The 115,343-nt window shown below is 27.1% G+C and carries 106 protein-coding genes and 5 riboswitches (1 of these 111 only partly in view); of the genes, 23 read left to right on the forward strand and 83 right to left on the reverse strand.

From position 1 onward, the window contains the following. Positions 1-114: 114 nt before the first annotated feature. The 12 genes from GFJ41_RS08945 to GFJ41_RS09000 form a co-directional block, all read right to left on the reverse strand. The gene (locus tag GFJ41_RS08945) at positions 115-1,287 is read right to left on the reverse strand and encodes a DPP IV N-terminal domain-containing protein (protein ID WP_170075150.1); all 1,173 of its coding nucleotides are present in this window, start codon (positions 1,285-1,287) and stop codon (positions 115-117) included. 89 nt (positions 1,288-1,376) lie between these two features. Continuing rightward, positions 1,377-2,828, reverse strand: a complete 1,452-nt coding sequence (locus GFJ41_RS08950) for a sensor histidine kinase (RefSeq protein ID WP_170075151.1) — start codon at positions 2,826-2,828, stop codon at positions 1,377-1,379. After that, positions 2,818-3,513 (reverse strand): response regulator transcription factor, encoded by a 696-nt coding sequence (locus tag GFJ41_RS08955; RefSeq protein ID WP_170075152.1) that lies wholly within the window; start codon positions 3,511-3,513, stop codon positions 2,818-2,820. The genes GFJ41_RS08950 and GFJ41_RS08955 overlap by 11 nt, the downstream gene beginning before the upstream one ends. A 364-nt stretch (positions 3,514-3,877) precedes the next feature. Continuing rightward, complete coding sequence (locus GFJ41_RS08960; RefSeq protein WP_170075153.1) at positions 3,878-4,042, reverse strand: hypothetical protein; 165 nt, start codon at positions 4,040-4,042, stop codon at positions 3,878-3,880. A gap of 501 nt (positions 4,043-4,543) precedes the next feature. Continuing rightward, positions 4,544-4,696 carry a hypothetical protein gene (locus GFJ41_RS08965; RefSeq protein WP_170075154.1) on the reverse strand — a complete coding sequence of 51 codons (153 nt, stop codon included), beginning with the start codon at positions 4,694-4,696 and terminating at the stop codon, positions 4,544-4,546. Positions 4,697-4,816: 120 nt separating this feature from the next. Next, entirely contained in the window at positions 4,817-6,190 is a 1,374-nt protein-coding gene (locus tag GFJ41_RS08970; protein ID WP_170075155.1) for a HAMP domain-containing sensor histidine kinase, read from the reverse strand. Between the two features lie 162 nt (positions 6,191-6,352). Continuing rightward, positions 6,353-7,045, reverse strand: a complete 693-nt coding sequence (locus GFJ41_RS08975) for a response regulator transcription factor (protein WP_170075156.1) — start codon at positions 7,043-7,045, stop codon at positions 6,353-6,355. Between the two features lie 62 nt (positions 7,046-7,107). Further along, positions 7,108-7,803 carry a DUF2705 family protein gene (locus GFJ41_RS08980; protein WP_170075157.1) on the reverse strand — a complete coding sequence of 232 codons (696 nt, stop codon included), beginning with the start codon at positions 7,801-7,803 and terminating at the stop codon, positions 7,108-7,110. A 1-nt stretch (position 7,804) separates the two neighbouring features. Beyond that, positions 7,805-8,713, reverse strand: a complete 909-nt coding sequence (locus GFJ41_RS08985) for an ABC transporter ATP-binding protein (RefSeq protein WP_170075158.1) — start codon at positions 8,711-8,713, stop codon at positions 7,805-7,807. Positions 8,714-8,835: 122 nt separating this feature from the next. Then, on the reverse strand, positions 8,836-10,074 hold the full coding sequence (locus tag GFJ41_RS08990) for an MFS transporter (RefSeq protein ID WP_170075159.1): 1,239 nt from the start codon (positions 10,072-10,074) through the stop codon (positions 8,836-8,838). A gap of 143 nt (positions 10,075-10,217) precedes the next feature. After that, on the reverse strand, positions 10,218-11,585 hold the full coding sequence (locus GFJ41_RS08995) for a GTP pyrophosphokinase (RefSeq protein WP_035117502.1): 1,368 nt from the start codon (positions 11,583-11,585) through the stop codon (positions 10,218-10,220). Between the two features lie 94 nt (positions 11,586-11,679). Beyond that, the gene (locus GFJ41_RS09000; RefSeq protein ID WP_052169237.1) at positions 11,680-13,005 is read right to left on the reverse strand and encodes an MATE family efflux transporter; all 1,326 of its coding nucleotides are present in this window, start codon (positions 13,003-13,005) and stop codon (positions 11,680-11,682) included. Positions 13,006-13,118: 113 nt separating this feature from the next. Between GFJ41_RS09000 and GFJ41_RS09005 the strand changes: the two genes are divergently transcribed. Beyond that, positions 13,119-13,928 carry a MerR family transcriptional regulator gene (locus GFJ41_RS09005; protein WP_170075160.1) on the forward strand — a complete coding sequence of 270 codons (810 nt, stop codon included), beginning with the start codon at positions 13,119-13,121 and terminating at the stop codon, positions 13,926-13,928. Positions 13,929-13,955: 27 nt separating this feature from the next. Here GFJ41_RS09005 and GFJ41_RS09010 read toward each other — a convergent pair whose 3' ends face one another. The 8 genes from GFJ41_RS09010 to GFJ41_RS09045 form a co-directional block, all read right to left on the reverse strand. Next, positions 13,956-14,744 (reverse strand): ABC transporter ATP-binding protein, encoded by a 789-nt coding sequence (locus GFJ41_RS09010; protein WP_332840810.1) that lies wholly within the window; start codon positions 14,742-14,744, stop codon positions 13,956-13,958. Continuing rightward, positions 14,716-15,633 (reverse strand): FecCD family ABC transporter permease, encoded by a 918-nt coding sequence (locus tag GFJ41_RS09015; protein ID WP_465231397.1) that lies wholly within the window; start codon positions 15,631-15,633, stop codon positions 14,716-14,718. The genes GFJ41_RS09010 and GFJ41_RS09015 overlap by 29 nt, the downstream gene beginning before the upstream one ends. 91 nt (positions 15,634-15,724) lie before the next feature. Beyond that, complete coding sequence (locus GFJ41_RS09020; protein ID WP_332840982.1) at positions 15,725-16,642, reverse strand: ABC transporter substrate-binding protein; 918 nt, start codon at positions 16,640-16,642, stop codon at positions 15,725-15,727. Positions 16,643-16,653: 11 nt separating this feature from the next. Further along, on the reverse strand, positions 16,654-17,163 hold the full coding sequence (locus GFJ41_RS09025) for an ATP:cob(I)alamin adenosyltransferase (protein WP_035117510.1): 510 nt from the start codon (positions 17,161-17,163) through the stop codon (positions 16,654-16,656). Between the two features lie 244 nt (positions 17,164-17,407). Continuing rightward, positions 17,408-17,580, reverse strand: a riboswitch (cobalamin riboswitch). A gap of 80 nt (positions 17,581-17,660) precedes the next feature. Continuing rightward, positions 17,661-18,404: a hypothetical protein gene (locus GFJ41_RS09030; protein WP_052169238.1), complete on the reverse strand. Its 744-nt coding sequence runs from the start codon at positions 18,402-18,404 to the stop codon at positions 17,661-17,663. After that, positions 18,404-19,078 (reverse strand): hypothetical protein, encoded by a 675-nt coding sequence (locus tag GFJ41_RS09035; protein WP_170075161.1) that lies wholly within the window; start codon positions 19,076-19,078, stop codon positions 18,404-18,406. The genes GFJ41_RS09030 and GFJ41_RS09035 overlap by 1 nt, the downstream gene beginning before the upstream one ends. 142 nt (positions 19,079-19,220) lie before the next feature. Then, the gene (locus GFJ41_RS09040) at positions 19,221-19,892 is read right to left on the reverse strand and encodes a PspA/IM30 family protein (protein ID WP_035117514.1); all 672 of its coding nucleotides are present in this window, start codon (positions 19,890-19,892) and stop codon (positions 19,221-19,223) included. A gap of 129 nt (positions 19,893-20,021) precedes the next feature. Continuing rightward, entirely contained in the window at positions 20,022-20,819 is a 798-nt protein-coding gene (locus GFJ41_RS09045) for a RelA/SpoT domain-containing protein (RefSeq protein WP_170075162.1), read from the reverse strand. Between the two features lie 158 nt (positions 20,820-20,977). Between GFJ41_RS09045 and GFJ41_RS09050 the strand changes: the two genes are divergently transcribed. Then, positions 20,978-21,835, forward strand: a complete 858-nt coding sequence (locus tag GFJ41_RS09050; protein WP_168930821.1) for a GGDEF domain-containing protein — start codon at positions 20,978-20,980, stop codon at positions 21,833-21,835. A 42-nt stretch (positions 21,836-21,877) separates the two neighbouring features. Here the strand turns inward: GFJ41_RS09050 and GFJ41_RS09055 are convergent, their stop codons facing one another. From GFJ41_RS09055 to GFJ41_RS09100, 10 genes are all read right to left on the reverse strand, one after another. After that, on the reverse strand, positions 21,878-23,194 hold the full coding sequence (locus tag GFJ41_RS09055) for a sensor histidine kinase (RefSeq protein ID WP_168930818.1): 1,317 nt from the start codon (positions 23,192-23,194) through the stop codon (positions 21,878-21,880). 22 nt (positions 23,195-23,216) lie between these two features. Then, positions 23,217-23,930, reverse strand: a complete 714-nt coding sequence (locus GFJ41_RS09060) for a LytR/AlgR family response regulator transcription factor (RefSeq protein WP_035117523.1) — start codon at positions 23,928-23,930, stop codon at positions 23,217-23,219. A 160-nt stretch (positions 23,931-24,090) separates the two neighbouring features. Further along, positions 24,091-25,269 carry a PAS domain-containing sensor histidine kinase gene (locus GFJ41_RS09065; protein ID WP_226890247.1) on the reverse strand — a complete coding sequence of 393 codons (1,179 nt, stop codon included), beginning with the start codon at positions 25,267-25,269 and terminating at the stop codon, positions 24,091-24,093. A gap of 120 nt (positions 25,270-25,389) precedes the next feature. Continuing rightward, complete coding sequence (gene pdxR, locus GFJ41_RS09070) at positions 25,390-26,850, reverse strand: MocR-like pyridoxine biosynthesis transcription factor PdxR (RefSeq protein WP_035117527.1); 1,461 nt, start codon at positions 26,848-26,850, stop codon at positions 25,390-25,392. Positions 26,851-26,989: 139 nt separating this feature from the next. Next, positions 26,990-27,388: a hypothetical protein gene (locus tag GFJ41_RS09075; protein WP_035117529.1), complete on the reverse strand. Its 399-nt coding sequence runs from the start codon at positions 27,386-27,388 to the stop codon at positions 26,990-26,992. A 37-nt stretch (positions 27,389-27,425) separates the two neighbouring features. Continuing rightward, the gene (locus GFJ41_RS09080; RefSeq protein ID WP_035117532.1) at positions 27,426-28,964 is read right to left on the reverse strand and encodes a YfcC family protein; all 1,539 of its coding nucleotides are present in this window, start codon (positions 28,962-28,964) and stop codon (positions 27,426-27,428) included. A gap of 152 nt (positions 28,965-29,116) precedes the next feature. Further along, a complete protein-coding gene (arcC, locus tag GFJ41_RS09085; protein ID WP_206001537.1) occupies positions 29,117-30,058 on the reverse strand; it encodes a carbamate kinase in 942 nt (313 codons plus the stop codon). An 89-nt stretch (positions 30,059-30,147) separates the two neighbouring features. Next, positions 30,148-31,143 (reverse strand): ornithine carbamoyltransferase, encoded by a 996-nt coding sequence (gene argF / locus GFJ41_RS09090; protein WP_021430502.1) that lies wholly within the window; start codon positions 31,141-31,143, stop codon positions 30,148-30,150. Between the two features lie 32 nt (positions 31,144-31,175). Next, the gene (arcA, locus tag GFJ41_RS09095; RefSeq protein ID WP_029878201.1) at positions 31,176-32,396 is read right to left on the reverse strand and encodes an arginine deiminase; all 1,221 of its coding nucleotides are present in this window, start codon (positions 32,394-32,396) and stop codon (positions 31,176-31,178) included. Between the two features lie 183 nt (positions 32,397-32,579). Further along, positions 32,580-33,770, reverse strand: a complete 1,191-nt coding sequence (locus tag GFJ41_RS09100) for a MerR family transcriptional regulator (protein ID WP_052169239.1) — start codon at positions 33,768-33,770, stop codon at positions 32,580-32,582. A gap of 356 nt (positions 33,771-34,126) precedes the next feature. On the opposite strand from GFJ41_RS09100, the gene GFJ41_RS09105 reads away from it, so the two are divergent. Continuing rightward, positions 34,127-35,467: an alanine/glycine:cation symporter family protein gene (locus tag GFJ41_RS09105; protein WP_035117538.1), complete on the forward strand. Its 1,341-nt coding sequence runs from the start codon at positions 34,127-34,129 to the stop codon at positions 35,465-35,467. Between the two features lie 73 nt (positions 35,468-35,540). Here GFJ41_RS09105 and GFJ41_RS09110 read toward each other — a convergent pair whose 3' ends face one another. The 3 genes from GFJ41_RS09110 to GFJ41_RS09120 form a co-directional block, all read right to left on the reverse strand. Then, positions 35,541-36,437, reverse strand: a complete 897-nt coding sequence (locus GFJ41_RS09110) for a D-alanine--D-alanine ligase (RefSeq protein ID WP_025162555.1) — start codon at positions 36,435-36,437, stop codon at positions 35,541-35,543. A gap of 96 nt (positions 36,438-36,533) precedes the next feature. Continuing rightward, a complete protein-coding gene (locus GFJ41_RS09115; RefSeq protein ID WP_035117541.1) occupies positions 36,534-37,421 on the reverse strand; it encodes a cation diffusion facilitator family transporter in 888 nt (295 codons plus the stop codon). 346 nt (positions 37,422-37,767) lie between these two features. Beyond that, a complete protein-coding gene (locus GFJ41_RS09120; RefSeq protein WP_170075164.1) occupies positions 37,768-38,949 on the reverse strand; it encodes a M20 metallopeptidase family protein in 1,182 nt (393 codons plus the stop codon). A gap of 159 nt (positions 38,950-39,108) precedes the next feature. Between GFJ41_RS09120 and GFJ41_RS09125 the strand changes: the two genes are divergently transcribed. Continuing rightward, on the forward strand, positions 39,109-40,017 hold the full coding sequence (locus GFJ41_RS09125; RefSeq protein ID WP_170075165.1) for a LysR family transcriptional regulator: 909 nt from the start codon (positions 39,109-39,111) through the stop codon (positions 40,015-40,017). 26 nt (positions 40,018-40,043) lie between these two features. Here GFJ41_RS09125 and GFJ41_RS09130 read toward each other — a convergent pair whose 3' ends face one another. The 6 genes from GFJ41_RS09130 to GFJ41_RS09155 all read right to left on the reverse strand — a co-directional run bounded on the left by GFJ41_RS09130 (position 40,044) and on the right by GFJ41_RS09155 (position 45,371). Beyond that, positions 40,044-40,229, reverse strand: coding sequence for a hypothetical protein (locus GFJ41_RS09130; RefSeq protein WP_021433474.1), 186 nt, complete (start codon positions 40,227-40,229; stop codon positions 40,044-40,046). A gap of 151 nt (positions 40,230-40,380) precedes the next feature. Continuing rightward, on the reverse strand, positions 40,381-40,791 hold the full coding sequence (locus tag GFJ41_RS09135; protein WP_021430513.1) for a flavodoxin domain-containing protein: 411 nt from the start codon (positions 40,789-40,791) through the stop codon (positions 40,381-40,383). Positions 40,792-40,993: 202 nt separating this feature from the next. Next, positions 40,994-41,857, reverse strand: a complete 864-nt coding sequence (locus GFJ41_RS09140; RefSeq protein WP_142730000.1) for an ABC transporter ATP-binding protein — start codon at positions 41,855-41,857, stop codon at positions 40,994-40,996. Further along, positions 41,857-42,939, reverse strand: a complete 1,083-nt coding sequence (locus tag GFJ41_RS09145) for a FecCD family ABC transporter permease (protein ID WP_170075166.1) — start codon at positions 42,937-42,939, stop codon at positions 41,857-41,859. Before GFJ41_RS09145 ends, GFJ41_RS09140 begins: the two co-directional genes overlap by 1 nt. Then, entirely contained in the window at positions 42,939-43,967 is a 1,029-nt protein-coding gene (locus GFJ41_RS09150; protein ID WP_170075167.1) for an ABC transporter substrate-binding protein, read from the reverse strand. The genes GFJ41_RS09145 and GFJ41_RS09150 overlap by 1 nt, the downstream gene beginning before the upstream one ends. 381 nt (positions 43,968-44,348) lie before the next feature. Beyond that, the gene (locus tag GFJ41_RS09155) at positions 44,349-45,371 is read right to left on the reverse strand and encodes a hypothetical protein (protein WP_170075168.1); all 1,023 of its coding nucleotides are present in this window, start codon (positions 45,369-45,371) and stop codon (positions 44,349-44,351) included. 200 nt (positions 45,372-45,571) lie between these two features. Between GFJ41_RS09155 and GFJ41_RS09160 the strand changes: the two genes are divergently transcribed. Together GFJ41_RS09160 and GFJ41_RS09165 are read left to right on the forward strand one after the other, a co-directional pair. Beyond that, positions 45,572-46,480, forward strand: a complete 909-nt coding sequence (locus tag GFJ41_RS09160; RefSeq protein WP_053831477.1) for a hypothetical protein — start codon at positions 45,572-45,574, stop codon at positions 46,478-46,480. Between the two features lie 115 nt (positions 46,481-46,595). Beyond that, positions 46,596-48,212, forward strand: coding sequence for a hypothetical protein (locus tag GFJ41_RS09165; protein ID WP_170075169.1), 1,617 nt, complete (start codon positions 46,596-46,598; stop codon positions 48,210-48,212). Between the two features lie 45 nt (positions 48,213-48,257). On the opposite strand, the gene nagZ is transcribed toward GFJ41_RS09165, so the two are convergent. After that, positions 48,258-49,400 carry a beta-N-acetylhexosaminidase gene (gene nagZ, locus GFJ41_RS09170; RefSeq protein ID WP_170075170.1) on the reverse strand — a complete coding sequence of 381 codons (1,143 nt, stop codon included), beginning with the start codon at positions 49,398-49,400 and terminating at the stop codon, positions 48,258-48,260. 428 nt (positions 49,401-49,828) lie between these two features. Here nagZ and GFJ41_RS09175 point away from each other — a divergent pair, with 428 nt between their 5' ends. Then, a complete protein-coding gene (locus tag GFJ41_RS09175) occupies positions 49,829-50,779 on the forward strand; it encodes a CotA family spore coat protein (protein WP_170075171.1) in 951 nt (316 codons plus the stop codon). Between the two features lie 141 nt (positions 50,780-50,920). On the opposite strand, the gene cspC (GFJ41_RS09180) is transcribed toward GFJ41_RS09175, so the two are convergent. After that, positions 50,921-52,606 carry a bile acid germinant receptor pseudoprotease CspC gene (cspC, locus tag GFJ41_RS09180; RefSeq protein WP_053831480.1) on the reverse strand — a complete coding sequence of 562 codons (1,686 nt, stop codon included), beginning with the start codon at positions 52,604-52,606 and terminating at the stop codon, positions 50,921-50,923. 18 nt (positions 52,607-52,624) lie between these two features. Beyond that, positions 52,625-54,895, reverse strand: coding sequence for a S8 family peptidase (locus tag GFJ41_RS09185; RefSeq protein ID WP_170075172.1), 2,271 nt, complete (start codon positions 54,893-54,895; stop codon positions 52,625-52,627). A gap of 322 nt (positions 54,896-55,217) precedes the next feature. Here GFJ41_RS09185 and GFJ41_RS09190 point away from each other — a divergent pair, with 322 nt between their 5' ends. Then, positions 55,218-57,143 carry an FUSC family protein gene (locus tag GFJ41_RS09190; protein ID WP_170075173.1) on the forward strand — a complete coding sequence of 642 codons (1,926 nt, stop codon included), beginning with the start codon at positions 55,218-55,220 and terminating at the stop codon, positions 57,141-57,143. Positions 57,144-57,192: 49 nt separating this feature from the next. Here GFJ41_RS09190 and GFJ41_RS09195 read toward each other — a convergent pair whose 3' ends face one another. From GFJ41_RS09195 to GFJ41_RS09245, 11 genes are all read right to left on the reverse strand, one after another. Further along, positions 57,193-58,062 carry a uroporphyrinogen decarboxylase family protein gene (locus GFJ41_RS09195; protein WP_170075174.1) on the reverse strand — a complete coding sequence of 290 codons (870 nt, stop codon included), beginning with the start codon at positions 58,060-58,062 and terminating at the stop codon, positions 57,193-57,195. Between the two features lie 8 nt (positions 58,063-58,070). After that, positions 58,071-58,985 carry a CobW family GTP-binding protein gene (locus tag GFJ41_RS09200; RefSeq protein WP_170075175.1) on the reverse strand — a complete coding sequence of 305 codons (915 nt, stop codon included), beginning with the start codon at positions 58,983-58,985 and terminating at the stop codon, positions 58,071-58,073. An 11-nt stretch (positions 58,986-58,996) separates the two neighbouring features. Continuing rightward, complete coding sequence (locus tag GFJ41_RS09205; protein WP_170075176.1) at positions 58,997-60,793, reverse strand: ASKHA domain-containing protein; 1,797 nt, start codon at positions 60,791-60,793, stop codon at positions 58,997-58,999. An 11-nt stretch (positions 60,794-60,804) separates the two neighbouring features. Beyond that, on the reverse strand, positions 60,805-61,824 hold the full coding sequence (locus GFJ41_RS09210; RefSeq protein WP_148550048.1) for a methylcobamide:CoM methyltransferase MtbA: 1,020 nt from the start codon (positions 61,822-61,824) through the stop codon (positions 60,805-60,807). After that, positions 61,825-62,502 (reverse strand): corrinoid protein, encoded by a 678-nt coding sequence (locus GFJ41_RS09215; protein ID WP_053831487.1) that lies wholly within the window; start codon positions 62,500-62,502, stop codon positions 61,825-61,827. 13 nt (positions 62,503-62,515) lie between these two features. Further along, positions 62,516-63,589, reverse strand: a complete 1,074-nt coding sequence (locus GFJ41_RS09220) for a uroporphyrinogen decarboxylase family protein (protein ID WP_170075177.1) — start codon at positions 63,587-63,589, stop codon at positions 62,516-62,518. 154 nt (positions 63,590-63,743) lie between these two features. After that, positions 63,744-64,286, reverse strand: coding sequence for a hypothetical protein (locus GFJ41_RS09225; protein WP_035117579.1), 543 nt, complete (start codon positions 64,284-64,286; stop codon positions 63,744-63,746). 106 nt (positions 64,287-64,392) lie between these two features. Then, positions 64,393-65,016 (reverse strand): hypothetical protein, encoded by a 624-nt coding sequence (locus GFJ41_RS09230; RefSeq protein WP_170075178.1) that lies wholly within the window; start codon positions 65,014-65,016, stop codon positions 64,393-64,395. 166 nt (positions 65,017-65,182) lie between these two features. Then, positions 65,183-66,868 (reverse strand): bile acid germinant receptor pseudoprotease CspC, encoded by a 1,686-nt coding sequence (cspC, locus tag GFJ41_RS09235; RefSeq protein WP_170075179.1) that lies wholly within the window; start codon positions 66,866-66,868, stop codon positions 65,183-65,185. Positions 66,869-66,883: 15 nt separating this feature from the next. After that, positions 66,884-69,232, reverse strand: a complete 2,349-nt coding sequence (locus tag GFJ41_RS09240; RefSeq protein ID WP_170075180.1) for a S8 family peptidase — start codon at positions 69,230-69,232, stop codon at positions 66,884-66,886. A gap of 202 nt (positions 69,233-69,434) precedes the next feature. Next, the gene (locus tag GFJ41_RS09245) at positions 69,435-69,803 is read right to left on the reverse strand and encodes a VOC family protein (protein WP_021433496.1); all 369 of its coding nucleotides are present in this window, start codon (positions 69,801-69,803) and stop codon (positions 69,435-69,437) included. 153 nt (positions 69,804-69,956) lie between these two features. Here GFJ41_RS09245 and GFJ41_RS09250 point away from each other — a divergent pair, with 153 nt between their 5' ends. Next, the gene (locus tag GFJ41_RS09250) at positions 69,957-70,280 is read left to right on the forward strand and encodes a winged helix-turn-helix transcriptional regulator (RefSeq protein WP_035117583.1); all 324 of its coding nucleotides are present in this window, start codon (positions 69,957-69,959) and stop codon (positions 70,278-70,280) included. A 37-nt stretch (positions 70,281-70,317) separates the two neighbouring features. Here GFJ41_RS09250 and GFJ41_RS09255 read toward each other — a convergent pair whose 3' ends face one another. The 3 genes from GFJ41_RS09255 to GFJ41_RS09265 all read right to left on the reverse strand — a co-directional run bounded on the left by GFJ41_RS09255 (position 70,318) and on the right by GFJ41_RS09265 (position 77,314). Next, positions 70,318-71,481, reverse strand: coding sequence for a class I SAM-dependent methyltransferase (locus tag GFJ41_RS09255; RefSeq protein ID WP_035117584.1), 1,164 nt, complete (start codon positions 71,479-71,481; stop codon positions 70,318-70,320). Positions 71,482-71,663: 182 nt separating this feature from the next. Beyond that, entirely contained in the window at positions 71,664-75,311 is a 3,648-nt protein-coding gene (locus GFJ41_RS09260; protein WP_170075181.1) for a SpaA isopeptide-forming pilin-related protein, read from the reverse strand. A gap of 49 nt (positions 75,312-75,360) precedes the next feature. Then, positions 75,361-75,444: riboswitch (cyclic di-GMP riboswitch) on the reverse strand. A gap of 41 nt (positions 75,445-75,485) precedes the next feature. Beyond that, positions 75,486-75,569, reverse strand: a riboswitch (cyclic di-GMP riboswitch). A 42-nt stretch (positions 75,570-75,611) separates the two neighbouring features. After that, positions 75,612-75,695, reverse strand: a riboswitch (cyclic di-GMP riboswitch). A gap of 39 nt (positions 75,696-75,734) precedes the next feature. Beyond that, positions 75,735-75,818: riboswitch (cyclic di-GMP riboswitch) on the reverse strand. A 44-nt stretch (positions 75,819-75,862) separates the two neighbouring features. Further along, positions 75,863-77,314, reverse strand: coding sequence for a DEAD/DEAH box helicase (locus GFJ41_RS09265; protein ID WP_170075182.1), 1,452 nt, complete (start codon positions 77,312-77,314; stop codon positions 75,863-75,865). 120 nt (positions 77,315-77,434) lie between these two features. Here GFJ41_RS09265 and GFJ41_RS09270 point away from each other — a divergent pair, with 120 nt between their 5' ends. Continuing rightward, positions 77,435-78,115 (forward strand): hypothetical protein, encoded by a 681-nt coding sequence (locus GFJ41_RS09270; protein ID WP_170075183.1) that lies wholly within the window; start codon positions 77,435-77,437, stop codon positions 78,113-78,115. A gap of 84 nt (positions 78,116-78,199) precedes the next feature. Beyond that, positions 78,200-78,532: a hypothetical protein gene (locus GFJ41_RS09275; RefSeq protein WP_035114854.1), complete on the forward strand. Its 333-nt coding sequence runs from the start codon at positions 78,200-78,202 to the stop codon at positions 78,530-78,532. 50 nt (positions 78,533-78,582) lie between these two features. Here the strand turns inward: GFJ41_RS09275 and GFJ41_RS09280 are convergent, their stop codons facing one another. The 7 genes from GFJ41_RS09280 to GFJ41_RS09310 form a co-directional block, all read right to left on the reverse strand. Next, entirely contained in the window at positions 78,583-78,945 is a 363-nt protein-coding gene (locus tag GFJ41_RS09280; protein ID WP_035114856.1) for a hypothetical protein, read from the reverse strand. 344 nt (positions 78,946-79,289) lie between these two features. After that, positions 79,290-80,699 (reverse strand): HAMP domain-containing sensor histidine kinase, encoded by a 1,410-nt coding sequence (locus GFJ41_RS09285; RefSeq protein WP_035114858.1) that lies wholly within the window; start codon positions 80,697-80,699, stop codon positions 79,290-79,292. Position 80,700: 1 nt separating this feature from the next. After that, a complete protein-coding gene (locus tag GFJ41_RS09290; RefSeq protein WP_170075184.1) occupies positions 80,701-81,423 on the reverse strand; it encodes a response regulator transcription factor in 723 nt (240 codons plus the stop codon). Between the two features lie 161 nt (positions 81,424-81,584). Next, entirely contained in the window at positions 81,585-82,610 is a 1,026-nt protein-coding gene (locus tag GFJ41_RS09295; protein WP_035114862.1) for a hypothetical protein, read from the reverse strand. A 59-nt stretch (positions 82,611-82,669) separates the two neighbouring features. Further along, a complete protein-coding gene (locus GFJ41_RS09300; protein WP_035114865.1) occupies positions 82,670-83,428 on the reverse strand; it encodes an ABC transporter permease in 759 nt (252 codons plus the stop codon). Positions 83,429-83,431: 3 nt separating this feature from the next. After that, positions 83,432-84,319, reverse strand: coding sequence for an ABC transporter ATP-binding protein (locus GFJ41_RS09305; RefSeq protein ID WP_035114867.1), 888 nt, complete (start codon positions 84,317-84,319; stop codon positions 83,432-83,434). A gap of 305 nt (positions 84,320-84,624) precedes the next feature. Next, positions 84,625-85,512, reverse strand: coding sequence for a YitT family protein (locus GFJ41_RS09310; protein WP_206001538.1), 888 nt, complete (start codon positions 85,510-85,512; stop codon positions 84,625-84,627). Between the two features lie 594 nt (positions 85,513-86,106). Here GFJ41_RS09310 and GFJ41_RS09315 point away from each other — a divergent pair. Beyond that, the gene (locus tag GFJ41_RS09315; RefSeq protein ID WP_035114870.1) at positions 86,107-87,744 is read left to right on the forward strand and encodes a Na/Pi cotransporter family protein; all 1,638 of its coding nucleotides are present in this window, start codon (positions 86,107-86,109) and stop codon (positions 87,742-87,744) included. 29 nt (positions 87,745-87,773) lie between these two features. Here the strand turns inward: GFJ41_RS09315 and eam are convergent, their stop codons facing one another. The 4 genes from eam to GFJ41_RS09335 form a co-directional block, all read right to left on the reverse strand. Continuing rightward, positions 87,774-89,039, reverse strand: a complete 1,266-nt coding sequence (eam, locus tag GFJ41_RS09320; protein ID WP_035114872.1) for a glutamate 2,3-aminomutase — start codon at positions 89,037-89,039, stop codon at positions 87,774-87,776. 195 nt (positions 89,040-89,234) lie between these two features. Next, a complete protein-coding gene (locus GFJ41_RS09325) occupies positions 89,235-89,876 on the reverse strand; it encodes a cysteine hydrolase family protein (RefSeq protein WP_170075185.1) in 642 nt (213 codons plus the stop codon). Between the two features lie 121 nt (positions 89,877-89,997). Then, positions 89,998-90,615: a HutD/Ves family protein gene (locus GFJ41_RS09330; RefSeq protein WP_170075186.1), complete on the reverse strand. Its 618-nt coding sequence runs from the start codon at positions 90,613-90,615 to the stop codon at positions 89,998-90,000. 127 nt (positions 90,616-90,742) lie between these two features. Then, a complete protein-coding gene (locus tag GFJ41_RS09335) occupies positions 90,743-90,931 on the reverse strand; it encodes a hypothetical protein (RefSeq protein ID WP_021429477.1) in 189 nt (62 codons plus the stop codon). Between the two features lie 187 nt (positions 90,932-91,118). Between GFJ41_RS09335 and GFJ41_RS09340 the strand changes: the two genes are divergently transcribed. Next, a complete protein-coding gene (locus GFJ41_RS09340; protein WP_170075187.1) occupies positions 91,119-91,643 on the forward strand; it encodes a 2'-5' RNA ligase family protein in 525 nt (174 codons plus the stop codon). Positions 91,644-91,692: 49 nt separating this feature from the next. Here the strand turns inward: GFJ41_RS09340 and GFJ41_RS09345 are convergent, their stop codons facing one another. Next, entirely contained in the window at positions 91,693-91,896 is a 204-nt protein-coding gene (locus GFJ41_RS09345; protein WP_021429438.1) for a hypothetical protein, read from the reverse strand. Positions 91,897-92,034: 138 nt separating this feature from the next. Then, complete coding sequence (locus GFJ41_RS09350) at positions 92,035-92,226, reverse strand: hypothetical protein (RefSeq protein WP_021429486.1); 192 nt, start codon at positions 92,224-92,226, stop codon at positions 92,035-92,037. 357 nt (positions 92,227-92,583) lie between these two features. Here GFJ41_RS09350 and GFJ41_RS09355 point away from each other — a divergent pair, with 357 nt between their 5' ends. The 3 genes from GFJ41_RS09355 (at position 92,584) to typA (ending at position 96,881) form a co-directional block, all read left to right on the forward strand. Next, positions 92,584-93,195, forward strand: a complete 612-nt coding sequence (locus tag GFJ41_RS09355; protein ID WP_035114879.1) for an acetate uptake transporter — start codon at positions 92,584-92,586, stop codon at positions 93,193-93,195. 190 nt (positions 93,196-93,385) lie between these two features. Continuing rightward, positions 93,386-94,807, forward strand: a complete 1,422-nt coding sequence (locus GFJ41_RS09360) for a spore germination protein (RefSeq protein WP_170075188.1) — start codon at positions 93,386-93,388, stop codon at positions 94,805-94,807. A gap of 247 nt (positions 94,808-95,054) precedes the next feature. Continuing rightward, positions 95,055-96,881 (forward strand): translational GTPase TypA, encoded by a 1,827-nt coding sequence (gene typA / locus GFJ41_RS09365; RefSeq protein WP_035114881.1) that lies wholly within the window; start codon positions 95,055-95,057, stop codon positions 96,879-96,881. Positions 96,882-96,921: 40 nt separating this feature from the next. Here typA and GFJ41_RS09370 read toward each other — a convergent pair whose 3' ends face one another. Further along, complete coding sequence (locus tag GFJ41_RS09370; RefSeq protein ID WP_170075189.1) at positions 96,922-98,601, reverse strand: ribonuclease J; 1,680 nt, start codon at positions 98,599-98,601, stop codon at positions 96,922-96,924. Positions 98,602-98,810: 209 nt separating this feature from the next. Here GFJ41_RS09370 and GFJ41_RS09375 point away from each other — a divergent pair, with 209 nt between their 5' ends. From GFJ41_RS09375 to GFJ41_RS09385, 3 genes are all read left to right on the forward strand, one after another. Next, the gene (locus tag GFJ41_RS09375; RefSeq protein ID WP_021429493.1) at positions 98,811-99,356 is read left to right on the forward strand and encodes an NADH peroxidase; all 546 of its coding nucleotides are present in this window, start codon (positions 98,811-98,813) and stop codon (positions 99,354-99,356) included. A gap of 159 nt (positions 99,357-99,515) precedes the next feature. Next, a complete protein-coding gene (locus GFJ41_RS09380; RefSeq protein ID WP_021429510.1) occupies positions 99,516-99,887 on the forward strand; it encodes a Fur family transcriptional regulator in 372 nt (123 codons plus the stop codon). Positions 99,888-100,007: 120 nt separating this feature from the next. Beyond that, a complete protein-coding gene (locus tag GFJ41_RS09385) occupies positions 100,008-100,862 on the forward strand; it encodes a DegV family protein (protein ID WP_035114882.1) in 855 nt (284 codons plus the stop codon). A gap of 391 nt (positions 100,863-101,253) precedes the next feature. Here the strand turns inward: GFJ41_RS09385 and GFJ41_RS09390 are convergent, their stop codons facing one another. After that, positions 101,254-101,712, reverse strand: a complete 459-nt coding sequence (locus tag GFJ41_RS09390) for a metal-dependent transcriptional regulator (RefSeq protein ID WP_021429425.1) — start codon at positions 101,710-101,712, stop codon at positions 101,254-101,256. 164 nt (positions 101,713-101,876) lie between these two features. Between GFJ41_RS09390 and GFJ41_RS09395 the strand changes: the two genes are divergently transcribed. Further along, positions 101,877-102,104, forward strand: coding sequence for a FeoA family protein (locus GFJ41_RS09395; RefSeq protein WP_035114884.1), 228 nt, complete (start codon positions 101,877-101,879; stop codon positions 102,102-102,104). A 31-nt stretch (positions 102,105-102,135) separates the two neighbouring features. After that, entirely contained in the window at positions 102,136-104,262 is a 2,127-nt protein-coding gene (feoB, locus tag GFJ41_RS09400; RefSeq protein ID WP_035114886.1) for a ferrous iron transport protein B, read from the forward strand. 52 nt (positions 104,263-104,314) lie between these two features. On the opposite strand, the gene GFJ41_RS09405 is transcribed toward feoB, so the two are convergent. Beyond that, entirely contained in the window at positions 104,315-105,160 is an 846-nt protein-coding gene (locus GFJ41_RS09405; RefSeq protein WP_035114888.1) for a DegV family protein, read from the reverse strand. Between the two features lie 219 nt (positions 105,161-105,379). On the opposite strand from GFJ41_RS09405, the gene GFJ41_RS09410 reads away from it, so the two are divergent. Continuing rightward, positions 105,380-106,300, forward strand: coding sequence for a CPBP family intramembrane glutamic endopeptidase (locus tag GFJ41_RS09410; protein ID WP_226890243.1), 921 nt, complete (start codon positions 105,380-105,382; stop codon positions 106,298-106,300). A 54-nt stretch (positions 106,301-106,354) separates the two neighbouring features. Here GFJ41_RS09410 and GFJ41_RS09415 read toward each other — a convergent pair whose 3' ends face one another. From GFJ41_RS09415 to GFJ41_RS09465, 11 genes are all read right to left on the reverse strand, one after another. Beyond that, positions 106,355-107,224, reverse strand: a complete 870-nt coding sequence (locus tag GFJ41_RS09415; RefSeq protein WP_035114892.1) for an NAD(P)/FAD-dependent oxidoreductase — start codon at positions 107,222-107,224, stop codon at positions 106,355-106,357. Between the two features lie 99 nt (positions 107,225-107,323). Further along, positions 107,324-107,638 (reverse strand): thioredoxin, encoded by a 315-nt coding sequence (gene trxA / locus GFJ41_RS09420; protein ID WP_035114895.1) that lies wholly within the window; start codon positions 107,636-107,638, stop codon positions 107,324-107,326. 167 nt (positions 107,639-107,805) lie between these two features. Continuing rightward, positions 107,806-109,038, reverse strand: a complete 1,233-nt coding sequence (locus GFJ41_RS09425) for a sensor histidine kinase (protein WP_035114897.1) — start codon at positions 109,036-109,038, stop codon at positions 107,806-107,808. Beyond that, positions 109,028-109,699 (reverse strand): response regulator transcription factor, encoded by a 672-nt coding sequence (locus GFJ41_RS09430; protein WP_035114899.1) that lies wholly within the window; start codon positions 109,697-109,699, stop codon positions 109,028-109,030. Before GFJ41_RS09430 ends, GFJ41_RS09425 begins: the two co-directional genes overlap by 11 nt. A gap of 115 nt (positions 109,700-109,814) precedes the next feature. Further along, on the reverse strand, positions 109,815-110,111 hold the full coding sequence (locus tag GFJ41_RS09435; RefSeq protein ID WP_170075190.1) for a hypothetical protein: 297 nt from the start codon (positions 110,109-110,111) through the stop codon (positions 109,815-109,817). After that, positions 110,101-110,520, reverse strand: a complete 420-nt coding sequence (locus GFJ41_RS09440; protein ID WP_170075191.1) for a DUF1284 domain-containing protein — start codon at positions 110,518-110,520, stop codon at positions 110,101-110,103. Before GFJ41_RS09440 ends, GFJ41_RS09435 begins: the two co-directional genes overlap by 11 nt. After that, a complete protein-coding gene (locus tag GFJ41_RS09445) occupies positions 110,514-111,056 on the reverse strand; it encodes a biotin transporter BioY (RefSeq protein WP_170075192.1) in 543 nt (180 codons plus the stop codon). Before GFJ41_RS09445 ends, GFJ41_RS09440 begins: the two co-directional genes overlap by 7 nt. 185 nt (positions 111,057-111,241) lie before the next feature. Beyond that, complete coding sequence (locus tag GFJ41_RS09450; protein WP_035115600.1) at positions 111,242-112,366, reverse strand: sodium ion-translocating decarboxylase subunit beta; 1,125 nt, start codon at positions 112,364-112,366, stop codon at positions 111,242-111,244. Between the two features lie 35 nt (positions 112,367-112,401). After that, the gene (locus tag GFJ41_RS09455) at positions 112,402-112,758 is read right to left on the reverse strand and encodes a biotin/lipoyl-containing protein (RefSeq protein WP_170075193.1); all 357 of its coding nucleotides are present in this window, start codon (positions 112,756-112,758) and stop codon (positions 112,402-112,404) included. A gap of 36 nt (positions 112,759-112,794) precedes the next feature. Next, positions 112,795-113,091 (reverse strand): OadG family protein, encoded by a 297-nt coding sequence (locus tag GFJ41_RS09460; protein WP_035114910.1) that lies wholly within the window; start codon positions 113,089-113,091, stop codon positions 112,795-112,797. A 17-nt stretch (positions 113,092-113,108) separates the two neighbouring features. Next, positions 113,109-114,509 (reverse strand): oxaloacetate decarboxylase subunit alpha, encoded by a 1,401-nt coding sequence (locus tag GFJ41_RS09465; RefSeq protein WP_170075194.1) that lies wholly within the window; start codon positions 114,507-114,509, stop codon positions 113,109-113,111. 306 nt (positions 114,510-114,815) lie between these two features. Here GFJ41_RS09465 and GFJ41_RS09470 point away from each other — a divergent pair, with 306 nt between their 5' ends. Beyond that, positions 114,816-115,343, forward strand: partial view of a GntR family transcriptional regulator gene (locus GFJ41_RS09470; RefSeq protein ID WP_170075195.1) — the 5' portion only. Its footprint extends 150 nt past the window's final position; the window shows 528 of its 678 coding nt (coding positions 1-528); the start codon lies at positions 114,816-114,818; its stop codon lies beyond the right edge, outside the window.

The raw sequence follows: 115,343 nt of genomic DNA on the forward strand, positions 1-115,343 counted from the left end.
TATTCAGAAAAAAATTATTGTTAGAGTTAAAATTAAATTTAAGGTTATTAAAACCATGGATTTATTTTTTATTTTTAACATAAAGTCATCCTCATTAATTTGAAAATTTTAGTTTTATTCCTCAAGGCTAATTATATTTGTAGTAGATATTTGCTCTGGGAATAACTTATCTTTAGAGGATTTTTCAGCATCTATTGTACGATTAACCATTAACTTTTTACATGATGGAGAATATTCAAAATTATAGTATCCATTTCCTTCAGTAAGTAGTTCTTTCTCCTTTGTTTTTGTATCAACTATATAAACTCCACTTTCATATTCTTCATATGATGTGTATGCTATCTTACTTCCATCTTTAGACCAACTTACACTTTCTATTGAACCTTCAGTTAAAATTTGTCTATTTTTCCCCTCTAAATCCATTATAGCAAGTTCATGTGTATTCCTATCACTGTTATATACAATAGCTACTAATTGATCTTTGTTATTAGATAGTTTAAACTCTAAAATATCATCTTTTATTACCATTTTCTTTTCTTTTGTCTTTATATCATAAACTATTAACTTATTATCTTCTTCTTGCCCTCTGTGTATCTTCGTATAATATATTTTATCTCCAACTTTTACTGGATTTATTATACTGAGTGCATCTATTCCTTTTTCATTATTTGTTTTTTCTACATCTTTTATTTTTTCTATATTTCCATCAATATTTATAACAGCAAATCCACCTATATGGTTACAAGGAATTATTATTTGCTTATCATTTATCCAATTAGCATTTTTCATATCATAAGCATCTATATCACTATCAGATATTTTAGTTATTATATTCCCATTTGTATCTGATATATATCCTGTTCCGTCTTCTTTATTTTCACTAGTATAAAATATATGTTTTTGGTAAGGTGATACAACTCCACTTTCTATATATTCAGATTTACTACCCATTAATTTTTCACTTTTAGAATTTAAGTCATATAAGTAAAGATTTTTCACATCAAAATCTGCTTTTACCTTCTCTGAATCAACTTTTATTGGAGGTAATTCTTTATTTACTTTTGAAATTATTATATTATTTTCATCTATCCACTTAACTCCTGATACCCCTTCATATGTATCAATTTTAACTTTAGCTGTCTTCGTTGCTTTAATGTCTTTTGTATCTTTTACAATTGTAACATTATTATTTTTTCCCGATCCGGTTACATTCTCCTTTTTACATCCAGTAGCTCCTAATGATATACTAATCAACAATAATCCTGCTAATATTCCTCTTTTATTCATATTAATATCTCCTTTATCTTTTTCTATATTAGTAGTATAACTAATTGATTTTTCAAAAGTATATCTAGTTGTTTCTAAACTGTAAACTTTTATAAATTTGGAAATTCTATTAAAAAAGTAGTTTCTTTTTTATCTTTTAATAATCTAATACTTCCATTTTGTCTTTCTACTAATTCTTTTACTAGGCTAAGACCTAATCCTGTTGAGCTATGTTCTTTAGATCTAGATTTACTGATTGTATAAAAAGGTTCAAATATCTTATCTATTTCCTGTATAGGTATCCCAATTCCAGTATCTGATATTTCTATAGTAACTTTGTTATCTTTGATATAGCTACCTACAAATATTTTCCCATCTATTTTATTATATTTTATAGCATTATCTATTAAATTTATAAAGATATGCATTAAATTTTCTTTATCTCCCAACATAATACCTGATTGCAAGTTTGTTATTAGCTCAAGATTAAATTTCTTAACTTTTCCTTGCATACGACAACAAATTTCTTCTAATATATCTTTTACATCTATTTCTTCACAATTTATTTCAAAATTATATTTTTGTAATGAGGATAAATGTAAGATTTTTTCTACCATTTCGCATAACCTTTGTGTTTCCTTTACAATATTAACTTTAGCATCATTTATCAATTTAATATCATCCGGATAAATATCAATTAAATCCATATATGTTTTAATAACAGTGAGAGGTGTTTTAAATTCGTGTGTTATATTTCCTATGAAATTTTTTTGTTGTTTTTCTACTTCTCTTAATTTTTGTAATACTAATTGTAATTTCTCTTTCTCATCCTTAATTTTATTTATATTTTCCTCAATTTGTGTACTCATATAATAAATTCCATCACTTAATTCCCCAAGTTCATCATTTCTCTTAATAGGGGTAATTTTATTATATAATCCGCTCTTAATATATAATGTATCTTTTTTTAGTCTTATAATACCTCTAGAGAACCTATCAAAATAAAAATATGAACATGCAAAACTCAATAAAAATGTAACAGTCCCTATTTTTATAAAAAGAAGCTGTATATTATTATAAAAATCTATGCCTTTTTTTATATTATAATCAATTTCGATTACTCCTATTTGATTATTATCTTTATAAATAGGTGCAGTGTAATATATATACTCATCTACGACTTGATACACTATTTGATCATCTAAAGCACTAGAAACCATCTCTTTTACATTAAATTCCTTGTTAAATCCAGTATCTTTAGTTAATTTCTTCCCATCTATACCATAAATTGTTGAATCGATTTTATGTAGTAAATCTAATTGATATTTAAGTTTTTGTGCATTTAATTTTAAAAATTCTTCTCCATTTTCTGTTGGATTTTCACTATTAATTTGATTTATGTAGTTGTTTGTAATTTTAACTTGATTAGCTAGATATATTTCATACTCTTTTACTTGATTATTCTTTATACCTCTCAGCACTAAAGTACTTAATATAATTACTGTTAAAAGTAAAAGTATCGCTGAAAACATACTAAATTTTACTTTTATACTAACCTTCATATATTTCACCTATAGCTTTATACCCTACTCTATATACAGTTTGTATTAAATCTTCATATTGTTTACCTAGTTTTTTTCTAAGCCTTTGAATATGTATATCTACAGTACGAGTACCCCCAATATACTCCATTCCCCAAATTAAATCTAAAAGATCTTCTCTTGTATATACTCTATCTACATTAGATAATAAAAGATATATTAAATCAAACTCCTTCGGTGTTAACTCTAATGTTTTTCCTTTTATAATAACTTTCCTTTGCTTTAATATAATTTTTAAATCTTTAATCTGTATATCTATTACTTCAAATTCACTACGAGATTTGTTGAGCCTTCTAAGTAAGGATTTAGACCTTGCTATTATTTCTCTTATATAAAATGGCTTGGTCATATAATCGTCAGCTCCTAGCTCTAGACCTAATACTTTATCTACAATATCATTCTTTGCAGTAAGCATAATAACTCCTAAGTTTTCTCTATTGTCTAATCTTTTACACACCTCAAATCCATCTATTTTTGGCATCATCGCATCTACAATCATTAAATTCGGATTAAAAATTTCTACTTTATCTAGCGCTTCTTCACCATCATAAGCAGTTTCGGTACAATATCCTTCTCTTTCAAAAGCATATGCAATTAAGTCTGCAATATTTTTTTCATCATCTACTATTAATATTTTTTCTTTCATAGTCTCGTATCCTTTCTAATTATTATAAGTATCGTTTTTTATTATTTACATGTGTAAATTATAATATATTTATGTGCAAAAGATAAAAAATAATTTTTAAAATAAAAAAAGTATCGCTTATTCCATCTTAAACTTTATTTATATTTTAACTAGAGCAACTCTTCTAGGTATATAGTCCTTCTTATTAAACACATACTTATATGCTGTAGAATACGATATAAAAATACTTTGGCCTAGACTTATTCCTTCCATTCCATCCTCTTTTTTTCTAATACTCCGATTACTGTATAAGTTTTTCCTTTTATTTTTTATCTATATTTGCAAAGTGTTTCTCTGCTATATTTACTCCTAATAGATATACTTTTTAACTTTTACGTTGATGCTCTTCCCTTAAACCTTCCTCAAATTCATCTGTAATCCCTACTGCTAGCTCAACATCATCTTTCCTAAGTATTTTTACAGGGGCACTTCCAGTTACATTAAGTCCAACATTACTAATATTATTTGAATCATCTAATATACTTTTCATCTTATCCTCATCTATTGAAGGTCTTTATATATATTTGGTTTTATAAAGTCAAAATTTACATATATGCTTCCTGCGCTTAATTCTTTAAATGTTTTTTTACTCTTTTCTCTACCCCTTATATCAGAAAAGCTAACCTTAACTTCTACTTCTTTTATTTTTATAACTTTATTTGGAACTAGTATACCATCTTACCTATTTTTTATTATAAATTTAACTTTAGCTGTCATACCTGGTTTATATTTCTAAATCTTTCGTATCTATCTTCGCTCTTACTTTATAGTCGACATCCTCACCTTCAGACGAGCTTACACAACTTTTTTTCTACATGTCCTTTGACTTCAGTGTCTGGATATGTTTCAAACCTTACATTAACTTCTTGATTTTATTTTATGTTCATAATATCTGTTTGCGATGTTAAAGCAGGTATAAAGTTTTTGTTAAGAAAAATTATATGAAACTAAAAAACTATGAAAATCAAATTTGATTTTCATAGTTTTAAAATTAAATAATATCTACACTCATGACTATCCCCTCCTCTAATATAGATTCATTGTTCCCTGGTTCAGTTTCATAAACCCCTATTCTAATAAATTTTATCTCTTTTAAATCATTACAATCTTCAAAGTTTGTAGATGTTCCTATTAATATACTCAAAATAGAAACGTTATGATAGATATTAAATTAATCATTCATTTTATATTAGTTTTCGTCAAGATCCTCCGGAGGCTTTAATATCCCTTAGATTGACTGGTATGGTGGAAACCCTATATCTTTTTATATTTTGGCTAACCTTATAGAAAACTTTGTTCCTATATCTTTTTCACTATACAATTTTAATTTTCCATTATGAAGATTTATAATTTTTTTAGTTATCGTTAATCCTAATCCACTTCCTCCGTCTGTTTTGCGAGCTCTATCAGCTCTTACAAATTCATCAAATATATTTTCTATAACATCATCTGAAATTCCACATCCGTTATCAGCTATAATTATATCTATATACTTGTCACTCTTCTTTAAATCAACAGTAATAGTTGTTCCAACTTCATTATATTTTATTGCATTTATAATTATATTTCCTAAGGCCCTCTCCAACGCCTTAGTATCTATAATAGAATATATACTTTCTTCTGGTATATTCACATCAAGTAAAAATCCGTTTTCTTCTATGTCTATATAATACAAAGCCACTAATTCTCTTAAAAATTCACTTATATCATGTTTTTTCAAATCTAGTTTGTAACCTGGGCTATCTAATTTTGAAAAAATAAATAATTCATCAACTAAATAATTAATTCTTTTAGTCTTATTATAAATATAATCTAGATATATATTTTTCTCATCTTCACTTGTTACTACTCCTTCTAATATTGCCTTAGAATATCCTAGTATAGAAGTTATTGGAGTTTTTAAGTCATGAGAAATATCTCTTATAATTCTCTTTTTACTGTCCTCAGCAATACGTTTTTCGATTTCAGATTTTTCAAGTTTATCAACAGTGTTATTAAATGACTCTTTTATTTTATTAAATTCTCTATATGAATTAAACTTAACACCTACATCTGAATACCCTTCACTCATTTTTTTTATTTCATTTTCTAAAATTTTAAGTGGTCTAGATATTTTTTTTATGGATAATATAGATAATAAAATAAACATTAAAAATACTATAATTATTGTTACCAATACACTAAGTCCTATATATATTTTAGCTTTATTATTTCCATACATTTCATGTAAAAGCTTATAACTATAGTCCGGTATCTTTACAATATATAATTTATTTCCTTGCCTGTATGCACGTGTTTCATATTTATAGTTTATATTTTTTTCATTTATAAAATCTTCAATTGAGTAAGACTCCTTTTTATCTTTTTTTATACCTATTACATTTACTACTTTTCCGTCTCTAACTTCTTCTACCCATCCACCTTCACTTAATACCTTTTTAATATCTATATTATTGTAATCTTCTTTAAACAAATAGTTTATTTCATTTTTTGTTACCTCTAAATTTTTACTATTTAATTCATCTCTTGTTCCATATAAAATTAAATAAAGAAATATTACTATTCCAATTATGAATATTAAAGTTGCCAATATAGAATTCACTATAAATATACTATATAAACTTTTACCTTTTCTCAAAATAAATTTTCCCTTCTAAATGATTTTTAAGAAAATACTCTATATATAAAATTATGATGAATTATAGTATATAGAGTATTTTCTTAAAATCTTCAATTTTTATAATTGCATATTTTTTATTTAAAGTTGCTACCACTTCTGAACTTTCTATAACTTAAATATTTATTTACCTTCAAATTTATATCCGATTCCTCTTATGGTTTTTATATATTTAGGTTCTTTGCTAGTGTCTTCAATTTTATCTCTTATTTTACTTATTTGAACCATTATAGCATTGTCCTCTGCTATGTAAACTTCATCCCATACAGATTCAAATAAATTTTTCTTTGTAAAAACTTTATTTGGATTTTTCATAAACAATTCAACTATTTTTAACTCTGTTGATGTAAGTTGTATTTCTTTATTATGTTTCGTTAACTTACAGGCTTCTAAATCTAATTTTAAATCTCCAACTTCTATTAATTTTTCTTCAATTTTAGGTGAATTTGAGTATCCATAAACTCTTCTTATTTGTGCATTAACTCTAGCTACTACTTCTAAAGGATCAAATGGCTTTGTAACATAATCGTCTGCTCCCATATCTAAAGCTAATATTTTATCGTAGCCTTCCACTTTTGCGGAAATAACTATTATTGGTGTATTCAATTTACTTCTTATATTTGAAATTAATGAATATCCATTTAAGTTTGGCATCATTATATCCACAATAGCTAAGTTAATATCATTTTTATCTATAATATTAATAGCCTCTATGCCATCATAAGCCTTAAATATTCTAAAATCATAATTTTTTAAATAAAGTTCAATTAATTCTACTATTTCTTTCTCATCATCTACGATTAAAATATTATACATTTTAATCCTCCTACTACTTTAGTATTCTATCAAATTATACACCTTGATTTTATATTATACTTTTATTTTATTTCTTTATTTGAAAAAATGTGGCTTGAAATAATTAATCCTACTAATATATAAATTATACTTATACTAATATTTCCAACAAAATTTTGGTTTATATCTCCTATATTTTTTATTACATAAGTTATACTATATGAATTTAATTTTAAAAGTAAACATACAAAATTAATACCAATTAAAATTAAAATTCCAAAGTATATAGTTTGTCTTGATTTTTGAATTAATAGACCTGGAATAAATAGGACTGAAATTAATCCTATTGTAGGTATTAATGCAACTAAATATTTATATATTATATCATTAACTGAATCTATTCCTGGAACTTGTGATAATACATATGTTGCTATAAAGCTTATTACTATTTGAATTATCATGGTAATTACTATATTTATAAATATAAAGAACAGTTTTCCTATTAAGACTTCATTCCTACTTATAGGATTGATAAGATATATTTTCATTCCGCCATTATTGAATTCTTCTGTTATCACTTTTGATATCAATATTATAATGAAAAAAGGAAGCATACTCAATGTAATATTTAAAAATATTGACATTATGTCTACTTTTACTCCAATTACTTTCATGCTTGCAAAATAAATTAAAGCTAAAGATGGTATAATTAAAATATTTGCTAATAAAAAAGTGCCTTTTTCATTTGTTATAAACTCATTTTTTAGTATACTTATCATATTAATTTCCTCCTGTAACTTCTATGAATACATCTTCTAAAGACCTATTTTTTAGTGCTACTTCATATATTGGTATGTTATTGTTTGCAAGCTCTTTTATCACTAAAGCGATGATAGATTCGTTAGCCTGCACAGTTATACCATTTTTTTCTGTTCTTTCTATTTTTACATAATTTTTTTTATTTAAAACTTTTATTGCCTCTCCTACACTTGTAGTTTTTATAAAAAATAAGTCCTTCTTATTTTCTATACTTCCTATATCAGATTTTAAAATATGTTTTCCATTTTTGATAATTATAACTTTGTTACAAATCATTTCTATTTCATGCAGAACATGTGAAGATATGATGATAGTTTTTTTATGTTTTGTAGCTAACTCTTTTATTAATCCTCTCATTTCTATAACACCTTTTGGATCTAATCCATTTGTAGGTTCATCTAATAATATTATTTTTGGATTTTTTATCAGTGCCATAGCAATACCTAATCTTTGCTTCATGCCTAAAGAATAATTTTTAGCCTTTTCATTTCCTCTACCTTTAAGACCTACTATTTCTAATACTTCATCAATTCCATAGCTACAAGAGTACATATCACTAAAATTTTTTACTATTTTTAAATTTTCATATGCAGTTAAGTCAATATAAATTGCTGGGCTTTCTATTATTGCAGATACATTTGTCATAGCTTTTTTAAAGTTTTTATCTATATCATATCCATCAATATAAACCTTTCCACTATCTTTTTTTATTAGACTTAATATCATTTTCATTGTAGTACTTTTTCCTGCTCCATTCGGTCCTAAAAATCCAAATATATCACCTTGATTTACAGTAAAGCTTAAATTATCTACAACTACCATATCTCCTTGTTTTTTAGTTAGGTTTTCAACTTTTAAAACTTCTTTCATATCTATCACCTCTTCATCTAATTTGATAAGATCATTTTAAGCTTCTAATCTTTCTAAAACCTTTCTATATTATTTAATATTTTTAATTTTTATAATTAAAAAAACTAGCTTTTCAGCTAGTTTTATTTATTGCTCGTAATATTTAAACATTGTAAACTCTTTTTACTTTTAAGTTCATTCTTATATATATAACTAAATAATATAACTGCTATTAAATAAAATGCAACCGTAAAATAATAAGGAATTGTATAAGATATAGTTTCCATTAAAAAGCCACCAATTGCAATTCCTATAGCTCTACTAATATTACTAGATAAAGCTATTAAACTACTCATATTGGTTCTTTCACTTTCATGAACAATTTCCATAGATAAGTTTTGGATAAGCGGCATAGCCATATTCATAAGTCCGTTTCGCATGAAAAATGCAATAGTTATAATAAATATTCCTTGTGGAAAAGCAATTGATAGTAAAAATGGAATAGATAATAATTGACAAATTATAACTGATTTTACCTTTCCAAACTTGTTCGACATAAAAGGTATAATCATGCCTCCTATTATACATCCAAATTGTGATATTGAAAGTATAGTTCCAACAATATTATCTCCTATATCCATAGAATATTTTAAGTATACACTAAAAAATGGTACAATTATTCCAGCCCCTATTCCTATTAGGAATTGATAAACCATGAAACTTACAATCTTTTTATTTAATATAGATGCATATCCTTTTAAACATTCTTTTAAATTTCTATGTTTTTCATATTCAGGTTCCTTCATAAAAAATATAGGAATCAAAGCTAAAATAGCCAATATAGAAGTTATTATAAATATATACTTTATAGATTCACTTGATGTAAAATAATTATCTAGATAAGATGACATAACTCCACCTAAAAAAGAAGCCCCCATCATACCTATGTTAGACATTATAAAATTCGTACTAAAAACTGATACTCGTTCCTCTTCAGATGTATTTTCAAGTATATACATACCTTCTGCTGTAGTTTTTATACTCATCCCAAAACCATTTATAATTGCCATAATTAATATTAAGTTTGAATTATTGAAAAAAACTATAAAAATAGAACCTATTGCTATACATATAAATCCTAAATTGAAACTTTTTTTCCTCCCTATTCTTTCAATTAAGTACGCACTAAAGATAGATCCTATTGCTATAGAAAATGTATTAATTGAAAGAACACTCCCTACAAACTGTTCTTTATAACCAATTTCTTTTAGATATATCCCCACAAACATATTAAAAATTCCCATAGCAAAAGAAGCTATAAGATTTATAGTAAGAAACAACTTTATATTCTTACTTAGTTTTATCTTACAACCATTTTTCATTATATCCCCTCTTCTCATAACCTTTTTGTCTTTTCAATATAAGTGTATTTCTTTTTTTGATTTTTTTCAATATTCTTTAAATAGTTTATTATAACAAAACGACTTGATTTAATTATATAATTAAATCAAGTCGTTTTATTGTTTTAATCTCGTATTGCATCTTTTATTTTTTTATTTAAAACTTCCCTATACTTACCACTTTTATATTTATATTCTTTAAACGAATCTACATTTCTACATATATCATTTATTACTTTTTTAGTTATATTGTTTATACTATCTAAATTTTCCTCATATAAAATTTCTATAGAGTCTATTTCTATTAAAGTATCTACTACTTCCATGTATATATCTTTTAATACATGTTTACTATCACTTTCAAAAGCTAATTCTAATTTTGCCTGATATTTTATAGGAACTACCTTTTCTTTTATAAATAAAATAAAGTTTTCAAAATCTTTTTTATTATTAAGTGGCTCTACTTCAAATAAAATTCTAAAGAATAAGTTCCATATAAACTCACAATTTAATTTAGATATAATAAAATTCCCTAGCCTTTCACAAAATTCATCCTCAAACTCAGGTAATTTCCCAAATCTAATTTTGGAATTAAAGTCTATATCTTTTTTAGAAATTTCATTTATTCTTTTAAGTCCTTTTATTGTAGTATCTTCACTTATATCCATTCCATCTTTTTCTTTATTAAATGAATAATTTATTATTGTCTCACAAGGTTTTTTAAAATCTATTATAAATCCTATGTCAGCTTCCATTTTGTCTGCAAAGGTATCATATGCAATCTTTGCTAAAAACTTTTCCATAGATTTTCTTTTGCTATCTTTGTCTTTATTATTTCCACTGAAATTTTTATAAACAGATAGTAATTGATTATCTATAAGTGTTAAATTTGTCTTTATTGATGCAAATACATCACTTAAAAACTTATCCATCATAACATATGCATTATTCTTGTAAATAACATTATGTTCTATTTCACTCCAAAAAATATTAACCATAGATTTTATCTGAATTTCAAAATTTATTTTATTATCGCCATATAAAAACAATCCATCGATTCTATATATTTCAAATCCATTTTTTTGTTTTCTTGGTTGATCTTTGTCTAACCTAATTCTTATATTTTCATTTTCTTCGTTATAGTAATATATATGGTCTTCACTTATGTTGAAATATGATTTTAGAAGCTTATATATATTTCTTTCTTCCTCTATGAACCTACACTCTAATCTTACTCCAATCAAATCTGATAGATTATGTATTAACATTTTAGGTGTTTTATATTTATTTAAATATTTGTTTCTTATAATTTTCTCTCTTAAGCTATATTCACTCTTTACTCTTGAATTGACATTTAAGTATTCTTGTTCGTTAATATTTAATATACATTCAAAATATTTTACTAGTTCTTCTGATAACATGTTAAGCGTCGGTGTTATATCATTTAACAATTCTACAGCTTCATCAATGTATTCAAATTCTCTCAAACTCATAATAAGTTCTCCTTGGCGTCTTTTTTATATAACTAAATTTTACACAAAAACTCAATTTTAAGCAAATAACGAAATTGTAATTTTATTTAAGTTATTACTTTTTATACGCTCTAATACCTTTTCTAAAGTAAAAAGTAACGGAGAAAAATATAGTCAATAACTCAGCAATAGGTATTGCTAACCATATACCATTTAAGCCTATAAATTTAGGCAATACAGTAATTGTCGCTACTACAAACACTAAAGATCTAAGAATAGATATTATAGCAGATACCTGTCCATCCCCTATAGCTGTAAAATAACCTGACATAAAAATATTTGTTCCTATTATTAAAAATCCATATGAAAATAATTTTATACCTGATGTAGCAATAGTATAAACCTCTAAGTCATTAGTAAATATAGATATTATATACTTACCTCCAATTATAGAAATTAAAAATATAACTATAGAACTCCATCCAATTGTTACAAAACTATGTTTTAAACTTTCTTTTATTTTTTCTTTATTTTTAGCTCCAAAATTATAACTAATCATAGGTCCTATCCCAACTGCAATTCCAAAATATACCGCTATAAAGAAATAATATATATATATTATTATCGACATTGCAGCAACCCCATTTTCTCCGCTAAAAGTTAATATACTTTTATTGAATAAAAATGTAGTTATACCTGTTGATAACTCTGTAAACATTTCTGAACTACCATTATAGCAAGAATTAAATAGTTCTTTAAAATTAGCTTTTGGTTTTGTAAATTCTAAATTCGAATTATTTCCTTTGAAATAAATTATTCCTATTATACCTGAAATAGTTATTGCAATATACGTTCCTAATCCAGCACCTAAAATTCCCATATCAAACACTACTATAAATAAAAAATCAAAAACTATGTTTAAAACTAATCCCAGTGAAGACATTAAAAGAGATACTTTAGGGCTACCATCTACCCTAGCATAGTATTCAAAGTATAACTTTAACATCATTGGAATAGTCATAAGTACAGTTACAATCCCATATGATTTTGCGTATGGATATAATATATCAGTTGTTCCTAAAAATCTAAGTATAGGATCTAAAAATATTACTCCCAAAATAGTAAGTACTACGCCTATAGAAATTAAAACTACTGTTACAAATGAAAATAACTCATTAGCTCCTTTTATATTTTTTTTCCCAAGCTTTATACCAACTAAAGCTCCAGATCCCGTAGCTAGCATAACTGCAATACCAAATACTACACAAGTTATAGGTATTATAATATTTATTGATGCCAGTGCATCTGAGTTTACATATCTCGATACGAAAAATCCATCTATAGTAGTATAAAATGATAGAAATATCATTGTTATGATGGATGGAAATACATATCTTAAAAACTCCTTATAATTTTGTTTTTTCGCAAATACTTCTTCCATTTTTTCACCTCTACATTTTTTAAATAATTGATATTACTTGACATTATTAATTGTGAAGGATATAGTAACTATATTGTCAATGAAATTTTAAAATAAAATTTGAGGTGATATGTTTGAATTTTACTGTAGGCGAATTAGCAAAGTTAAATGGAATGAACAAACAGACGCTAATCTATTATGATAATATAGATTTATTTAAACCTAAAGTTGTTGATGAAAGTAACGGATATAGATACTACACTTCTGATCAATTAGAAGTGTTAGATAGTATATTAGTTTTAAGAGAACTTGGAATTCCTATAAAAGAAATTAAAGATTTTTTAATTAAAAGAGATGATAACAAAGCATTAATTCTTCTAAAAGAACAAAAAATCAAGTTGCAATCTCAACTTAAAAATTTGAAAAAAAGTATAGCAAGGCTTGAGAATAAAATAGAAACAATAGAAAGCTTAAATGAATATGATGATAAAATTTACTTTCAAGAATTACAATCTGAATTTATCATTACACAAAAAGTAGAAGAACCTTTTCAACTTTTACAAACTGATATCGCATTTAAAAAATTATTAACTATAGTTAATAAAAATAAATATCCATACAACTATCAAGTAGGTACAATAATATCGTTAGAAAATTTACTTAGCAAAAACTATACTACTGCGCATTCCGTATTCTTCCCCTTACATAATAAATTAAGTGCTCCAAATGTTTTAAAAAAAGCTGAAGGACTTTATGCTACAACTCTTCACAAAGGAGAATATAAAGACGTAGGAAAAACTTACGAAATACTAATAGATACTATAAATAAAAAAGGTTATGAAATGACAGGACCTTCTTTTGAATATGGTATTTTAGATAGCTTAACATCTTATAGTTCAAAAGATTATATAACAAAAATATCTATACCAATAAAAAAGCTTTAGCAATTTTTTAAAATCGCTAAAGCTTTTTTATTTCCATTTTTCTAAAACCTCTAACATAAATTCCTTTATGTCTATATTATAAACTTCTTTTAAATAATCTCCATTAAAAACTTCTCTTGAGCTTCCATAACAAACTATCTCTCCATGATTTAATAAACAAACTGCATCACTAAAATAATGAACTAAGTTTAAATCATGTAAAACTCCAATAACAATTTTATTATTATCTTTTGCCCATTTGGATAAATGTTCTAACAACTCAATTTGGTATTTTAAGTCTAGATGATTAGTAGGTTCATCTAATAGTATAACGTCTGGATCTTGAGCAATTGTTCTTGCTAAAAATACTCTTTGTAACTGTCCACCACTTAATTCATTTATGGTTTTATCTTTTATATCACTTAATCCTACCTTTTCAATACAATCTAATACTATTTTTTTATCTTCTTTACTTAAAGAATTAAATACTCCCGTTGAATGTGCATACCTACCAAGTGCTACAGTTTCATATATGGTATATGGAAAATATATTTGAGTTATCTGACTCATAAGTCCTACTTTTTTCGCTAGATTTTTCCTTGAAAAATTACAAACTTCCATACCATCAATAGTTATACTTCCTTTATATTTTATAATATTAGCTATAGATTTCAAAAGCGTACTTTTTCCACATCCATTTGGTCCTACTATGCAAAGATTTTTTCCTCTTTCAACTTTAAAATTAACATTTTTTATAACATCAACGTCTTCATAACCACAATAAAGATTTTTTACTTCTAACATGTCATCACTTCTTTCCTTTGCTAAAATACACATATGCAAAGAATGGTGCACCTATAATTGCTGTAATAGCTCCTACTGGAAGCTCTGCTGGGGATACAATTGTTCTGGCAATTAAATCTGTTATAACCATAAGTGATCCTCCAAATACAAAAGACATAGGTATTACATATTTATGTTTTGATCCAAATACCCTTCTTACCATATGTGGCGCTATTAAATCTACAAACCCGATTGTTCCACTTAATGCTACTGCACTTCCCGTTAAAATGGCTGAGTGTATAAATAAATGTTTTTTAACCCTATTTGTATCTACACCTACTGCCTTTGCCTGTTCTTCTCCAAATGTTAATATATCCATTTCTTTTGTGTATCTTAAAACTCCAATAACACCTATAATTAAAAATGGAATTAAAACTCTCACATATGACCATCCCTTCATAGAGAAGCTCCCCATTTGCCAAAGACTTATACTTTTTATATCTTCACTAAAAAGTGCTGTAAGTGTTGTTAGTAATGCATTTACAAAAAGCGAAAAAACCATACCCGCTAGTATAATTGTATTATTAGCCATAGTTTTATCTATTTTAGAAGAAAAAACTATAACTCCATATACTGTTATCAATCCACATAAAAAACCTATTAATGGCAATGTCAATTGCCCGAGAAATGGTATAGATATTCCAAGAACTATAACTAATCCAGCTCCTAAAGATGCTCCTGACGATACCCCTAAAGTATAAGGAGATGCCAATTCATTTTTAAGTATTGACTGAACTACCGATCCACTAACTGCCAAACATCCTCCAACCATAAAAGCTAATAATACTCTTGGTAGTCTAAGTGACCATATAATAGATATATCTTTTGGCTCTATCCCTTCTCTTAATGGTAAATTTATAACCTTATTTAAAATTATACTCATAGTATCTAATATATGAATATTGGAACTCCCTATGGAAGTTCCAATACTGATTATAAAAAATACTAGAGGTATAGATAAAATCGCTAAAGTTTTATTTTTGTTTTGCGTACGCATCTGGATTTATGTACTCTGCCATTTGTTTTAACGCTTTTACTACATTTTGAGATGGTCTTGATGATGCATTTGTATCAATTAAGTATACTTGTCCATTTTTCACTGCATTTACATTTTTCCAGCCTTCACGCCCTTTTATATCTTTTACTGCATCTTGAACGTAATTTACATTAGTTAATATTACATCTGGATTTTTTTCTATAACTGATTCCTCACTAGGTGATATCCAAGCTTTTTGGTCAACGAAGATATTTTCTCCACCTACTAACTCAATCATTTCATTTAAAAATGTTCCATTCCCAAAGCTATATAGATTTGGAGCTGGGCCAATTTCAAAATAAACTTTCTTTTTGTCTTTTATTGTTTTTCCTATTTTAGCTATTTCATTAACTTGAGATTTCATATTATCAACAATTTTTTGTCCTTTTTCTTTTGTCCCAGTTATATCAGCTATAAACATTATGTCATCGTATATACCTTGTATGCTATCACTACTTGGTATATATGCAACACTTATACCAGCTTCTTTAGCCACTTTAAATGGATCTTCACTATTTCCCGTTTTATTATGTCCTGATGCTATAATCATATCTGGCTCTAAAGATACTATAGCCTCAGCATCCGGATTTGCAAAATCTATTAATTTTATATCTTTAGGTAATCCAGGTATATCAGCTGAATATTTATCAACAGCTACTAATTTATCTGCAAGCCCTAATTCAACTAGCACTTCTGTATTAGATGGAGCTGTAGATATTATTCTTTCTAATTTTTTAGGAACTGTAAAATCATTTCCCTCTCTATCTTTTACTACTATTTCTTTTTTGCCGCATCCTACGACCGCCAGCATAACTACTAAAAAAGCAGTTATTAATGTTAAAATTCTTTTTTTCATTTTCATTCTCCTTACTTATAATTTCTACTTATAAATTCAGTTTCTTGTATTCCTTCATCTTTATTAAGCTTTATAGCTAGTACAAAAAAATACCCAGATAACAGATTTGCAAAATCAAATAATAACTCATCTACATAATTTCCATTTTCTTTATATCTATGTAATAACCTTACTAGTCCTTTGCACTTTGTTCTTATAATATGTGCATAACTTCCACAAACCCCACCTTGAGGTAAAACAAATTTATCAAAAATACCTTTTATCTCATCTTGGTAAGATAGTGTTCTAGATTCTAACCATTTTAACTCATCGTTTGTTACGCTTACAAATGTTCTAAGTGATGCATTCATGTGATATACAAGTTCATTTATATCACTTAATTCTTTTTTTAAATTTTCATCAACTATAAAAGCTCTTAGTAATCCTATTGTACTCGATATTTCATCTGTAAATATTTCATAGTCACATCTTAAATCATCTGATTTATCATATAAAAATGGATATGCTAAATATTTTGACATTTTTTCATTCCTTTCGTGTTGATTTTACATAACAATGATATAATTCTATTTTTTTTATCTAATTCCTTTTATTGAAACTTATTTGCAAAATAAATAATTTTCAATAAATTAATTATAAAAACTTAAGTAAAACCTATTTTTATACAAGTTTATATCAATAGTTTCTCAATTTTAAAAGGCATACTCAGAGAGTATGCCTTAATCTATTCGTGTATAATCGCCTTTATCCAACCCTCAGAAGATAATTAGCCTTTAAGCATTGGCAGGTATCCCGGCTTAGCTTCATTCTACTCTCAATCCTTCCCAATTTCTCAGTGGATACTTAGATTTCGTCAGCTTTACGGTTACTGGGGTAGCTTAGAATTTACATCTAATTCCCTATTAAGTCTATTGACACCTAATACTTACTATTTAATTTTCATATTGTTATATAGTCCATTATACAACAATATGAAATAATGTTCATTATATATTTCTAATTTGGTAAAATAAAATTACTATCTGTTTCTTCTACTTCTTATAAAATCTATTATAATGTATAAAACAATTAATGCAGTTATAATCATAACTATATCCATTATCATAGGGCTAATTCCCATTCTATACCCCATATATCTAAATGGATTATATCCTCCAAATCCAAAAAATCCTCTACCATATGCTGGTGGTATGTATGTTCTTCTACTAGATCTACCACCATAGTCATCATAATCATCATTTTTTTTATTTTTAGAATTTGAAGTATCGTTTTGATTAGATTTAGAGTTTGTATTTGGTTTAGTACTAAAACTTCCTGAATCAGGCTTTGTTGTGCTTGATTTTGGCTTTGTAGTATTATTATCTGAATTATTGCCAGTAGTTCCTTCATTTATTGTTGCTTCAGGTTTTGGCTTAGTGCTAAAACTCCCCGAATCAGGTTTTGTTGAACTTGGTTTTTGCTTTGTATAGCTACTACTTGATTTACTAGAGCCAGAGCTTGGTTTGCTAGAGCTCGAACTCGATTTAAAACTACTTGAACTCGGCTTAAAACTACTTGAGCTTGATTTAAAACTACTACTTGATCTACTTGAACTATGTGAACTATGCGAAGAACTACCTCTAGCTACTTGATATTCAACCTTTGAAGTTTCATTTTTATTTGAAGTTGCATATGAATTTTCTATTGAAAAAGTAAATGCACAAGTTATAGAAAATATAAATACAGTTAGAAAAAGAGTTATATTTCTTTTTAATTTATTCATTATACATTTAACCCCATTTCTATGAACTTATTGTATAATCTATCCAAATTCGATGTATCATCCCCAGTTATTACTGAATCATAACTCTCTTCCCCTTTAAATTTAAAATACTCTAATAGTTGTTGATTGTCTTTATCTTTACTATCTACTAAATATACATATCTACTTAATGCTTCATCTTGTATTTCTATTAAATATCCCTTAACATCAAACTTGAATTCTTCATCTCCATTATATAAAGTTACTATATCTGTAGATTTTGTAAATACAAATTTTTCCTTATCACAATCATACGTGTATTCTAATTCCCTACAGTTTATACATCTATTAAAATTACACTCATTTACGCAATTGATACACTTACACATTTTACATTTATCTAACTTATTTATAGACTCTCTTTTATCTCTAGTTAAATAATACTGTATTTCATCTTCTATATTATTTTTCTTTTTAAATAGTTTAGAAAATATATTCTTATCTTCATTTTTTTCTTCTTTTTCTAAATCATTTAAAAAAGCTATATACCCTGACAAATCATCTAACTTTCTTATAAAAACTCTTTTTCTTAATTCTTCACTATTTAATATTTGCTTTAAATCATTTGCTGCAAATACTAAGTCTGTGTACATTTTATTGTATTTTTTCTTTTCATTTAAAATTCTTTCGTCCATACTATACCTCCTAAAAAAATTAACAAATTAAATATTAATATAACTATATTCTATAAGTTATCCACAAATATTAGTTAAATATAATTCCCTAAGCGTAAAAATAAGGTAGATAGCTTTTAACCATCTACCTTTAGTAGTATATCTATTTATTCATTTCTCTTTTTATTCTCTCTAGTTCATCTTCAACTTTAGAATCAACCACTGGTGAATCATTTATATACTCGTCAAGCATATCATCTTCACTCTTTGTTTTCATAGTTTCTAAAGCTTTACCATAACTTTCTTTTTCTTGTACTTTCTTTTCAAGTTCATCTAAGTTTATACCATGGTCATCACTTAATCCTGATAAAGTTTCATTAATCTCATTATTTATTTCTGCTACATCAAGTCTAGTAGCTAATTCTTGTTTTTTAGACTTCATTTTAGATATTTCAAGCTCTAATTCTTCTATTTTGAATTTGATTTCTTGTATTTTTTTATCTTGAGATTCTATTCTAGCTATAGTTTGATTTAATTTATCTTGCATTTCTAATTTTTGTTTTACAAAACCTTGAGCTTTTTCATTATCTTCTTTTAATAATGCTGCTTTTGTAGCTTGCTCGTATTTTTCTATTTTCTCTTCTAATGATTTTTTCTCATTTCTTATGTTATCTACTGATGCTATAAAATTTGCACATTGCTTTTTTGCATCTTGAAGTAATTTTTCTTTTTTAGTTATTGATAAATCTAACATTTCTATTGGATCTTCATGCTTTTCTATAGCTTTATTTGCCTTAGCTTCCACAACATTTTTTAATCTTTTAAAAAATCCCATTTAGATAGTCATCTCCATTCATATTTTTTATATATTTACATTTAATATACAATTTAATTTTTTATATTAATATATATAATAGCATAAATACTATATTTTTCTATAATTATTTATATTTGTTACTATTTGTTATTTTTTACTTATTACTTCTTTTAAGTTCTCTATTTCTTTATCTTTTTTCTTTAACTTCTCTTCGTATTCTATTTTTACATCTTCTATACTTTTATTTAATACATTAATTAATGATGCCATTTCATCTGAACTACCTGCTATTCTATTCAGTAACATCAAATTTTGTGCTAGGACATCAGGAATCTGTTTATGTGAGTATCTAAGTTGATGGTCTATTTCCCCATAACCTTCTTCAAAAATAGTTCTTACCTGTATTTCTGCAATTATTTTTTGTGTAGTTGGATATGATTCTATTATATAATGTACTGATCTATATCCTGATAATCTTGAACATACTTCAATTCCTAGTTCTTCGAATTTTTTTGTGTTGTCACCTTCTCTAACATTAGAAACAATTTCTAATACTTTCCACATCCTAGTAATAAAACTATGTATTTCTTCCCAATCTTCTTTAAATATATGTATTACTCTTATTCCTAGTAAATCAGTTATTTCATTTTTATAGTTATCTACAGTAAAATTAAAATCATTTCCATATTTTAATCGTCTATCTTCTATCTTCCTTATTATTTTTTCAATTAAATGTTCAGGATCCTTAACTCTAGTTTTCACTGAGTGAACCTTTGGGTGACTCCTTAATATAGTAGCTATTAACTCAGCTTGAGTTTCATAGCTTTTTCTATACATCATAAAATCTTCATAGATATACTCAATTTCATCCCAATCTATATTATTTTTTATTAACTCTTTATCAGTTATTTGATATTTATCCAGGAATTCATCTTTTCTTAACATTATGCTCCCTCTCTTTTGATTTAGTTCATATTCTATTATATCTCATATTTTGTATTTTTAACTATATTATTAATCTTTAAATTTGCAAATAAATTAATAAAAACTTATAATATTTGTTAATAGTATTTTAAAGAGAGGAAGTGAGTTTTTTGAATTTCATGAAAAATAGTATAAATATACTTGATAACGTTTTTGTAATTCAAAGAATTGTAGATCCTAAGCACAAAAAGATAATAACGCTTGATAATGATATAAAAATAGATAATGATCATAAATGCTTTGAGTTTTGGAAAACTGGGGCGGCTTGTTGTAATTGCATCTCTATGCGAGCTTTAAATGAGAATTCATCTTTCTCTAAGTTAGAATATGTAGATGAAAAGCTGTATATGGTAATATCAGCGCCCGTTAATATTGAAGGTGACATTTATATTGTAGAACTTATAAAAGATGTTACAAACGATACTATGTTTTCAACTTACACCAATAAAACTGTTAACGAACTTACATCTGAAATTAATAAATTAAATATGCTTATTGTTACTGATGAATTAACTAATATTTTTAATAGACGTTACTTAGATGAACATCTTCCTGCTCTATTAAAAAACCTATCTTTACCTGATTTTTCAGTTAGTTTGATAATGTTAGATATTGATAAATTCAAAGATATAAATGATACGTATGGACACTTATGTGGGGATTTTATAATTAAAGAGGTGGCAAGTTTACTTGATTCTTATATAAAAAATTTTGGTGGATGGACCTGTAGATACGGAGGAGATGAATTTATAGCTGCTATAGAAAATAAGTCTGAAAATGAAACTTATACTATAATAAATAATTTTAAAACCTTTATTGGAACTAGAGAATTTTTATATGAAAGTAATAAAATCAATATTACTTGCAGCTTTGGAGTTTCTTACCTTAATAACGAAAATATAACATTTAATGATGCTTTAAATTTAGTTGATACAAAACTATATAAAGCTAAAAGTTCAAGAAATTCAGTATGCTAGTCTCAATATAAAAATGCTATTTTAGTTTTTGAAATAGCATTTTTATATTGGAATAATAAACTTTACGGTAAAACAATACTCTTCTATGTTAAAATCTATGACCCCATCATATTTTTCTATTGTAAGCTTTAAATTTTCAATACCAATTCCATGATTAGCTTTATCTTTTTTTAAAGTTTCTATTTTAAAACTTTTATCTAATTCAAGTGGGTGTTTATTTTTAGAGTTTTTTATAACACATATTAATTTATTATCTATAACATCGCAATATAAATGAATATACTTTTCTCTTTTGTTATCATCTAAATTCACACATGCCTCTATTGCATTGTCTATTAAATTATTAAATATTATTGATATATGCATATTTTTTATATGTATATCTTTAGGTATAAATATATCATATTTTAATTTTATTCCATATTTTTTACATATTTTTATTTTGTTTTTAATAAGCGCATCCATTAAAATATGTTCACTCACAAAATAGCAATCCATTTCTTCAATTTCTTTATCTATCTCATAAATAAAGTCCACTGCTTCTTTATGTTTTTTAGATGCTATTAACTGATTTAAAGCAAACTTATGTTTTTTAATATCATGAGCAATATACCTAACTTCCTTCATATATTTTTCATATTCACTATAGTGTTTTATTTGATTTTCTAATTGATTGTTACTTACTTCAAGATTATATTTTGTGTAAGAAAGTTCTGCCTTTATCAATATATTTTGAATTATTAACTCACTAACCAATGTATAAACTATTATATATTTAACAATCTCTATGCTACTTTCACTTATAAATATCAATTTAAAAAAATATGCTATTACAATGTTATCTACCCAATAATTTATAGTGACATAAATGCAGTATTTATATTGTTTATTTAAATAAATGTATTTGTTTTTAATCCTTGTATTCATAAATCTATAATGCATTACTATAAATATGCCTATAGATATAACAGATATTAAAATATCTATTATAAAATACCCATTTGATAAAACATTTAAAGAATAATTATACTTTAAAATAAAATCAAATATACATTTATATATTGTAGATGCTATTAAATTTGAATATAGTGCATATTTTAAAATTGTAAAACCCATTAAAATTATACTGGTTTTAACTTTTAACTTTTTTATATATATATATATTATTAAAAGTGAAATTACTGAAAATATTATTATGTATAAAGTTGTATTGTATATCTCCATTAGTGTTGTAAATAAAGGTAATAATATAATTATAATCATAGACACAATATCTTTATATGTAATTTTTATAGATCTAAAGTAATTATAATATATGAAAATTATAAATCCGATTAATCCAAATATGTAAACAAACAACTTGTCCTCCTATTGTTATACGTTAATCTTTTAAATTGTAATTTATATATTTTTCTTTTAGCTCTAAAATCTTTAGCCTACTAACCATAGCTTTTTGTGAAATATCAAAAAATATTTCTCTTGAAGCTATCTTTCGTATCTTTTTTATATTAACGATATAACTTCTATGACTCCTATAAAAAAAATTTCCATCTAACTGTTTCTCTATATCTTCTAACTTTCCATAAAATGATTTAGTTTCATATTCTCCATTAAAATCATAGTGTACGGTTATAGTTCTATTGTTTACTTCAAAGAAATATATACTATTTACATTGAATTTAACAATTTCTTTTTGCATTTTTAAAACTATAGTTCTAGTTTTTTGATTTTTTTTTACCTCTAAAATAATTTTTTTTAATTTCTCTTCATTTAATGATTCTTTAAGCAAATATTCATATACATTTAGTCCATATCCCTTAATTGCATATTCTGAGTAATTAGTAAGAAAAACTATGCATACTTCTTTATCTAAGAATCTTATCTTTTTAGCAGTTTCAATTCCATCTATATCGTCCATAACTATATCCAATATAATTAAATCAAAATCTTTATCATTAATATCATCTAAAAGTTTCAGTCCTGAATCATACTCAAAAATAGTAATACTTGTATCTATTGATTTTGAAAATTTAGCTATATAACTTTTCACTGTGTCTCTGTATATTTTTTCGTCGTCACAAATAGCTATTTTCAACCTTATAACACCTTCCATTTTTTATTTGTAATATAATTACTTTTTATAATAACATTTATAATATATAGCGTAAACGATAATAAAGATAGAAACATAAATTTCCATCTTTATTATCACAGGCTTATATAAATTATTATTTTAATCATATTTTTTAACTCTATTAATATATATCAGAAAATTCTATACTCATAGGATCAAATCCACTTATTACACATGGAGTAGGTACTTTATCTTTTGAATTACCATTTTTAAACGGAAGTTTTACAATAAACTCACTACCTTCATCTAAAGAAGTATTCACATCTATATTCCCCCCATATATGTTGACTAATGAGTTAGTTATATATAAACCTAATCCACTTCCTTCATTTAGTTTTACTAATCTATCATCCACATAGCTTAATTTTTCAAAAATACATTTTGTATATCTATTTGGTATCCCAACTCCATCATCTTTAACTTTTATAGTAATATAATCTTCTTCGCAAGTTAATACAACTTCTATTTGCCCATTTTTCTTGTTATATTTTATTGCATTAGATAATAAGTTTAATAAAATTTTTTCAATAATATTTTCATCAAATTCCCCAATATGTTCTTCTTCATTTGTATCGAAAATTAAACTTATACCCTTTTCTTCACAAAATAGAGCAGTTTTTATACAAATATTTTCTACAAAGTAGACAATATCTCCCATTTTAAAATTGCATTTTATCTCATTTGAATCTAATTTAGTTACATAAACAAGATTATTAGTAAGTTTTAACAATCTGAAACTATTTTTTTTTATAATATCACTAATGTATTTAATTTCATCTACATCAACTTTTCGCATTGAATCAATATTAAAACTTAATAATTGTAATGAACTAGTAATTGCATTAATTGGTGTTCCTAGTTCATGATATAAATTTGAAAAGAAATCAGATTTTAATTTTTCTATTTCTTCATATATATATGCTGTATTAGTTATATCTCTAACCATTCCAACAATTCCACAAACTTGATTTTTACTATCTAACATCGGAGTTTTTGTTATTTCTATATGTTTTCTTTTTTGATTTTGCATTTCTATTTCTGTTTGATATATTCGCTTTGATTTATATATAATTACTTCTTTGTCTTTTTCTTCAAAAATTTTAGATTGTTTATTATGTCTGTATATATCTTTATCTGTTTTTCCTATGATTTGGTTAGATGTCAGTCCTAAACAATTACAAAACTCTCTATTACAATAAATATATATCCCCTTTAAGTCTTTATAAAATACTGCATTTAAAACTGACTCCCCTAATGCAAACCCTAAATCACTTTTATTTTCAGCTAAGTTATGGTTCATTTTTACCACTCATATAAACCCCCTTTAATTTTTTTAATCTATAAATTTTTTAATATTTATTACTATATTATATAAAATAAAAGTAGATTTAAGTCGCATTTGGTTGTGAAATGTATTTTTTTAGTTGTGAAATGAATTTATTGACTCTCCTATAATTTTTATTCCTTTTTCAATCTCCTCAAATGAAAGTCTTGAAAATCCCAGTCTTAATGTATCTTCACCTTTTTTATTTACATAAAATATATCTCCTGGCATAAATATAACGCCTTTTTCATAACATCTTTCCAGTAATTCCCTCGAATTTATATTTTTTAGCTTTATAAAAATATGAAGTCCACCTTCACCCAGTATATATTCATTTGGTATGTATTTATTTACGCATTCATATGCATAGTTAAACTTTTCTCCATAAAACTTCTTTATTTTTTTTACATATTTTTCAAATGCTCCATTACTCAGATAGTCATAAAGAACTGCTTGATCTAAAAACGAAACATGAATACTCTTGCACCTTTTCACACTTTCAAGCCTTGAAATCACAGTTTTGTCACATAATATCCATCCTATTCTAAGCCCTGGGAAAAGTATTTTTGAAAAACTTCCTATATATACAACTCCATTATTTAAATTATCTAAAGATGCGATTGGAAATATATGAGAACTAGAATACAGTAACTCTTCATTGAATCCATCTTCTATTATTGGAGTATTATGTTTTTTCATTAATTTATAGAACTTGTATCTATTCTCTGGATCCATAACTAGTCCTGTTGGATTATGGTATGATGGAGTTATATACGCAAACTTAGGCTTAATTCCTTTTTCTTCTAAAAAATCTAGTTTTTCTTCTAGCATGTTAAGATTTAATCCATTATTATTTATATCTATGCCTACAATATTTAATCCTAAAAATTTAAATATCTTTTTTGCTGTATTGTGAGTTGGATTTTCACATATTATATAATCACCTTTATTTGTAAATGACGATAGAATAAGCTCCAGCCCCTCTGTAAATCCATTAGTTATTAATATATCTTTATTGCTTGTATCTACCCCTTTACTATTCATATAGCTAAGTAAATAATCTATAAGCGGCTTGTATCCTTTTGCATATCCATAGTTTAAAATTTTGTGACCCTCTAGTGATATTCTATTTAAAAAGGCCTTTTTAAACTCATCTATATCAAATAGCTCTCCATTTGGAGCTATACTTTTAAAAGATATTAAATCACTCCTCCATGGAATTTCATTTTTTACAATATCCATATCATTAGCTATTTTTGTCTGTTCATTTTCAAGGCAGCTAAAATCTATATTCCAAGATTTATTCACAGATACATTTTTATGATTTACGAAAGTTCCTTTTCCATAAACTGAGTAAATTACACCATCTGCTTTTAATTCCTCATATGCAGAAATTATAGAATTTCTACTTACATTTAAAAACTGACTTAACTCCCTTGTTGATGGCAATTTACTATTGTCTGGTATTAACCCTTTATTTATCATATCATCTATATACTCTTTGATTTGTATATAGATTGGCTGTTCATCATTTAGTTTTAAATTTGAAAATAGCACTTAATCACCTCTTACCCTTTTTAGTCCTATTCAATATAATATCAATTATTTTATACAACTTGCAATTATATATTGATATTTTAATAATAAAAGGGCTTATTCAAAACATATTAATATCTTGAATAAGCCCTTATTATAATTATTTCAATTTTAAATTTAAATTAACCTTACTCTGTAACATATACACTAATATAGGAATATACATATAAGTTAAATATCCTTTGATATTAAACATTGTTATTATCAATAAAAATGAAAATATACTTGCTGTTCTAATTGATGCTTTTTCACTTTTGTTCAATATAGTAAGTATAGTTCCACTCATTATGCCAAATAGAATTATCATAAGTGAAAATGCAATAAATATACTTAGTTCTTGAAATTTAATAGGCATATTAGGTATCGATGAATATAAAATTACAAATGTATATGTCATTGCACCAAATGCAATATATGTCTTTCCCATAGTTTTTTTCTTTATTATAAGAACAAAAGTAAAAATTAAATATAATAAACTAAGCAAACTTACCAAACTCATATACATCACCCGTAATTAATTTTATTTTGAATTATGTTTATATGCCTAATATCACCGGCATTATAGCTAATATTAATAATGTAGTAATAAATAAAATTAATAGTAATTTGCCTATAAACTTCACCCATGTTACATAATCAATTTTAGATATTGCCAATCCTCCCATTACAACTCCAGATGTTGGAGTTATTAAGTTCACTATACCACTTCCTGCTGAAAACGCTGAAACTACAATTTCAGGTGCAATATTTAATTTCTGAGCAAGCGGGGCAAATATAGGCATAGATACTGATGCTAGCCCCGATGTAGATGGTACTAAAAATGATAGACCTATATAAATAATGTAAGTCATATTTGCAAATAAAATCCCTGATACTCCACTCAATACCCCAGATGCTTTATCTAATATATATATATCTAACCCCGCATTTGCCATCATAAAAGATATTCCTCTTGATATCCCAATTACTAAAGCAACTCCCACCATATCTTCGCAACCTGAAATAAATGAACTTACAATATTGCGTTCTGACATTCTATATACTAATCCTATTATCACGGCCATTATGAAAAACCATGATGTTAACTCAGGGAACCACCATGATCCTAATGAAGCTCCGTTTAACCATGATGTTGAATTTTCAAATATTTTTATTCCAAAGTCACTCCATGGAACAACTCCTAAAATCATAACTACAAATGATAAAACAAATAACACCAGTACAAATTTTCTTTTTCCTGTAAGTTCTAATATTTCCTCTTTATTTTTGCTAAATGATTCATTAGCATCCATAATTTCTTTTTTAGACAATATAGTTTTTGACTTATCCAAATGTACTTTCTTAGCATATCTCATTACATAAATTATAGATATAGATAAAGTTACAATCCATAAAACAATACCTATTATTATTATCGTTCCTTGATTTATTTGAACTCCTGCAGCACCCGCTGCTGAAACAGCTGCTCCTATAGCAAATGGATTAACCGTAGACCCTAATACTCCACACCCACATCCTAACAATAGTATAGACGCCCCTACAATAGGATCAAACCCAGCTGCTATCATAGTGGCAGTTATAAGTGCATAAAATGCTAATGATTCTTCTGCCATACCATAAGATGTGCCTCCTAGTGAAAAAATTATCATTAATACTGGTATTAGCATCAATTCTTTTCCTTTAAGACGTCTTACCAGACCTCCTACACCCGCATCTAATGCCCCCGTTTTAGTTACAACACCTAGAAAACCACCTATTATAAGAACAAATAGTGAAACATCAATAGCTCCCTTAACCTGCCCCACATTAGTTACACTAACTAATGCTTCTTCTTTATTATTTATTGTTTTGAGAGCACTTTCTACTCCACCAGAATTCATAGAATCATTTATTTCACTTTCTAAATTAACATCTTTAACTCCTATCATCCCTGTAACAGGTGCCATAACAACATCTGATAATTTAGCATTTTTCACCCCTGGAACAAATTGTGTCGCTAAGGCTATACATATCATTATAGCTAGTAAAACTGTGTATGCAGAGGGGAATTTAAATTTATTTTTTTTATTTAACATTATCCGTACCCCTTTATTATTTATTTTACAAAAAGGCTGACTCAAAATTTAAATTGCTAATGGATAAATATATATTTCAATTATATGTTTACCATTTGCCATAGATTTCGAGTCAGCCCTTTTTAGTAATGTTTGTTTATATAATTTTACTTTTATTTTCTTTTATATATTATAGTTCCAGTTTTTCCATGTAAAGCTTCTTTAGCTTTTTCTAATGATGTTATTAAGGCTTTACCATTTGTAGATGATTCTACAAAATCTATACAAGCTTCTATTTTCGGTAACATAGAACCTTTTGCAAAGTGTCCTTGCTTTGAAAATTCAATCGCTTCATCGAGATTTATAGAATCTAAATCTTTCTGGTTAGGCTTATTAAAGTTTATAGAAACCTTATCAACAGCAGTTAATATTAATAGCATTTCTGCATCTAAATCTTTTGCTAATTGAGCACTAGATTTATCTTTATCTATAACTGCATCTACTCCTTGAAGTGATCCATCTGAATTTTGAATTACTGGTATACCTCCACCCCCAACAGTTATAACTATGCTTCCACTATCGACTAATTGTTTAACAGTATCTAGCTCAACTATTTTTTGAGGTTTAGGTGATGCAACAACTCTTCTATAACCTCTTCCTGCATCTTCTATAAACTTAAATCCTTTTTCATTAGAAATTTTTTCAGCTTCTTCTTTTGAGTAAAACATCCCAACTGGCTTTGTTAAATTTTTAAAAGCATCATCATTTTTATCCACTATAACTTGAGTTACAATAGATGCAACATTGCTTTTTAGATTTCTTGCATTTAATTCATTTTCTATAGACTGTTGCAAGTGATATCCTATATAACCCTGACTCATTGATCCACACTCTGCAAATGGCATAATTGGCGTATTAGCTCCATTTTGAGATGCAAAATCCATAGCTAAGTTTATCATACCTACTTGAGGTCCATTGCCATGCCCAACAATTACATTATATCCATCTTCATGTAAGTCTACGATTGTTTTTGCAGTATGTTTAACTAAATCTAACTGCTCCTTTGGGTTGTTCCCTAAGGCATTTCCCCCTAATGCTATAACTAATCTTTTCATAATCTCATTCTCCCATTAAGTATATTTCAATGAAATTTACTTATCATATATATTTTTAATATGAAAAGTTTTTAATTTTATATTATTTGTTACTGACCTATTGTAGCTGCCATTATAGCTTTTATTGTATGCATTCTATTTTCAGCTTCATCAAATACAACTGATTGCTTAGATTCAAATACTTCATCTGTAACTTCCATTTCAGTTATACCAAATTTCTCATGCATCTCTGCTCCAACTCTAGTTTTCAAATCATGGAATGCTGGTAAGCAGTGCATAAATATTGCTTCTGGATTAGCATTATTCATAACTTGTTTATTAACTTGGAAAGGTTTTAATTGTTTTATTCTAGCTTCCCAAACTTCATCTGGCTCACCCATAGACACCCAAACATCTGTATATATAACATCAGCATTTTTAGTACCCGCCATAACATCTTCTGTTAATGTTATAGTGCACCCATTTTGACTAGCTATTTCCTTGCATGTATTTACCAAATCTTCCGCTGGGAATAATTCACTTGGAGCACAAGCCGTAAAGTTAAGACCCATCTTAGCACAAGCAACCATTAAAGAGTTACCCATATTGTTTCTTGCATCCCCCATATAAACAAAGTTAACACCTTTTAATCTTCCTAATTTTTCTTCTATAGTTAATAAGTCAGCTATCATTTGAGTTGGATGGAATTCAGTAGTTAACCCATTCCATACCGGCACTCCTGCATAAGCTGCTAATTCTTCTACTATTTCTTGTGAAAAACCTCTATATTCTATACCATCATACATTCTTCCTAAAACTCTAGCAGTATCTGCTATAGATTCTTTTTTACCCATTTGAGAACCTGTAGGTCCTAAGTATGTAACCCCCATGCCTAAATCCATTGCTCCAACCTCAAAAGAGCATCTAGTTCTAGTTGAATCTTTTTCAAATAAAATTGCAACATTTTTTCCATTTAAAGTTTTATTAACTACTCCAGCTCTTTTTAAATCTTTTAAGTTTTTAGATAAATCTAATAAGTATCTTATCTCCTCGCTTGAAAAATCTAATAATTTTAAAAATGAACGACCTCTTAAATTAACTCCCATTTGTTATTCCTCCTAATAATATATTTTTAATTTTATAATTCTCTAATTAAAGGCATCGACATACATCTTGGACCCCCACGCCCTCTTGATAATTCACTTGACGGTATTACGTGTATTTTAATTCCATTATCTACTAATAATTTATTAGTAACATAATTTCTAGAATATACTATTACTTCTCCTGGTTTTATGCACAATGTGTTTGAGCCATCATTCCATTGTTCTCTATCTGCTATAACTTTATCTCCCCCTCCACACTGTATTAATTTGACTTTGTCAACTTCAAGATGTTTAGCTAATATACATTCCAACTCTTCATTGACTTCTTTTATATTAAGTTCTTGGCATTTGCCTTTTGTTATTTCAAATACTTGTAATGGTCCTTGTATTCCTGGATGTATAGTAAATTTATCAACATCTATTTGTGTAAATACTGTATCTAGATGCATCATTGCTCTATTATTTGGAATGTTGACTGCTAGGATAGTTTCTATTTTTTGATTATTACTATTGAAGAAAATTTGCTTAGCTATATGCTCTATTGCTGAAGCTTCTGTTCTTTGTGATATACCTATTGCTAGAGTTTTTTCAGTTAAATTTAATATATCTCCACCTTCTATATGAAACTCAAAATCTCTATCATAAAATCTTTCTACTTTTCCTTTAAAGTCTTTATGATATTTAAATATATAATCTGCATATAAAGTTTCTCTATTTCTAGTCACTGAATACATTTTATTTAAACTGACTCCATTTCCAATACTTGCAAATGGATCTCTTGTGAAATATAGATTTGGCATAGGATCAGCTACAAAAGGATATTCATCAGCAGTTAAATCTGATAAACTTTTTTTACTTAATTGTGGTAATTCATTTTTATTTATACCTGCCATAGTTTTTCTTATTAATTCTTCATTATTTTCAAATGTTTTGAGAAACTTATAAACATTTTTTTGAAGTTCCTCACTTTTAATTCCTGCCTCTTGTATGAATTGATTTATAAATTTTTCTTTTATATCCTCATCTTCTATAGCTTCAGCTGCTAATTCATGTAAATATACAACCTCTACTCCATTAGATCTTAACGTATCAGCAAATGCATCATGCTCTTGCTGAGCTACTTCTAAAAATGGAATGTCATCAAATAATAACCTTTCCAAATATTCAGGCGTTAAGTTTTCTATTTCTTCCCCTGGCCTATGAAGTAGAACTTTTCTTAATGGCTTTATTTCACTTGTTACTGTAATTCCCATAATAATTCCCCCTTCATTCAATTAAATCTTATGTTTTTTTTATTATTAATATGTCAATAATTTAATGGTATATTTAAAAAATTTTATATTTTATAGCTGTTAATGTTTTAAATCCAATTTTTTTGTTTATTATTTAACATGTTTACTTCTAGCTATAAAATCTAAATTTATTAAAACCTAATTTTATAATTTATTACTTTTAAATAAAATGTGACTATTAGTTATATTAATTGCGTTACTTTTTTTTATATTTTTATCAATATAAAATTCAAAATCTTTTTTCTTATTATCTACTATTTCTAAAATATTACCTGGAATAGTGTATATGTACTCTAATATAGCTTTTGTGTCATTTACAATTAAGTTGTCTTTATACAAATATTTATCAATATTTTCAAAGTATTTATTTAGTATTAGTTCAGCATTATCAATGCCAAACTTAGCAGATAATCTTTCTTCAGAAATTTTCATCTTTTCATTAAATCCTAGCAATAATTGTTCTAATTCTCTCATATGATCATTTCCAATAGTTGAACAATAAAACTGCCCTTTTTTCTTTAATACTCTATGTATTTCTGATAATACTTTATCTAAGTCATTCATGTAAAATAATATATGATTTGCGATTACGATATCAAAACTTTCGTCTTCAAAAGGAATATCATTAGGATTTATTCTCTTAAATGATAAATTTTTATTATATTTGTCTAGGTTTCCTTTAGCTTCATCTATCATGTCCTGACAAATATCTGTTAGTGTTATGTCTATATCGATATCTATATTATTTAAATTTTTTAACCATAAAGCTCCATTACCACATCCAATTTCTAGTACTCTACATTTTTTATTTAAATCCATATTTCTAAATACCCAGTTATACCATCCATCTTTATTTGAGCTAAACTTTTCTTGCAAAATTATATTTGCATTTAAATTAGATGAATCTATGTACTGTTGCAATAATTGTTCTTCATTTTCTAAAATTTTGATTATATCGATTGTATTATTTAAATCTAATTCTGGAGCACTTTCCATACTAGTCTCTGCAGTCTCTATTATGTCTAAAATTATTTTCATATGATTTATTTTATTTTTAATGATATTTTTTTGTAATTTAAAAGAATTAGCCATGTCATCTTTTCCAAAGCTTTGAGATTCAATTTCCATAACTTCATCTAATGATAGACCTAAATATTTTAATACTAGAATTTGTTTTAATTTCAGAAAGTCTTCTTCTGAATACAACCTGTGACCTTGATTGTTGTGATGTGATGGTTTTAGTATGCCTTTTGTATCATAGTACCTTATAGTCCTGATTGTTACACCAGCTTTTTTAGCAAATTCACCTGTAGTATATAACTTTTCTTCTTTCATTATATCTCCCCCAAATTCATTGCCTAATTATATTCTATAGGGTTACGTTACGTAACAGGCAATATATAATTTAAAAATTTTTTATTTTTTTATTTTTTCTTATTACTATGCTTATGCATATTTGATTTTTAAAATTAAGAAATATAAATTTTCATTAGAATTTTGCAATTATAACTAGTTAAATACTAAAAAATCTAACTACAGTTATTTATCACTTCAATAATTTAATTATAAATCTAATTAATTACTCTATAAATATATTTTTACATATTAAATTTTAATTCACATATATAATAACAAAGGACTCAATTAAAATTTATTAAAACAAGCATACAAATTTATAAGGGAGGGGTTTTATGTTTGATGCTTTCAAACATTTAGTAGATTGGCTCTGGCTTTATCCTATTTTAATCATATTAGTTGGTGGCGGGATAACAATGTCAATTACTTTAAGATTTTTTCAAATAACAAAATTGCCATTTATATTAAAAGAAACATTTGGGAAAATATTTAAAAAAGGAGAAGGAGATGGAACTATTACTCCATTTCAAGCTGCTACATCTGCTCTAGCTTCTACAATAGGGGCTGCAAATATAGTAGGGGTACCTCTAGCTATAGCTACAGGAGGTCCTGGTGCTATATTTTGGATGTGGATTATTGCCATATTTGGATGTGCACTTAAATACTCAGAAATTATATTAGGTATTAAATATAGAGTTAAAAATGAAAATGGTGAATATGTTGGTGGTCCTATGTACTACCTTAAAAATGGCGCAAAAATGCCTATTTTAGGTTCATTGTTTGCATTTTTCTTAATGGTAGAAATTGCTCCATCTATAGCTACACAGTCAGCTTCTATTGTCCAAACTGCAGAAACTATAAATATACCACCTGTAATATCAGGCATTGCAGTTGTATTTATAGTTGGATTAGTTGTTTATGGAGGTATAAAAAGAATTTCGAAAGTTACAGAAAAATTAGTACCTTTTATGGCAATCGCATATTTTTTAATCGCACTTATAGTTGTATTGTTTAGCTTTGAAAATATACCAGCTACATTTACCTTAATATTTAAAGGTGCTTTTAATCCTACTGCCGCTGCTGGTGGTTTTGCAGGGTCTGTTGTTTCTGCAACAATAAGAACTGGTGCTGCTAGAGGAGCTTATTCAAATGAAGCAGGTATGGGTACATCAACAATTGCTCACTCTGCTGCTGTCACTGATTATCCAGCAAGACAAGCTCTTTGGGGTGTATTTGAGGTAATCGTAGATACTCTTTGTATATGTACAATAACCGCATTATTAGTTTTAACTACAGGTACATGGTCTGGTGTTGGCGCTGACAAAGCTGCTGCTATGCCTTCAATGGCAATTCAAAGCGTGTTAGGAACTAAATTCGGTGGTGGATTTTTAACTATCTGCATGCTTATGTTTGTTCTATCAACTTTAATAGTAATAATTTTTTACGGTGAAAAACAAGCTGAATATTTATTTGGATTAAAAACCTCTAAAATTGTTAGAGTAATTTATTTATGCTTTATAATGATAGGCGCATTATGTAAATTAGATAATATAGTTGTATTGTTAGACTCTGCCCTAGCATGTGTTATAGCTACAAATATGATAGGGGTAATAAAACTTCGAAAGGAAGTAAAAGAAGAATCTGATAAATTTTTTGAATCTCAAAATTTAAAATAATATAAATAAAAAACAAAACAAGCTAACTTGATTTAGAGATATGTCTCTATTTTAAATTAGCTTGTTTTTTATATTAGTTTAAAGAATATTCTATTATTTTATTTATTAACTCACTAAATCCTATACCGTTAGCCTTTGCGCTTCTTGGAATTAAGCTAGTTTGTGTCATTCCTGGTAATGTGTTTAATTCTAATACATAAGGTACTCCATCACTTATTATTACATCTACTCTAACATAAGCTTTGCAGTTAAAAGCTTCCCAACATCCTTTAGATATTTCATTTACTTTTTCTTGTAATTCTTTTTCTAAATAAACCACTTCTTCTGTAGCTCCGTTTGAACTATATTTTGATTCAAAATCGAAAAACTCTGAATTTGCTGTTATTGATATAGTAGGGAATACTTCTCCATTTAATATAAATGATGTATACTCTCCACCTTTTATATATTTTTCTATCATTACACAGTCATCAACTTCTAGTCCTTTTTGTACTGCGTTCAATACTTCTTCTTTAGACTTTATTAAAAATGTTGCTACACTTGATCCTCCACTATTTGGTTTTATAAATACTGGATATCCTATTTTTTCTATTTCTTCGTAATCTATATCTTCTATTTTTCTAACTACTGTCCATGGAGCTGTTGGTAAATTAGAATCTCTTAATATTTTTTTAGTCATATTTTTATCCATGCATAAAGCACTAGTTAATGGATTACATCCTGAGTATGGAATATCCATAGCTTCTAAAATAGATTGGACACATCCATCTTCTCCAAATTTACCATGAAGAGCTAAAAATGCAAAATCTATATCATCTGTTACCTTAGTAAATATATCTTTTTTATCATTTAATACAATCTTTACTGCTTCATGTTTATCTCTATCTATATTGTTAAAAACCTCTTCGCCTGATCTTAGTGATACTTCTCTTTCAGAAGATATACCACCCATTATAACTGCTATTTTCATCTATCTCACTCCTAATTATTATCTTTTACGTCATTACTTATATAAACAGTATATGATTTATGGATTATATCTTAAAGTACCACCCATAGTCAAGTTTTATATATCAGTGGTTTTCTTCTTATAAAATGGTTCTATATGAATTATGACTTGAGCGCTTTTATTTATATTCTTTCTTATAGAAGCTTCAATATCATGGTTTAATTTATGAGATTTTTCAACAGTTATATTAGGTTCAACCATTATATGCATATCTATATGCACATCACTTTCACTACCTCTACTTCTAATGTTATGAACATCTTTTATTTCATTAAAGCTTTTAAGTATGTCTTTTATAGCCTCTTCATCAACTATTGCTTTATCAACTAAAACATCTATAGTAGATTTAAAAATTTCATATGAAGCATGAAGTATAAACCCTGCAACAACTAAGGATGCAATAGGGTCAATTATAGCTGGTAACCCTAATCTAACCCCAACTAAAGTTAATAAAACTCCAATAGAAACAAATATATCGCTTTTAGTATGAAGTGAGTCTGATATTAGTATATAACTATTTAGTTTTTTACCTATTCTATATTCATAAGTACATACAAATACATTTATTATAAGAGTTAATATTAATACAAGCAAACTTCCAATTGTTATTGTTGGTTCAACTGGATTTTGAAATTTTAAAATACCTTCAAAAATAATTTTACCACCTATAAATAAAAGCATTGCCCCTATAAAAAGACCTGATATAACTTCAAATTTCTTGTGTCCATATGGGTGTTCTTTATCTTTTGGCTTAGATGCAATGGATACTCCTATTAACCCTACAATATTTGATGTTCCATCAGATATTGAGTGAAATCCATCAGCAGTCATACTTGCACTTTTTATAATACTACCAATTGCTATTTTTAATATTGCAACACCTATGTTTGCAAATAATATTATCCATAAAACTTGTTTTACTTTTTTATAATTATCAGATAACATAACTAACCTCCTTAATTTTATAAACAAAAATTCGCTTTGCTCATGTCGCCAACGACATTGTCCGTTGCTCAAAAACTTTTTTGCGCTTAAAACAAAACTTAAAAATTCCTATACCTGTTTAATCTACAATTTTTCGGTTTGTTAATTCCTAAAGCGCAAAAAAATCCATGGAAAAGTTTTTAAACTATCCCATGGATTTATAATATCCACTGCTTCCTAAGAAACCCAGCACATAATAATACGTGCCTGATAACTCTATTTAACATGTTAAAATTAATTTTAATTCTATCAATTAAATATCTTACTGTCAATATTAATTTATATTCAAGTTAGACTAATTATGTTACTAATTATTTAAAAAATTTATTGCTCCTTCTACTAAAAGCTTGCATCCCTTTTCAAATACTTCTTCATTAAGTTTTACTTTGGGATTGTGAAGAGGGTAAACTTCCTCTCCCTCTATTATTGTGTTTAATCCATAGTATACTCCAGGTATTTTTTCGAAGTAATAAGATGCATCCTCGCTACCCATAGCTCCTTTAGGTAAAAGTATCATTGAGTTTTCCCCCCATATATTTTTGCAAACACTTAATAATTCATCTACCATATCACTATTATTATTAAGTGCTGGATATCCATATTCATATTCATACTCATAACTTCCACCCATAGTCTTTGTTACCCCAGATACAATTTCTTCTAATCTTTTGTTCACAAAATCTCTAGACTCATTTTCTAAACATCTTACCGTTCCTAATATCTCCACATAATTAGGTATTATATTATATACTGGAGTTGCTGGTTGTTCGCTTTTTATATTAGATATACTTATTACAATAGGATTTTGAACATCATTTTCTCTTGTTAATATTCCTTGTATCATGTTTATAATCTGATTTGTCATAAATATTGGGTCTTTTGAAAATTCTGGAGTAGATGCATGTGCGCCTTTTCCAATAATCTTTATTTTAAATCTGTCTGATGACGCCATCATACCTCCTTTTTTTGTTACAATCTGGCCAGGTTTAAAATATGGTATGCTCATAACATGTTGAGCTATAATAGCATCTACTTTTGGATTTTCTAAAACACCTTCATCCATCATTACTTTCGCACCTCCCCCATATTCTTCTCCAGGTTGAAAAATAAGTTTAACTTGCCCATTTAATTTATCTTCATTTTCTTTTAATATTTTTGCTGCACCTAAAAGCATTGCAGTATGTGCATCATGCCCGCATGCATGCATATTTCCATTTGTTGACTTAAAATCTACTTTTGTTTCCTCATGTATCGGAAGCGCATCCATATCAGCTCTTAATGCTATTACCTTGCCATTTGTTTTTTTACCTATCAATGCTGAAATTCCAGTACAATCTTTAAACTCCTTATACTTTATTCCCATATTTTCCAATTCATTTTTTACGTAATCTAATGTCTTTGGTAAATTCAACCCAATCTCCGGTATTTGGTGTAAATCTCTTCTACATTTAATTATGTATTCACTTATATCTTCTTTATATCTTAACATTTTAATTACCTCCAATATCAATAAATATTTTCAAATAAATTTGATGTATTCTTCACTTAATGTATAATTTAATATTACTACTAATTATTATTTTGAAAAAATCTAAAATATTTATACCTATATATAAATAATATTTATACTTATGATTGGAGGATTAATATGAAACTTGAACAAATTGTATATGCTCTTGAAATTGCAAGATGTGGATCTATATCTAAAGCAGCTAAAAATTTACTTCTAACTCAGCCTAATTTAAGTTCATCTATAAAGAATTTAGAGGATGATATTGGATTTAAAATTTTTCAAAGACTTCCTAGAGGTGTTTCTGTTACAACTAAGGGTACTCAATTTTTAGAATACGCTGAGTCAATTTGTAGAGACGTAGAAAATATCAATGCAATAGGATCAAATTCTAATTCATTAACTCCTATTAATTTTTCTTTATCTACTCAATCATTTTCTTACATAATGGATAATTTTTTAGCTCTTCATTCAAATTATAATAGCAATATTACTAATTTTAAAATTAAACATTCTCACTACTTTGAAGTTTTAGATGATGTTGTAAGAAAACAAGCAGATATTGGGATAATATCTATATCAAACGAACATATGGATTTATGGAATAAACTTTTTAAATCTAAAAATATTGAATTTAATCCTATAACTTCTGGTAAATTACATGGTTATATATTAGATAGTCACCCTCTATTTAATAAAGAAAAATTAGTAATTGAAGATTTATTTGAATATCCATTAGTTACATGTAATCATGATGACTATAATGCTTTGTATTCAAATGATTTTTATAAAAATAAATTATCTTTTAAAAATAATATACTTGTATCTGACTATGGAGCCTTAATTTATACAATGGAATCTGTAAATGCTGCAACTATAATACTAAAATTAGAAAATAGTTATACAAAATTGTATTTTGATAGCTCTCACAAAGGTCGTTATGTCAATATTGATATCTTACCAGAAATTACACTTGGTTGGATTAAACTTATTGATTTTCCAATTTCATCTATAGCAAGTGAATTTATAGATTTAATAACAAAATAAAAAATAGGAGTATACACTCCTATTTTTTATTTTGTTAATGACCACTCATCATTCTTTATATATATTCTTTTTGTATTGCAGCTTCTATCCATTACAATTAAGCTATCGTCTTCTATGTTATTGCTTAAAAGCATTAAATCATTATCCCTACAAAAATTTCTTGCAAGCTCTAAGGCATCTGACTCCATATTTAGTTCAAGTAATCTTCCCATTTATTTTCTCCTTAAAAATATAATTTAACTCAATTTTATTATAATATATATTACCCTTTAAAAAAAATAAAAATCACTAGATATATGTTTTCTATATAACTAGTGATTTTGTTAAATATATATTTTGTTAATATTACAATGGGCTATTTCATTAATTATAAGCTAATGCTAAATTATTATTTAAAACATCTACAAAATTATAAATTTTTTCTTCATCTTCTTTTTTAAAATGTTCTTCAAAGTTTATAAGTCCTGTAAATTCTTTTGGTAGATTATTATCGATATAATTTATTTGTTTTTCATCTTTATTTACTGTGAAAAATCCTAATTTCTTAAATTTAAACTCTTCTATGTTATTTTCTATAAATCTTTGAATTTCAGTTGAAATTTCTCCATCTTCTAGGTTTATTCCTATTAACACATTCTCATATTTATCTAGGTAAAAAGATGAATTATATTTTGTATTTCTTACATCTACTTCTGAGTCTAATTTTTCTGATAAAGACATTGCTAAGTTTTTAGTTATTCCATTATTACTCCCATATGCTATTAAAGTACACATTAACACTACCTCCACCAATATATAGTATATACTATTGATATTTTTTATTCCTTATATGTTATACTATATACTATTAACCATCTTTTTGCAACCATTTTTATGGAAAATTTTGTGTTATATATATAACATAATCCATATAGTGCATCCCATTGATTAAGTTGTGTATACAAATAAAAAAATAAACTCTAAATTAGAGTTTATTTTATCCTTGATATGCTGCATGCTTATGGAAGTGTTCATGTTCCCCTGTAAATCCATCTTCATGTATATGATCATGTCCAATTCCGTTTATGTGTGAGTGACTATGCATAAATGATACCTGCAATTTATTATTCATAGGATTTACACCTACATATGCATTTACCCCAAAAATTTCTTTTAACATTTCCTCAGTTATAACTTCTTTAACGCTTCCACAGTTTTTTATTTTTCCATCTTTCATAACAATTAGATAATCACAATACATAGAAGCCATATTCATATCATGTATAGCCGATAAAGTAGTTATATTTAAGCTTTTTACTAAATCCATTAACTGTATTTGATAGCCTATATCCAAATGATTTGTAGGCTCATCTAAAATCAAAAATTCAGTATCTTGAACTAATGCTCTTGCGATTAAAGTTCTTTGTTTCTCTCCTCCAGAAAGCTTTGAAAAACTTCTTCCAACATAATCTTCAAGCCCTACTCGTTTTAACATATCAGTAACCATATCTAAATCTTTCTTTGAATAATCTTCAAATACAGATTTGTATGGGTACCTTCCCATTTTTACAATTTGCTCTACAGTGAAATCGAATTGAGAGTTACTTTCTTGAGCTAAAACTGCTATTTCTTTTGCACAGTCTTTATCTTTCATATTAAGTAAATTTTTATTATCAAGTAGTATCTGCCCACTATCTGGCTTATACAGTCTATATATGTTTTTTAGTATAGTAGATTTTCCTGATCCATTTGGTCCAATAATTCCAACAAACGATCCTTTAGGTATTTCAAATGATATATCTTTTAAAATTTCTTTTTTATCTATACTAAATTCCAAATTTTTAACTTGTAATTTAAACATTAGTCTCTTCCTCCAAATGTATAATTTTTCTTAGAAATCAAATATAAGAAGAATGGTCCACCTATTAAGGATGTTATTATACCTATTGGTATTTCTACTGGAGGGAAAAGACCTCTAGCTAAAACGTCCGATGCAATTAAAAATATAGATCCTATAAGTGCAGATAAAACTATAAGTTTTTTATGATCACTTCCAGCTATAGTTCTACATATATGAGGAACTACTAATCCTATAAATCCTATAGCCCCAGTTATTGCAACCAGCGTAGATGTTAAAAGTGTTGCCAGTATTAATATTACTGATTTTATTAATTTTACATTTATTCCAAGTATTATCGCACTATCATCTCCTAAAAGAAGGATATCTAAAGATTTTGACATTGTAAATGCTACAATCATAACAACCAATAATACTAAAAATGGAATTAATAATACATCCCATTTAGCTCCACCTAAACTACCTACAGTCCAAAACAATGCATTTTTAGCCTGATTTGAGTTTTTAGCTGAATATATAAGTAAGTTTGTTAATGCTGAAAATATAGTAGAAATAGCCATACCTGTAAGTACAAGCCTCGTAGTTGACGTAGTTTTACCCATTTGAGTTCCTATTGCAAAAACTAGTACTCCAGATAATAATGACCCTATAAACGCCCCACTAGTTATACTATTTATTCCTACACTTGATACTCCACCTAAAACTATAACAAAAACCGCTCCACAAGAAGCTCCTGAAGATATTCCAAGTATATAAGGCTCTGCTATTGGATTTTTTGTTACACACTGCATTAAAACTCCACATATTGCAAGCCCTGCTCCACATATTGCACCTAAAATCACTCTAGGAAATCTTATTTCCCATATTATATTTTGAGTCATAACTTCACCTACACCGCTAAATAATGTTCCATTTGTCAATCTATTAAGTAATACTTTATATACTTCACCAGGTTCTATATAAGTACTTCCAACTGCTATTGCTCCAACTATTGTACCTGCTAATATTATAGTTAAAGCTATAACCCAAAATAAGAAACCTTTCTTTTTAGAAAGGCTTCTTTTGTTTTCAACCGAAACTTGCATTATTTTTTATCTCCATAGAAGTATCCATGCATTTCTTCTATTACCCTTGGGTTTCTAACACCTGGTGACAAATCAGCTAACTTAACTACATATATTTTATTATTTTTTATAGCAGGTACATCTTTAAGTGCTGGATTTGATTTTAAATAATCAATTTTTTCTTGTACAGGTTGTCCAGCTAAGAAATCTGTTACTAATATTACCTCTGGGTTTTTTTGTACTATGCTTTCCCAAGAAACATTTATATAAGGTTTTTTAGCATCCTTTCCAAATACATTGTTTCCTCCAGCTATTTCTATTAAGTTATTTGCAAGACCTGACCCAACTACCATTGCATCTTTTTCTCCAGAGTCATAAACCATCATTTTAACTCTATCTTCTTCTTTTACATTTCCAACTTTATCCTCTACAACTTTTATATCACTTTTCATTTTATTTACAACTTCAGTAGCTTTATCTTCTACTCCAAATATTTTTCCAAGTAAGCTAAAATCATCATACACATTATTTATTGTTGCATCTGGCTTATATGCTGATGCCATAAAAGGAGCTACCCCTTTATCTATAAGTTCTTGAGGAGATCCTGTCGTTTGCTCATTTATAGACGAGTCCCATCCACTAACAAAATCTGCTCCAGTAGCTACAAAAGATTCTTTTGATATAGAATGACCTTCTCCTACTTTAAGTTCAGGTATTTTTTTATACGCAGCTTCAAATTGTGGAAGTATTGGGTTGTCTAAAAGAGCTGTTCCAACCATTCTATCTCCCAAATCAAGCGCTAATAACATTTCTGTCATAAATTGAGATAATGTAACTGCTTTTTGCTTTGGTGCATCAACTTTTACATTATAATCTTTAGCTCCATCTGAATAAACATACTCTACTGTTTTAAAATTACTTGATTCGACTTTTGTATCTGATGATTTAGATTCTTTAGTGTTGTTTGATGAACAACCTACAACACTAAGTGTTAACCCTGCTATAGCCATTAATGCTATAAACTTTTTTAAACTTTTACTTTTTATCATTTTAATTTCCCCCATTTTTCATATGCTTAGTAAATTATCCCTAAAAAATATTAACGCCATGAAGTCACTTAAATAAAGGTACTGAAAATATACCTTATTCTTAAGTAAAACCTTCATGGCTTTTGTTTCATAATATATCTAATTTTTACTCATGGCTGTGACCACGTTCCCTGTTATGATCACGTCCATGATCATGTGAATGAACCCCTGTAATTTTTTAGTTACTTCAGCAACTAACGTTTTCATTCTTAATTTATACTATATTATGTTTTTGCATAATCGTAAAGATTTCTGTAAGTTTTTGGAAAATTTAGTTTTTTACATATAGTTGCATCATTCTACATTTTTTATAATATTTAATACAAATTTTATTCTAATTTTTTATATGCTATATTGAATTCTATAATTTCCATTTTTAACGTTTTCTGAATCTGTGAATATAGTTGAAAATTTATATAATTTATCTTCTTCGTGATTTGATTTATATATATATCTCCTAAACATAAAACTAGACTCATTTTCATATATTTCTATGTCACTCCATGTATTTCCTAAATCTATAGATTTACATTCATAAACACAGTTATATTCACCCCACTGAATTTTAATTATATCCTCATAATTTATCAAATGAGGAAACAAGCACATAGTATTTGTTTTTATAGTTTGTAAACTCAATATATCAAATTTATCATTAAATAATCTTAATTTTATATATTTACAATAATACTTTCCTTTGTTATTTTCTGCAAAAACTACATGATAATTATTATGTTTATCAATTAATGCAGACAAGTATATTTTTGATTCTTTAGATTCAGTCACTTTTAATGGATTAGACCATGTGAAGTTTTCATTATTGTATGTTGATATAAATAATTCCTCATTTCCTTTTATTGACTTCAGGTAAAATACAGTAGGTGTATTATCTTTCCAAACAACTTCAAAATTACTCATTATATTATATGGAATATAATCAATATTATTTTTTATAACTTTATCTTCATGCATATACATGTGTATTAATGTACACATAAGAGGATTCTCTTTATTTATTGAATAATAAATTAAATGTTTTTCTTTTAAAATCTTTTTTATATATGGAAATTTTATATAAAAGTTTTTATAGTCATACTTAAATATAGTATTAAGTTTAATTTTATCTTCTACGCTTAAGCTACAAATTTTACCTAGCTTATCATTTAAAATTCCGTAGACATTATCCTCATTATCTACATCTATATACATATCTACAAATGAAAAATTTCCATCTATAAATTCTTCACTGTGTATTTCCTGTAAATTTTTTTTAATAATTTTATATTTAATTCCAGAATCTAAATTAAATTCAATAAAGTCTTCATCTGATTTTCTAATCAATATATTTGTATCATTGAAAATCATAATATCCCCCCTTTTTTTAATTCATTTAATTGGTCTATATATTTAAATCTTATTTATGTGTATTACAAATCCTTTATTTTATTCATAATTTAGACAAATTTTATTTGTAAAAAAGGAACACACTATATTGTTATCTCATATATTTAATTAAAGAGAAATCTTCTCTTTAAATATATTATGTATAGGAGAGAATATATAACATGACTGAAAATAAAACTAATCATGAAGTATGTACAGAATGTCACCATCCAGAAAAACCTGAGAGTGACTGCTGTTGCACACATCCGCCAAAGCCACATCAAAATGATTGTATGAAATGTTGCGATCCTTTGGAATTTAAATGTCCTGATATACGTAAGGCAACTTGCGTTCCTATATTAGGCGAAAGAATATATGACTTTAAGTGCATTAGCAAAAAGCAAGAAAGAGCAATATCTAATATTACATTCCATATTGATGGATGTTTAGATTCATATAATGATGGAGATAAAGTATGCATAGAAAAAGTTTTAGTAAAATATGATTGCATAGGATTTATCAATGATGAACTACCAATAATATTAGATTCTTCTGGAATTGATCTTCCAAATACGTCTCAATTAAGTTGCTCTACTCAAACTGACCCGCTATATTCTAGCTATTCAGGAGACATATCTCCAAGCTTTTTATGCTGTGACGAGGGAAGAAAAGTTAATTTAGCTCAAGGATCTGTTAATGTTGGTGTTGTTAATTATCAATATGTACTATTGGGAAAAATAGGTTGTGTGCCTTTTGTTGCAAAACATGATGTATCACCTTATACAGGACCATTAAATACTTATGGATCTATAACATTATATAATAATGTTTGCTTGCCTCAAGTAGACTCTTGTATACATGTTAAAGCTGATTTCCAACTTGAAATAGTTCCTAAGTGTGTAATCCCTAAGTCTACGTATTCTAACGGTTCATTTACTGCTAATATATTTGATTGTCTTTCTATTAAAGAAAAGTTCTATATAACTGTAAAAGATGAACTTGTTGTATATACAGCATTTCACGGATTAGACTGTGATAGTGATTGTCACCATTATTCACATGAATTTTATGAAGATTGGTGCGATAAATAGATTTAACAAAAATTAGTAAAGACCTGTATAGGTCTTTACTAGATTTTGTAATAAAACTCTATATTTTTACATAAAGATAGTATATGAATACTTATATTTTACGGGAGGTTTTTATATGTGTGCCCAAAATTCTGCCGCTAGATCAATAATGGATATTTTTAACACAATAGAAACTCTGTCTTATTATTTGGGAGAAAAAAATTATATTTGTATCCCTGTTGAAATCACAACTGAGGATGGATTAATTAATAAAATTAATATCTCAAACTCAAAGCAAGATAAAGTTTCTATAAATGATGATGTAATTGTTTATAACAATATAGCTATTAACTTAGATAGTATAGTAAAACTTAAAGTTTTTACACAAGATATAATATTAAAAGAATTTAAGCATCTACTACTAAAAAACTTTGAAAATATACTAGCTTATAACCATATAAACCATTGTCCACTAAATGAAGCATCAACCTCAATGGGTATAAAACCTTTTAACAGGTTTAATACTGATTATAATGTTCAAGATTACATATTAGATAATATAGACAATATAAAAACTTTAAGTTATAAGGGGTGCTCGAATACTAAAAGTAGCTTAAATTCAGATATTTTTTATGAAGGAGTTTTAAATTCGGATACAAATTTATTAGTAAATAGGGAAAGTTTAATAAAAGATATAAATTTAGATGCAGATTGTTTAGATGTGGTGAGCTCTATAAAAAAAACTACTAAAAATATTTTAAAAAATATTTATACAGAAAAAAAATTAGTTCTTACTAATAATTCAAGTGAAGTAGAAGTTTCAAAACCTATTTCAACAGAAAATATTGATGTTCTAACTGATTTAAAAGTAAAAAAACATAATGTATTAGTGAATCAAACTCCTACTAAAGCAATTGATAAAATAATACAAAATAAAATAGATTCAATATCTAACATAATTGTATCTAAAGTAGATAATATCTTGTCTGATATTAATTCAGAAACTCAAATCATAGAAACTCAAACTATAGAAGTTCTAGATTTGGATCCAATTAATAAATTTTTAGATAAGAAGTTATTAGATGGAAAACCACTTATGCTTGATCCAACAGGTGAAAGATATATAGGTGTCGTTTTAGATGATGGATCATTTGAACCATTTAAGCTTAGCTTAAAAAAATTTACTGTTGTCAATGAAAATGTCAACAATTTAGTTGGAAATATAGATCCTAAATCTCAGCTCAAAAGTGTCGTGTCAGATTTAAACAAAGAGTTTAGCAAAGTTTTAAATTCTCTAGATTTTGAGTTTAATGAAAACTTATTAGAGTGCAATAATGAAAATATGGTTGCATTAAGTGATGCTATAACGACTACAAAGAAATCGATTAAAAATATAACTAATGAAACAGAAAAAACGTATGTAGTTTCTAAGGAAAATTATGAGACTATAAGTAGTATAAAAAATATAGATTATGATGATATATCCCACATAGATAGTATAATAACCTCTCCTGTTATTACATCTATTAACCTCAATAGACATACGAGTGATGTGTTAAACGATGTTTATCTAAATAAAAATATTTCTAATGTAATTAATAATATAACTAAAAGCAAATCAAATAAATATCTCCATTTTTCTGAAAATATTAATGGGAAAATCGACTGTGTTGGAAATGGAGTGATGATTGTAGATAACGCTGATGAGAATATAACAATATACACATTAAATAAGATTAACATTATAAACTAATAAAAACAACCTCATTTAAAATTAAATGAGGTTGTTTTTATTAGTTTATAATGTTTCTTTTTGTTTTAAAATCCTATATACGCTTTTATCTATTCTTCCTTCAGAAATTTCATTATTTGCTACAGCCAATTTTATTCTTTCTATAACAGATTTAGTTTTATTTATGTCACTTCCAATTAATATTATATCAGCACCTGCCTTTATAGATTTTACACTAGCTTCTTCTATTGATATATAATCTGTAATAGCTTTCATAAGCATATCATCTGTTATTACAATATTTTCAAACTTCATATTATTTCTTAAAATATCATTTATTAGAGTGTAAGACAATGTAGCTGGGTATTTATCATCAATTTCTTTTATTAGTATATGTGAAACCATTACCGCTCCTACTCCATTTTCTATAGCCTTATTGAAAGGAATTAATTCCAACTCATTTAATTGTTTTAAATTTTTTTCAACTATAGGCAACCCTAAGTGCGAATCTATCTCTGTATCTCCATGTCCTGGGAAATGTTTTACTACAGGTATTATATTTTCATCCCTTAGTCCTTTCATAGTTGCTATACCCATACTAGATACAACTTTTTCATTATCTCCAAAAGCTCTATCTCCTATAACTGTATTTTTAGGATTACTATATATATCTAGCACTGGAGCAAAGTTCATATTTATATTGTAATTTTTTAAAATTCCACCTATTTCCCTTCCATTTTCATATGCATATTTTTCATCCCCCCTATCCCCTATAGATTTAGAGCTTTCAAATTTTTTTATATCTTTAGGTAGTCTACTCACTCTACCTCCCTCTTCATCAATAGATATAAACAACGGAATATCTTGATTTATGCCTATAATATCCGAAGTCAACTTTTTTAACTGTTTTGAGTCTTCTATATTTCTGGAAAAAAGTATGATACCTCCTACTTTAAAATCATTTATTAAAATACTTAACTCTTTATTAAAACAAGTTCCATTAAATCCACTTAATATCATTTGACCTATCTTTTCATCTAATGTCATTTTATCTATCTTTTCAACTATTTTATAGTCTATACTAGACTTTATATTTTTTTCATTTCTGATTGAATCTATTGTAAACATTTTACTACACATAAAAAAAGCTAATATTATAGTAAAAGTTATTATTGATATTTTTAAAATATAATACTTTGTATTTTTCATTTCACCTTACCACACCCTTATACTGGAATATTCATAAATTCATATAATTATATATGTATTTAAATAAGTTTTTATTATGCCTATTCTACTATACTGTCTATGTTTTTTGTTTAAAAAGAGCTATATAACTTAGTACAAATATACTTTTAATAACATATTATGATTTATTAGCCTAACTTATCATTCTACCTTATATAAAAATTTATACATATAAATTTGCTCTTTAGAAATATAGTATTTATATATATTAAACTAAATTATGTTACCTTTATTTTTAAATTAATTTTATAAATTAGATTGTAATTTATATAACTGAATTAGTTATTTTTTATACTTTTTTGTAACATTTATAAGGTCATTTAAATATATTATATTATAGAGAAAAACTTAATCTCTATATATTAATCAATATAAAGGAGTGCAATCCATTGAGCGAAAATAATAGATATATGAATTGTTGTGAATATGAAAAATGTGAATGCAACAAATGTGAAAAAAAAGAATATCCTAAAAAAGAAATGAATTATTGTAATCAAAATAAACATTATCCAGAGAAAAAGCATATAGAATGCTGCTGTAAGCCTAGTATGAAAAAAGCTTTAGAATTATTAGGTTGTGAAGGTATAAGAGAAAATGTAGACTTTAATGCTTTTGCGTTTATTACAGATTACTACGTTGTTGGAAGCCCATTATCAATAATAGGACTTTTACCAACATTAAGCGTAGATAATTTATTTGGGACACTTACTGGATCTTTAAATAAGTTACCAGGTTGCGAATGTGACACTATAGATATAAGTGGGCAAGCATTATATCCAATACCACTACCTGTAGATGATCCTGTTGCTCTACTAAATGCAATCATAGCTGAGTTAACAGCTCTTGACCCTGTAGCATTCGCTCCATTAATAGCTCTTCTTCAAGCTATAGTTGCTGTTTTAGCTGGTTTACCTGCTGATGTTTTAGAAGGACTTCTTACTTTAATATTAGACCTTATTACTACAATTCCTAATGTAGACTTAGCATCATTATGTAATCTAAAAGCTATCGCTTTCCAAGCACTTGCAGGTAACGTTCCTGGAACTACTCCTCCAGTTACACGCTTCCAAGCTGTTAGACAAGCATTTAAATGTCTACTTGGTAAAGAATGTAAAAAAGATGATTGTAACCCTAAGTGTGAAGAATGTTGTTGTAATGAAGGTATATTAAAAGAATTAGCAGGCGGAAATATAACTGGTACTGCTACATTAACAGCAGGAGCTTTAAGCTTACAAGGTGCTGAAGTACTTGGTAGCATAGATAATGTAATAGTACTTGCTAATGAAGCTGAAAGAAAATTCTACTTTGTTTGTGCAGACGCTGTATCTTTAATAGGATAATATAAAATATATAATTTTAAAAATTTAATAAATATATATTAAGGTATTTACCTAAGGCTATGACTGTTAAGTCATAGCCTTTTTCATGTTGTTCTTAATTTATATAAACTATGTTTTTAGTTCTTCATACTATCCTTTCTTTTATCTTAAATTTTGAGATATTTGCTGTATAGTATTCCTCAAATTTAAAACTCCATATCCCATTCTTATATTAGGATATTTATATATAAATCTATCAGCACCTATCATTAAATATGTCTTTATTATATCAGTGAATATTAATCTCTGATTTAAATTGCTTTGAGATACTAAAAAATCTACTAATATAGCTACAATCCCAGTTACAATAGAACTGCTTACACCAGTCCCACTAGCATTTATATACGTTTTATCTTTATAAGGTCCTATTATATTTATACATGGGGCAACTATATCAGGTTTTAACGGTACTTGATTTAATGTTCCTACTGATGACCCTAGCCACATACTATCAATTTGATTGTTAAATCCACCTACAGATATAACATTTTCTGTGGCTGCAAAAATATTAGTGGTTGAGAAATAATTTGAGTTTACAAATCTAGTGTCTTTATCTATTAAATTTTTATTCGGCAAATAAACATCATACTCACCTGTTATAATAAATTCTGGTTCTAACCTCAATGTCCACATTCCTGGTTTTACATTTTTTAGTTTAATGAAAATTTCTTCTGTACCTGATTTTATCCATGGATATATATATCGGAACGAATATTTAGTCTTTTCAATATTAAAGGTGCCATTATATATGTTCTCATCTGGAGAGTATTGAATTGGATAACTATACTCCCCAGATGGCGATATTAAAGTTGCTGAAATTTTATCAGGTCCGATACAGCTTACTGAAATATCTAAATTTTCCTGGTTCCCTATTTGTATAATAACATCTTCTATTTCTTCCATGCTTGTAAATTTTCCACTAAAGTGAATATCTGTATTTCCTTGATTCCCCATTCCACTAACCACTATTTTCCCATCTTTTTTAAGTTCATTAAACGTATCTAAAAAATTGGTTAAAATTATAGATTCACTTCTCTCAGAAACAGTTAAGTTTAATATAAAGTTTTTATTATATTTCTTTGTAAAATTTACTACATAACTAATTCCTGCTAAAAAATCACTAAGCTCATAACCTAAAGTACCCTTTTTATAAATATCTTTAATAGGTTTTAATTTTACAATAAGTAATTCACTTTTTGGTGCTATTCCTTTATATAGTGAATTTAACCTTCCATTTCCAGAAGATATTCCTGCAGCTATAGTTCCTGTACCTACTATGTCCTTAGTTAACTCATAGCTGTTAATTTTTATATATTTATTTATGTCCTCCCTAGTAAATTCGCTTCCAAAATTTAAATTTTCTGGTGGATTGCCTTTGTCACTTTCTTGATCCCATATAGATATAATCTTGCTACTTCCGTCTTCATTAATAAAATCCGGATGTAAATAATCTATTCCAGAGTCAATAATAGCAATTATAGTTCCCTCGCCAAATGCATCCATGTATGGATTTCTATCTATATAGTCTACCTCAGACACTTCTCTTGCTCTTGCTCCTTTATCATAATTGTCGTCCCCAATTTCTATAAGGGAACTTACAGGAATAGATAACATCCAATCATATACAAACTCAAGTTTATTTAAAATCCTACCATCAAAAGATTCATCTACATATATATTAGCTAACTTGTTATTTAAAATCGTATATTTTTTGATATTATACTTTTCTAATTCATTTTTTAGTTCATATTCTTCTCCATTGTAAGAAATAATATATGATTTTTCCATTAATATCCTCCTAAAAAATCATTTTAACTGATCAAATGCTCCTTTTATATCTAAAATTCCATATCCATAAATTTCATTTGGGTATATTAATTGATGGCTTCTCTTCGCACCACCTCTTAAAAATGTTCTTATTTTCTGAACAACTGCTTTATTTTTATAATATCTGTCTGAAAATGTATATTGCATAACTAGCGCAATGCCTCCAACTACGTAAGATGATGCTACAGAACTGCCGGTAACAGTACAGTATCTTTCCCCTGGATGTGGAGCTATTATATTAACCCCTGGAGATACTATATCTGGCTTAATCATTTTACCTATAACCCCTATCACAGGTCCTCTTGATGATTCTGCCCAAATACTTTTATTTATGCTATCATAGGTCCCAACAGTTATCATATCTCTATATCCTCCAGGAAAATTTATTGTATATTTTGGATTGTTTGAACTAAACTTTACAATAGATTTAGTTAACCCTTTATTTGGAAGATACAAATTATAAATTCCATTCGTTATATACTGACCAATTAATCTAATTGTCCAAGTTCCTTTTTTCACATTGGTCAACCTAATCGCCGTTTGTTGTTGACCACCATATGGTAAAGGATATATTGTATAAATACTATATTTAGTTCCCTCTAAATCAAATAGTCCTTCCATTACACTATAATTTGAGACATATGATAACTTACTTTCTTCCCCAGTTGGAGATACTATAATTACATTTAATTTATCCGGTTTATTTATCCATAAGTCTACTTCAATTTCTTTTTCATCCTCATGTACTTCAATTTCTATATCTTTTACTTCTCCTTCAAATTTAATCCTTCCTGTGGCATGGTGGTTTCCATTTCCTTCATTTCCCGCAGCTACAACATTACAAAGTCCATATTCATAAAATTTATCACTTTCAATAGTACTTACTCCACTAGAAACAGCTTGATTACTTCCTAATGTTATGTTATTAACTAATGGTAATTTTTCTTTTTTTGCTTTTTCATATGAATATTCTAAAGCTGCAATTAGCATTGAATTATTGTAAAAACCATTTATTTTTTTTAGTTTAACTATTATCAATTCGCTACTTTCTGCAACTCCTGAATATTCATTATTCACATTTCCTAGACCACTACATATCCCACTCAATGCAGTTCCTATTCCTTCCTCATCTACAGATAAATTTCTATTATTTTCAATTATTGCTTTATTTATATCTTCTCTAGTGTATTCAGTTCCTATATTAAATCCATCTGGTGGATTTTCATCTTTTGTTTGATCCCATAAATAACGAATTTTTGAAGTCCCATCTGGATATATAAAATCAGGATGTAGGTAATCAATACCTGAATTCGCTATGCAAATTAAAACTTTGCTGCCATTTATATTTATATTAGGATTTGTCTTAAAATAATTTGCCCCTATTTCTTCTGTTGCTGTTATCCCATTTTCAGTACTTAAATTTATACTAGCTAACTGAGTCATCTTTATATGCCTTTCAATTGAGGTTAATGATTTTAATCCATAAATATATGAAGCTTGATCTATATTATCTTTATCTAAATATAAAATTCCAAAATTATTACGAATTTTATAGAGCTTAACAATTCCTTCTAGATGCTTTAAGTCTTCATATATATCTTCAGTGAAACGAACATTAAAAAAAGGTATGTATTCATTAGAACTTATATATCTGTTAACTCTGCTCTCATCACAACTTTTTATTTTATTATACCTGCTCATAAGAACTAAAGATTTATTCCCATCTTGTAGAAATATATTGTTTATTTTATATTTATTTTTCGTTCTAATATAGATCTCTATATCTTTTTCTTTTATACTTTTTTTTCTAAAATTAAAAGTCCATTTTCCTTGTTCTATAGATTTTTGTGAAGTCATTTTGATATTTAAATTTTTTTGGTTTTTATAACTTATATCTATACTTGTATTTCCTACATTGAATTTATTTCCTATTGAATTAAAACTTAATGATTTCAAATGATGTTTATATGGATTAATTATATCTATATATGTATCATCTAAATTTAATACATCAATACTTAAATTACTTATATCTCCTTTTATAGTTAATTCACATTTTAAATATTTTTCATCTTTTTTTAACTTTATTTCTTTTTGTATATAAAAATTATGCTTATATTTCTGTGTTAATATATCAATTTCCTCTGAATGATTTTCTATTTCTTTTAAATCTACCATAACTGGAATATTTAAAATTTTTGATTTATCTAGTATATGTTCAACTTCTTCTTCTAAGTTAAATATACTCATATTTCTATTGGAATTATCTATGCGTATTAAAATAGATTTAATATATTTAATAGAGTTTTTTATCCCTATTTTGTATTTTGATTCTATATAATTGTGTATATTTATGTCTTTTTCTAAAAACTTTGATATTGTTTCAATTTTCTCATATATATTAACAATGCATCCATCATATTCTAAAATAGCTTTACAATATATAAAAATCCCCCCTCAATAAATTCTTCTATCAAAATAGTATATGTGTATATTTGTATGTAATGATAGTTTTGTCACTAATTAATATGGGTAATCTTTTTACTATACATAATTTTTAGGTGGTGGAAACATGAAGAGCATAATATCAAAAACAATTATTTTTATAGGTATGATTCCTACTGCATTTTTCTTTAAAGAATTTTTCGGAATGGATAATATGTTAATTGGAATAACAGGGTTTATGGCTGCTATTAATTTAATAGACAACGACTATACAATAAACCCTATAAAAAATACAATTAAGTTTATCATTATAGAATTATCAATAGGGGCTTGTGCTTTTATAGCCGTAATATCTCCTACTTTAACTTTAATATCCACTTTTCTAATTGTATTTGCTGTAGTTTATATATTTACATATGATACTACTAAGCCTATATATATGCCCTTTGTTTTAGGATATTTGTTTATGGTTTATTTTCCTATTAAATCATACATTATACATGTTAGGATTGAAGCCTTAATATTATCGGCTTTACTTATAATGTTTGTTCAATTGATTGCTAATAAAAATAAGTTTTGGAATAAATCAAATCAGCAATTATGCAAAGACATAGGATTAATAGTTGATGAAATAGACATTTTAATTGCTAAAGAAAACTTCGATGATTTCAAAAAAATTAGTTTTACTTTAGATAATGATTTAAAAAATCTATCTCAGTCACTATATTCTAGAAAAGAAAAAACTTTTTTAATTTCAGATACAAGTAGACTTTATTTATGTATTACTCAAATATTAGATGGTGCTAATTCTATTTTAGAAAAAATAGTAGATGATAAAAATAATCTTAAAAGTAATACTAATGAGTTAAAGATTTTAAAATATTTATTTTTAGATATATTGCGCTTTTTAAATAAAGAAATAGGTCTACTTGATTTAAAAGATAAAGTATATACATATATTCATAAAGATAATAAAAATGAATTTGATAACTATATAGCCTATGAGTTAAAGCAAAATATGACTCTTTTAGATGATATATTAAAAAATATAATAAATGGAGGATTGTCTACTAGTGATAAAAAATATGGAGTTCCTGGTAAGGTAAAAGATATAGAAATTATAAAAAGACGCTTTAATAGAAATTCACTTAGATTTACTTTTGCATTTAGAATCGCTTTATGCGTTAGTTTAGGAGCTTTTATTGTTAATTACTTTAAATTATATGAAGGTAAATGGCTAGTTTTCACTTTAGCTTCAGTCATACAGCCTTACATAGAGTCTAGTGAGTCGAAAATGATAGATAGGATAAAAGGTACTCTTATAGGGGTGTTTATATTTGAATTGACTTTCCATATTGTAAAAAATGTAGATGCAAAAATGTTTATAGCATTCTTTTGCGGTTATATAAGTAATTACTTTAAGGACTATTCTAAAAGAATGACCTTCATGACAATATTTGCATTAGGAATAGGTTCTACTCACAATAACTTTAATATTTTATCATTTGATAGGATAAAATTCATTTTGATAGGATGTATTTTGGCATTTATAGCTACTCGAGTTATTTTCCCTTATAAAATTAAAGATGTTACATTTAATTTAGTAAATAGCTCCCTTGATTTAAATAAAAAAATAGTTAATTTATTAAAAGATTTAAAATTTAAAGAGTTATATCATTCTAAAATTGACAGCTATGATTTAAGAGAACTAGTTTTAACTAATAGGTTAACAAATGATAAAATTAGTATAAATAATAATACAATACGTTGTGATGAAATTAATAAGTTTTTATATAGTGAGCGAGTTATAATGAGTAATTTAATACTTCTAAAAAATAGTATTTCAAATGATAGAGTTAAATCATTAGATATATGTGCTACCTCTATTAAAATGCAAAAGTATATAGATGGAAAATTAGGTAAGGATGATATGTTAAAAGAATTATATTCAATTGATAACTTAGATGATAAGTTAATTTTTATGAACATATACGAAATCTTTAATAACTTAAAAATTGCTCAAAACTTTTCAAAGTTAGTATGTTCAAACTAAAAAAGAAACTGCAATCAAATTTTATTAAAATTTGATTGCAGTTTCTTTTTTAATTAATCTCTACTATATAAATTTGTGAATTTTTCAAATTATATTGAGTCCTTTTCATGCAATTGTTACCTATAATCTTGACTTTTTTACTTTCTATCATATTACAGATAGCTTCTCCATAGGTTAAACCACTTTCATATTCAACTTTTGTAAATTTGCATTTATTTAAATTAAAAAGTGCCGAAGATGTCTTCCCACATATATGTATTACACCTTCTCCAACGCATTCTGAGGCTCTCTTTAATATGTTTATAGTTGTTTCACTAACTACTTCTTCATATACTTTTGGGCCAACAATATTTAGATCTCCTACTGGGTCACTATAAGATATTATCTTAGCTCCTTTTTCATATCCTTTAACTATATAATTAACTATATTATCCTCAATAGTATTCATTAACTTATCTATACAATCAAGGTTCTTTCTAACCCCTTTATAAAAATACTTTAAGTCTACAAGTAAAGATATAATTGTCATAGGTCCGCAAACATTCAAAGTTACTATTTCATTTTTTGAACTTAGTATACTTATTGATTCTAATACTTCTTTTATCCTTCCGTTGTCAAAATCTATATTATCTAATTTAGATAATTCTTCTAAACTAGAAAATGTATAATCTCTTGACCTCGGACAGTTTTTTTCATCTCCTAAGTTTATACTTGCCCCAAAAGCTTCAGCCTCTACTGTAGTACAAAATGGCAACTTGCAAATACTATCTTTTCTATAATCTTTTAAACTTTTAGATATGTATGCTATATCATTGGCATTTTTATGTAAATTAGGAAAACTTAAATTAGAACCCTGTATTATCTCTAGTGGTATATTTTCATTATCTATCTGATCACATTTAAACTCTAATTTTTCCATATTTCCCCCTATATAAAAGCCTTTTTTAATTCTTCAAACTTTAACTCTGTTCCTATTATACAAAGTTTAGGACAAATTTTTAAACAACTTTTTTTAATGTCATATTTTCCATTTACATAATTGAACTCCAATAGACTATTTCCACTATTTACAAAACCTTTGCATCTTATTATTTTACCTAAAGACTCTGTTTCTAAAATTCCAAAGATTTTTTCTATATCTTTTATAGAGTATGTTTTAATAGGCATTAAAGCTATAGATGAGATTTCTTTCATACTTTCACTTATATCTTTAATTTTTATTTTTTTTATATCTTCATCGCTAAAATGAGCTAACTCATTAATATTTTTAATTGATTCATAAAATTCTTCACTATTCCAATCTTCATAAATTATGTATGAGTTTTCATTTATATTTTTCAATGAATTAATTACACTATTTAAATTTTCATTATCTATAAGTTGAGATTTACTTATTATTATTGTCTTAGCATTTTTTATTTGATCTTCATAAAATTCACCAAAATTATCTATATAATCGAAATAATTAACTCCATCTACCACAGTAATTATAGAATTTAGCTTTAAATATTTTTTAAGCTTTTTATCATTAATCATTATTAATATTTCACTTAGCAAACCTACTCCAGTTGGCTCTATTATTATTCTATTCGGATTAAGTTTTTCTATAATTTCCTCTATAGTGTTTTTAAAGTTTAATTTTATACTACAGCATATACATCCATTTTGAAGTTCTATAACTTCTAGTCCATCTTTTTTTATAAGTTCTCCATCTATTCCTATTTGTCCAAATTCATTTTCTAAAACTACAACTTTTTCATTCTTATTATCATTTAACATTTTTTTTATAAGCGTAGTTTTTCCAGAACCTAAGAATCCAGAGACTATATCTATTTTTATCATTCAATCACCTTTTAAAATTTTAAGCAGTCTGTAAATAATCTTTCATATCCTTCTTTTGTGGATAGTTCAAAATAATTTATATCGCTTGCTATAAAATCCATATTTTTTCTAATATCCTTAGATAATAAACTCATAATAGCTCCTGTTTTTGAAGAATTACCTATGTATGTTATCCTATCTTTAAGCTCTTTTGGTATTATACCAACCCCCACTAAACTTTCTATACTTAGGTGTTTACCAAATTGCCCTGCTATTATTACTTCATCTAATTCATTTATTTCCATATTAACTTGATCTGCCAATGCGTATATACCTGATAAAATAGCCCCCTTAGCAAGTTGAACTTGTCTTATGTCTTCTTGAGTTATAGATATTTCCTTATCAAGTTTAGATATTATAAATCGTCTCTTTTTATTTTCATCTACTATGTAATCACTTAAGTGACTTATTTTTTCATTATCTTTCACAGCATCTTTTTTTGCTATACGTCCTGTTTTTCCTATAAGCTTCACTCTTGCTAATTCACTAATTGCATCAACAATTCCACTTCCACATATTCCTACAGGTTGCTGATTTCCTATAGTATTGATACTTATTTCATTTCCAATTTTAATATTTTCAATAGCTCCATCTCCAGCTCTCATTCCACAGCTAATATTCATACCCTCTAACGCAGGCCCAGCTGCACATGAACAAGATACCAACTCACCTTTTTTAGATAAAACCATTTCTCCATTTGTACCTATATCTATAAATAATACATTTTTATCTGTCTCTTTTAAGTTACTAACACAAACACCGGCTACAATATCAGCTCCTATATAACTAGATACGCCTGGAAGTAAATACACGCTTCCAAACTTAGATATTTCTATACCTAAGTCTTTAGCTCTAATATTTTTACTTTTCACAAACGTAGGTGAATATGGAGATTTCCCTATAGACATAGGGTTAATATTTAATAATACATGCATCATAGTTGTATTTGCAGCTATTGAAACTTCATATACATTAGATTCATTTATAGAATTTTTACTACATAGTTTTTTTATTAAATCATTTATACAATTTATAATTAATTTATGTAAAGTTTCTAATCCATTTTCTTTGTTCTTAATAAAATGAATACGAGATAAAACATCCAACCCATATTCTTTTTGTGGATTTATTTCACTTTCAGAACTTATTTCACATTTACTTTTAACATCAATTAATGAACAAACCACAGTTGTTGTTCCAATATCTATAGCAACTGAATACAGTTTATCTTGTGTATCATTTGCCTCTATTCCTATTAATTTTTCACCTATATACACTCCTGTACATTTTTCACATTCAAATATATTAGGAATATCTTTCAATAAGTAGTAATCATCTTTAAAATCACATTTAAAATGTTTTTCAAGTATTTCTTCATAAGGTATGTTATTATCTAGAGTAGGCTTTTCTATATAATATACTTCTTTTCTAAGTAGTGGTTTTTTTTCAAAGTTTGGCATGTAGCCATCTGATAATATCTTATGATTTGTATTTTTTTTATCTAAAAATTCTATGTGTATATCACCTTCAGGATAAACCAAACATCCTAACCTTACTTTATTATCAATTTCATCTCTAGATAAAAATTTGAATTCTTCATTAGTTAAAGGATTAATATTTCCACTTAAAACTTTAACTTTACACTTTCCACATAGTCCCTTTCCACCACAAGGACTTTCCATACCTAAGTTATTACTTTGTATTATATCTAAAAGATTTCTCCCGACTTCAAATTTATAACTTTTGTCCCCATCATATAAAAGACTCATAAAATCCCTCTTTATCTGCTATAATTTTTTGTACATTCTAATAGAACTTGTATATTATCTAATTTAGTTCTTACTCCTATTCCACAAGCTGGAGATATTATATCTACTCCATTTTTCAAACATGAATCGCACATAGTTTTTAAACTTTCTGTATCACTATTTTCAAGTGCAAAAGTACTTACATTTCCCATAATTGCTTTGTTGGATACATTTTCAATAACTTGTTTAACACTAGTTATTGAGTCAAAACTAATTGCATCACTATGTAATGAGTTTAATTCTTTATATATGCTTTTTAACCTTCCACATATATGTATTATAGTTCCCCCATTTGCATATTCTTTTAATTCATCTATTATTCTATTTAAATACGGAACTGCAAATTCATTAAAGTTTTTAGCCCCTAATATTTCTCCTGTACCACTAGGATCTGATATTGTTAAGATATCCGCACCTGCTTCAAGCTGAGCTTTCCCAAAAACTATAAGGTTATCAGTTACCAAGTTCATAAGTTCATGAATCATTTCAGGTTTTTTTCTTATTTCTTTAAAAAATATCATAGGTTCAAGTAGTGATGATGCCAAACTAACTGGTCCTGTTAAATTTGCAATTATTGGAACATCTTCATTTCTTTCTTTTAGAATCTTAATAGCATCTACGACTACTTTTGCTCTTCCTTCATTAACATTTATATTTGTTAATTTTTTGTATTCTTCACTAGACATAATCGGATATTCAGTTACTCTAGGTTCTGTATTTTTAGTTCCCATATACACAGTAGCTCCCATGCCTTCAGCTTCTACCGTCATACAAAATGGAACTCCAAAGTTTTCAAATGCTTTGTTTTTATACATACCTTGTGTTAAGTCAGCCATCATTTTTGGATTTAAATGAGCTTCTGGCCAAGTTACACCCTCTATATCCATAACATCTTCAATTATCATATTCATCATACCCCCAGGACATATGCATGGTGGTCTATCTACATTTTCTTTTTTTAAAACTTTAAACAGTCGCTCTTTTGGGTTCATTTATACCACCTCTTTAACTGTGGCTCTTTTTTTATCTACTAAATCTTTTGCAAGTTTTACCGCTTTAGAAGCTTCATGAGCATATCCATCTGCTCCAATTTGCTCTGCAAAACTTTGTGATATAGGCCCTCCACCTACCATGACAATTACATCATCACGCATATTTTCTTCTTTTAATAAGTCTATTACTACCTGCATGTTATCCATTGTAGTTGTCATAAGAGTAGACATTCCTACCACATCAGCATTAATTTCTTTTGCCTTGTTTACAAAATCTATTGGTGGAACATCTCTTCCTAAATCAAAAACTTCAAATCCTGAAGTTTCTAACATTATTTTAAATAAGTTCTTTCCTATATCATGAGTATCACCTTCAACAACACCTACTACAGCTCTATAATGCTCTCCTGTTTGATGTTTTTGTAAACGTGGTTTTAATATATTAATACCTTCATACATTGCATCTGAACATAAAAGTAATTCAGGTATATAATACTCTTCTTCTTCATATAGTTTTCCAGCTTCCTCCATACCTGATGCTAATCCTTTAGATATACCTTCGTATGCATCAAAGTCATTTTCTATATATTCATTTGCTACATCTATAACTTCTTCATCTTCCATTTCAAGTACACATGAAGCTAATTTATTTAATAAAGATTCTTTTAAGTTTTCCATGTTTATATTCCCCCTATAAATTTTTTATGTTAATTGGGTATGCTCCAAATATTCTGGCAGCATCCATTAATGCTATAATTTTTTTAGGATCAGTTCCTATTGGGACATCGCAGCCTGTACTTAATATAAATCCACATTTACTATCGTGAGCTTTTTTTATACATTCTCTAGCTTCATTATATATATCCTCAATGCTACCTCTCATTATAGTTTCAACAGGGTCAACATTACCTATTAAGCAAACCTTATCCCCATAAGCCTCTTTTAATTCTCCAATATCATCTACATTATCTAAGCTTAAATTAGATATTCCGATATCAACCATATGTCCCCATACCTTTTTAGTTTTTCCACATATGTGTAAAGTTGTTCCACTTCCAGTTCTTTCAACAATTCTATTCATACATCTTTTTAAGTATGGTTTTGCAAATTCTACAAAGTTTTTCTCACTTATCATAGTACATGATGCATTTGGCTCTGCTAAGCTTGGGGCAAGCCCAATGTCACATGCTGCATCTATATAGTTTATAACACTCTGAGTTGAAAGCTCTAATAATTCATGAGCCTGATCTTTATTTTTAGTTAAATCTCTTAAAAATTTATCTGTTCCTCTTAAAAAAGAAGCTGTAGTAAATGGTCCTCCAACAGAAGTTCCAACACCAACTACTGAATTCAGTTTATCTTGAGTTATTTTTAAAGCTTCTAAAAAATATCTTATTCTTCCATCTTTATAAGGATCTATAGGCTTTAATTTTCCTATTTCACTATAATCATTTATAGCAGACTTACTTATGTATGGTGTATTGTTTGTTGGGAATGTAACTTCACTACCCATAGCTTCTGGAATCCCTTGTAATCCTGGTCCAAATCCTACACTATCTGGTCTAAATAGTTCATAGCTTCCTACTGCTACATCTACAAGCGCATCTACTGAGTGATTATATTCATATATTGTATGCCCAAATATAGATGATACACTTTCACCTAAAAAAGGTGAACATAAAATTCTATCCATTGGCTCTCCCTTGGAGAAAGCTTCCATTCTTTCTTTTGGCGTCATTTGATCTTTATTAATTTTATATTCCATAGCTATACCTCTTTATCTATTAAATATTACATATTCATATTACAATATATGTTAATTTTCTACAAATTGATAATATCGATAATTAAAAACTAATATATCGATATTATCAATATCAAAAAAAATATCTAACTTAAAAAGTTAGATATTCCTTTATCTATTTAACACCATAAAATCTTTCGAGATAACTCATCATTTCATCTGCTATGTTTAAATAGTAATATATACTTACCAAATACTCAGAGAAAAACAAGTCTGTAGCTTCTCCATGGGCTAATCTCTCTACTAAAAGTGATTGCTGTTGCAATGACGAATCTAATATAAATGCAACTATTTCAATTTGATTAGCCACAAATAAATCAGATGGTGAATCTTTATATACAACTTTAAATCTAGCTAATAGGTTTAAAATTGTCTTTAGCTCTGATGAATATGATGTGATTTGTTTTTGTATAGTGTCTGATTTTTGCTTAGCTGTTTCTGCATTAATACTTATCGTATTCATGTTATTTCTTATTCTTTTTATTTCATTAAAATATTTTATTAATTCTTCTTTACCTTTTAACTCCTTGCTTATTTGAGGTGGAGCTGAAGAAATTTTATAGCTTTTATCAACTCCATATATTGTTGAAGATGTTATTGTTAGTAACATAATGGTAGCAATAAAAATTGATATAAATCTAGATGCATTGTTCTTCATCGTGGTCCTCCTAAAATTTTTCTTATATATTATTTATTTTCCTCATAAAAAATATATATATTCTAAAAAATAAAAAATACTAAGCTCAAATTTGAGCATAGTATTTTTAATTATTAATATAATTAAAATCTACAATCATATTTATTTTTACACCTTTTGATTCTAAAAATATATTTTTTAATATAACTCCCTTAAAATTATTTTTATCAATTACAACATTTCCTTTTTCAAATTTAACATTTATATTGCTATCTTTAGAAAACCAATCTTTTATGAAACTTTTCAATGCTATGTCAACTATCCAATCATATAACTTTAAATCTAATAATTTAACTTCTTTAATATTCAAAATCAAACTATTATTTTGATCTACAATTGGCAAAAACTTAACTTCAATTGGAGTTGTTATACTTTTATTTACTTTGTAATCAACTTTTGCAATTATTTCTTGGTTCTCTATATGTATATTTACATTACTTATTTTTTCATTTTTTGTCTCTTTTAAAAAGTAATTTATTCCATTTAAAATAGATTTTTCAGGAACTAAAAATTCACCTTTTACACCGACTGGATTGTCTATCAACTCTGCATTTGTTGCTTTAACTCCAGCTATATCTCTAAAAAAAGTCAAATTTTTTCCTTCTGCATTTTTAACTTTATCTTCACTATTTTCTATTTTTTTAACTTGTTGGTTGCTCTGTGTATCTAATTTTTTTATAGAAAATAGCATGAAGACAAATAGTGTCAAAAAAATTATCACTCCTAAAAAAATTTTTCGCTTTTTATTTCGCATCCTCTTAGCTCTCCCTTTGATATTGTCTTCTTTTTATATATAATACCCTTATCTAAAAAAAATAAAGTGTTTGAATATTAATTTTAATATTCAAACACTTTTATTATCTTAAATTGTCTGCTATATTTTCCATAGTTTTTTTAAAGTTTAAGACTCCATACCCCAAGTTAACATTTGGATAACTATATATGTCTTGCCTATCTGCCCCTATCATTAAATATGTTTTTATTACTTCTGTAAATAATAAGTTTCTTCCAAGTTCACTTTGAGAGCTTATATATTCCATTAAAACAGATGCAATCCCACTCACAATAGAGCTACTTATCCCAGTCCCCGTTCCGTTTGCATATTTATTATTTTTATACGGTCCGATTATATCTACACCAGGCGCTACTATATCTGGTTTTAAAGGGTTTTGATTCAATGTTCCTCTTGAAGATTGAATCCATATACTATCAGTATTATTGTTAAATGCTCCAATTGATAATACATTTTCAGTTGATGCAAACCATGTTGTTGTAGAAAATGAATTTGAATTTATAAACCTTGTGTCTTTATCTAATAAATTTTTATTTGGTAAAAATACATCAAATTCTCCAGATATTAAAAATTCCGGTTTTAACCTTAAAGTCCAAATACCGGGTTTTATATCCTTTAAATTTATTACAACTTCTTCTGTTCCTGATTTAAGCCAAGGATATAAAAACTTCATCTCATAATTAGTTTTTTCTATATTAAATCGTCCTTTATATATAAACCTATCTGGTGAATATTTTATATCATAACTTAATTCTCCTGATGGAGATATTAAAGACGCACTTATTTTATCCGGCCCAACACAGGATGTTATTATATCTAAGTTTTTCTGTTCTCCAACTTGAATTAATATATCTACAACTTCATTAACACTGTTTATATTTCCCCTATAGTGAGTGTCTGTATTTCCTTCATTTCCTAATCCGCATACAATAATCACTCCAGGTATAGTTAAGCTATCAAAAGATTCTAAGAGTGTAGTTTCAACAACTCCTTCACTTTTACTTGCTACGGTTAAGTTTATAACCATATTTTTTTGATGTTTTTTTAAACTATCCGTAACATATTTAATTCCTGCTAAAAAATCACTAAGCGCATAACTTATCCTACCCTCTTTATATACACCTACTTCTTCTCTTAGTTTAACTACTATTAAATCACTATCTATTGCAATTCCTTTGTAAGCTGAGTTTTCATTTCCTAATCCAACCGCTATCCCAGCTGCTAGTGTTCCTGTACCAATTTTATCTTCAGTTAAGCTAGAATCTTTTTTAGCGATATATTCATTTATCTGTTCTCTTGTAATCTCGCTTCCAAAATTTATCCCTTCAGGCGAATTTCCTTTATTAGAACTTTGATCCCAAATAGATATTATTTTTGAAGTTCCATCTTTTTTTATAAAATCAGGGTGCATATAATCTATTCCCGAATCTATAATTGCAATAATAGTATCTTTTCCTGTTGGATTTATATATGGATTTTTATCAATATAATCAGTACCCGAAATAGCTCTCGCTGATTTCCCGTTTTTACTATCTAAGTTTATTTCTATAAGTGAACTCATATGAGTGGATACTCCCCAATCATATATACATCCAATTTTTTGAAAAATCTCTTCATCAAAATTTTTATCAACATATATAGCAACAGCTTTTTTATTTAAAATAATATAATTATTTAGATTATTTTGGCTTAACTGATTTTTCAGCTCTTCTTCATTTCCATTATATATAGCAATGTATGATAAATCCAAATAATCACCCCTTAACTATTTAATTTGATCAAAAGTATTTTTTATATCTAAGACTCCATATCCATAACTTACATCTGGATATCTTATTTTACTATCTCTCTTAGCTCCCGCTCTTAAGTATGTTTTTATTTTTTGTACTACAGCTTTGTCTTTATAATTTTCTTTGAAAAGTACATATTCCATTATTAGAGCAATACATCCAACTGTATATGATGATGCGACTCCACTTCCAGTTACTAATGCATATTTATCATTTTCATATGGCGCTATTATATTTACCCCTGGAGCTACTAAGTCTGGATTTTCAATTTTTCCTATGGTTCCTATTACTGGTCCTCTTGATGATTCTGTCCATATTCCCGAATTTAAACTATTATAAGTTCCTACACAAACAGAGTCCTTATATACAGATGGATATGTTAATGTGTAATTTGGATTTCCATCTCTAAATTTGGTTCCAGGTTTTAGCAATAAATAATTAGGTAAATAAACATGATAATTGCCACTTGTTATAGATTCTCCTATCAATCTTATCTTCCAAATTCCCTTACTTACACCTTCTAGATTTATTAATGTTATTTGCTGGCCTGAGTAATACAATGGATACGTTGACCATATAGAATAATATGTATTTTCTAGGTCAAATAAGCCTTCTAGTACATTTAAATTTGATACCCTTGCTGTCTTACTTTCTTCACCTGACGGGGATATAATTAATACAGTTAGTTTATCTGGCTTATCTACCCATATATCAATAGCTATTTCTTCTTCGTCTTCCGCTACCTCAACTTCTATATCTTTAACTTCTCCAGTAAAGTTTATTTTTCCCATTGTATGAGTTCTTCCACTTCCTTCATTTCCTGCTCCCGCAACTTCACATACTCTATATTCATAAAATAAATCATTATCCATAAATCCAATTCCTGGAGAAAGCAAATTATTACTTCCTAAAGTTATATTCTGAACTATTGGCATATCTAATTTTTTTGCTTTTTTATAACTGTAGTCTATCCCACTTAAAAAAGTTCCATTATTATAAAACCCATCTATTTTTTTTAATTTAACAACTATTAAATCAGACCCTTCTGCAACTCCAGCATAAGCTTTATTAGAATTTCCTAGTCCAGCACATATTCCCCCTAAGGCAGTTCCTATTCCTTCTTCATCAGTAGATAAATTAGGATTTTTTTCAGCTATTGCTTTATTTATTTCCTCTCTAGTGTATTCTGTCCCTATACTAAATCCTTCTGGAGGCTTTCCGTCTTTTGTTTGGTCCCATAGATATAAAATTTTAGAAGTGCCGTCAGGATATATAAAGTCTGGATGTAAATAGTTTATTCCTGAGTTTACAATGCCTATCGCTACACCTTTTCCATCGATATTTATATTTGGATTTGTCTTAAAATAGTTAGCACCTATTTCCTCGTTTGCAGTATATCCATTTTCTATTCCTTGAGATATATTAGTTAGTTGAACCATTTTTACATATTTTTGCATTTTATATATAAATCTAAAGGAATATAATTTCCCTATCTCACTAAATCTATCTTTTTGCACAAATAGAATTCCCATTCCATCTGATAATTTGTAAAATTTAAATATATTTTCTAATGTTTTTAACTGTTCTTCATACTTTGGATAATAATATATAACAAATACTGGTTCAAATTTATTTGAATCTATATATGCCTTTGGAAAATCTCTATCTTCTACATTATTTTCTATTTTTTCATTTGATCTAAATAAAGTTTCCATACATTTACTTTTATTATACTCCTTAAGTTTTAAGTTCCAAGTTCCATTTTTTATAAAGTTTTCTGATTTTAAAGTTATATTTATTTCATTTTTTTCTTTTGCGCATACCTTTAATTTATTATTTTTAATTTGAAATTTCTTTTCTTTGGAATTTATATCTATATCTTGGAATTTTAAATTTGAAGGGTCTATAATATTTAACTTTAAACTTTGATTATTTGCTAAAAATAATTTTATTTTTATTGATTTTTGATATTTATCTATATTTAATTTTAATTCTTTGCTTTTCTCTAATCTAATATATAATTTACTTTCATAACACTTTTTAATCTCTACAAATGTATCTATATTTAAATTTTTAGTAGTTACTAAAGTACTATCTATAAAGCTTTCAATATTACTTTTTTCAAATTTTTTTACATTATCTTCAATATTTAACGATATAGAAATACTATTTAAGTTTTGGTCAAAACTATTGGATTCATTATATGTTATTTTAGTATCAGGGTATTTTGACCTTAAGGAATCTAGAATATAGCTGTTTAATTCTTGATTATCTAGAATTTTAAATGCTAGATAGTCCTTTATTATATCTATAGAATTATCCATTTTTTCATAAATTGATAATATTGACTTCCCATATTGGACTGTAATTGGATATTTTATAAATTTCACCTCCCAATTAATCATTCTAATAAAATATATATGTGCTTATTTTTAATGAATGATAGTTTTATATCTATTTTAAAATAAAAAACCAGCTAAATATACTTATAAGCACCTTTAGCTGGTTTTTTCATCGACTTTATGACTATTTTGAAGGTAAAATTTCTATCCAATAATTATCTGGATCTGCTATAAAATATATACCCATATCCTTGTTTTCAAAACAAATGCATCCCATTTCTTTATGTAAATTATAAGCTGCATCAAAATCATCAACTCTTAATGCTAGATGGAACTCATTATCTCCTAAATTATATGCTCTATCCCATTCTTTAAGCCATGTTAGTTCTAACGTATGTGTAGTTTCTCCATCTCCTAAATAAGATAGTATAAAACTTCCATCTTTTGCTTCATGTCTTTTTACTTCTTTAAGCCCAAGTGCCTTTTCATAAAACTCTAAACTTTTTTCTAAATTTAATACGTTTATATTATTGTGACAAAATCTAAATTTCATATATAATCCTCCCTATATAAATTAATAATTGCTTATTTAATTATACTAATATTAATTTATATTATAATCAAGTACTTACTAAAAAGTTAGTATTATGTTAAATTGTTTTATAGGTTAAAATATATTAAAGATCCAATAAAGGTTGTGATAATTTTGATTATTAGAGATGGTAAAAAGTATGTTTGTAAATTAGATTTGGCTTTTGAAGTAATTAGAGGAAAGTGGAAGGTAATAATCCTATGTCACTTACTAGAAGGTCCTAAACGTTTTTTAGAACTACAGAGAATTACTTGTGGTGTAAGCCATAAAGTTCTAAATGAAAAATTAAAAGAAATGGAAAACGATGATTTAATATGTAAATTAGTATACGATGAACTTCCACCTAAAGTAGAATACTATTTGACAGAAAAAGGCAATGATTATGCAAAAGTACTTAAGAGTATAGAAAGTCTTGGAGATAAGTATTTCGACATATAAAAAGGAATCAATTAAAATAATTGATTCCTTTTTCTCTTTATATTAATTTATCATCTTTTAATAATTTTAGTAAAGTTGGATTTAAATTAAACTCTTTTATAAGATTATCAACTTCTTTCATTGCTCTCTCTTTCTTTTCTTGTGAAATAGAACCTTTAGAAGCTCTTATTAAAATATTTTTAGGCGAATGTGCTATATCTATAAATTCAAGAATTTGTGTTTTATATCCCAACGCTTCTAATAAATTTCCTCTAACCGCATCTGTCATAAGAGCTGATACTCTTTCCTTTATAATCCCATACTTAGTTAATATCGAAAACTCATCAGAATTTATCTGTTCATTAAATTCATGCTGACAACAAGGCACTGAGAAAATCATTTTTGTATTCCACTTCACAGCATTATAAAGTGCATAATCTGTAGCTGTATCACATGCATGTAAAGTTATAACCATATCCACATTATCAGTGTACTTATATCCATTTATATCTCCAAGTTCAAATTTTAAATTTTCATAATTATATTTTTGAGCTATATCATTACATTTCTTTATAACATCTGCTTTTAAATCTAAACCAATCATTTTTACATTTATTTTTTTTATTTCAACAAAATAGTAGTAAAGTACAAATGTTAAATATGATTTTCCACATCCAAAATCTAATATAGTCAATTCTTTATAATCATTTTTCTTTATCTCATCATCAATTATTTCAATAAATCTATTTATTTGTTTATACTTATCGTATTTAGATTTAACTACTTTTCCTTCTTTTGTAAATACCCCTAAATCTATTAAAGGCTGTATTAACATACCTTCTTTAAGTATATAATTTTTTTCTCTATTATGACTTTTGTTTACTAAGTTTTCATTACTGCTTTTTTTCTTACCTAGAAAAACCTTGCCTTTCTTAGATATTTTCAAATCATAATTAGTGTTTTCAGACCAAGCAGCTACTTGTTTATAACTCTCAAAAGTCATTTCAAATAATTTTGTTTCTATCATTTCTAACTCTATATTTTCATGAAAAACTTGTTTATCTGTATATTTTTCTATCTGATAGTATTCCTTATTATTTTTTTCCTTTAATTCAATATTAATTTTATTATATTTAACATCTTTATTTAGCTTATTACTAATAACAACTTTTAAAAGCTTTTCATTTGTTATTTCTTTAATCTTAATCTTTAATTCTTCCATAATGTCACACCTTATCATTTCTAATTTTAGTTTTTGATACAACAAATACTATTATATATTACAAGTCTAATAAGTTAAACTCTTTTGTATAAATGTATCTATTATTATTTCAATCAATAATGTATATAAAATAAAAAGTAGAGTACTAAAATAAATTAATACTCTACTTTATTTTTAAACCTTTACTTTCTTTTTTTATTGAAAGTACTTGCTGCTAATCCTATAGTTGAAATTGTAAATAACCCTATATACGGTAACATGCTAGTATCATATGTTTGTGGACTACTTGAACTGTTTGATTCATAACTACTTTTGTTATTAGATGTATTTATTTTATCTTTTTGAACATCCTCCTTAACTTGATTTGAACTAGTTATATTTTCTTCATTATTTGAGTTCGAATCATCCTTTTTAATTTCCTCTATAACGATAGGATCATTTGTAACTATTTTACTTATTACTTGATTTTGTTCCTTTATTTCAAATAGATACAATTTATCGTCTATTTTATATCCTTCTGGTGCTTTTGTTTCTTGGTAGTAGTAGTTTCCATATTCTAAGTTATCAAATACTATTTTTCCTTCTTTATTTGTTATCCCTTTTAATACTTCTTTTTTATTACTATCAAATATTGTAAACTCTGTATTTGCTAATACTTTTTTACTATCTTTTGAATCGGTCTTTGTTATCTCTATTTTTCCTATTATCTTATCGTCTGATACTGTCTTACTTATTACTTGATTGTTGTCTTTAACCTCGAATGGATACATTTTACTATCTATTGTGTATCCTTCTGGTGCTTTTGTTTCTTGGTAATAGTAGTTTCCATATCCTAAGTTATCGAATTCTACTTTTCCTTCTTTGTTTGTCATAGCTTTCGCTACTTCTTTTTTATTGCTATCAAATATTGTAAATTCTGTATTTGCTAATACCTTTTTACTATCTTTTGAATCTGTTTTTGTTATCTCTATTTTTCCTATTACCTTATCATTTGATACTGTCTTCCTTATTACTTGGTTATTATCTTTAATCTCGAATGGATACATTTTACTATCTATTGTGTATCCTTCTGGTGCTTTTGTCTCTTGGTAATAATAGTTTCCATATCCTAAGTTATTGAATTCTACTTTCCCTTCTTTGTTTGTCATAGCTTTCGCTACTTCTATTTTATTGCTATCAAATATTGTAAATTCTGTATTTGCTAATACCTTTTTACTATCTTTTGAATCTGTTTTTGTTATCTCTATTTTTCCTATTATCTTATCATCTGATACTGTCTTACTTATTACTTGGTTATTATCTTTAATCTCGAATGGATACATTTTACTATCTATTGTGTATCCTTCTGGTGCTTTTGTTTCTTGGTAATAGTAGCTTCCATATCCTAAGTTATCGAATTCTACTTTTCCTTCTTTGTTTGTCATAGCTTTCGCTACTTCTTTTTTATTACTATCAAATATTGTAAATTCTGTATTTGCTAATACCTTTTTACTATCTTTTGAATCTGTTTTTGTTATTTCTATCTTTCCTTTTATTGCATCATTTTTAACAACTAAGTTTATATCTGAATCGGAATCTAATTTTATTTCAAATTGTATAGGATCAGTATTTAAAATGTATCCTTGTGGTGCCTTTTTTTCAACCGCTTTATATTTACCTGGTGAAAGTTTCAAATTAGCTATTCCGTCTTTACCCGTTGTTACACTTGTTATCTTGCTTCCACTTAAATTTTGAATTTCAAATACAGCACCTTCTAATACTTTTTTTTCATTATCTGAATCAACTTTTTTAATAGTTGCATTATGATCAGATTGTGTATTTAGTATATTTCCTAAATCTACAGTAGTCCCTATTTGATTTTCATTTATAATAATTTTTATCTCTTTACTATCTAAGTTATATCCTTTAGGAGCTTTTGTCTCTTTTAAATAATATACTCCTGGATTATCTATTGAGTGTGATAGTATTCCATTTGAATCACTATTTAATGTAGCTATAACCTTTTTATTACTATCCATTAAATTAAAAGTTGCTCCTGAAAGTGGGGATTTTGTTGTACTATCAATTTTTTTTGCAGTAAATCTATAACCTTTTTTCGTTTCAACTTTATTAGTTGTAGAGTTGTTTATCTTTGCAACATTAGTTACAGTTTTTCCATCTTCTACTTTAGAAAAATCCGTTTTTATTTTTACTTGAAGTGGTTCTCCATATTCTATCTCTTTTTTATCATTGGTAATTTTTATAGTATTGCTTTCTTTATCTATGTTTACATTAAAGTGTTCTGGAGTATCAACCCCTAAAATTTCAACTGCTGGATCTAACTTATCTGTTAAATTTAAATACCCCTTATCAAAATATCCATAACAATCAAAATCAATTGTGTAATTTACTATTTGATTATCACCTTTTTTAATTAATGTCTTATCTACTTTTTTTCGTGCATTTATAGCCCCTGCATTCATTTCATATCTTACAACATTTTGAACATCTTTAGATGTATTATCATAACTTAATTTAGCTTTATTTGTGTAAGCCTTTTGTCTCTGTGTAACTTCTAAGTCATAATAAATTAAATAGTGCTTATCTGTATTCCCTATATTAACAGTTAGCTTATTATTTTCAAATTTTATCTTATCTTTCATTTTATCTGTTACCCATTCAAAGTTATCAGATATATCATATGTACCTACCATAATGCTTCCATCTACTAATTTCATTCCATCTGGAATGTTATCTTCAATAATTGCATTTGTTACACTTTGATTATTAGGGTTTATATCAAGTGTATATTTAACCTTATTGTCATTAAGATTTACTATATTTATTGTATTTCCATTCTCATCTTTTGCTGTCTCATTAGTTCTACTGTATTTGGTTAACATCTTACCATCGTCTTTAGGTTTTACTATTGCTTTTGACGATAATGTTTCATCATGTTTAATTAAATCAACAACATTATCATAACGTTGCATATTTTGCTTTATTATAACACTATAACTTACTCTATATTTATTATAGGTAGTTCCAAAATTTACATTCACTGAATCGTTTTGCGTATTTATCTTTCCTCGAAAATCTTCTGTTACATCTTTCTCTGGCTTCCCATATTGTGTTTCATAAACTTTTACAGAATCTTTAACTAACTCCATTCCATTAGGAATAGTATCCTTTATATATGCATTATACATAGTTGCATATTTTTCATTAACATATATACTATATTTTACTTTTTTACCTATAACAGGGTTATTTATATTGTTTATTAATGTTCCATTTTCATAACCATCATATCCATCTGGATTATCAACAGTTTTATAAATTTGTCTATCAGTTACAGTAGGAGGATCTACTGACGGTTTTTCATCTGGAGGAACTATTTCCACATCAATATATTGAACTGTACCATCTAAGTTAACTTCAACTCTTTGTGTTGTGTTAGTTTCAACATTTTTAGCTGTAGCCTTTACACTCATGTATCCACCTATTGCATCATTTGCACCTTCACTAAACACAGCTGTGACAGTTGTTCCATCTACAGTTACATTTTTAAAATGTTCTGGAGGATATTTAGGTTGAATATTTTCAAATACATCCGGCAATTTAAATGTTATTGTGTCTCCTGCTTTTATACTCCCTGGCCCATTTAACGCCTCGTAATTTAAATTAAACTCAACTTGTTCCCCTGATTCCAATTTTGTCTTGTTGCTTGTTAATGTCAACTTAACATTATTGTTTTCAGCAAACACTGTCATCCCTGGAGATATAATGTTTAGTATTAGATTTAATATCACAATCATACTAAGCATTCTATACCTTTTTTTTGTTCTCACAAAATCACCTCATCTTAATTTTTTATAAAAAAAGGCTATATTTATATTCAATAAATATAGCCGGTTGCACCACTAACTCCGTATACCCCAGGTGCCCACATACAGGGTATACTTCTTCGTCTCTATTTCTCTTCAATTTTCATAATTTAAATAAAAAAGGCTATATTTATATTCAATAAATATAGCCGGTTGCACCACTAACTCCATATATCCTAGGTGCCCACATACAGGATATACTTCTTCGTCTCTATTTCTCTTCAATTTTCATAATTTAAAATAAAAAAGGCTATATTTATATTCAATAAATATAGCCGGTTGCACCACTAACTCCACATATCCCAGGTGCCCACATACAGGATATACTTCTTCGTTTCTATTTTTTCAATTTTTATAAGCTAAATAAAAAAGGCTATATTTATATTCAATAAATATAGCCGGTTGCACCACTAACTCCGCATATCCCAGGTGCCCACATACAGGATATACTTCTTCGTTTCTATTTTTTTAATTAACCTTCATAATTATAGCGTATTTTGACATATCTTGCAATATTACATCTTATTATCTCTTCTTACCTTTACTAATTTTTTCTTTATATTTATTTGGTTATATTCTTTTAGGAATTTCTCGCCTTTATAATTTAATAAGTCAACATATGAATACAGGTCATGAACTTCAATTACTCCTATATCTTCATTGTTTATTCCTTTTATATTGCTAAATGTCCCTACTATATCTATAATTCTTATTTTTTTCTTTTTACCCGCATTTAAATATATTCTTGTTACTTCACTATGAATTTTTTCTTTATTATGTACTTTTCTTCTGTTTTTGAAAATTGCTGCTGATTTTTGTTCAAACTCATATTTTCCACTTTTTATTTTATCACTTGTCGTATCTTCTAAAACATCTATATCATACCCTATATATTCTTTTATTTCATCTATATATTTTTTATCTTTATCACTTACTATAGTCACTGCTTTCCCATATCGATCATGCCTTCCAGTCCTACCTATTCGATGCACATAATTCTCCTTGTCCCTAGGAACATCATAATTGATTACTAAGGATATATCGTCTATGTGAATACCTCTGCTAGCTACATCTGTACTTACTAATACATTATATTTTCCATTTTTTAAATCTTTAATTGTGAATATTCTTTTATCTTGAGACATATCACCATGTAATTGTTCTACTAAAAACTTATCTTTTTTCATCTTTCTATATAATTCAGATACTCTATCTTTGGTGTTTAAGAATATGATTGTGGTTTCAGGTTTTAAAGTATATATAATATTTTTTAAAGTTTCATATCGATTTTCCTCATTAGAGTACATCAAATTTTCTTCTATTTTATTTTTATAAATGCAATTTTCATCAATAATAATTTGATTATATTTTCCCATATACGTTTCGCATATATGGCTTATTTCTTTACCTATCGTAGCTGAAAATAATCCGGTAGTAGCCTTTGTAGGAATATTGTTAAATATAAATTCCATATCATCTACAAAACCTTTATTTAACATTTTATCCGCTTCATCTATAATAAAATATTCTAGCTGTTTTAAACTTATTGTGCCTCTATTTATATGGTCAATTATTCTTCCAGGAGTTGCTACAACTATATGTACTCTTTGCTTCAACTCAAAAATTTGCTCTTTTATTGGCTGTTTACCAAATATAGCGCTACATCTGATTTTCTTTAACCTTCCTATATTTGAAATTTCATCTTTTACTTGAAGAGTCAATTCTCTTGTTGGAACTACTATTAACGCTTGTATGTTGTTATTTTCAATATTTATATTCTCACATATAGGAATTCCAAAGCTCGCTGTTTTACCACTTCCGGTTCTTGATTTAACTACAATATTTTCTTTATTTAAAAGTTTTGGAACCACTTCTTCCTGAACTTTTGACGGTTGTAAGTATCCCATGTTAAAAAGCGCTTTAGTTATATATTTATTCAAATTAAATTTTCTAAAATTATTATCCATTTTACCACCTTATTTTACTAAATTAAATTTTTATAGCTATTTATTATATCACACATCAGAACTAATATTACTTTTTTAACATATATTATATAATCGCTTTGATTTAGGAGGTGAATCCATTTGTGTCGTCAAGAAGATTTTTTAAAATATTTGACAGTTATTCTAAACAACTCTAACTTGCCCAAAAACAACATAAATAATTATTTAAAAAACATTAACTTTTTAAATAGTGAACTCCAAATAATTTCAAGAAATAAACCTAACTTATCAGATGAATACTATGTTAATTTAGACCTAAAATCAAATTTAAAAAATGCAATGTTTATAGAGAATAAACAAATCCACAAGTTGATAAAAAATAAAAATCAAGTTGATAAAAATAATCTATATTTTAGTTTAGCTAGTTTTAACTTGTATAACAGTATTTACAACAGTCTTTATTCTAGAAATGAATTTACATCTAAAGAATTATATTACTGTACAAAATTTGATACCCAAAGTAATACTGTAAATCTAATAATTAATAGTTTAAAAGAATCAAGTGATACTCTATATTTAGATGGATATATATTAAACCTAAAAAATTTTGCTATAGCTGACTTATTTAATTTTTATATAGAGTTGAGAGACGCTAGAGGGATAGTTTTTGCAAGTAAACTTTTCAAAAATATAGATATAGCAGGCAACTTAGGCGTATACTCAGCAAAAAAAGTCTATTTGCCTTTTTTAAGCAAAGAATATGAGCTTTTTAATACAGATTTAAGTAATATTACATGGTACTATACTTATGATTTCGTTTAAATTTTCAGAATTTATTCATAAATGAAATTCACCTTTAATAAAATTAAATATAATATATTAAATTTTAAAAGGAGAGTCCTAATTATGTTTGAAATAATAAAATTCCCTTATAACAGTCAACCTGTAGCTAGGTTGGATGCAAACAATATAGTTCATAATCATTTATATCACAATTGTCCTATTGGAAAAGTTGATAATAACATTGTTTATGATAACTTCAACAATATTGTAGGAAGTATAGATGATGATGGGTTTGTATACTCAAACAACTCCAACTTAGCTCCTATTGGAAATGTTGATAATAATGGTTTTGTTTATAAAGAAAATAAATTAGTCGGTAAAATAAACTTTAAGAATTCTATGTGTCCTAAACTAGCTGGAGCTTCATATCTTTTACTAATTCACGGAAATAGATAATAAATAAAAAAGGCCCCTTGCACAAATGCAAGGGGCCTTACTTTTAAAAACTATTTTTTACAACATATCTTTTTAGCTGTTTTACATAGTTCCTTATTATCTTCTAGTATAGCCATTAATATTAACTCTTCTAGTCCTGGGTGTCCACATGGTAAACGTCCGCCATTTTCTAATATTCTTATTATTTCTCTTATTCCTGGATGTCCACATGGTAAATCCATATCTGCTAATAAATCATATACAAATTTTCCTAAAAATTCATATACATCATTTGTGTTTTTATCTCTACAAGTCGGGAATTTAACCCATTGCCATCTATTTGAGCAATTACATTTGCAATGATTACACTTGTTACATTTATTGCATTGACAAGCTTTTTTGCAAGAAACTTCTTTTTTACATTTGCAGCTCATACTTTCAGCTCCTATATAGTAATATATGGATATTTTATCCATACATTACTATATGATAAATTTCATTTTTTGACACAATTTTATTTTTTTTATTTTTATTCTACTTCTTTCACCAATTTTATTAATTTTTATATACTAATATAAAGGAGGTGTAAATATATGCAAAATAGAAATTTTTTATGCTGCAGGTGTAGAGGTTGTGGAAGATGTTTTTTATTTTTTAAGATTTGTCCTAGATGTGGTTGCTGTAGACGTTGTTGTAGATGTAAATGCGGTTGTTAATTTTTATAAAGTTTAGTTTTTTTATATATTAAAAAGTCGATCTAAAAATAGATCGACTTTTTTTACTTAACAATTATTTTAATTTTAGTGCCTTTCCCAGCTTCACTAGTCAAGTCTATATCAAACCCATGTGCAACTATAATATCTTTAGCTATTGCCATTCCAAGACCAGACCCTTTATGCACCTCTCCAGTATTTGTCCCTCTATAGTATCTATCAAATATTCTTTCTAAATCTTTTTGTTCAATACCTTTTCCATTATCTTCAATATTTATAATTGTTTCAGCTTCACTTATATATTCAACCTCAACTTTAATATTTACCTTATCATTGTTATGAATTAATGCATTATAAACAAGATTATTTATTACCCTCTTAAAAAGCATACTATCTACTGATTTAATTATTGAGTCTTTATTAGAAATGAACTCAACATCTCTATTAGAATATTTAGGATCATTTAAAATTTGAATAACAGAATCCTTTATAATTCTAACTATATTTTCATCTTTTTTATTTAAAACTCTATCACTACTTTTTAATTTCATAGTTAAGTTTAAATCATCGACTAACTCTTTTATATACTCTGATTTTTCATTGATTATAACCCCATAGTCTTTAGCTTCTTCTCTATTGATATCATACTCTTCATCACTTAAAATTTCTGCATATCCTTTTATAGAAGATAGGGGTGTTTTTATATCATGAGAAATATTTGCTATCCACTCTTGTTTTGATTTATCTAACTTATTTCTTTCAATTTCATTACTTTTTAAAGTGTCCGATAATTTATTTAATTTTTTATATACACTTACATACAATCCTTTTTCTTTATAATATACATCGAATTTTCCTTCTTCTAAATTTTCTACCCCTTTGATAATATCTTTCATAGGTTTTGTTAATCTCTTACTAAAAATATATCCAACCATTAAAGCTATTATTAAGTCTATAGATAATACTATCCATATTACTTTTATCAATGTATCAGCTAAATCTTTAATGTTATATGTTATTATGTATTTTTCTATTCTCCCCCTCGGAAACCCTATCAAGTATGTATATTCTATATCTCCTATATTTTTACTTGACACTAAAATGTTGGTTGCATCTGAATTAGGCAATCCACCTGCATACTTATATCCATTTATAAGTTCCATTGGAGTATATTTTTTATTTAGTTTGTTTGGAGCATTATAACTATATACTTGGTCTCCATTTTCATCTAGAATTTGTATCCAAATATCCTTATCTTCTAATACTTTTTTCCCATCTTTACTTAAATCTATTTTATCTCCTTCAACTTGAATATATTTACTGAACTCTCTAGTAAAATCAGTCTCTGGAATTTTAGGAGAATTTGATTTATTCGATAGTGTAACCCCTATTATTCCAATTATATTTAATATAGTTACAATCATAACTACACAAATAATACTAACTACATATCTTAGTGTTATTTTCCACTTCATATTAATCTTCCTTTAAAGTTAATTTATACCCTAATCCTTTAATATTTTTTATATATTTAGGTTTAGATGGATTATCTTCTATTTTTTCTCTAAGTCTTCTTATATGTACCATTATAGTATTATCATAACCTATAAAATCATCTCCCCATACTTCGTCGCAAAATTTTTCTTTACTTATAATTTGTTCTAAGTGTCTAGCCATATATAAAAACATTTTAAATTCTTTAGCTTTTAGTTCAAGATGCTTCCCATTTTTTTTAACTTCTATTTTCTCTTCATCAATTTCAAATGGACCAAACACTAACTTAGCACTTTCAGGTTCTTCTTTTACTGAATTTAATATAACATTTTTCTTTAAGTTTAACTTCACCCTAAGTACAACTTCTTTTGGACTAAATGGCTTTGTTATATAATCATCAGCTCCCAATGCAAGCCCTACTAGCCTATCCATCTCTTCAGTCTTAGCTGATAAAAATAAAACTGGGACTTGAGATATAGTTCTAATTTCTTTAAACACATCATATCCTTCTTTATCCGGCAACATTATATCTAACACTACTATATCTATATTTTGATTTTTAAATATATCTAAAGCTTCATTCCCTGTTTCTGCTGTATAAATATTGTTAAATCCTTCCTTTTTAAAAACTGTGCTTAATAACTTTAATATATCTACTTCATCATCTACTAATAGTATGTTTTTTTCTTTTATTGTACTTTCCATATAAACCTCCTATATGTCATTTTTTATAACATTTATTTAATTGTATTTTATCCTAAAAAAAGCTAATTTACAAATAATGTATATAAAATAAAATGACTAATATTTAATTATAATTAAATATTAGTCATTTTTTATAAATCATATAACTAGTTACTTTAAGTTTATTTCGTTAAAACCTTTCTAAATACATATATATTTAATCCCATACCCATTAATAAAATTGCTCCTAATACTATATAAACCAAACTTATAAGCCCTACACTTTCTCCAAATAAGCTAATATTTCCCATATAGTTTCCTATAATCATATCTGGATGCATTATTATATCTATATAGTTTGAGTAATTGATTACACTTATTAATTTCGCAGGTAAAAATTTCATTAAAGTTAATAGCTTTCCTATAACTAAGAATACAGTAATTCCAACGATAGATTCTACTGAGTTTTTAGTTATAAACGAAAATAAACTTGCAAATATTCCAGTACTTATAAATATAATCATCATTGTTAATATGCTTTGAACTGTATAAGCATTTATTGAAATTGGATTTACTAACGTTACTATATCAACTATTCTATATGCTTGTAACGCCCCATTTACTGGTTGTCCATATTGAGCCATAGTTATACAACCTATTATTAATACATATATTAAATATAAAACTGCTGGCAGTATTATAGATAATGAAAGTTTTGATAATAAAGCTTTCGCCTTATTTTTGCTTGATAGTATTATAGAATCTACATTAGATAGTTTTTCATCTGTATATATATTAGAAAATACATATATTATAATACCAACTATAACAATACTTGCAAGCATATTGCTTAATCTATAATTGAAAACTTTGTAAAAACTTACATCTTTATATTCTTTTCCTGAATCCTTTTCAAGTTTTAAATTTGCCATCTCACTAGTCTTTTTAGTTAACTCATCTGTGTTTTTCTTACTATTTTGTGATTTAATTTCTTTTAATTCGCTTATCTTGTAGCTTAATTTTTCATTTGCTATAGTAGATTCTGATCTATTATCTACTGTATACTTTCCTTTATCATCTACATATGAGTTTTCTGTTTCCAAATCAGGTTTTATAAGACTCATCATTCCACATAAAAGCAATAAAATAATACTAGATATTATTATTGATTTATTTTTAAATAATTTTTTAATTTCCCATCTAAGCATCTGTTACCTCCTAAAGATAATTTTATAGTTTTTAAATTGCATCCTATATGTTGTATAAATTATCTTTCTTGTAAGAAACCTATACTTGTAAGTCTATATAGTATATAACTTCCTATTATACTTATAGCTATAAATACTACAAATGCTATAGGAGATACTCCATACCTTATAATTTCTGAACTATACATTCCAAATAATGGTGTAAATCCTAATATCTTTTGGCTTATAAACCCAGATGCTATATATGGTATCCCCATTACTAACCCACCTATAAAGAATGGCCCTACTGCTTTTTTGCTTATAGATGATAACCATAATCCTAATTGTGCAAATAGGAAAGATCCTAAAATTACTGTCAATGTCATTATCATTAACATTTGTAATACTGTTAAATTAGATCCACTATTTCCAAAATACCAAATGCTTTTTATACTCATGTGCAATCCGTTAAAGTGAGTTCCTGCTATTATCTTAAAACTCATAACTGCAAGTATCGATAAATTTATTAAACTTGCAGCTATTCCATATGCTATACTTTTAGCTAAAACTAATTTACTTTTACCATTTTTAGTAGATTTAACTATTGAGTCCATATTAGAACTATATTCTAATACATAACTTCCAGAAAATAAGCTAAACATTAAAATTCCCATCAAAGGAGCTAGTCCATAAAATTTACTAAACAGATCTCCGTAACTATCTGATATTCCAAAATTTCTAACACTTATATATCCTAAGAATAAAGAAAATGCCCAAAATACCATTAATCCTTTTTTCTTCATTATCTTTTTAAATTCTGCATTTACAATATTAGTCATAGTTTATACCTCCCTTGAATCTTCTAAATCAAAATAAAACATATATACGTCCTCAAACCTCGGCTCTATACTCTTTGCATCAAAACCTGTTATTGAATTTTCACTTATAACTCTAAGTTCTATATCTTCTACTCCACGTTGTACATTAACTACTTTATATTTATTCTGTATTGCATAAACTTCATTTTCATTTCTAACTTTTATGCTATAAACTTTTCCATTCATATCATCTAATATTTCTTTATGAGTACCTTGTAATAATACTTTTCCATCCTTTATCATTATAGTTTCTTTAGCGACAGATTCTATATCCGATATAATGTGCGTTGATAGTATTACTATCGTTTCTTTACCTATTTGAGATAATAAGTTTCTAAATCTTGCTCTTTCCTGAGGATCAAGCCCCGCTGTTGGTTCATCTAGTATAAGAATTTTAGGATCATTTAAAAGAGCTTGTGCTATTCCAACTCTTCTTTTCATACCCCCTGAGAATTTTGATATTGCTTTATTTCTTACATCATAAAGCCCTACTAATTTTAGCAATTTATCAGCCTTTTCTTTAGCCGTTCTCTTATCCATACCTTTCAAAGCCCCTATATATAATAAGAAGTCTTTTGCACTAAAATTTTTATAAGCATCAAAATCTTGTGGTAAATATCCTACTATAGCTCTATAGTTTTCATCTAAAGTATTTATATCTTTTCCATTGTAAAGAATTTTTCCACTTGTAGGTTGTTTTAATGTTGCAACTTGTTTCATTAAAGTTGTTTTCCCTGCACCATTTGGTCCAAGCAATCCATAAACTCCACTTTCTAAAACTAAGCTTATATTTTCATTCGCATTTTTATATTTGTATGATTTTGTTAAATTTACTATTTCTAATTTATTCATAATTACCTCCATATATTGTGTTCGTTGTTATGGTTATATTATATTTAGGTAATCTTAATCCATTATAAACTCAATCTTAAATAATCCTTAAATAAATTAAAATTTAAAATAAAAAATTCGCTTCTCTCATGTCGCCAGCGACTCCGTCCGTTGCTCAAAATGTCATTTTTTACTTTCATCAAAACATTTGTATCACTATGTTACATAAGTTATCCACAAATATTCGTTAATCATAAATTCCTTAAGCGTAAAAAATAGACACTATGCTTTTTAATATTGCATCGTGTCTACTTTTTATTTAATTCTTATTTAATTCCAGGTAAATTCTTTCTTATAACATGCTCTATTGATGTTTTTTCTATATTATGGCTATCTGCCAAGTAACTTGTCTCGATTATAGCATTGCTATCTATATCTAAAATGTTTCGTTTCAAAGTTGGGTAAGTAAACTTATCAGTTATACATAAAATAACTTTCGATTCATTTCCTGAATATCCTCCATACCCTTGTAAATATGTTATTGAAATACCTAAATTATTTACAATATGATCTCCTATATCTTCAACTTTATTAGACATTACTATAATAGACCTACCTTGGTTAAATCCATCTAATATTAAATCCACTAACTTAGTCATCATATATATTACAATTAAAGAAAACATCGCACTTTCAATACTAAGCACTATTGCAGTAATTACTAAAACAATAATATTGATACTCATTAAAAATGTAGATACCGGTATTTTAAATTTCTGATTTGCCCATACAGCTAGCATCTCACTACCATCTATAGCTCCTCCAAACTTAATAACAGTTCCTGCTCCTAATCCTAGTGCTACCCCTCCATAAATTACTATTAACAACTCCGATGTAGTTACTGGTGGAACTGGTGTTAAAAAGTATAAAAATGTAGATGCACAAATGTTAGCCCATAAAGTTTTAAATAGAAACATTCTATCAAATGTTTTTGATGTAAATAGTAAAATTGGTATATTAAATCCAAGTAATAGTATAAACATAGGAATACCTGTTAATGAATGTATTATTACTGATAGTGCAGTTGTTCCACTATCAACCATTCCATTTGGAGACAATATCAACTCAAGCCCCATGGCTACAATTAACGATCCAATTGTTATCATTATAAATTCATAAACTGTTCTTATTTTTCTTGCATTAACTTCTTTCATTTTATCACCTCTTTTAATTTCTTACAATTTTACAATGAAATTGTTCTGTTTTTATAATTATATTATATAATAATTTTGTCTAGTTTTCAAGAATTTTCTGAAAATTGAATTCAATTTTCTTTATTTTTCTTTATAATTTGTTAATATAACGTTTTATACATTTTTATTATGTCAAAAGTATTACTATATATACATATCTCGATACAGTGAAATAACTACTTTATTAATATAACATTTTCACATTTTATGTGCCTGAACTTTTTTTTAATTTAACAATATATTTTAATATAGTAATCATTTGTAAAAATTTTTTAACTTTTTAATACTTATGTTAAGTTTATATGCAATGTATATTAAACCCATTTTAATTTATTTATGTTTCAATAAAATTTGATTTCATTAGTTAATTAAGTTCATTTTATATTTTTAGATTCATTCCTATTAACATATTTTTAATATTTATCTAAAATTGTTAAACTTAAATTTAACATTTTCTTAACATAACTTGTCGAATTTTTTGGTATTATATTATCGTACATAAAAAGTAAGAAAATTGAAAATAAGAAAATTAACATTTCCGAGGAGGGAACAATCTTGTCTATATTCATAAGTCTTATTGGAGGTCTTGGTTTATTCCTTTATGGTATGAACATAATGGGAGAAGGTCTTCAAAAATCAACTGGTCCTAAACTTGAAAAAGCTATAGAGCTTTTAACTAGTAATGTAGTTATGGGCGTTTTAGTAGGAGCTGTTGTAACTGGTATCATACAAAGTAGTGGAGCTACTACTGTAATGGTAGTTGGATTCGTTAACGCAGGAATAATGACTCTATATCAAGCGATAGGTATTATAATGGGAGCAAATATAGGTACTACTGTAACAGCTCAGTTAGTATCTTTTGACGCGAGCATATTTTCATCTATAGCTTTAGGAATAGGTATTGTTTTATATATGATTGGTTCAAAATCTAAACCACAATTAAAAAACATATCAGAAATCCTTATAGGATTTGCAATACTATTTATAGGTATGGAATTTATGAAGGATGCAGTTGCACCTTTATCTGAATATGCATTCTTTAGAAATATGTTGGCAGGACTTGCAACACACCCAATATTAGCATTACTTGCTGGTTTTGCAATGACTACTTGCTTACAAAGTTCAAGTGCTTCAATGGGTATATTAATTGCTTTATCTTCTCAAGGTTTAATGCCATTAGCTGGTGCATTACCAATTTTATATGGAGATAATATAGGTAGTTGTACTACATCGCTTATATCAAGTGTTGGTGCAAACAAAAACGCCAAAAGAGCAGCTTTAATGCATTTATGTTTTAACGTAATAGGAACTATCCTATTCATGTTGGTTTTAAATAAACCTATAACAATGATAGTTACTCATTTAGACCCAACTGATACAGCTAGACAAATAGCTAACTCTCATACTTTATTCAACTTAATAAATGTTATAATATTATTACCATTCTCTAAATATATAGTTAAATTAGCTATGTTCCTTATACCTGATAAGCCAGGCGAAGAAGAAGAATATGATAGTCATGTAACTAAGTATTTAGATGAAAGAATGTTAGAAACTCCTTCTATAGCTTTTGGAAATACAGTTAGAGAAGCTCTTAGAATGGGTAGCAAAGCTAAAAAAAGTTTTAAATGTTCTATGAATGCCTTACTTGAACATTCTGAAGAAGATGCAAAAACTACATTTGAAAAAGAAAAAGTACTAGATGAACAACAAAGAAAAGTACTAGATTACCTTATAAAGCTGTCTAATAAAACTTTAGATGATAAGATGAGATTTTCTCTAGATTTATTGTTCCACACAGTAAATGATATAGAAAGAGTTGGAGACTTATCAGAAAATATAGCTGAGTTAGCTCAATCATCAATGAAACTTAAAGCTGTTATGTCAGATAGTGCAAAATCTGAAATAATGGATATATATAGTAAAGTTTTAGATGCCTACACTTTATCACTTGAGGCAATGAAACAAAATAGTGTAAACTTTGCAAATGACGTTTTAAAAATAGAAGATGAAGTTGATGCTCTAGATAAATTGTATAGAGCTAAACATATGCACAGATTAAATACTCATTCTTGTAGTATAGACTCTGGGATAATATATTTAGATTTATTGACTAATCTTGAAAGAATTTCAGACCACTCTGCAAGTATAGCTAAAAGAGTTATAAAAATTAATCAAAATCAATCAGCATAAAAAAAGGAGATGAATTTTCATCTCCTTTTTTATATTATACTTTTATCTATAACATCTTTTATATTAACAGATTTATTATCTTCTACTTTAACAACTTCACCTTCCCAGGTTCTTATCATTATATAATCCGATCCCTTTGAGATTAAATATTGAGGTAATAAAGGTGTTTTACCTTTTCCTTTAGGAGCATTTATTATATAAGTTGGAATAGCCATCCCAGATGTATATCCTCTTAGATACTCCATTATCTCCATCCCTTCATCTACAGATGTATTAAAATGAGTAGTTCCTTTTACATGTTTACTATGGAATATATAATAAGGTTTTACTCTTATTTTAAGAAGCTCATGATTTAAGCATCTCATTAAATATTTATCATTATTAACTCCATTTAATAAAACAGCTTGATTTCCTAATGGAACTCCGTTATTTGCTAATTTTTCGCATGCTTCTTTAGTTTCTTTTGTTATTTCCATTGGGTGGTTAAAATGTGTATTTATATATATAGGATGATACTTCTTTATCATATTGCAAAATTCATCAGTGATTCTTTGTGGCATAGTTACTAAAGTTCTACTTCCTAATCTTATATAATCTACATGATCAATTTTTCTTATTTCACTAATTATCCATTCTAGCATATCATCATTAAGCGTCAGCGGATCTCCACCAGTTATAAGTACATCTCTTATTTCTGTATTCTCTTTAATATAATTTATAGACTCTTTAATTACTTCTTTGCTTTTTTGGCAATCTTCTTGTCCAATATTTCGTCTTCTTTGACAGTGTCTACAATACATAGCACACTCATTTGTAACATTTATAATTAATCGATCTGGATATCTTCTAGTTATACTACCTGCTGGGTTGGTGAATTCTTCTCCCATAGGATCTAAATCACTTATTGATTCGTCTAGTTCTACACTAGATGGAATTGACATTAATTTTATTGCATCATATGGATTATTAGGATCTATTAAGCTTAGATAGTATGGAGAAATAGCCCATCTAAATTTACTTTGAACATTTTTAATATTTTCAACTTCTTTTTCAGTTAAGCTTAAAATTTTACTAAGCATATCAACATCAGTTATTCTATTAGATAACTGCCATTTATAATCATCCCAGTCTTCTTCTTTTGCATTTAAAACCTCTAAAATTTTTCTTTTTCTATATTTTATGGATTCTTCATTTTTAATACCAGTTGGAATTGTATCTTTAATTTTTATATAATCTTCTATTCTTGATTTTAACTCTGATGCTCTCTCTAAAGAAATCTTATTTTTCTCATTCATAAGCAACTTCCCTAAGCTTTATCACTTAGGTTCCCCCTTCCGCGTCATAGTTGTGTTTTTTTTAACAGAATTAATGACTGATTACTTGCATTTTTTCTTTCTTTGAATTTATTCTATCATATTTTTTCTCTTTTTTCAATAAATTCTGAAATTTAACAAAATTAATAGGTCTTAATAAAATTAAGACCTATTAATTTATTTATATATTATGTTTTTTACGACTTTAATTCCATTTTGAATCATACTATTAAAAAATACTATGTTCATAATTTCAGCATTATGTACTTTCGGTATATCATAAGTATCTACTAAATCCATTGGTACTATAATTTTTTTATAAATATTATTTTGATTAAAATAAGACTTCAATGTTACTGCAAATTGATAAATACAAATGTCGGTACAGTCTCCAACAATTATAACATTTTCAATATTTTTAAAACTTATATCATTCAAGCAGAAAAAACCATTAGTAGAATTTTTAGGTACTATCTTTATGTTTCTAATAGATTTTATTTCATTAACAACTTCACTTTCTTCATCATCACTTAAACAATGAGTTGGATAACTTTGTAGCTCTATAGATTCTTTAGTATGGCTATCTGTAAATGCTACAACTTTACAATTTTTACTTGCTACATAATCACCTAATTTTTTAATGGGATTTATTAACTTTTCTACTCTATCTGAATATAGAGAACCTTTTTTAGCAAATCCATTATTCATATCCACAATAAATAATATGGTTTTTTCCATATCTAACTCATCAATATTTATATCCTCTAATTGAATTAAACTCTCTTTCATATATTTTAAATCATTTAATAGCTTTTCCACTTTTCCACCCCTTTTTAAATGTTTATTACAATAATATCAAAGTATTTATCTTCCATCAATTATAACAAGTTCAAAAAACTAAAAAAGTATAATTGTATACATACAATTATACTTTTTACATTTAGTAATAAACTATACTTTCAATTATATATAATTCTTCTTCTTGACTATTTATTAAAATTAATTTTCCTTTAAATCCTTTTTTAAATTTTACTATAGCTAAATCACCTTGTTCTACTTCAAGTATATTACCATTATCTAATTTAATTTTAAAGCTTCCATTTAAGCTATAAAAGCAATTAAATTCATATCTGTAGAAACTATCATTTAAATTCATTTTAGGTTCTAAAATTATTTCTGATTTTACATTTATGTATCTTAATTCACCACTACAATCTTCACTTGTCATCAAGTTAAAGTCTGTAGCTTTTCCATAACTTGTAGTATCCCAATCCCCACTAAAGCTATCTATATCAAACTTTTCAAGCTTTTTGTCATAGTGATTTTGATGCCTTAATAGTAAACCACCATCTAAAACCATTATTTTTCTTTGTATATTTGGAAGTTTCGTAAATTCTGACTCTTCTGCTTCAACAGTTGCTGAGCTTATTCTCCATTTAAAATTTCTATTTTCATACGAAGAATTTTCAGGATATATATACAATTGATTTGTGATTCCTCCAGACCATTTGTTAATTTTCTGACCTTGCTCTTTTACAATTTTAATTTTACAAGTCAAAATATCCCCCTCCTAATTTAAATACGTATTTATATTAATTATATATTAAATCTGATGCCTATATTACAATGTACTAAAATTATTTTAAAAATAAAACTGTAGAACATTATGTTCTACAGTTTTATTTTTAATATCTTGCTCTATCTATTCCTCCAAGTACTATATGTGCAACTCCTGCTCCTACTAAAAGAGCACCTGCCATATTTTTATAATCTTTTTTATCAAATTTATCATGCTTATTTTGCTTAACGTCTAAAACAATTCCTGCTGTCGTAACTGCTGTACCTAATGCTATTGGAATCATACCTTTTTTCATAAATTCACCCTCCATACAAATTAATAAGTTTTAATATTTAAAACTCTATAGTTAATATCTCACGAATTTTATCTTTACATTCGAAGTAATATTTTCATAATTTGTATAAAAGTATTTTCATTAATATTTATTTATAAATTTTGGTATACTTTATTTATATAATAAATTTAAATTAGGAGATTATTTTATGAGATATGTTATAGTATCAGTAACTAAAGGAAATGCAGGTGAATTTAATAACAACCTTCGAAAAAATTTATTTGAAAAATTTGGTGCTAAATCCTCAAAACTTCCACCACACTTTACAATAAAATCTCCATTTGAATCAGAAGATTTATCATCACTTGAAAATATGCTAAAAAAGTTTTGCGATTCAAATCCTATTTCTGCATATAAAATAGATGGTTATGATCATTTTGATGATAGAGTTGTCTATATGAAGGTATTAATGAGGCCTCAAGGAAAAATAATTCATGATAAATTAATAATAGAATTATCAAAATTTCAATATATTAAATTCGATGCTCACGATGGAAAAGATAAAATTTTTCATATAACTTTAGCATCTAAAAAGATAAAAAAAATTTATAACGACATTTTTAATTATGTAACGCAAATACCGTGTAGCTTTGATTGTAATTTTGATAACATATCAATATTCAAATGGGAAGATAATACATGGGTTTTACATAAAGAGTATTTATTTAATTAATTAATAATAAAAAAGGAAAGATAATTATATAATTATCTTTCCTTTTTTATTATTCCTCATCTTCTTCATATTCCATATAATCTTCAACTTCATGTCCACATGCTGGACATTTATATTTATCTACACAGAACTCGAATTCTTCTTTTGTTTCATTATCAGTTCCTTCGTTTATTACTTCAAAGTCAGTTCCTTCTTCATGACTTATTAAATCCATAACTTCTACTATACACTTAGGACAATACATTGTACTCATATGTTAACCTCCGTATTTTTGCATATATATTCCCTACTATATTAACATTTAAATTATATTTTTACTATACAATACACATAAAATTAATTTATTTCATAAAAAATGAGCTATATATTTATATAGCTCATTTTTTATCTTTTATTTAGAGATTTCTTTTAAAAACAGTTCTTCATTTTCTTTTATAACTAGTTCTCCATCTATAAATCCTACAGCTTCTTTCTTAAATGAACGACATTGACCTATACAACCTGTTTTTACATTTTCGTCTCCAACAATTTCTTTTATTTTATTAACATCAACATTTGAACAAAATGGACATACTCTTATCATTTTTAAAATCCTCCTAAAACCTCTTTAATTTAATGTATTTAAAATATACCCGTTGCAAGTTAATCCAAACATATTTATTGAAAATTTTCAAAATTCCATATATAACTAATTTAAATTTCTACTTTATAAAAATTAATTAATAATTATTAACTATAGTTATATATACCTAGAAAACTTAATTTAAATAAATAAAATCGAGTGATTTTAAGGTTATTTGTAAAAAAATATAATTTTTTCGAAATTTTTATATACTTATGTAAAAAAAAATGATAATATATATAAGTATTTTTATTATATGTATACAAAATACAGCATTGAAATTATAAAATGATATTTATAAAATAGGAGGATTCTTAAATGACAAACGAAACAAAAGTAAAAGTTGTAACAGCTGATCCTTCAGCATTAGGACTTTTCGGACTAGCAATGATAACATTAGTTGCATCATCTTCTAAGTTAGGTTTAACTTCTGGAATATCTTTAGTTTTACCATGGGCTATATTCTTAGGAGCTACTGCTCAATTATTTGCATGCATAAACGACTTTAAACACAATAATACATTTGGAGCTACTGCTTTTGGTGGATATGCATTTTTCTGGTATGCAGTTGGTTTTACTTGGTTAATACAAAATGGAGTATTTGGACCTGAATTACAAGCTTCTGCTGATCCTAAGCAATTAGGTTTTGCTTACTTAGGATATTTAATATTCACATTATTTATGACTGTTGGAGCAATGGAAACTCATAAAGTATTATTTACAATATTTGTTCTTATAGATTGCTTATTCATAGGTTTAACTTTAAGTTCATTTGGTATAATGGAACACGCTGCTCATCAATTTGCAGCATATTCTGAGTTAGGAATAGCAATATTCTCATTCTACGGTTCTGCTGCAGCTGTTTTAAACACTCACTTTGGTAGAGTATTTTTACCTGTAGGAAAGCCATTTGGAATATTTAAAAAGTAATTATTTTTAGGGGGAGCTAGATATAATCAATATTATATCTAGTCCTATTATATTGATATAGATAAATAGGGTGTGTTCTAAACTTTAATTTAGAACATACCCTATTTTTTTATATAGATACTTCATAATAAATTTTAATATTTTGTACATACTATTATAGATTAGTTATTAAATTTGAAAGGGTGTTTTAATGATTCTAACTAAGAGTATTAAACGAAACGTAGAACTTATGAAAGAACACCTCCCTTTAGATAAAAGTTTTGATGTTATTCAAAGAGAGGTTATTATCGGCGGAAAAAGCTGTTATTTGTTCTTTATCGATGGTTTTATAAAAGATGAAGTCATGGAAAGGATACTTTCTGGTTTTTTTAAAATATCAGAAAAAGATTTCGAATCAGTTCATGAGTTAAAAGACTTTATACATAAATATATTCCATATATAGAGGTAGCAAAAGAAAATAAATTAAAAAATATAGCTAAGGAAGTTCTTTCAGGCCCTATGGCTATATTAATTGATGGTTTTGATGAGTCTATTATCCTAGATGTTAGGACATATCCTGTACGTGGTATAGGTGAGCCCGAAAAAGAAAAATCACTTAAGGGCGCAAAAGATGGTTTTGTTGAAACTATAGTTTTTAATACTGCTCTTGTAAGACGGAGAGTAAAAGATCCTGATCTTATCTTTGAGATGTTTAGTGTTGGTCAGAGATCCAAGACAGATGTAGTTATTGGGTATATAGATGGATTGGTGGATGATAAAACATTAAAACATTTAAAAAAACAAATAGACGAAATAAATGTAAAATCATTAGTGATGAGTGAACAAAGTATAGTTGAAGCTCTTGTTCAAAGTAGATGGTATAACCCATTTCCAAAGGCTAGGTACACAGAACGTCCTGATGTTGCAGCTGCTCATGTTTTAGAAGGTAAGATATTATTGATTATAGACAACTCCCCTAATGCAATAATATTACCTACTACCATATTTGATTTTTTACAAGATGTTGATGATTTTTACCAACCTGTGATCATAGGAAATTATTTAAGGCTAATAAGAAATTTCACATTATTAGCTACTCTTATGATAACACCTTTATATACCCTAGCTATAAGATATGCATCTGATCTTCCAGTATGGTTGCAATTTATAACCCCAAAAGATCCATATGATGTTCCTATTTTTCTCCAGTTTTTAATTTTGGAGTTTTCTGTAGATGCACTTCAACTTGCATCACTTAATACTCCTGGATCACTAGGCATGTCATTATCTGTTATTGGTGCCCTTATTTTAGGTGATTTTGCAGTACAAACCGGTTGGTTTATTCCGCACACCATACTATATATGGCTATTGTTGCACTTGGAAGTTATTCACAACCAAGTGTTGATTTAGGATATTCTATAAAAATAGTTAGGATACTACTCTTAATTTTAACAGCTGCATTTAATATTTGGGGATTTGTGGCTGGATTAATAATTGCACTTGTACTTTTAATGACAAATAAAACAATCACTGGGAAAAGCTACTTATATCCACTTATTCCATTTGAATATAGTGCTTTAAAAAGATTAATTTTTAGAGTTAAACTAGATGCTAAAAATGAAGGTAAATAGTCTTTTAAAAAATGATGCTCCTAAACGGCATCATTTTTTATTAAACAAATTCAATTAAATGTGATAACTTTACACACTTAATTGAATTTGTTTATTTATAATTTTTTTAAATTATATATATAGTAATATTATTTTATAATTTAGGATAACCTTATCATTGTAAATACTCATTTTTTTAGTTTTACAATTTCTTTTGTATATGGTATACTTAATCAGTTATTTAATATCGGAAGGAGAGTTTTTGACAATGACAAACAAAAACAAAATAATAAACATAGCAGTTATCGCCCATGTCGATGCTGGTAAATCAACATTAGTTGATGCCTTCTTATCTCAATCAGGAGTTTTCAGAGATAACGAAGTTGTAAAAGATTGTGTAATGGATAGTAATGACCTAGAAAAAGAAAGAGGTATAACAATATACTCTAAAAACTGTGCTATAAACTATAATGATTATAAAATAAATATAGTAGATACACCTGGACATAGTGATTTCTCTTCTGAGGTTGAACGTGTTATAAAAACTGTTGATACAGTTATATTATTAGTAGATGCTAGTGAAGGGCCAATGCCTCAAACTAGATTCGTTTTACAAAAATCATTAGAGGCTGGTCTTAGACCAATATTATTCATAAATAAGATAGACAAGCAAGATCAAAGAGCTGAAGAAGTTGTTGACGAAGTATTCGATTTATTCGTTGACTTAAACGCAACTGATGAGCAATGTGAGTTCCCAATAATATACGGTATAGCTAAGCAAGGAATTGCTAAAATAGAAATGGACGACGATAGCAATGACTTATCTCCTCTATTTGAAACTGTAGTAAATCATGTTGAAGCTTACCCTGATTATGCATCTGAGCCTTTACAACTTCAAGTATCTGCACTTGCATACGACGATTATGTAGGTAGACTTGGAATAGGTAGAGTTTACAAAGGAACAGTGAAAAACGGATCTCAAGTATCTGTTTGTAAAGCTGACGGAACTGTTGCTAGAGGAAAAGTATCAAAACTTACAGTTTACGAAGGACTTCGTCAAGTTGAAAAAGATGAAGCATATGCTGGAGATATAGTAGTTGTAGCTGGTATGCCAGATATATCTATAGGAGAAACAATATGTGATTCAGATAATCCATTACCAATGGAACTTATTCATATAGAAGAACCAACTCTATCAATGAACTTCTTAGTAAATGATTCTCCATTCTGTGGTAAGAGCGGTAAATTTGTTACTACTAGACATATAAAAGATAGATTAGACAAAGAATTAGAAGTTAATGTTGGATTAAAAGTTGAGCCAATGGATACTACTGATGGATTCAAAGTATCTGGACGTGGAGAGCTTCACTTATCAATATTACTTGAAAACATGAGACGTGAAGGATATGAAATAGGAGTTTCTAAGCCAGAAGTTTTATTCATAAAAGAAAACGGAAAATTAATGGAGCCTATGGAAAAAGTTATAGTTAACTGTCCAGAAACTTATTCAGGAACTGTTATAAACAAGTTAAACTTAAGAAAAGCTATGATGGAAGCTATGGAAATAGAAGGAGACTATGTTAAAATAACATTTATAGCTCCTACTAGAGGTTTATTAGGATATAGAAGTGAATTCATAAATGATACTCGTGGAGAAGGAACTATAGTTAGATCATTCGAAAGATACGAAGAGCACAAAGGTGCTATCCCAGGAAGAACTAACGGAGTTTTAGTTGCTCAAGGTGCTGGTAGTACTATGGCGTACGCTCTTAGCGCACTTAGTGAAAGAGCTCAAATGTTCGTTGATCCAGGTGTTGACGTTTACGAAGGTATGATAATCGGTATGAACTCAAGAAAAGACGATATGGTTGTTAACCCTTGTAAAAACAAGAAATTAACTAACGTTCGTGCTTCTGGTACTGATGATGCAGTTAAATTACAAGCTGCTAGAACATTTACATTAGAAGAAGCTCTAGAGTTTATAGATGATGATGAGTTAGTTGAAATAACTCCAGATTCTATTAGACTTAGAAAAAGATTCTTAAATGAAAATGAAAGATTAAGATATAACAAATCTAGACAATCTAATAAATAATTAATAAAAAAGGAGCTGTATCTTAACAGCTCCTTTTGTTTTATACTTCTACAATTATCGGGAATATACTAGTTCCTCTCTTTAATTTAACATACAGATGCCTATCCACAGCTTTTTTAACTCGAGATTTCATTACACTCCACTCTAACACATCATTTTCTAAGCATTTTTCAACTTCATTTAATACAATAGCTTTTACATCATCTATTAAATCTGTAGCTTCTCTTGCATATATAAATCCTCTAGTTATTATATCTGGTCCTGCTACTATAGACTTGCTTTCTTTATCTATACCTATAACAATTGTCATCATCCCATTTTCTGCTAAATATTTTCTATCCCTTAAAACAATATTACCTACATCTCCAACACCTATACCATCTACATATACAGTCCCGACTCTTACCTTTCCATTTTTTTTAGCAGTTTTTTTATTTAATTCAAGAACTTCTCCGTTATCTAAAATAAATATGTTTTCTTTTTTCATACCCAATTTAGCTGCTAAATTTTTATGGTGTACTAAATGTCTATACTCTCCATGCACTGGCATAAAAAACTTTGGATGAACCAATGTATGTATAAGTTTCAATTCTTCTTGATATGCATGCCCTGAAACATGTACAGCCTCTAAATCTTTGTATATTACCTCTGCTCCTTTTCTATATAACTGATTTATAACTTTTGAAATAAGTTTATCATTCCCAGGTATAGGTGAAGCTGATATTATAAATAAGTCATTATTTTTTATTTTTATTTTTTTATGTGTATCAAAAGCTATTCTAGCAAGTCCTGCCATAGCTTCTCCTTGACTTCCTGTAGTTATTATAGTTATTTCATCATTATTATAATTTTCCATTTCATCAATACTTATTTTATAACCATCAGGAATATTTAAATATCCAAGTTCTATAGCAACCGCTGATACATTTTCCATACTACGCCCGCTAAATACAACTCTTCTATTATTAGCTACAGATGCATTAATAATTTGTTGCATTCTATGTATATTAGATGCAAATGTCGCAACTATTATCCTTCCTATTCTACCATTAAAGATTCTATCCAATGTTTCTCCTATAGTTTTTTCAGATAACGAATGTCCTTTTCTTTCTACATTTGTGCTATCAGCTAATAACAATAATACTCCTTTTTTCCCTATTTTAGATATACTCTCTAAATCCATTCTTCTACCATCTATAGGAGTATAATCAACTTTAAAATCTCCAGTGTGAAGTATAACTCCTATTGTTGAATGTATGCAAATAGCACATGCATCTGCGATACTGTGGGTTACACTTATAAATTCAATTTTAAAATATTCTAACTGAACTAACTGTTTATCTTCTACTGAATTTAAAGTACATATATCTAATATATTATGTTCTCTTAACTTATTTTCAATTAGACCTATAGTTAACTTAGTTCCGTATACAGGCATATTTATTTGCTTTAATATGTATGGAATAGCCCCAATATGATCTTCATGACCATGGGTAACAAACATTCCCTTAACTTTATCTTTATTTTCTATTAAATAAGATATATCGGGAATTAATAAATCCACTCCATACATATCTTCATCTGGAAATGATAGCCCTCCATCTATAACAATTATTTCACCTTTATACTCTATTGCAGTTATATTTTTCCCTATTTCTCCAAGTCCTCCCAATGGAATTACTTTTAATTTATCTATATTTGATTTTATTGAACCCTCCATTTAATAACACCTCTCTAAATTTTTTATTCCCTTTCTACTTATTATGCATGTTTTTCATATCTATTAATCTCTTATCTTATAAATATTGTAACAGTATTTAAAATTTATTTGATTTTAAACTGTTGACATAGTTATAATTTTATTGTATCATTAATTTGTAGTTAATAATAGTAATGATTACTACTTTTAATTTTAAGGAGGAATATATAATGAAAAAATTTGTTTGTACAGTATGTGGATATATACACGAGGGAGAAACTGCTCCAGAAATCTGTCCAGTTTGTAAAGTTGGAGCTGATAAGTTCAATGAAATGTCAGGTGAAATGGTTTGGGCTGATGAACATAGAATAGGTGTTGCTCAAGGTATAGATGCTGAAATAGTTGAAGGTTTAAGAGCTAACTTCGTTGGGGAATGTACAGAAGTTGGTATGTATTTAGCTATGAGCCGTCAAGCTGATAGAGAAGGTTTCCCAGAGGTAGCTGAAGCTTATAAAAGAATAGCATTTGAAGAAGCTGAACATGCAGCTAAATTTGCTGAATTATTAGGAGAAGTTGTTGTTGCTGATACTCAAGCTAACTTAAAAGCTAGAGTTGAAGCTGAATACGGTGCAACTGAAGGAAAATTAAAAATAGCTAAAAGAGCTAAAGAGTTAGGACTTGATGCTATACATGATACAGTTCATGAGATGTGTAAAGATGAAGCTAGACATGGTAAAGCATTCTTAGGCCTACTAGAAAGACATTTTACTAAATAATATTTTATTGCCATTTCTCAATTCACATAATCCTAGAGTAGCTTAATTATTAGGCTACTCTATTTTATTATTTTTAATTTTAGTTTATAATATAATTTGATTATAAATTAACTCTTTAGGGTATATTTATGATAAAAACAATGATAAGCAGGTGGTATTTTGAAATTTTCAAAACAAAGAGAACTTATATTGAACGCCGTTAAGGACAACACTGTTCATCCTACTGCAGATTTTATATATGATTATCTAAAAAAGGATAATCCAAACTTAAGTTTAGGTACCGTTTATAGAAATTTATCTCAACTTGTAAATCACGGTTATATTCAAAAAGTTAGTATGCCTGGTCTTCCCGATAGATTTGATGCTAACGTAATAGAACACAATCATATGATTTGCGACGTTTGTGGAAACATACAAGATATTCATTCAGATATATTAAAGAATATTCCTTCAGCTATTTCTAACGAACTCGATATAGAAATTACATCTTGTACTGTTATACTTCATGGTATTTGTAAAAATTGTAAATAATATTATATAATAAGAGGCACTGTATAGTGCCTTATTATATTTTACAATCCAATCATTTTATTATATAATGAATTATCGCAATTTTTATAAATATATTTATATATATAGAAGGAGGTTTTTATGGGTATTAAAATAATTACAGATAGTACATCTTACATACCTGCTGAATACATAGAAAAATTTGATATAAAGGTAGTCTCTCTTAATGTTTTTATGGATAATGAAAGTTTCCGTGAGTTGGACTTAGATAATAAAACTTTCTATACTAAAATGGATGCTTTATCTGAGATACCTAAATCATCTCAACCAGTTCCAGATGAAATGCTAAATGTATTTAAAAGTATAGTGGAAAATGGTGATTCTATTTTAGGAATTTTTCTATCTTCAAATATGAGTGGTACATATTCTAGTGCTAACCTAATAAAAAATATGATTCTAGAAGACTACCCTAATGCAGATATTAATATAATAGATTCAAAGACAAACTGTATGCAAATGGGATTTGCAGTTATTGAAGCTGCGCGTTTAGCAATTGATGGTAAATCTATGGATGAAGTTATAGATAGAACAAGTAAAGTTTTATCTAATAGTAAATTTATATTCTCTCCTGATACTCTAGATTATTTAAAAAAAGGAGGCAGAATAGGAAGTGCTTCTGCTCTTTTAGGTTCTATCTTGCAAATAAAGCCTATTTTAACAGTTACAGATGGTACCACTTCTGTTTTTACAAAAGTAAGAACCAGAAAAAAAGCTATAGACAAGTTAGTATCTACATTTTTTGAAGAAATTGATAATAAAGGTCTTGGAGATGTAATAGTCCACCATATAAATTGTGAAGAAGAAGGTCTTCAACTTGCTAGTTATTTAGAAAAAAAATTAAATACTACAGTTAAAATACAATCAATAGGTCCTGTAATCGGTCTTCATGTTGGTCCTGGAAGTATTGGTATAGCTTTTTATACAAATATAGACTAAAAAATAAAAGCCCTAGGAAAATTTCTAAGGCTTTTTATATATTATCTTTCTATTATATACTGTCATCAACTACGTTTTCAGATATATATGCAGCAACATATAATCCGTACATTAATACTAATAAAACTGCAGTTATTAAAACTATAGTCATATCCTCTCACTTCCTTCTTAACTCTAATTGTAGTTTTTCAATGTGAAATCTATATGATTTTGATATGTTTTTTGAATTAATTATTTTTCCTAAATTAAAACTACATATTATTCATTTGAATTTTATACATATAATTATTATTTACCTTATATATGTTATATCATTAATTAAGATTTTCACAGTTACATTATTGTAATATTTTTCAATTTAATAATTTTCGACTAATATATGTAATATGTCTTATAAATTTTGATATACTTTTAACCTTTCCAATATCCCTTCATTTTCTTCAAAAAAATTAATCAAATTGTTTATTCTTACTAAAGTTTCTAGACTTATCGTATGTTCTATTTTTTCCGTTTCTTCATGCAAGTATTCATCCAATCCAATTAATTTTAAAAATTCGTATATAGTATTATGTCTTTCTAAAAATTTTTTCCCCATATCTGCGCCTAAATCGCTTAAATTTATTGATCCATAAAGTTCATGTGTTAATAATTTTTTTTGCTGTAATTTTCTTACCATATTACTTACAGATGATGGTTTTATATTTAAAGCTTTTGATAAATCTTTTATTTTTACATTTTCATTTTCACTTTGTAATCTATAAATCATTTCAATATAGTCTTCTTCATTAGGACTTAGACTATTATCTTTCATATATTCTTTAAATGTATAAAACTGATTAAGATCCCTCAAACTTTCTCCTCCTAAATCCAATCTCATATCTACTATATTAGATTTTCATGTAATATATTCTAAATTAATGTAACATCCTCATAAAATTTTTCATAATATTTATTGTAAGAAATTTAGCTTAGGCTAAAATTTTTTCTTACTTTTATTAAAATGGAGGTATTTTTATGGTAAAGCTTACTGATGTAGATATTTGTAGCACCGTTAAGGTAGAAGGACTTTTATCAGAAGGTTACCTAAGAGAGCGAATGTTAGCGCTTGGTTTAACTAATGGTGCTTTAATAAATGTCGTTAGACGTGGTCCTAAAGATAATTTAACTGTATATAATATACGAGGTGCTATGATTGCACTTAGAAAAGAAGAAGGTCAAAAAATTTTAGTTTCATATATATAAACCTTAAATTTAAAAAGGGGGGGATAAAATTATGGGGTTAACTTATAATTCAACTAAGATAAAATCATTAAAAGATATGTTTAACATAGACAAAAAAGATAATCAATATATAATAGCCCTTGCTGGAAATCCTAATACCGGAAAAAGCACTGTGTTTAATTATTTAACTGGACTTAAGCAACATACTGGAAATTGGCCGGGGAAAACAGTATGTACAGCTAGAGGGGACTTTAAGTATAATTCAAAAGATTTTGCTTTGATTGATTTACCAGGTACTTATTCATTATTTGCGGCATCCCAGGAAGAAATAGTAGCCCGTGATTTCGCTTGCTTTGGAAATCCAGATGCAGTCATTGTAGTAGCTGATGCTACTTCATTAGAACGTAATTTAAATTTAGCTTTTCAAGTGATGGAACTTACAGATAATGTTATACTTTGTATAAATCTAGTTGATGAAGCAAGAAAAAAAGGTATTTTTATAAATAAAGAAATTATAGAAAATCAACTTGGAATTCCTGTTGTTTTAACATCAGCTAGAAGCGGTGAAGGTATGGATAATTTGCTTAAAACTTTAGATTTAGTCGTAACCAATTCTTACCACTATAATAATAAGATCATAAAATATAATGAAAATATAGAAGATTTATTAAAAATTATAGAAAGCGATTTGTATTCAAGTATACCCTATATAAAATCTAGGTGGCTAGGTCTTAGGTTAATTGATGGAGATAATAGTATATATGACTCTATGAATAATTATATAAATGGAGACTACAAAACTGAAATAGATAAAATAAAAGCAAAATTGCCAGAGGATATTAATAAAATTTCAATTAGAGATTCTATGAGTATGAATATGTATGAATATGCAAAAAAACTTTATGATAAAAGTGTCATAATACAAAATAAAAGCAAATTCCATAGAGATGAAAAAATTGATAAAATAATTACATCTAAAATACTTGGATTGCCATTAATGCTTTTAATGCTTTGTATAATCCTTTGGATTACTATTGAAGGTGCCAATGTGCCCTCAAACCTACTCTCTAATTTCTTGTTTAAATTCGAACCTCTTTTATATAACTTTTTATCATCTATTCAGTGTCCTTTGTGGTTAAACGAAATGATTAGCTATGGAATGTACAGAACTCTTGCATGGGTTATTTCAGTTATGCTTCCTCCTATGGCAATATTTTTCCCACTGTTCACTCTTCTTGAAGATTTCGGATATTTACCTAGAGTGGCCTTCAATCTAGATCATATGTTTAAAAAAGCTTGTTGCCATGGTAAACAATGTTTAACTATGTGTATGGGATTTGGATGCAATGCAGCAGGTGTTATAGGATGTAGAATTATAGATTCTCCTCGAGAAAGATTAATTGCTATACTTACAAATAACTTTGTACCTTGTAATGGGCGTTTCCCTACATTAATAGCTATAGCTACAATTTTTTTCACATATTTTATCAAAAACTCTTTTGTGAGTAGTACTATTGTTGCCCTTTGTATAGCACTTTGTATAATATTTGGAATTGTAACTACTCTATTAGTTTCTTATATTTTATCTAAAACACTATTAAAAGGAGTTCCTTCAACTTTTACATTAGAACTTCCACCTTACAGAACACCTAAAATAGGTAGAGTTATATATACATCTATAATAGATAGAACTATTTTTGTATTGGGTAGAGCTGTATTAGTTGCAATACCTGCAGGTCTTATTACATGGGTATTTGCAAATATTTATATAGGTGATATGAGTGTATTATCACACGTAGCAAGCTTTTTAGATCCAATCGCAAGCTTCATTGGACTTGATGGGTTTATATTACTTGCATTCATTTTAGGATTCCCTGCAAACGAGATTGTAATCCCAATACTATTAATGTCTTATTTGGCAACAGGTTCCATGATTGAATTTGATAGTTTAAATGCACTTGGAGAGGTTTTGAAAGATAATGGCTGGACTTATTTAACTGCCATAAATACAATGCTATTTAGCCTTTTGCATTGGCCTTGTGCAACAACACTATGGACAATAAAAAAGGAAACGCGAAGTCTTAAATGGACTGCAGTTGGATTTTTAATGCCTACTCTAGTTGCGTTTATAGTATGTTTTTCAACAACTTGTATATTTAATTTATTTGGCTTGGCTTAATTTAATTTAATTTATTAAAAAGACTGTTTCAAATTAATTTGAAACAGTCTTTTTATATATCAGAACAAACTATACCTATTATACCAGGTCCTGTATGTGAACATATACTTGAACTAACATTTTCAACTATTATTTTACTTACATCAAACTCTTCTTCTATTTTTTCTTTAAATGAAATAAGCTCAAGTTCATTATCTCCATAAGTAAGCATTACTCTTTTTTTGCTTAAATCATTTCCTATATTTTCTTTTATTGTATTTATTATTTTATTTAAAACTTGCTTTTTTCCTCTTACTTGCCCTACAGGCTTTACAACACCTTCTTCTACAGAAAGGATAGGCTTTATATTTAACATATTTCCTATAGTTGCCTTTGCTAAAGACAGCCTTCCACCCTTTTGCAAATAATCTAATGTATCTACAGTAAAAAATATTTTTATACTTTTCTTAACTTCTTCTAGATGATTAATTATATTAGATACAGGTTCTCCATTTTCAATCATTTCTGCTGCTGATAAAACAAAGCAAGAACTACCTATAGATAAATTTTTTGTATCAAATATATATACCTCTCCATCTAAGTCGTTTTTTGCCATAGTTGCACTTTGTAATGTTCCTGATGCAGCTGATGAACCTCCTATATAAAGTATCTCTTTACCTTGACTTATATATTTTTTAAAAGTATCTAAAAATTGTATATATGTACATTGAGATGTTTTAGGCATATTTTCACTATTTCTTAACATTTTATAAAACTCTTCTTTGCTTAAATCAACTCCATCAATATACTCCTTATTATCAAATATAACAGTTAATGGAACTACATGTATGTCATATTTATTTATCAATTCTTTAGGTATATCCGACAAACTGTCACATACCAATTTTATATTACTCATTTAAATTCCTCCAAAACTAGAACTTTACAAGTATAATACTTTATTATATTATGCTTTAATATAATAATAAAGTATTATCACCTGGTATTAATTATAATAGCACATATGTTTTTTTATTTCTACTATAATATTTTTCTAATTTAATAAAGTTTTAAAATTTGTTAAATCAAAGCATATTATAAGTTTATATACAAATATTAACAATAGGAGGTGGTAGATTTGTTTTTACCAAAGAACAATCTATTTATTAAAGCAAAAGAAAGTAAATATTTAGCAAATATCATTCTCGGTCCAATATTAGCACTTTTAATGATCATATTGGGTCAAATTTTAGGAGAATTTTTAATCCCTGTTATATATAACCCCTTTGATAAATTAGTTTCTTTTTTGAACCTAAGTCCTAATTTTGCTAACTTATTTTTAGAACATATATTGCTAACTTTACCAACTATATTAATGGTATTTTTGTGGGTTAAGCTTATTGAAAAGCGAAAATTTTCTTCTATAGGTTTTACTAGCAATAATTTCATTATAAAATATCTAAAAGGATTTTGTATAGGTCTTTTTATGATGACTTCAACTGTAGCTTTATTATACTTATTTGGTTCTGTTACTGTGGATAATACTCCAAAGCAAGCAATCGGAACTCTTGCCTTATCAAATGTTTTGCTAATTATTCCAGCTTGGATGATTCAAAGTGCCAATGAAGAAATAGTTGTTAGAGGCTGGCTTATGAATGTTTTAGGAGCAAGATATACTCCGGTAGTAGGTCTAATAGTGTCTTCAGTATTCTTTGGCGTTGTTCATTTAGCTAATCCAGGTGTAACATTTATTGCTGTGCTTAATATAATTTTAGTTGGATTATTTTTAGGTATGTATGTAATAAAGACAAATAATTTATGGGGAGTATGTGGAATTCATGCAGCTTGGAATTTTTCTCAAGGAAATGTTTTTGGATTCGAGGTTAGCGGAGGTAAAGCTTTAATAGGTTCTATTTTTGATTTAAAATTAAAAGGAAGTGATTTTATATCTGGTGGAATTTTCGGTCCAGAAGCTGGAATATGTGCAACTATAGTTTTAACTGTTTGCGCAATTATAATTGCAATTAGCTTAAAAAATAAAAAAATATTAAATGATTAAATTATAAAAATACAGAAAACCTCCTTTAAAAATAAAAGGAGGTTTTCTGTATTTTTATTTTAGGCTTTCTCTCTTCTTTTTATCCAAATAGCTAACTGCGTTAAGTGCAGCTATTTGACCTTGACCTGCTGATTTTAAATATTGATATGGCTTACCTGCACAATCCCCACAAGCATAGCATCCTGGTATATTAGTTTCCATATTTATATTAACTTTTATATGTACTCCTTCAGTCTCTATTCCTGGTACTAAAGCCTTTGGAGAAGCACTATCTTTCATAACAAATACACCATCAACATCTAATTCTTGATTTCTAAGCTTCAATTTATTAACTAAATTATCGCCTTGTATCTCAAGTGGAAAATCTTTTATAACATCTATATTTTCATTTAAATTAAGTTCATTTTTATGCATAGGTATAAAATATGTTTTAGCCGCAATTTCACTCAAGAAGTTTGCATCTTCTTCAGCCTCATGATTATAACCTATTACTGCAACATTTTTATCTCTATATAATGGTGCATCACAAGTTGCGCAATATCCTACACCTTTTCCTAAAAATTCTTCTTCACCTTTTATAGGCTTTCCATATTCAACACCTGTTGCTATTATAACAGTGCTAGCTTCAACCATTTCATCTCCAGCCATTAATGTAAAATACTCTCCCATAGCATATACATTATTTATCTTTAACTTAGTAATTTCAATATTCATATCTTCTAAATGTTGTTTAAATTTATCCTTTAAATCATTTCCACTTATATCATAAAATCCTAAGTAATTATCTATTGATGGAGCTTTAACTAATTTAGCACTTAAATCATCATTCCCAAATAAAATTACTTTTTTATTTCTTATTGTTCCATTTATTGCTGCAGATATTCCTGCTGGCCCGCTTCCTATTACAGCTATATCATATCTCATTAAATCCACCTGCTTTCAAATTATTTACCCATTAAATATATGTAATTTAGGGTGCTAATATAACTTAGCACCCTAATAAGTCCAATCATTTAATAAATTTTATAAATGAGATTCTACTTTAGCTTTTAAACTTTCTTTTGGCATAAATCCAACTAATTTATCAACGACTTTACCATCTTTAAATATCATCATAGTTGGAACTGTTGATATTCCAAATTTTTGAGCTAATTCTAAACTTTCATCTATGTCAACCTTTACAAATTTAGCATTATTTAATTCTTCTGAAACACTTTCAAATACTGGAGCTAACATTTTGCAAGGTCCACACCATGTTGCAAAAAAGTCTACAACTACGACACCTTGATTATCTTCTACTGCACCTCTAAAATTTCCTGTATTTATTATTTTAGCCATAATATTTTCCTCCTAATATATCTATATATTTATTTTAATTTTTACTATTTAATTCTTTATTATATTATATTTTATAAAGAACTTTTATTCTGTAACTTTATCACATTTCTGTAAATTAATTACTCTTATTAAGATATTCTAATTATACCCATACACTGTTTTCTAAATCAATTATTTTTTAGCTTTTTCGGTAAAGTTATATTAAATTCTGTGCCCTCATTTAGTTTAGAATAAACTTTTATATTTCCTTTTAAACTCTTTACAATCATATTTGCAATACTAAGACCTATTCCCGATCCATCAATTCCACTTTCTCTTACAGCATCACTTCTAAAGAATCTATCAAAAACTAAATTTATATCTTTTTCATCAATTCCTATTCCACTATCTCTTATAGATATGATGCATATATTTTCTTTATTGTTTACACTTATATTTATATTGTCACCTTCATTTGTATATTTAAATGCATTATCAATAAAAATTATTAATAACTGTCTTAACTTGCATTTATCACTTACTATAAAAGGATTATTTCCATTAAAACTGTAACTAAATTTCTTTTCGTGTATATCTGAAATTTCCATATAGTCATTACTTATATTTTTTATTAATTCATATACATCAAATTCCTCTAGATTCAATTTGGTTATACTTTCTTCTTTCGTTAAATCTAGTAAATCGTTTACCATTTTTTTTAATCTTCTATTTTCTTTCATCGCATCTGCAATAGTTTCAATTTCATCACTTATAGAGTTTTCAGGATGTTTTAATAAACTTTCTAGTTTAGATGAAATTATAGTTATAGGTGTTCTCAGTTCATGAGATGCATCTTGTATAAATTTCACTTGATTACTCCATGTTTTTTCAATTGGAACAAGCGCTTTTTTTGTTAAGTATAAAGCTATGAAATAAGTTGTTACTATAGCTAAAACTGTTCCTATAAAAAATATAACTAATAGTTTGTTTAGAAGTCCCATTTCAGAATCTATATTTCTTATAATTTGAATTGTATATCCATTTACATTAAATTTAAGCTCTCTAAATGTATATGAATTATGTTTATAGGTATTAAACCCTAATCCATTACTGTTATTATATGGTATAGAATCTTTAAAATAACCATTTGGAGTAAAGAATTTCACCTTACTATCTTTGTATATATATACCATATTTTTAGGATCTAATAGTTTAGGCGTAGAATATAAATTATTTACATCCAGTTGCATTCCTATATATTCTAATTCTTCTTTTAAATGTGTATCTACATTATTATATGTTTGAACCTTAAAATAACTATATATACAAAGTGAAAATATTATTAAAAAGCTACCAACAACAGCTATATTTATTTTTATAAGGTTTTTTCTAGTGCTATATAAAATATCATTATTTATCATCAAACATATACCCCACTCTTCGTTTTGTGATTATGTATTTATGATACCCATATTTACTTAGCTTTTTCCTAAGATTACTTATGTATACTTCTACTATATCTATAGTTGAATCACTTTCCATTCCCCAAATTCTATCAAAAATTTGCTCTTTTAACAATATCGTTCCTTTATTTAAAAGTAAATATTCTAATAAATTGAATTGTTTATTTGGAATTTCTATCTCATTGTCATCTATAGTTACAATTTTTTTATTTAAATCAAGCTTCAAACCTTTAAATTCTAAAGTATTTTTACTATCAATTTTGCCTTTAGTTCTTAACATTGCATATATTCTAGCTACTAATTCTTCCATATAAAATGGTTTAGTTAGATAATCATTAGCACCTAACATAAATGCTTTAACTTTATCATCTAAACTTTCTTTTGCTGTTAAAATTAAAACCAATACATCCTCATTTTCTTTACGTATTTTTTCTAATATCTGGATTCCATCCATTCCAGGAAGCATTAAATCTAATACTACAAGATCATAAATATTTTGCTTTATAAGAAAATATGCATCTTCCCCATTACCTGTACACTCAACTTGAAAGTGATTTTCTAATTCTTTTTTAATACTTTTTAATAAACTTAAATTATCTTCTACCACAAGGATTTTCATAATTTTTCCTCCATAATATTTATATGTATATATTATTATAAAGAATAGATTTTTTCTATATTTAAACATATAAAATAAAAGTGTTATCTAAAATATTTTAGATAACACTTTTATTTTAAACCATATATTCTTTAAGATAAACACTTGAAAATTCAATAATTTCCTTATGAATAATATTTAATTCATGAAGCTCTCCATTTTTCAAATTATATACTCTATTAGATATTTCATATAGTAAGCTAAAGAAATTTTCACATTCTATATCTCCTAGATTATCTATTTTTTCACTTATATCATTAGGTATATTTAATTCATCACTTTCTATACCATAAATTGATTCATTTTTTATATCTTCAATCATAGCCATAACAATAGTTATTATTTCATTTGTATTAAATGTATTACTTACCATTTACTAAAAGTTCTCCTTTTGATTTTAATAGTATAAGTTCTTTACAGTTTGTCTTTTTATACCAACTACAGCTTTTGCAAACTTCTTCTATTATATATTCACTTATATTATTATATATCAAATTTTCGATTTTTTCATATTTATATATGCCTTCTTCTATATTGAAATAATTCATTATCTTTTTATCCATTTCAATTACTTCTTTATCTGTAGTACAAAACTTATAATCTATATTATTAGGACATTTATAACATACACTATCTAAGCTAGCAGTAATTTTTATATCTTGATTTTTAGATTTATTTAAACTTAAAATAATATCTGTCATATTATCAGTAAAGTCTTTACTGTAACCTCTTCCTATAAAAGCTTTCATGCAAAAAAGATGGTGAGGCCTGATTTCTAGCATAAAAATGCCTCTTTTTTAATTCTTCTTTTTACATTAATTCCAATAGTAGTAGCTAGTGCTACTTTAAATAAGTCTACTACTATAAAAGGTGCTACACACACCATAAATCCTTCAATAAATCCAACTCCAGCTACAAATGAATACCATAATGTTCCTATGGTATAATTTATCATAAGAGATATAATCATAGCTATCATTATAGGTAATATAGTGTCATATTTATCGCTTACATATCCTATTAATAATGCCATTAATGGAAAAGCCATTATAAACCCACCTGTATATCCAAATAATATACCAGCTCCTCCGCTCATTTGTGCAAATACGGGCATTCCTATGGCTCCCAATAATATATATATAACCTGAGTTACAAATCCTTTTTTTGCCCCAAGTATTACTCCGCTTATTGTTACTGCAAATACTTGCATAGTAAGTGGAACTGTTGAAAATGGAAGGGGTATTGCAATTTGAGCTAAAATAGCTGTTATACTTGCAAACATGGCACAAATTATTAATTCTTTAGTGTTTAGTTTCATATATCCTCCTTATTAGTTAACCATATAAATTAAATAGTTTACATTTTTATTGTACATAGATTAAAACCTTTTTGTCAACTATTTAAATTTTCAAGTTAACGATAACTAAAGCTAAAAAGCTATTTCAATATAAGAAGCTCTAAAGCTAGAACTCATATCTTATATCAAAATAGCTTTTATTTTTATTATTTAACAAATAGTTGTAATAAAACTCCTGCTGCTACAGCTGATCCTATAACACCTGCAACATTAGGTCCCATTGCATGCATAAGTAAGAAGTTTGAAGGATTTTCTTTTTGACCAACCTTTTGAACAACTCTTGCTGCCATAGGAACTGCTGAAACTCCTGCTGCTCCTATCATTGGATTAACCTTTCCGCCGCTTACTTTGTACATTATTTTACCAAATAAAACTCCTGCTGCTGTTCCTACTGCAAATGCTACAAGTCCCATAGCAGTTATTCCTAACGTTTGTGAAGTTAAAAATGTCTCTGCATTTGCTGTCGCTCCAACAGTTAATCCTAATATTATAGTTATTATGTATAGCATAGGACCTGTTGCAGTTTCAACTAACTTTGGAACCACTCCACTTTCCTTTATTAAGTTTCCAAACATAAGCATTCCTATAAGAGGTGCCGCTGTTGGCAATAACCCTATAACTAATATCATTATAACTATTGGGAATATTATTTTCTCTGTCTTTGAAACAGGTCTTAATTGCTCCATTTTTACCATACGTTCTTCTTTAGTAGTCAGAGCTTTTATTATTGGAGGTTGTATAACTGGAACTAGTGCCATATAAGAATATGCTGCAAGAGCTATAGTTCCTAATAGATGTGGCGCTAATTTTCCTGTTAAATATATCGCTGTTGGACCATCTGCTCCCCCAATTATACCTATAGATGCCGATTCTGGACCTGTAAATCCTAATAGTATAGCTCCCATAAATGCAAAGAATACACCAAATTGAGCCGCTGCTCCTAGTAAAAGTGTTTTAGGATTTGCAATTATCGGACCAAAATCTGTACTTGCACCTATGCATAAAAATATTAGAGGTGGATAAATTCCTAATTTTGTTCCTTGATATAAGTAATATAAAAGTCCTCCATTTTCCGAATCGGTAGCTGCTTTCATTAAGTCAACTCCTGGCATATTAGCAAGAAGCATACCTATAGATATAGGTATTAAAAGATATGGTTCATACCCCTTTGCTATAGCTAAGTATAAAAATACACATGCTATTAAAATCATTATTATTTGTCTATAATCTACTATTGCAAATCCAGTGTTTGCAAAGAAAGTCTGTAACATTTCTAACACAGTAACGCCCCCTATTTTCTATACGATTATCCTATTTGTACTAAGCTATCCCCAAGATTTACATTTTGCCCTTTTTCAACATCAACAGAAATAACTGTTCCATCTATTGGAGCTACTATTTCATTTTCCATTTTCATAGCTTCAAGTATAGCTATAACTTGGCCTTTCTTTACTTTGTCCCCATTACTAACCATTATATTTACTATAGTTCCTGGCATTGGAGCATCTATAGCTTCTTCTGAACCTGCAACTTGAACTTCCTTCTTAGGTTGTGGTGCTTTCTCTTGGATTGTAGGCTGTGGTCTTTCTCCTTTTTTTACTTCTTCAATTTCAACTTCATAAACTTTTCCATTTAATGTTATGTGATATGTTTTAGCGCTCATTTTTATCTCTCCCTTAAAAATTCATTATTATAGCTATTATTTTATTCTTGTTATTCTCTTTACATGAAGATTAGGATTTATTTTTCCTTCACCTGCCATTATAGATGCTGCAAGTGCAACTACTACTCTATCTTCTTCATCATCTTCATCAAAAGCTATTTGTTCTTTTTCTACTTCTTTTTTAATAACTGTTTTTACTTGTGGTTTTGCTTTAAATATATATTTAAACGAAGACAATACAAGAGATATCAATATTAAAGTTAAAAATACTATAGTCATACTAGATATAGTTATATTGATAGCTTCCATTATACTTATTTCATTACCAAACATTAATTATCACCCATTTTCTACATAGTTACTGTTATATAGTGAATTTTATTTTCTTCACTTAACTCTTCTTCTTTTTTTGGATTGTATTTATTTTCTAAGAAATTCGGTGCTACTTGTGGGAATAATGCATATGTTAATACATCTTCATCACACTTAGCTAATTTCCCAGCTTCAGACTTTATCTTTTCAAATTCTGGTTCTAAAAGATCTGCCGGTCTTATAGTTATAACTTCTTCTTCACCTATTATTTTTTTCTTAATATCTTTATCTATAGGTGCTGGAGCTTTTCCATATTGTCCTTTTACATAATCTTTTATTTCTTTTGGAACTAGTTTATATCTCTCTCCAGTTAATACATTGAATAAAGCTTGAGTTCCTACCATTTGACTCATAGGTGTAACTAATGGAGGGTATCCAAGGTCTGCTCTAACTCTTGGAACTTCTTTTAATACATCTTCGTATTTTTCAGTTGCATTTTGTTGCTTTAACTGAGAAAGTAAATTAGAAAGCATTCCGCCTGGAACCTTATAATTTAAAGTTTGAGGCTCTGTCAATAACACTTTTGGATTTAAAGTACCTTGTTCCATATATTTATCTCTTATAGGTTTAAAGTATTCTGCAACTTCTAGTAAAGCTTCCATATTTAATCCTGGATTTCTTTCCATTTCACTAAATGTTACAGCTAAGGATTCTGTTGGAGGTTGAGATGTTCCTCCCGAAAATGGAGATATTGCGGTATCTATTATATCTACTCCAGCTTCAACAGCTTTCATATATATCATATCCGCTATCCCACTAGTACAATGCGTATGTAATTCTATTGGCAGGTTACTTATAGATTTCATCTTTTTGACTAGCTCATAAGCGTTATACGGAGTTAAAACTCCAGCCATATCTTTTATACATATAGAATCCGCCCCCATAGATTCCATGTCCTTTAAAAGACCTAAGTAATACTCTGTTGTATGAACATCACTTGTAGTGTACGAAATTGCACACTGGCAATGCCCACCATATTTTTTGATAGCTTTCACAGATGCTTCGATATTTCTAACATCATTTAACGCATCAAATACTCTTATTATATCGATACCGTTTTCCAGCGAAAGTTTAATAAATTTATCAACTAGGTCATCTGCATAGTTTCTATATCCAAGAAGATTTTGTCCTCTTAAAAGCATTTGTAATTTAGTATTTTTTACTATTTTTCTTATTTCCCTTAATCTTTCCCATGGGTCTTCGTTTAGAAAACGTATGCATGCATCAAACGTTGCTCCACCCCAAACTTCCATAGAGTGATATCCTACCTTGTCCATAGTTTCTAATATAGGTAGTATTTCTTCTGTGGTTAACCTTGTAGCAATTAAAGACTGATGCCCATCCCTTAATGCTGTTTCAGTTATTTTTAACTGATTCACTATATCCTCACACTCCTAATTTTATAAATATATACCCAATTTAAAATTTTACCTCAATTACATTATATATTGTTTCGTTTAATTTCTAAAGCCTTTTTAAGTTTTTTCATTGTTTTTTTAGTGTGTTTTTTAAATAATTAATCATTTTATTAAGCTTTTATCTTATTTAAATTATTTTTGTATAGTAGTAAAATAATCTTATTTTTTGTCTATTTTTGTTTATTAAGTATTGGTATTTTTGTTTTTTTAAGTTAAAATTTAAAATATAGAAAACATTTTCACACTTTAATTTGAAAGGTAGAACTTATGCATAACTGGATTGATGAACTCGTAAGCAATACAGACTTCTCTCAGAACAAACCTTTAAGGGACGTTGTCTATGAAAGTTTAAGAACAACAATAATAAGCGGTAAAATACCAGTTGGTGAACGTATCATTGAAAAAGAATACGCTGATAAACTAAAAATTAGTAGAACTCCAATACGTGAAGCCTTAAAGAAACTGCAATCAGAAGAACTTGTTGAATATATCCCAAAGTATGGAGTAGTTGTAAAAACCGTCACTAAAGATGATGCTTTAGAGGTCTATAAAATAAGAGAGGCCTTAGAAATTTTAATTATTAATAACACTATAGATAATATTACTGAAGATGAAATATGTCAAATAAAAATTTTGCTGGATTTAACAGAAGCAAAAAATTCTGAAGGAAAATTAGATGAAGTTCAAAATTTATTTAAAGAGTTTAATACTTCTATATATAAGGCTAGTAAAATGAATAGACTTCCTTTAATGATATCTCAAATAAATGATTATTTACATCATTTTAGAAATATT

Origin of the sequence: Paraclostridium dentum (assembly GCF_012922555.1) — a bacterium.
Classification (GTDB): domain Bacteria; phylum Bacillota; class Clostridia; order Peptostreptococcales; family Peptostreptococcaceae; genus Paraclostridium; species Paraclostridium dentum.

What these genes read in the sequence shown, in the direction of transcription:
- GFJ41_RS08945 (WP_170075150.1), bottom strand. Translation starts at nt 1,287, where the DNA reads ATGAATAAAAGAGGAATATTAGCAGGATTATTGTTGATTAGTATATCA.
- GFJ41_RS08950 (WP_170075151.1), bottom strand. Translation starts at nt 2,828, where the DNA reads ATGAAGGTTAGTATAAAAGTAAAATTTAGTATGTTTTCAGCGATACTT.
- GFJ41_RS08955 (WP_170075152.1), bottom strand. Translation starts at nt 3,513, where the DNA reads ATGAAAGAAAAAATATTAATAGTAGATGATGAAAAAAATATTGCAGAC.
- GFJ41_RS08960 (WP_170075153.1), bottom strand. Translation starts at nt 4,042, where the DNA reads ATGAAAAGTATATTAGATGATTCAAATAATATTAGTAATGTTGGACTT.
- GFJ41_RS08975 (WP_170075156.1), bottom strand. Translation starts at nt 7,045, where the DNA reads ATGTATAATATTTTAATCGTAGATGATGAGAAAGAAATAGTAGAATTA.
- GFJ41_RS08980 (WP_170075157.1), bottom strand. Translation starts at nt 7,803, where the DNA reads ATGATAAGTATACTAAAAAATGAGTTTATAACAAATGAAAAAGGCACT.
- GFJ41_RS08985 (WP_170075158.1), bottom strand. Translation starts at nt 8,713, where the DNA reads ATGAAAGAAGTTTTAAAAGTTGAAAACCTAACTAAAAAACAAGGAGAT.
- GFJ41_RS08990 (WP_170075159.1), bottom strand. Translation starts at nt 10,074, where the DNA reads ATGAAAAATGGTTGTAAGATAAAACTAAGTAAGAATATAAAGTTGTTT.
- GFJ41_RS08995 (WP_035117502.1), bottom strand. Translation starts at nt 11,585, where the DNA reads ATGAGTTTGAGAGAATTTGAATACATTGATGAAGCTGTAGAATTGTTA.
- GFJ41_RS09000 (WP_052169237.1), bottom strand. Translation starts at nt 13,005, where the DNA reads ATGGAAGAAGTATTTGCGAAAAAACAAAATTATAAGGAGTTTTTAAGA.
- GFJ41_RS09010 (WP_332840810.1), bottom strand. Translation starts at nt 14,744, where the DNA reads ATGTGTATTTTAGCAAAGGAAAGAAGTGATGACATGTTAGAAGTAAAA.
- GFJ41_RS09015 (WP_465231397.1), bottom strand. Translation starts at nt 15,633, where the DNA reads ATGAGTATAATTTTAAATAAGGTTATAAATTTACCATTAAGAGAAGGG.
- GFJ41_RS09020 (WP_332840982.1), bottom strand. Translation starts at nt 16,642, where the DNA reads ATGAAAAAAAGAATTTTAACATTAATAACTGCTTTTTTAGTAGTTATG.
- GFJ41_RS09025 (WP_035117510.1), bottom strand. Translation starts at nt 17,163, where the DNA reads ATGTCAAAATATTTAGCATATCCATTTTTATATGATAAATCAGATGAT.
- GFJ41_RS09030 (WP_052169238.1), bottom strand. Translation starts at nt 18,404, where the DNA reads ATGAATAAATTAAAAAGAAATATAACTCTTTTTCTAACTGTATTTATA.
- GFJ41_RS09035 (WP_170075161.1), bottom strand. Translation starts at nt 19,078, where the DNA reads ATGGACGAAAGAATTTTAAATGAAAAGAAAAAATACAATAAAATGTAC.
- GFJ41_RS09040 (WP_035117514.1), bottom strand. Translation starts at nt 19,892, where the DNA reads ATGGGATTTTTTAAAAGATTAAAAAATGTTGTGGAAGCTAAGGCAAAT.
- GFJ41_RS09045 (WP_170075162.1), bottom strand. Translation starts at nt 20,819, where the DNA reads ATGTTAAGAAAAGATGAATTCCTGGATAAATATCAAATAACTGATAAA.
- GFJ41_RS09050 (WP_168930821.1), top strand. Translation starts at nt 20,978, where the DNA reads ATGAAAAATAGTATAAATATACTTGATAACGTTTTTGTAATTCAAAGA.
- GFJ41_RS09065 (WP_226890247.1), bottom strand. Translation starts at nt 25,269, where the DNA reads ATGAACCATAACTTAGCTGAAAATAAAAGTGATTTAGGGTTTGCATTA.
- GFJ41_RS09075 (WP_035117529.1), bottom strand. Translation starts at nt 27,388, where the DNA reads ATGAGTTTGGTAAGTTTGCTTAGTTTATTATATTTAATTTTTACTTTT.
- GFJ41_RS09080 (WP_035117532.1), bottom strand. Translation starts at nt 28,964, where the DNA reads ATGTTAAATAAAAAAAATAAATTTAAATTCCCCTCTGCATACACAGTT.
- arcC (WP_206001537.1), bottom strand. Translation starts at nt 30,058, where the DNA reads ATGAAAAGATTAGTTATAGCATTAGGGGGAAATGCCTTAGGGAACAAC.
- argF (WP_021430502.1), bottom strand. Translation starts at nt 31,143, where the DNA reads ATGGGAGTTAATTTAAGAGGTCGTTCATTTTTAAAATTATTAGATTTT.
- arcA (WP_029878201.1), bottom strand. Translation starts at nt 32,396, where the DNA reads ATGGGAATTACAGTAACAAGTGAAATAAAGCCATTAAGAAAAGTTCTA.
- GFJ41_RS09100 (WP_052169239.1), bottom strand. Translation starts at nt 33,770, where the DNA reads ATGAAAGAAGAAAAGTTATATACTACAGGTGAATTTGCTAAAAAAGCT.
- GFJ41_RS09105 (WP_035117538.1), top strand. Translation starts at nt 34,127, where the DNA reads ATGTTTGATGCTTTCAAACATTTAGTAGATTGGCTCTGGCTTTATCCT.
- GFJ41_RS09110 (WP_025162555.1), bottom strand. Translation starts at nt 36,437, where the DNA reads ATGAAAATAGCAGTTATAATGGGTGGTATATCTTCTGAAAGAGAAGTA.
- GFJ41_RS09115 (WP_035117541.1), bottom strand. Translation starts at nt 37,421, where the DNA reads ATGTTATCTGATAATTATAAAAAAGTAAAACAAGTTTTATGGATAATA.
- GFJ41_RS09120 (WP_170075164.1), bottom strand. Translation starts at nt 38,949, where the DNA reads ATGTTAAGATATAAAGAAGATATAAGTGAATACATAATTAAATGTAGA.
- GFJ41_RS09125 (WP_170075165.1), top strand. Translation starts at nt 39,109, where the DNA reads ATGAAACTTGAACAAATTGTATATGCTCTTGAAATTGCAAGATGTGGA.
- GFJ41_RS09130 (WP_021433474.1), bottom strand. Translation starts at nt 40,229, where the DNA reads ATGGGAAGATTACTTGAACTAAATATGGAGTCAGATGCCTTAGAGCTT.
- GFJ41_RS09135 (WP_021430513.1), bottom strand. Translation starts at nt 40,791, where the DNA reads ATGTGTACTTTAATAGCATATGGGAGTAATAATGGAATAACTAAAAAC.
- GFJ41_RS09140 (WP_142730000.1), bottom strand. Translation starts at nt 41,857, where the DNA reads ATGTTTAAATTACAAGTTAAAAATTTGGAATTTAGTATAGATAAAAAA.
- GFJ41_RS09145 (WP_170075166.1), bottom strand. Translation starts at nt 42,939, where the DNA reads ATGCAAGTTTCGGTTGAAAACAAAAGAAGCCTTTCTAAAAAGAAAGGT.
- GFJ41_RS09150 (WP_170075167.1), bottom strand. Translation starts at nt 43,967, where the DNA reads ATGATAAAAAGTAAAAGTTTAAAAAAGTTTATAGCATTAATGGCTATA.
- GFJ41_RS09155 (WP_170075168.1), bottom strand. Translation starts at nt 45,371, where the DNA reads ATGATTTTCAATGATACAAATATATTGATTAGAAAATCAGATGAAGAC.
- GFJ41_RS09160 (WP_053831477.1), top strand. Translation starts at nt 45,572, where the DNA reads ATGACTGAAAATAAAACTAATCATGAAGTATGTACAGAATGTCACCAT.
- GFJ41_RS09165 (WP_170075169.1), top strand. Translation starts at nt 46,596, where the DNA reads ATGTGTGCCCAAAATTCTGCCGCTAGATCAATAATGGATATTTTTAAC.
- nagZ (WP_170075170.1), bottom strand. Translation starts at nt 49,400, where the DNA reads ATGAAAAATACAAAGTATTATATTTTAAAAATATCAATAATAACTTTT.
- cspC (WP_053831480.1), bottom strand. Translation starts at nt 52,606, where the DNA reads ATGGAAAAATCATATATTATTTCTTACAATGGAGAAGAATATGAACTA.
- GFJ41_RS09185 (WP_170075172.1), bottom strand. Translation starts at nt 54,895, where the DNA reads ATGAGTATATTTAACTTAGAAGAAGAAGTTGAACATATACTAGATAAA.
- GFJ41_RS09190 (WP_170075173.1), top strand. Translation starts at nt 55,218, where the DNA reads ATGAAGAGCATAATATCAAAAACAATTATTTTTATAGGTATGATTCCT.
- GFJ41_RS09195 (WP_170075174.1), bottom strand. Translation starts at nt 58,062, where the DNA reads ATGGAAAAATTAGAGTTTAAATGTGATCAGATAGATAATGAAAATATA.
- GFJ41_RS09200 (WP_170075175.1), bottom strand. Translation starts at nt 58,985, where the DNA reads ATGATAAAAATAGATATAGTCTCTGGATTCTTAGGTTCTGGAAAAACT.
- GFJ41_RS09205 (WP_170075176.1), bottom strand. Translation starts at nt 60,793, where the DNA reads ATGAGTCTTTTATATGATGGGGACAAAAGTTATAAATTTGAAGTCGGG.
- GFJ41_RS09210 (WP_148550048.1), bottom strand. Translation starts at nt 61,824, where the DNA reads ATGAACCCAAAAGAGCGACTGTTTAAAGTTTTAAAAAAAGAAAATGTA.
- GFJ41_RS09215 (WP_053831487.1), bottom strand. Translation starts at nt 62,502, where the DNA reads ATGGAAAACTTAAAAGAATCTTTATTAAATAAATTAGCTTCATGTGTA.
- GFJ41_RS09220 (WP_170075177.1), bottom strand. Translation starts at nt 63,589, where the DNA reads ATGGAATATAAAATTAATAAAGATCAAATGACGCCAAAAGAAAGAATG.
- GFJ41_RS09225 (WP_035117579.1), bottom strand. Translation starts at nt 64,286, where the DNA reads ATGAAGAACAATGCATCTAGATTTATATCAATTTTTATTGCTACCATT.
- GFJ41_RS09230 (WP_170075178.1), bottom strand. Translation starts at nt 65,016, where the DNA reads ATGCTATTTTCTATAAAAAAATTAGATACACAGAGCAACCAACAAGTT.
- GFJ41_RS09240 (WP_170075180.1), bottom strand. Translation starts at nt 69,232, where the DNA reads ATGGATAATTCTATAGATATAATAAAGGACTATCTAGCATTTAAAATT.
- GFJ41_RS09245 (WP_021433496.1), bottom strand. Translation starts at nt 69,803, where the DNA reads ATGAAATTTAGATTTTGTCACAATAATATAAACGTATTAAATTTAGAA.
- GFJ41_RS09255 (WP_035117584.1), bottom strand. Translation starts at nt 71,481, where the DNA reads ATGGAAGAATTAAAGATTAAGATTAAAGAAATAACAAATGAAAAGCTT.
- GFJ41_RS09265 (WP_170075182.1), bottom strand. Translation starts at nt 77,314, where the DNA reads ATGGATAATAATTTTAGAAAATTTAATTTGAATAAATATATAACTAAA.
- GFJ41_RS09275 (WP_035114854.1), top strand. Translation starts at nt 78,200, where the DNA reads ATGTTTGAAATAATAAAATTCCCTTATAACAGTCAACCTGTAGCTAGG.
- GFJ41_RS09280 (WP_035114856.1), bottom strand. Translation starts at nt 78,945, where the DNA reads ATGAGCTGCAAATGTAAAAAAGAAGTTTCTTGCAAAAAAGCTTGTCAA.
- GFJ41_RS09285 (WP_035114858.1), bottom strand. Translation starts at nt 80,699, where the DNA reads ATGAAGTGGAAAATAACACTAAGATATGTAGTTAGTATTATTTGTGTA.
- GFJ41_RS09290 (WP_170075184.1), bottom strand. Translation starts at nt 81,423, where the DNA reads ATGGAAAGTACAATAAAAGAAAAAAACATACTATTAGTAGATGATGAA.
- GFJ41_RS09295 (WP_035114862.1), bottom strand. Translation starts at nt 82,610, where the DNA reads ATGCTTAGATGGGAAATTAAAAAATTATTTAAAAATAAATCAATAATA.
- GFJ41_RS09300 (WP_035114865.1), bottom strand. Translation starts at nt 83,428, where the DNA reads ATGACTAATATTGTAAATGCAGAATTTAAAAAGATAATGAAGAAAAAA.
- GFJ41_RS09305 (WP_035114867.1), bottom strand. Translation starts at nt 84,319, where the DNA reads ATGAATAAATTAGAAATAGTAAATTTAACAAAATCATACAAATATAAA.
- GFJ41_RS09310 (WP_206001538.1), bottom strand. Translation starts at nt 85,512, where the DNA reads ATGAAAGAAGTTAATGCAAGAAAAATAAGAACAGTTTATGAATTTATA.
- eam (WP_035114872.1), bottom strand. Translation starts at nt 89,039, where the DNA reads ATGAATGAGAAAAATAAGATTTCTTTAGAGAGAGCATCAGAGTTAAAA.
- GFJ41_RS09335 (WP_021429477.1), bottom strand. Translation starts at nt 90,931, where the DNA reads ATGAAAAAAGGTATGATTCCAATAGCATTAGGTACAGCAGTTACGACA.
- GFJ41_RS09340 (WP_170075187.1), top strand. Translation starts at nt 91,119, where the DNA reads ATGAGATATGTTATAGTATCAGTAACTAAAGGAAATGCAGGTGAATTT.
- GFJ41_RS09345 (WP_021429438.1), bottom strand. Translation starts at nt 91,896, where the DNA reads ATGAGTACAATGTATTGTCCTAAGTGTATAGTAGAAGTTATGGATTTA.
- GFJ41_RS09350 (WP_021429486.1), bottom strand. Translation starts at nt 92,226, where the DNA reads ATGATAAGAGTATGTCCATTTTGTTCAAATGTTGATGTTAATAAAATA.
- GFJ41_RS09355 (WP_035114879.1), top strand. Translation starts at nt 92,584, where the DNA reads ATGACAAACGAAACAAAAGTAAAAGTTGTAACAGCTGATCCTTCAGCA.
- GFJ41_RS09360 (WP_170075188.1), top strand. Translation starts at nt 93,386, where the DNA reads ATGATTCTAACTAAGAGTATTAAACGAAACGTAGAACTTATGAAAGAA.
- typA (WP_035114881.1), top strand. Translation starts at nt 95,055, where the DNA reads ATGACAAACAAAAACAAAATAATAAACATAGCAGTTATCGCCCATGTC.
- GFJ41_RS09370 (WP_170075189.1), bottom strand. Translation starts at nt 98,601, where the DNA reads ATGGAGGGTTCAATAAAATCAAATATAGATAAATTAAAAGTAATTCCA.
- GFJ41_RS09375 (WP_021429493.1), top strand. Translation starts at nt 98,811, where the DNA reads ATGAAAAAATTTGTTTGTACAGTATGTGGATATATACACGAGGGAGAA.
- GFJ41_RS09385 (WP_035114882.1), top strand. Translation starts at nt 100,008, where the DNA reads ATGGGTATTAAAATAATTACAGATAGTACATCTTACATACCTGCTGAA.
- GFJ41_RS09395 (WP_035114884.1), top strand. Translation starts at nt 101,877, where the DNA reads ATGGTAAAGCTTACTGATGTAGATATTTGTAGCACCGTTAAGGTAGAA.
- feoB (WP_035114886.1), top strand. Translation starts at nt 102,136, where the DNA reads ATGGGGTTAACTTATAATTCAACTAAGATAAAATCATTAAAAGATATG.
- GFJ41_RS09405 (WP_035114888.1), bottom strand. Translation starts at nt 105,160, where the DNA reads ATGAGTAATATAAAATTGGTATGTGACAGTTTGTCGGATATACCTAAA.
- GFJ41_RS09415 (WP_035114892.1), bottom strand. Translation starts at nt 107,224, where the DNA reads ATGAGATATGATATAGCTGTAATAGGAAGCGGGCCAGCAGGAATATCT.
- trxA (WP_035114895.1), bottom strand. Translation starts at nt 107,638, where the DNA reads ATGGCTAAAATAATAAATACAGGAAATTTTAGAGGTGCAGTAGAAGAT.
- GFJ41_RS09425 (WP_035114897.1), bottom strand. Translation starts at nt 109,038, where the DNA reads ATGATAAATAATGATATTTTATATAGCACTAGAAAAAACCTTATAAAA.
- GFJ41_RS09430 (WP_035114899.1), bottom strand. Translation starts at nt 109,699, where the DNA reads ATGAAAATCCTTGTGGTAGAAGATAATTTAAGTTTATTAAAAAGTATT.
- GFJ41_RS09435 (WP_170075190.1), bottom strand. Translation starts at nt 110,111, where the DNA reads ATGGTAAGTAATACATTTAATACAAATGAAATAATAACTATTGTTATG.
- GFJ41_RS09440 (WP_170075191.1), bottom strand. Translation starts at nt 110,520, where the DNA reads ATGCTAGAAATCAGGCCTCACCATCTTTTTTGCATGAAAGCTTTTATA.
- GFJ41_RS09445 (WP_170075192.1), bottom strand. Translation starts at nt 111,056, where the DNA reads ATGAAACTAAACACTAAAGAATTAATAATTTGTGCCATGTTTGCAAGT.
- GFJ41_RS09450 (WP_035115600.1), bottom strand. Translation starts at nt 112,366, where the DNA reads ATGTTACAGACTTTCTTTGCAAACACTGGATTTGCAATAGTAGATTAT.
- GFJ41_RS09455 (WP_170075193.1), bottom strand. Translation starts at nt 112,758, where the DNA reads ATGAGCGCTAAAACATATCACATAACATTAAATGGAAAAGTTTATGAA.
- GFJ41_RS09460 (WP_035114910.1), bottom strand. Translation starts at nt 113,091, where the DNA reads ATGTTTGGTAATGAAATAAGTATAATGGAAGCTATCAATATAACTATA.